Genomic DNA, 115343 nt, shown 5'->3' with positions numbered 1-115343 from the left:
TGGCGGGCATTGCGGGCACGGTGCCTCCGTGCAGCGGGTGGAGCAGTATGATTCCGTCGCGACCGGCGCCGTCGAGGACACGTTCGGTGATGAGCGCCGAGTCGGTCGTCTGGTAATCCTTCGCAGTGACCGTCCACAGGATTTGCGCCAGTCCCAAGTCCCGCATCATGTCGGAGACCCGGTCGTCGGTTCGGCCCTGAGGCGGCCGCATGAGAGTGGACTTTTTTCCCGTTATGTCAGAGATGGCGCGTTCGGTCCGCATGATCTCGTCCCGGATCTGCTGGTCGGAGACGTCGGTCAGTCGCGGGTGGCTCCAGGTGTGATTTCCGATCTCATGCCCCTCGTCCGCGATTCGCCGTACCACGTCCGGATGCCTGTTTATGCGCCTGCCTTCCAGGAAGAACGTGGACGGCGCGTTGTACTGTTTCAGGAGGTCCAGGAGTCGGTCGGTCGGCTCGCCGGGGTTGCCGTCGAATGTGAGCGCGATGCATTTCTCGGTGCTGCAGTCAACCTGCCCCGGGGCAACCTTGGCCTTCGCGGCAGCCTCTTCGCGTACGGCTCGCGGGGAAAGAGTGTCCTTGAAGGTCGACTTGACGGCGATGACTCCAGCCACCAACACGGCCACGACCAGGACTATGAGCAGGCGATTTCGCTTCTTCGTGAAGTGCGTCATCACACGCTCTCTTGTTTGACCCATAACTGGACGCTCCTGTTTCGGGGGCCGACAGATCTGTCATTCGATGCGGTGGAAATAAGAGGGAAGAAAGTCCGCGCAAAGTCGCGGTGGCTCGGCATCGTCGGGCATGGCGAAGCGACCTCGAAGGTGACCGGACCCGGAGGTGGTGGAGATGACGCAGGAGCCAGGGAACGCCCCGATGGGGCTGCCGCCGCCGCAGTCAGGCACGGCAGGACAGGGGAGGCTCGGTGAGAGCGTGCGGAAGCCTGCGGCATCACAGGGGACTGCTGTATCGGTCCGCCGGAAGGCTCAGTAGTCCCCTGCCGAACTGGCGCAGCAGCGGGCGACGTAACGGTGCTCGTCCACGCTGGCGTTCAGTCCTCGGTCCCCGCACATCGCTGGCGTCCGACGCGCACAAAGGCGCGGACTCTCGGACGACGAGACGTCCCTATGTGGCCCGTGCCGTGCTGCACGGCCTGCTTGCGCTGGCCGTCGTCGCCTCCTTCCCTCTCCTGAGGCACGCCGTGGCGGTGGGGCTGCTCGGTGTCTCCTCGGCAAGGGGGGCAGGGAGGCCGTCGATACGCTCTGTGACGGTCGGCGCCGGTATCGGCGGCCGGCAGGCTATTGGTGCAGGAAGGATCGGGTGCCGTCCGTGGGTGCAGATGCGATGCAGCCGGGGCCGTCGTCCGGGGCATCCGTGATCGTCATGGAGCCGAGGGGACGCCTGGTGTGAGCGGCGGGGAAACCGATGACGAGTGTGCCTCCGGTCGGCACAGTCGCCGGGTCCACGTAGGCGACGATTTTGCCGTTCTCCTCGGTGATGTAGGAGGAGGCCCGGCCGCGGGTATCTTCGGCGGCCTCCGACTCGGGCCGTGCCGAGGTGGTGGCCTCGGGGGTCTGGCTTGCGCCCGCGAACGGGCCCGAGAACGGACAGTCCGAGTCACCGAGCAGCACCTTCGCCCTCACACCCACGCGGGCAAGATCCCTGCTCAGGGCCTCGGCATCAGGCCTGCGCGACGGGTCCTCGATGGTCAGTTTGACTTTGCCGGTGCCCTGCTGTTCCACCGTGTAGGCGACGTTGGCGATCCGGCCGACGGTTCGGCCGTCTGGGGAAGAGCTTGCCGGGCCCGCTTCGGTGTTCGGCCTGGACGGAGCGAGGGTCAGCGTCGTGCCCGCCACTGCGGCCGCCATGCCCCCGGCCACGGCGACCAGGACCCAGCGCACTCGGCGGCTCGTCACTGGCCGTGCGTCGGCCGTTGCGCGCATGCCTGCTGGTTCGGCGCGCTGCCGGACGTGATCCTTCAGTTCGTGCATCAACCGCTCCTCGAAGCGTTCGGAGTTCATCAGGCCTCCATCAGGGACGAGAAGGGTGGAGCAGACTCCAGAACTGTCGTCTCAGGCGCACACTTGAGGGCGCGCCGGGCGCGGTGCAGCCGAACCCGGGCGGTCACCTGGGTGATCCCGAGCACCGTGGCGGCCTCGGCGACGGTCAGCCCGTCCACCGCGACCGACTCGAGTACGGCCCGCTGGCCCGCCGGCAGCGCGGCCAGGTCTGCCAGCAGTGCGCGGTAATCACGTTCGGCGTCGATTCGCTCCTCCAGCCGGGCGATGTCGTCGCCATCCAGCAAACGACGGCCGGCGAGCCGCCGTTCGGCGGCCCACGCCCGAGCGGCGCGCCGTTCCTCGGAGGCCGCGACGTTACGGGCGATGCCGTACAGCCACGCGACCGGGCTGCCCAGTTCGTCCCGGTAGCCGTGGGCCGCGGAGATGGCCGCCAGGAACACCTCGGCGACCAGGTCGGCCGCGGCATGCGGATCACGGCAGCGCCGAGTGGCGTACCGCAGCACAGCCTGCACGTGCTCGCGGTAGAACGCCTCGAACGCTTCCGGATCCTCTCCGATCCTCGCCACCTCATAACCGCCCGGCGGTTGCCTCACATCGACTCCTTGCTCTCTGCCCGTCCCCCTTCACTCCCTCTTGGCGTCCACAAGCCGAGGCGTTACACAACGAGCGTATTCCCAAGGTTGTCGGCACTGTTGTGCTTCTTCTTGGACAGCACAGTGCGTGTGTTTGACGGCGTGCAGTGGGTGGATGCCCGTAGGGTGACTGCCTGCGCGTGCCGCAGGTCGGGCTGACGCTTCTCAACTCCACTCCGGCGCCCCGGCCGACATGCTGTTGCTGTTGACACCGGGGCGCCCGCGTGAGGAGTGCTTCGCGCAGGTGGCTCGACCGGCGCGTACCTGGGAGCAGGAATGAGCCGCGTTCCCAAGGCATGACTGGTACGTCGCGGAGCAGGGACCACACAAGACGTGCGCTGGGCCCGTCACCCCCGGTACCGCCGGGATGCCGCAGATGCGGGGCCCTCTCGCAGCGGCGGCCGGCTGGACCTGGTCCGGGGGACGCGCGGAGCACGGTCAGCGGTTGGTGGAGGCGAGTTGCTGCGGCGTGTAGCGGGCGCCATGCACGGTGTCGGGGCGGACAACCGCGTCCAGTGAGGCCAGGTCCTCCGCCGTGAGCACCAGGTCGGCCGCGGCCGCGTTCTCGGCGAGGTAGCTGCGGCGCTTGGTGCCGGGGATGGGCACTGCCTGCTGCGCGGCCACCCAGGCGAGTGCCACCTGCGCCGGGGTCGCGCCATGGTGTTCGGCGACGACCCGGATGTGCTCGACGAGTTCCAGGTTGGCTGCGATGTTCTCCGGGGAGAACCGGGGAAGTCCGCGGCGGGAGTCGTCGGGTTCCAGGTCGTCCACGCTGCGAATGGCACCCGAGAGGAATCCCCGGCCGATGGGGGAGTAGGCCACCAGGCCGATGCCGAGCTCGTCCAGGGTCTGTTTGATTCCGGACTCCAGCAGGTCCCGGCTGAACAGCGACATCTCCGACTGCACGGCGGTGAGCGGGTGCACGGCGTGCGCACGGCGGACGGTGTCCGCGGACACCTCGGACAGGCCGATGTAGCGTACCTTCCCCGCCGCGACCAGTTCGGCCATGCCGCCGATCGTCTCTTCGACCGGGGTCTTCGGGTCGAGGCGGTGCATGTAGTAGAGGTCGATGCGGTCGGTGTCGAGGTGCCGCAGGGAACGTTCGACGGCGCGGCGGATGTGTTCGGGGCGGCCGTCCAGGGGGCCGGGCTGACCATCGTCCGTGAAGTCGAGACCGAACTTGGTCGCCAGCAGTATCTCGTCACGCCGGTGCCCCAGGGCCCGGCCCAGCAGCCGCTCGTTCTCGAAGGGGCCGTAGGACTCGGCCGTGTCGAACAGGGTGATGCCGAGGTCTGCGGCGTGGTTGAGGGTGGCTATGGACTCCTTCTCGTCGTCACTCGCGCCGTACGCCCCGCTCATGCCCATCGCGCCGAAGCCCTGCGCCGACACGGTCAGCCCCTGATTGCCCAGTCGAACCGTTCTCATGTGCTGTCTTTCCCATCTCACTCGGCTACGCGCCGGGGCGGGGCACGCCCCGCGACGAGCTCCCGACCCGGCGGATTGCACTGTACACACACCATGTGTTGTGAGCTTGAGCCGCTACGTAACACCGTGTTCCCAGCGTTTGGGACGGGACACGACAGGACCGGACGAGCCGCAGGCGCCGCCGCAGCTGCCATAGGTGCATAGGTGGATGGATGCATAGGCGCCATCCGCTTCGCTGTAGCTCCGCTCTCGATGAGCGGCTTTCCGTTCCAGCCGACGGCGCCTGCCTTCCTGATCGGTCAGGAGGCCGTCGGCGCGAGGTGCGGATGCCGGGCTGGTCCCGTCCGGTGCGTCGACGACGGGCCGCGCCCGGCCCGATCTGCGGCCGCCTGCTCGGTGAGCCGGTCGAGGATGGGGCGCATCAGCGCGATGCGCTCCTGGCATGCCCCATCTCCTCCGGCTCACGGTCGAACTCGACCGCGCGGCGGCGGCCACACGGCCTTCGTGAGTAGCCGCGCCTCCTCACCGCCTCCTGTAACTGTCCCTGACAAGAGATGTGAGCATGTGGCCGGCGGGCTGCCTGCGCGTTGGTCTGGTCGTGGGCAAGCGACGATCGCGACCGTGGATCGTCGCGGAGGTGTCCCTTGGGTCAGTGCTGTCGAGCAGGGAACTCACCTGGACGGCGTGCCTGACGACCACATGCCGAGCCACTGCTCGGCGCCCCAGGCCTGGAACCGCTCTACCTCGGTGAACCCCAGTTTCGCTGCGAGACGCATCGAGCCGACGTTGGCGGTCTGTGTGGTGAGCACCACCGGCTCGCCCGGCAGGACGCCGGCGAGCCAGCCGAGTGCCGCCGCGCACGCCTCGGCGGCGTATCCGTGTCCCCATGCTCGCGGCAGGAACAGGTAGCCGAGATCGGCTTTCCCCGCGGCAGCCGGGCGGCGGTGCCCCGTTGCTCTCCTGAGCAGGATCTGGCCGATCATCGCCCCGTCGAGATCGACGACGAAGCTCCCGGGCCACCGCTCGGGCACCTCAGGCGCCTCGCGCTCAAGCTCGTCACGCGGCCGGGGGCCGCCGAGGTAGGTGTGCACCTCTGGCGAGGCGAGAAGTTCGATGAACGCCGAACGGTCGCGGCCCTCTGACTCGCGGAGTACGAGCCGCTCGGTCCTGATCGGGGCAGGTGGCCAGGCGACGGGTCCAAGTCCGTTCATGGCGGGCAACTTATCGCACGCCCATCGTGCAAGAGCCTCAGACTCCGGAACCACGTGGCAGGTGGCCGGAGAACGCGGTGCGCCGCCGACCACGGGCACCTGTGGAGCACGCCGTGTCACGGTTGCTCTTCTTCCGGGCCTCCGGCAGAACGAGCACCGACGGCACCAGCCACCTCCCCAAGCGACGCGCGCACAGTGGTCTGCATTGGTCGTCTGCCGCGAGGCGGATCTTCGTGGTCAGTCCGCCGCGGGACCGGCGATGGCGTGGTGGGCCGGTTCGCCAGCCAGGACAAGGCTCGCTTTCTTGCGGGCCCCGGCCGCGTGCTGATGAGCTCGCGCGATGGTGGAGTCCACCGACACGACCCGGCTCACATCCTCGTCCGCGTCGGCCTGAGTGATCAGCGCGATGAATCCCCGCTCCCACGCGCCGTCGACGGCCCGCGTCCGCAGCCGGTTGTGGACACCACGCCAGTGGCCGTACTCCTCCGGCAGCTGCACCCACTGGGTAACGGTCCGGAACTTGAAGGCGATGGCGTCGATCACCGCACGATGGTTCCGTCAGTGGCCACCCCGCTTCGGCGTCCGGTCCGGGAGCAACGGCTCGACCGCGCCCACTGCGCATCAGCCAACGGCACACCCGGACCCCGACGACCGACTGAACCGAACAGACCCGCCTGGAAGGGCAGCGCGCCGCCGCCGGGTCACGCCGACCGCGCGTCGACCCGGGCCCGGCCCGGGGGGTGCGGCTCGTCGTCCGGTCGGCGCTCGTCGTCCGGCCGGCGCCCTTCGAGCAGAGCCTGGCCGAGCGGGGACAAGGTGTGCCACACGGTGTTCGTCACCCGTCGGCTGGTGATCAGGTTCGCGTCCCGCATCGTCGCGGCGTGTTCGCTCGCCGAGGCGGCCGAGATGCCCAGCCGTCGGGCGAGCTCCCCGCCGGTCGTGCCGTTGGACGCCCCGATCTCCTCCAGGACCGCCGCGCGGGTGCGGCCCAGCAGGCGGGTGAGCGCGGTCGGTTGTGGGATGCCGGGGTCCTCCGTGAGGAGCTGGAGGCCGCGGTTGGCGGGATAGACCAGCACCGGGTCCAGGTTCCCGTCGCGCAGCGTGATGGGGCGCCGCCAGCAGAAGTACGAGGGGATCAGCAGCAGTCCGCGGCCGTTGAGGAAGAGGTCCTGGTGCACCGGGTAGTCCACCCTGAGCACCGGCGACTCCCAGCGGGCCAGCGGATGGACGTTGCCCAGCAGCCGTTCGACGCCGCCGTCCAGCAGGTCGCGCGCACGCAAGGCCCGCTCGCCGTCGATCACCGCACGGATGCGGGGCCAGGGGCGTGCGAGCACGCGCTGGTGGTAGCGGCGCATGGCTCCGCCGAGCCGGCGCATCGTCTCCGGCTCGCCCATGGCCAGCCCGCGCATCCACGGATCGGCGTGGCGCCGGGCGGACAGCAGGGCGAGTTCGCCGAGCAGCCGGGTGCGGCCGACGCTCATGACGGCGTCCACGGCGGACTCCAGGCCGGTGCCCACGCCCGGCGTCAGGAAGTCGGGTGAGTAGCCGCGCGGTGGTGCGAGCCGGCGCAGCAGGGAGATCGACGGATCGAGCGGGTTCAGGGCCGTGGCCCGCCAGGGCCCGAACACGATGTGGTCCGGTGAGCCGCCGAGCGCGTGCAGGCTCAGCAGCATCTCCCAGGACGGGTCCGGTGCGGCGGCGAGACGGACCCGGCCCAGGTCTTCGGAAGAGAAATGAATGTTCAGCACAGGCGAAAACCCCCCGAGGCGACTGGCTGTGGAATAAGAGGGCCACGTGGGCGTGGCAGTTGCGTCGCTTCGTTCACAGCGGCCGTGTGCGGCGGACTTTCGGGTGAGACCGAAAGTGCGTGCGGTGAGTTCGGCCTCCCGGACACGCTGAAGGCGACCGAAGACGTACGGGTGTGGGGGGAACCTGGTGCGCAGATTCGCCGTGCCGTCACTGCTGTTGCTCGCAATGCTCGCTGCCTGCGGACCGGGCGACCCTGGCGCGCCCGCCGCACGCGCCGAGCCCGACGCCGCGCTCCCGCGCGAGGCCACCACAGACGAGCTCGCGACCCTGCGCCGGGCCGAGGAGATCCTGGAGCGGCGCTGCATGGCCCGCGCCGGGTTCGACCTGCCGGCGGCGCCCGAGCCGGTCCGCGCCGGCCCCGAGCCGCCACCGATGGGGCTCGTCCTGGCCGACCTGGGCTGGGCACGCGAACACGGCTACGGCGCCCGCGTCCGCACCCCGGAGGAGACCGCTCGGCTGCGCGCGAACGACCCGGTGGGCGACCACCTCCGGGCATTGACGCCCGAGCGGCGCGCCGAGGCGCTGCGCGCCTGGCAGGGCGGCGGCGTCGACACCATCGAGGTCACCCTCCCCGGCGGGATGACGACCGGGCGGAGCACCCGCGGCTGCACCAGCGAGGCGCGCGGCGAGCTGTACGGAGACTTCCGCACCTGGTTCGGCGCGGACGCCGTGGACCGCGGAGCCACGGCGCTGGCCATGAACCGGGCCCAGGCGGACCCGGACTTCACGAAGGCGCTGCGGGGCTGGTCGGACTGTGTGGCCGGGCGCGGGCTGCCGCATGAGTCGCCGCAGCGGCTGCGGGCCGCGCTGGGCGACTCGGCCCCCGAGGCCAAGGAGATCGAGTACGCCGTCGCGGAGGCGGCCTGCGCCGTCGGCTCCGACCTGGCGGAGGTCGTCACGGACGTCGAGGAGCGGCACCTGGCGCAGGTGCGCGAGCAGTACCTCGCCGACGTGATCAACGCCCGCCGGATGCGGCTCGCCGCGCTGCCGGAGGCGGACCGGATCGTCCGCGACGAAGACCCGTCGCGGCTCAACACGCACAAGGAAGGCACGAGATGAAGCAGTACGTACGGAGCGTCCTGGCCACGGCGGCCGTGATCGGGCTGGTCGCCACCGCGGGTCCCGCGATGGCCGCCTCGGACGCCGGGTCGTCCGCACCGGCGGCGGCCGGCGCCGCGCCCGGCGCGCCCACCCCGGTACGACCCGGCGCCGACCTCGGCGCCCTGGCCGCGGCCGACGGGGCGGACGGCTACCTCTACGCCTACGACCTGCCCAAATTCGGGGGTGACTGGTGCCGGTGGGACCGTGACGACGAGTGGTGGGGCGACAACTGCGGCAACTTCAACGACCGCGCCACCTCCGTGTGGAACAACGGGTTCCCCGGCCTCTTCAGCGAGGTCTCGCTGCGCCGTGACGTGGACTGGAGCACGAACCAGTCGGTGTTCTGCATCGAGGCGGGCAGCTACTACGCCGACCTGTCCCTCGGCTACGAGAGGTTCCTCGACGGCGGCTGGGCGGACAACGCGGTCAGCGGGCACCGCTGGTTCACCGACGACGCGGACTACATCCACGACCCGCACTACGCCTGCTGACCGGAACGAGGAACCGTGGCCATCACCATCAACCCGCGTGCCACCTGGGGGCAGTACGCCCCCTCGCACCTGCAGGCGCACGCCTGCGCGGATCCCGAGGTCAGTAAGAATCCCGATTGGTCCGGTCACCTGGGTGTGTTCCTGCACTACCTCGGCGCCGGCAGCACCGGCCACCTTCTGACGGAGGAGGACTGCCGTAAGGAGGTCGCCGAGGTCTACCTGGCCCACAAGACCGGTGGCGAATTCGAAGGAGACATCGCCTACAACTACCTCGTCTGCCCGCACGGCCACGTCTACGAGGGGCGTGGAGAGGAACGCGGCGAGGGGAACGCCGGCGACGCCGAACCCATCGACGACGTGGGGCGCAACGAGGGGTTCTACTCGATCGTGGGCATGATCCGCTCCGAGGACGTCGCGAGCGAGGCCATGCTGCGCGGGATCAGGGGCCTCATCGACCACCTGCGCCACACCGCCGAACGCAGGACCGGGAACAAGATCCTCCCGCACTCCTTCGGCTACGACACCGACTGCCCCGGCAACCTGCACATGTACGCGCGGCCGGGATCGACGATCGACCCGTCCGTGCCGTGGCGGGCGCCCGCCGACATCTACGTGTACCGGACGCAGAAGTGGGTCAACGAGACCTACGACACGGCACCCGGGTACGTGATCTGCTCCGAGACCGGCTACACCGGCTGGAACACCGTGCTCGCCCTCACTCAGGGGCTTCAGCACGAACTCGGCATATCTCCCACCGTGCAGAACTTCGGCCCCGGCACGTTCAACGCGGTGAAGAACCGCGAGATCGTACCGGAGTTCGAGCGGAACGCGAATCTGCTGCGCCTGTACAACGGGGCGCTGTGGTGCAAAGGCTACTGGGCCTCCCAGTACCTCGGCGGATGGGGCGAGGAGTCCGAGGCCTCCCTCCGGCAGCTCTACGCCGACATGGGCCTTGACCCTGCCGACGCCGGGCAGCGCCTGGCCATGTGGCCGCACGTGCTGAAGTCGCTGCTGCGCATGGACCAGTTCCGGCTCGTGCCCGGTGGCGATCCCCACGTCCGGGCGATCCAGCAGCGGCTGAACTCCCGCTATGTCGCGGACATCGGAATTCCCGCGATGGGACTGGTGCCCTGCGACGGGATCTACTCCCGCGATGTCCAGCAGGGGCTCATGATGGCCATCCAGTACGAGATCGGGATCGCCCCGGGTTCGATCAACGGGTACTTCGGACCGGGAACGCAGGCGGCCCTCAAGGGACGGGGGTCGGCGACCCTCACGGGCGATCTGCGGTACCTGTTCCGCGCCGCGTGCTACGTCAACTCACCGACGTACACGGCGAACGGGCAGGCGCACTACCTGCCGGCGGACATCGGCACCGACGCCCGGACCGGTACGCACGTGGGGTGGCTCCAGGCCTTCCAGAGGTTCTCCCAGCTCCCCGTCACGGGACACAACGACTACGCGACCTGGGCGCAGCTCCTCGTGTCGTCCGGTGACACCTCACGGGGCGCCACCGGCTGCGACTGCATCACGGAGATCACCCCGCAGCGCGGTCAGTTGCTCAAGGCCAACGGCTACCACATCGTCGGCCGCTATCTGGACGAGCATCTCGCCCCGGGCGACGACGGCTATCTCGGCAAGGCGCTCAAGCCCGGCGAACCGCAGGCCATTCTGAACGCCGGACTGAGGTTCTTCCCGATCTTCCAGTACAACGGCACGGAACTCGGCAACTTCACCTACGACAAGGGCTACGACCAAGGGAAGAAGGCCCACGGGAAGGCCGCCGAACACGGGATCGGCGCCGGTGCGTGCATCTACTTCGGGGTCGACTACGACGCGACGGACGAGGAGATCACCAGCCATGTCGTGCCGTACTTCAGCGGTGTCAAAGCCGGGTTCGCCGAGCTCGGGAGCCGCTACACCTTCGGCGTCTACGGCTCCCGCAACGTGTGCATCCGGGTGTCGAAGGACGCTGGCGCCCGCTGGTCGTTCGTCTCCGGGATGTCCTGGGGGTTCTCGGGGAACCTTGGTTTCCCGCTGCCGGAGAACTGGTCGTTCAACCAGATCCACGAGTACGAGTTCCAGCCGGGCTGGGGCCTTGACCACAACATCTGGCGGGACGGCGGCGATCCCGGTGTCTCCGCCGTCGGCGCAGGGTGAGGGAGGAAGCCGATGATCTCCAGACGCAGTCTTCTGGGGGCCGCCGCCGGCGCCGGCGTGCTGGCCGTGGCGTCGGGCGCCCTGGCGACCCCCGCATCGGCGGCCGCGCCGCGCACGGGGCCGTGGGTGGGTGACGTGTCCGCCAACGGCTGGCGGATCGACCCCGACGCCGTCGCCGTCCACCACGTCGAGGGGTCCGCCGCGTCGCTCGGCCTGCGGCGTGGTGAGGTCGCGGCGGTGCTGCTGCACGTCGCGCGGCGCTGGCACTACGAGATCGCCGCGCTCGGCACGGGTGAGGGCGGCGGCGTCACCGGCCACACCACGCGGCGTACTGTTGGCGCCGATTTCGAGTCCAACCACCTGTCCGGCACCGCGATCGCGCTCCACCCCGCCGCTTATCCGCTGAAGGGGAGCGAGGGTTTGTGGCCGCACCAGGAGGCGATCGTGCGGGACATCCTCGCGGACTGTGACGGGACGGTCGTGTGGGGCGGCGACCTGACCCCGGTGAAGGTCTCGCACTTCCACATCGCCGCCCGTCCCGGGGACAGGGTCCTGGCGCGGGTCGCGGCCCGGCTGGACACCAGCCGGGCCACCGTGTCCCGGATCCAGACGGCCGGCACGGTCGCCGACCCGGCGGCCCCGTCCCGCCGGGCCAAGGCCCGGCGCCTGCGTCGGGCTCAGGGCGCCTGAGAACGGGAAGACACCGAGCGGCGGGTCGTTGGGGCTTCGAAGGCCCTCAGCGTCCCGCCGTCGGGGCGGCGCCCCCCGGCTCCGTGAAGGTGCCGAGCCCGGCAGCGGCCGGCCGGTCGACTCGGTCATCAGCCGGACCGCTGCGCCACTGATGACGGCCGCCGCCGGTTGGTGTGGGCCGTAGGTGAGTCCTCGGCCGGAACGCTCCGGGCGGAGGTGTCCGGCCGGGCGCTACGCACGTACCACAGCCTGTCCCTGCCGCATTGGCGACCTGCGTGAGGTCGCCTTCCGGTCAAGGAGGTCCTGCACGTCGCACCTTCGGACGGTCGCCCCTCACCACCGCGCTTCACGCATTGTGCAGGGACTTCAACGTCTTCGTTGATCGTCGTCGGGGTGCTCGAGCGGGTGATCCATTCAGCCACTGCTACTCTTCTGCCGCCGACGGGAGTCAGACTTTTCAGGGGAGCGTGCAGGAACTGTTCACCGACTTGATGGAGCAGTTCGGCCTCGACCCGATGCTGTGTCCACCGCGTCGCCACCGGCCCCGTCCGCACGCCCGACAGAGAGCAGAACGCACCGTGTTCCAGGAAACTCCCATCTTCAGCCGCCTCGTCGCCGAGCGCGGAGACATCCCCGCCCAGGTACGCGGCGAAGCCGAACGCATACGCCGCGACCTGGCCCGCGTACTGCCCCAGGCGCCGCCCGCACCCCACCCGAGCACAGCGCACAACACCGGCGGTTGGATGGCTCCTCCCGCCCTTCCGTGAGCGCACGGGCGCCAGTGCCGCTGCAGCGAAGCCCTTCACGTCCACGCGCCATGGAACAGCGCGTACCGGAGCAGGTCGGCGAGGCGGCGGACGGTCAGCCGTCCGTTGCTGCTGCCTGGCGGCCGGCCGCGTGCAGGGCAGAGAGTCGGACGCCGTATTGGTGGGGCGACCAGTCCGTCTTCCGCCAGCCCCAGTCAGCGACCGAACCGTCAGGGGCATGGCCCGTCTCCCGACCGACATTTCCGGGCCAGGAACCGCAGACGCCGGGCCGGGATACGGTCGAGAACGCGCGGTCGCGGCTGCTGGTCGGCGCCGCCTTCTTACCCACGGAGGAGAAGGCCTTGGTGAATAGGGTCGGCCCGAACCAGGCAACCCGGCCGCGGAGCACCGCGTAGGCCGCTTGTGCGCCGATCTCGCTCAAAGGCGGTGACCGCTCAGGCCGGCGCCGTATCCAGTGCCTCGGCGGTGATGATGTCACGCAAGGTGGCGGGTCCGCTGTCGCGGCGGGAGCCGCGCTTTCCCTTCTCCAACACGTAGTTGGCGACCAGAGGCTCCCGGTAGGCGTCGTGTCGTGGTACGTCCGCGACGACCGATGCCACCGCCCGCCCCGCTGAGTGCACCGCCATCGCAGGATGCCGCAGCCAGCACCGAGGGCCAAGGCGTGATGTGCGCCCAACGGTGCGGCGTGCAGTTGACCGCGTGCGCACCGGGCGTCCCGTCCGCGCCCGTGCCGCGCTTTCGTTCCACCAGCGGTTCAGCGTCTGCAGGGCCGCTGCGAGCAGGAGACGCGCGGCCATCTCGGGTCCGCCGCATCCGCCCGGTGTTGTCTGCGCACAGCCCGCCGACGCCTACGCCGATCCCGATCAGCGGCACACGTCCGGAGTGGGTCGACCGCGACCAGGTGCGGCCGGTGATGGCTCAGGGCGGAATCGGTCCGTCAGCCCCAGTCGTCAGGAGGTGGCGTCGGCGCGTGCGGTGAAGCGGGCGATGCGGTCCCACATCTGCGGCGGGTTGGAGTAACGCGTGCGTATTGTTCGCCGCCGTACAGCTTGGCTCGCCACTCTTCACCGGCGCGCAGCCGCAGGTGCCGCCCGGGCATGAGGACGCGGAAGAGGGCCTCACGGGGCGGTGCGGGCCTGGGCGGCGATCGCACGCACTATTACACCCATGTCCGTTTCCCGGTGAGGATGGGGCAGGACTGCTGGACGCAGCGGTTTAGGGGTGGGTCATGGACAAGCTGGCGTCAGCCGTGCGTGTCTTCCGGGTACCGGGCCCGCATGGCTTCGCTGGCTGCGGGGCCAGCGGCGAATACGAACTCCTCCGTGTCGACGCGGCGTCCGGTGACGCGGTCGACGACTACGGGTTCGACCTCTTCACCCGAGTCGGCATCGACCAGGATCATGCTGCGCTTGCTGGGATCCAGCCGAGCGTTGCCCCACGCGGCAAGTGCCACGATGACGGAGCGCAGAGACCGTCCAAGGTCGGTGAGGACGTACTCGTACCGGTCCGGGTGGGTCTGGTATTGCCGTCGCTCGAGCAGGCCCTGCGTCACCAAGGTCTTCAGCCGGCTGGTCAGCATGCTCGACGAGATGCCGAGGTTCTCCTGGAACTGGTCGAAGCGCGTGTAGCCGTCGAAAGCGTCATGCAGGATCAGTAGGGTCCACCACTCGCCCACGTACTGGATGGTCTGCGAAAGTGGGCATTCGCGGTCTGCCAATCGCACGCGGGCCGGCATGGGCGATCCCCTTCGGGTCGAATCACGCGAGGTTAGTGACTTCTATCCTAGCAGTAATCAGCTGCCCGTCGGCCGTGCGGCCGGAACGCAAGCGGCCGAGGGCCTGAATGGTGACACGTCGCCCACACGCCCGTGACCGGTGTGACGCCCCCATGCGCGCAAGGACACCAGGCCGAGTCACCCTGGGGCAGTGACCACTCAGCCCGATCCGGAGCGGGTGGTAACGCGGGGTGTCGCCTACTCGTCGGTGGGGTGAGGGCCCTTCTGCGGGTGCGGGCGATGGAGATACGATCGCCAGCTTCCGTACGCCGTGATGTCCTCCGCATCCGTCACGGCGGCCGGCTCGCACAGGAATCCCGGGACGCTGGTGCCGTCCGCCAGTTGCACTCTGCCCAGCGTCATCGGTCGGGGCAGCGTGGTCAGGAGGCGGCCCAGACCCTCCGCCGGCAGGTGCCACACCTCCGTCTCGATCGCTGATCCGCTCTCGCCCACGTGCACGAGGCCGGGCTTGGGGGGACTCGTGGGCAGCGCATGCAGGCGGTACACGGGCGCCGTGGTCGTCGTACGCTCCAGGCGCGCCCCGAGTGCGAGGAGTTGCGGATTGAGGGGCTGGCCCGACAGGTGTGCGCCCACCACGGCGAGCCGTGCCTCCGGCTGGAGCAGGTCCGCGATGCGCGCCAGCCGGTCGTCCGTGAAGGCCGGGCCGATCAGCATAACGCCGAAGGGGAGGCCGTTCACCTCGCCTGCCGGGACGGCCACCGCGGACAGGTCGAAGAGGTTGGTGGAGTTGGTGAAGCGGCCCAGGCGGGCGTTGGCGCCCAAGGGGTCGGCCGCCACCTCGGCGAGCGTCGGATGGCCCGGCGTGGTGGGCAGGAGCAGGGCGTCGGCGTCCGCCAGTTCCGTCAGGGCCCGGGCCCGCAGGGCCGCCAGCCGGTCCTGGTCGGCGAAGAGTTGGTGGGCCGGGATGTCGCGGGCGCGGGTGATGATGCCGGCGACGGTGGGGTCCAGGCCCTTGGCCCCGGTGGCCATGGCCTTGTCGATGAAGCTGCCCACCGCTGTGTAGCGCTCGGCGACGAACGCGCCCTCGTAGAGCATCGCTGCGGCCTCCGTGAAGGGGGTGAGGTCGATGACCCGTACGTCGGCGCCCGCCTCCGCCATCTGCGTCACGGCCGTCTCGTACGCCTGCGCCCAGCCCTCGTCCAGCTCGCCGAGCTGTTCCCGGGCCGCTACCGCGATCCGCCACGGGCCCGGAGTGCGCTGGGGGAGCGGGGGCAGGTCGCGGGGCGGTGTCATGTAGGTCATGGCCTGTTCCGCCTCGGGCAGCGTGCGGGCGAAGACCGTCACGCAGTCCAGGGAGGCGCAGGCCGGGACCACGCCCGTCGTCGGGACGAGGCCGCGGGTGGGCTTCACGCCGACGACGCCGTTGAAGGCGGCCGGGACGCGGCCCGAGCCCGCCGTGTCCGTGCCGAGGGCGAGGTCGACGATGCCGAGGGCCACCGCGACCGCCGAGCCGGAGCTGGAGCCGCCGCTGACCCTGGCCGGGTCGAGGGCGTTGCGTACCGCGCCGTAGGGGGAGCGCGATCCGACCAGGCCCGTCGCGAACTGGTCCAGGTTGGTGGTGCCGAGGACCAGGGCGCCCGCCCGGCGGAGGCGGGCCACGACCTCGGCGTCCGCCGGCGGATCGTACGCGTACGTCGGGCAGCCCGCCGTCGTCGGCAGCCCGGCGACGTCGATGTTGCCCTTGACGGCGAGCAGGCGGCCCGCGAGCGGAAGGCGCTCGCCGGCGGCCACGCGGGCGTCCAGGCGCCGGGCCTCCGCCTCGACCTGCGCCCTCGGACGCAGGTCGATCCAGAGTTCGGGGCGGTCGGCGGCCTCGATGCGGGCGTAGGCCGCGTGGACTCGGGAGAGGGTCGTGGACATCCGTTGGCCTTTCAGTGCGCGGCGGGTGCGAGGACGACGAGTGCCGTGCCCGCCTCGACCTGGTCGCCGGGGCGGGTGAGGATTTCCGCCACCACGCCGTCCATCGGGGCGTGCAGCCGGGACTCCATCTTCATCGCCTCCAGGGCCAGTAGCGGCTGCCCGGTCGTCACCTGGTCGCCGGGTGCCACGTTCACCTGCCAGACGGACGCGGCGAACTCCGCCTCGATCAGTCGGCCGCCCGGCGGGACGGTCACCTCGGCCGGCGGGCCCGCCGGCGTGGATGCCGCCTCGGCGCGCGCGAACTCGCCCGCCGCCTCCCACGCCGCCCGCTCCGCCGCGAAGGCCGCCTGCTGGCGGGAGCGGAACGCGGCGATCGAGGCGGCGTTGTCGGCCAGGAACGTTTCGTACTCGGCGAGGGAGAAGGTGCCCTCCTCGATATGGGGTACGAAGCGGCCGGACATGATGTCGGTCCGTAGCTCCAGCAGCTCCTCGGCGTCCACCGGATACCATTTGATCCGGTCGAAGAAGCGCAGCAGCCACGGCGAGCCCGGCTCGAAGGCGCCCCGCTGCTGCCAGGGCGACCACACCTGCGTGGTGCGGCCCACGAACTGGTAGCCGCCCGGGCCCTCCATTCCGTAGACGCAGAGGTACGCGCCGCCGATGCCGACCGAGTTCTCGGCGGTCCAGGTGCGGGCCGGGTTGTACTTCGTCGTCACCAGGCGGTGCCGGGGGTCCAGCGGGGTGGCCACGGGTGCGCCCAGGTAGACGTCGCCCAGGCCGAGGACCAGGTACTCGGCGTCGAACACCGTGCGGTGGACGTCCGCCACGCCCCGCAGGCCGTTGACGCGGCGGATGAACTCGATGTTCCACGGGCACCAGGGCGCGTCGTCGCGGACCCCGGCCATGTAGCGGGCGATCGCCTCACGGGTGGCCGGGTCGTCCCAGGACAGGGGGAGGTGGACCGTGCGGGAGGGGACGACGAGCTGGTCGGTGGGCGGCAGCGTGGCCGCCAGGTCTCGTACCACGGCGAGGAGTTCGTGCTGCGCCAGCCGCAGGGGATCGAACTGTAGCTGCAGCGAGCGGATGCCCGGGGTGAGGTCCGTGACCCCGCCCGGGTCCGCCTCGGCCACCGCCTCCATCAGCGCGTGGACGCGCATCCGCTGCGCCAGGTCCAGGTGCATCGGGCCGAACTCGACCAGCAGGTTGTCGTCGCCGCTGCGGCGGTACGTCATGTCGCCGTCCCGGGCCAGGACGCCGCCGTCCAGGATCTCGGGACGTGGCGAGCCGTCCACGGCGACGGGTGTGAAGCGGACCGTGTCGCCCGGTCGCAGCTGGCCCAGCTTCCAGCGTTCGGTGCTGTGGACCGTCGCGGGGCAGACGAATCCGCCGAGGGAGGGGCCGTCGGGGCCGAGCAGCACCGGCATGTCTCCCGTGTAGTCCACGGCGCCGACGGAGTACGGCGTGTCGTGGATGTTGGACGGGTGCAGGCCCGCCTCGCCGCCGTCGGTGCGGGCCCAGCGCGGTTTGGGGCCGACCAGGCGCACGCCGGTGCGGGCCGAGTTGAAGTGGACCTTCCAGCCGGCGGCGTAGAAGTCGCGGATGTCGTCCTCGGTGAAGAACTCGGGCGCGGCGTGCGGGCCTTCGACCGCGCCGATGTGCCATTCGGCGCCGAACCCCGGGCGGTCGCCGGGTGGTACGGGGATGCCCTCGACGGTTGTCCCGCCGTGCAGGACGTCCCCGGTCTTCAGCGCCCGGCCGCCGTGACCGCCGAACCGGCCCAGCGTGAAGGTGCTCGCGCTGCCGAGGAAGGACGGCACGTCCAGGCCGCCTGCGAAGAGGACGTAGGTCCGCAATCCGTGCTCGGTGGGCGCCCCGATGTCCAGGACCGCGCCCGCCGGTACCGTCATCGGCTCCCACTGGGGCACCGGCGTGCCGTCGACGGTGACCGGGGCGGGGGCACCGGTGACGCAGACCGTCGCGGGGTGGGTGAAGCGCAGGGACGGGCCCTGGAGGGTGCATTCCAGGCCGGGTGCTCCCTCGGGGTTGCCCAGCGACAGGTTGCCGAGGCGGAAGGAGCGGTCGTCCATCGGGCCGCTCGGCGGGACGCCGACCTGCCAGTGGCCGACACGTCCCGGCCAGTCCTGGACGGTGGTGAGGGTGCCGCCGGAGACGACCTCGACGCGGGGGGTCGGGTCGGTCACGGTCGCGAGGGTCGCCGTCGAGTGCGCGGCACGCACGACATCGGGGTCCGCGAGGGCCGCCCGGACCAGGCCCAGATTCGTCTCGATGCCGTCCACCCGGGTGCGGGCCAGCGCCTCGTCCAGGCGTCGCAGCGCCTGCTCGCGGTCCGGTCCGTACGCGATGACCTTCGCGAGCAACGGGTCGTACGACGTCGTCACCTCCGTGCCCGTCTCCACCCAGCCGTCCACCCGCACACCGGGCGGGAACTCCACCCGCGTCAGCAGTCCCGCGCTCGGCCGGTGGCCGCGCGAGGGGTCCTCGGCGTAGAGGCGGGCCTCGACGGCGTGGCCGCGCGGAGGGCCGGGGTCGCGCACGACGTCGCGCTCGCTGCGCGCCAGGCGCAGCATCCAGGCGACCAGGTCGACGCCGTAGACCTCCTCGGTGACGGGGTGCTCGACCTGGAGACGGGTGTTGACCTCCAGGAAGTACGCCTCCTCGCGGGCCGCGTCGTACACGAACTCGACGGTTCCGGCGGACCGGTAGCCGACCGACGCACACAGATTCCGGGCGGAGACGGCGAGTTGTTGCCGTACATGCTCCGGCAGGCCGGGTGCGGGTGCCTCCTCCACCACCTTCTGGTGCCGCCGCTGGAGCGAGCAGTCCCGGTCGCCGAAGGTGACGACCTTTCCCTCGCCGTCCCCGAAGACCTGCACCTCGACGTGGCGGGCACGCTCGACGAGGCGTTCCAGGAACACGCCGGCCGAGGAGAAGGAGGCCGCGGCGACGCGCTGCACCCGCTCCCAGGCCTCGGTCAGTTCCCCGGCGGACCGACATGCCGACATGCCGATACCGCCGCCTCCACCGGTGGCCTTGAGCATGACGGGATAGCCGATGCGCGAGGCTTCGTCGAGGGCCTGCTCCAGCGACCCCAGCAACCCCGTCCCCGGCGCCAGCGGAACTCCCGCCGCCTCGGCCGCCGCCCGGGCGGTGTGCTTGGCGCCGAACACCTCCAGCTGCTCCGGCGTCGGACCCACGAACACCGTCCCGGCGTCCGCGCAGCGCCGGGCGAAGGCCGCGTCCTCGGACAGGAAGCCGTAGCCGGGGTGGATCGCGCCCGCGCCGGTGTCCTTCGCCGCCTTCAGCACCAGGTCGGCGTCCAGGTACGACTCCTTGGCGGGCGCCGGGCCCAGGCGGACGGCCTGGTCCGCGAGACGGACGTGGGCCGCGCTCCGGTCCGCGTCGGAGTACACCGCGACCGTGCGCAGGCCCAGTTCGCGGGCGGAGCGGATGATGCGGACGGCGATCTCGCCGCGGTTGGCGACCAGCAGTGTGCCGAAGCTCATGCGCCGGCCGCCCTGCTGATCGTCATCTGCACCGCCGTCGGCTCGAAGCCGTTGCAGGGATTGTTGATCTGGGGGCAGTTGGAGACCAGGACGAGGACGTCCCGCTCGGCCCGCAGCGCCACGGACAGGCCCGGTGCGGAGAGGCCGTCGACGATCCCCAGCGTGCCGTCCCGCTCCACCGGCACGTTCATGTACCAGTTGATGTTCGACACGAGGTCGCGCTTGCCGAGGCCGTACCGGGCGCCTTCCGCCAGGAAGTTGTCCACGCAGGCGTGCTGCGACCAGGTGTGGTGGCCGTACCGGAGCGTGTTCGACTCCTTGGAGCAGGCCCCGCCGACCGTGTCGTGCCGGCCGACGTCGTCCGCGGTCACCGTCATCAGGGGCGTGTGCTCGTTGGAGAGCAGCACGCTGCCGGTGGTGAGGAAGATGCCGCCCTGGGCGTGGATCGTGTCGGGCGCGCTGTAGCGGACCGACGTGTCGTGGGCGTCGTAGAGAAGGAAGTCGACGGCCTGGTTGCCGTGCAGGTCGGTGATGGTCAGCGTCTCGCCGGTGCGGACGACCGACGACCAGGCCGCCCGTGCCGCAACCGTCTCGGTCTTCACGTTTGTCATGCGAGGCCCCTCGCGGCAAGGAAGTCGACGGTGTTCAGGAAGGCGCGGCGGCCTTCGGGCGTGGCCTCCCACAGGGGGTCGCCCGGTGCGGTGGCGACGGCGCGCCAGGCGAGCACCTCCAGCGGGGTGCTGACGTACTCGGGGCGGGGATCGGCCGGGTGCGGCACGTTCGCGATCAGTACGGTGAGGTCCTGTTCGGCGCGCAGGGTGACGCTGCCGCCGGGGCCGGAGGAGCCGGTGAAGTCCAGGCTTCCGTCGTCCCGGACCGCCACGCCCTGGAAGAACGACAGCGACGGTGGCAGGTCGCGGGGCTCCAGCCCGTTCTTGGCGGCGGCCAGCTGCAGCAGCTCCCGGCCGGCGGGGGAGGGGCCCTGAGGGGTGCCGTCGCCGTAGCGGTCGGTGTTGCGGACGAGGGTGGAGGTGCCGCACAGGGTGTCGTGCCGTCCGGACGTGTCGGCGATCACCGACGCCAGGACGCGGCCCTGGTCGGACAGGAGCAGCCGTCCCTCGCCGAGGTAGGCGTTCCACTGGACCTTGACCGTGTCGGCGACGTTCAGCCGCTCCCACGGGCGGTCCGCGACGAACAGCAGCAGGTGGGCACAGGCGTCGCCGCGCAGGTCGGTCAGGCGCAGTTCGGTGCCGCGGGCCAGGACCCGGTGCGTGTAGTTGCCGCCCGCCACCGTCTCGGCCCACACCAGGTGGCCCGCCGCGCAGGGCGGTGCGGGCCAGTCGGTGGCCGGGACGACCGGCATGGCCTCGGCGCGGGTGCCTTCCTGGGCGCGTGCGTGGGCGCGGGCTCCGTGCGTGGTCGCTGTGGCCATCGCGGCTCCTCCGGCTCCGGATCGTTGATTTCTGTCGCTCGACAGAAATTAGGTGGGGTGCGGGTCGCGGGCGTTGCCCGGACGTTGCCGCCCCGTTACCGAGCCCTCACGGAAGATCGCCGGGCGACGTCGTGTGCGAGGATCGAGCGCATGGGGACGACGGGTGCCGGACAGGGCCGGCGGGTCGGCCGACCGCGCGCCGAGCGGCGGCCGGCCAGCGGGCTGGCGCCGCGCGAGGAACTGCTGGCCGCCGCCGCAGAGTTGTTCACCACCCGCGGGTACGCGGCCACCTCCACCCGGGCCGTCGCCGAGCGCGCCGGGATGCGGCAGGCGTCCATGTATCACTACGTCGCCGGCAAGGAGGACCTGCTCGCCGAGCTGCTGGAGTCCACCGTCAAACCGTCGCTGGCATACGCCCGTGAGCTGCTCGCCGACGACTGCGCGCCCGCCGAGCGGCGACTGTGGGAGCTGTGCCGGGCGGACGTGGAACTGCTGTGCGCCGGGCCGCACAACCTCGGCGTGCTGTACCTGCTGCCCGAGGTGCGCGCCGAGCGGTTCGCCGGGTTCCATGCCATGCGCGCCGAACTCAAGGAAACCTACCGGCGGTTGCTCGCCACCACCGGCGCCGGCGCGGCGCTCGCCAAGGGGGAGCTGGAACTCCGTACCGATCTCGTGTTCGGGCTGATCGAGGGTGTCATTCTCGTGCACCGGTCAGACCCCGAGCGGCCGGTGTCGGTGTTCGCCGAGTCCGCGGCGGACGCCGCGCTGCGCGTCGCCGGAGTCTGACCGGCCGCGGCTTCTTCGCTCTCGGACGAACCGGTCCAGCCGGCGTGCGGCGGTCAGCGTCGGGATGCCCGGATTGCGGCGGAGCGGGGGCAGTTCCGCCGGAAGCAGACGAACATCCCCGGCACATACACCTGTCCGGCGCACGGCCGCACCGTCGGTCCCGATGATCAGCCGAGCCTCGTACATCGCGTCGACGGCGTCGGCACGACCCCCGTCAGCCGTCTCACCGGGTACTCCCGCACGGTCGCCCACGCCCCGTCGAAGGGCAGCCGCACCCGGACCGGGTCCACCCCGTCGCGCTGCGGCAACGGGGAGGGCGACATCCGGGTCCTGCGTCTCACCGCCGTTCGGCGTAAGCGTCAAGCGCTCACGCGGGTGTTGCCGTCGCGGCCTTGGCCGCTGTCGTACGGGTCTCGTACGCGCGGTAGGCGGCGCCGAGGGCGACGGTGACGGCGAGGAAGAGGACGGTGAACCATTGGAAGTACCAGTGGCCGCCCGCCGGGTCGTACACCGCCGCGCGGGGCCAGGCCAGGTTGACGGTCATGGCGAGGCCGTACAGGAGGGCGAGCGCGTTGACGGGGACGCCCCAGCGGCCCAGGGAGAAGAGCGGGGCGCCGGTCTCGTCCGTGCCGGCTGCGGGGAGGTCGCCGCGCAGGCGGCGGACCAGCAGAGGGCCCGTGACCATCGCGTACGCCAGGTACAGCATGACGATGCAGGTCGTGCCGATGGCCAGGAACGCCTCCGCGGAGGCGAAGTTGAGCAGCAGGAGGGCGGCGGCGAGCGTGCCGACGACCAGTGCGGGGGCGGTGGGCATGCCGGTGCGCGGGTTGACCCTGGCGAGGCGTCGGGCGAAGGGGAGCCGGCCGTCGCGGGCCATCGAGAACAGCATGCGGCACGCCGACGTCTGGATCGCGAGGGTCGCCACCGCGATCGCCACCACCACGTCGGCCAGCAGCAGGCGGCCCACACCGTCGCCCAGGCTGCTGGTAAGGACGTAACTGAGGCCGTCGACCGCCAGGCGTCCGTCGGTGAGACTGGGGGCGGCGAGCAGCCCGCCGAGGACGATCAGGCCGCCGAGCAGCCCCGCTGCACCCAGGGCGACGAGGATCGTGCGGGGCGCCGTGCGGCGCGGGTGATGGGTCTCCTCGCTCATCTCACCCGCGCTGTCGAACCCGATCAACACGTACGCCGCCGTGAACGAGCCCACCAGCAACGCGCCCAGCAGGCCGGACTGGGCGGCGCCCTCGGTGTGGAAGGTGATGCCGGGGGAGCGTTCCGAGTGGGTGAGCAGGAGCACCACGATCAAAACCGCGCCGATGATCTCCGCGGTCACGCCGACGCGGTTGACCACGGACAGCACGCGGTTGTCGAGGACGTTCACCAGGGTGGTCAGCGCCAGCAGGAGCACGCCCAGGATCGCGGCGTTGGCCGCGCCGTCCGGGGACGTCGGTGCCGGGTCGGTGCCGATCAGCTGGAAGCCGGACCAGATCGCCGGGAGCACCATCTGCAACGCGAGGGCGGCCGCCGCGACCACCACGATCTGCCCGATCACCATGATCCAGCCGGCGAACCAGCCGAACGTCCGGTTCGACAGGCGTGAGGACCACTGGTAGATCGCGCCCGAGATCGGATAGCGGGCCGCCAGCTCGGCGAAGCAGGCGGCCACCAGCAGCTGTCCGATGAGCACCGCCGGCCAGGCCCAGAAGAAGACGGGGCCGCCGAAGGCGTATCCGAAGGCGAAGAACTGGAAGACCGTCGTCAGGACGGAGATGAAGGAGAACCCGGCCGCGAACGACGCGTACCGGCCGAGGCTGCGGTGCAGCTCCTGGCGGTAGCCGAACTCGTCGAGGGAGTGGGCGTCGGGGGAGTCCTGCTCCGGCGGGTCGGAGCGGACGTCGGAGGGGGCGGTGGTGGTCACGGCGGCACCTGCCTTGGGCCTCGGGCATGATTCCTGTCGGGTGACAGAAATTAGGGAGGGGCTGTTTCACCCGCGTCACGCCGTCATGTCCGGGGCGGGCCCAAGTCCTCACGCCCTTGCTTGCCCCCGTAGCCCTACTCACAGGGCAATGGTGTTCACCGAGCCGTGCTCGGCACCCCCCCTGGCCTCACCAGCTGGCCCTCACTGGACAACTCGCACCTCATGGGGGACGGCCTCAACGACCCCTTCCGACCTCCACGGCCACTTCTTGATGTCTGGCGGCGCGGCTCCCGGCCCCCGCCTTCACCTCGGCTCCTCCGGCCCCGGCCTCGCGGATTCCCGGGAGCGGTTCAGCAAGGGCAGTGCCGTCAGCGGGAACACGATCACGGACAACGGGCCCGCTGCCACCAGCGCCGCCGCGTTGGCCGGTCTGATCGCGTCCAGCTTCAGCCCGATGGTCGTCGCCGCCACGATGACGGGAAGGGACGTGGCCTGCAGGAGTCCGCCGGCCATGACCTCCGCCCGGGACAGGGCCGCGCGTGGTAGACCACTGCGGGCAGCCCACGAACGAGGAGCAGCGCCGCGAGAAACATCGGCACCCTGCGTACCGCACCTTGGTCCGCGAACAGCGCTCCCAGGTCGAATTCGATGCCGCTCGCAACGAAGAAAGACGGGGACGAGGAACCCGTGACCGAGGCCCGCCAGCTTCATGATGTGGCCCGCCACAGCGGTGTCGAACCGCTCGTGGATGCAGCGACCGTCAGCCGCGAGACTTCGCCGCTACCCGCCCCGACCGCGTCTCCGCGGGCCCATGGATGGCTCCGGTCGGCAATTTTGGAGGCATGCGGCGCAACGAGGACACGCTGACGTGTACTCAGCTCCCCCCTGCCTGGCCTTCCACGTGGACATGCGGGGCCGCTGCCTCCGGGTGAAGACTGCCTCCTGGGGGAGATCACAGACGAAGCCGCCACCTACGTTCTGCTCGCAGGAGAGCCGATGCCGACCTGCCACCACGGCCAAGTGGTCATGCTCGAATCCGGCTCACCCACGCGGTGCCGCCTCAATCCGCCGACGGTTGTGCCTCGGTGCTGGGGAAGCGCGGCTGATAGCTGCGGGACACCTCGTGCACCTTGCGGAGGCCGAGGAATCCGAGGACGACCGCGGTCAGGATGGCCGTGGCGGAGCCGACCAGGGTCCGCAGGGTGTCCCCGGTGCCGGCGGCCGCGCAGGCCACCGCGGCCAGCACGCCGGTGACGACGGAGTTGGTGACGCCGATGACGACGGGCGAGCCGGACAGCCAGTGCGTCACCCCGATCCGACGGCGGAAACTGTAGGTCGTCCAGATGCCCGGCGGGTCGTCGTGGTGGCTCGCGATGAAGTACGGTTCGAGCTCCGGTGCGAGTTCGACGTAAGCGTGACGCAGCCGGTTCATGCCGATGATCAGCCAGGTGTCCTCGATGTCCGCCTCGATCAGCCGGAAGTATGTCCCGAACCCGACGAGCAGGACGACCGGCAGCACCAGCAACGCGAACGTCGTGAACCCTGACCCGAACCGGGTTGCGTTGGCCACCAGCGAGAGCGCCACCACCGAGGCCGACAGCACTGTCAGATACGTCCCCGTTCGGCTGAAGATCTCCTGCCACGTCATACTTCGAGTCGCCAGCAAACTCCAGTGCTCAGTCGCCAGAAACTGTGCGTGCGGTGTTCCGACATCAACACTTTTGAGGTCTTTCATCCCCCGAGTGTGACCGCAGTCGTCGACGAGATTTCACAGGCCCGCCGGTGGTCTCAGATGTCCTCACGTAATGCCATCCGGAGGCGGCGCCTGCAGATGAGCGCGCAGCCCGTCGCATCAGGGCCTCGTGGGGCGCCCTGGTGTGCAGTGCGGATGGCGCGGATCTCGATCAGGGTCGGCTTCTCCTCGGCCGGGCGCTCGGTGCGGGCCTGCTCGGTGGCCACGTGCGCCGGTAGTAGCCGGCGTGGGACGCTCCAAGCACCCGGCAGATCCGATTGACGCGGAAGTGCCTGGCGAAACAGGCGGCAGCCCGGCGCAGGAGGGGGCAGCCGTGGACCGGGCGCGGTCACCGACGGCTGCCGGCCGTCCCCGCGAAGCCCGGGAGGAGTGCATTCGGTCCAACAACACGTCGGATATGGGACACCGAATTGCGGCGATGCCGGTATCACGGCCTGACGAAGGCTCCTTGCTGAACGAGGGCGCAAGGCAGACGCGGCCTCCGGTCCTCAGGCCGGACGGGACCTCGGCAGGACATGGCCCGCGGTCGTCGTCACCACAGCGGCGTTACGCGCGATGCACCCGCGCGAGCCGACGACGCCAAAGGCCGACGCCAAGAACAGCCCAGACGCGCGGGGCGCAGCCCGCCCGAATGCGCGCGGCCAGTGGCCGGAACACCGCTGCCCGCATACGTTTGCTCGAGGACACCCTCAGGAGTAGCGATGAGCGACGCCAGGATTCCCGGATACGACTTCGACAACACCGCCCTTCCGGCTTCTCCGGTTTCCCTCGAAGAGCTGGACAAGCTGAAGGCTTCAGTGCTGTTCACCGACGCCGACGAGGAAGCGCTGCGTCAGGCATGGGACGTGCTGGAGGACCAGGTAGAGGCAGTGCTGGACGTCTGGTACGGCTTCGTCGGATCCCATGAGCATCTGGTCGCCTACTTCTCCACACCCGAAGGTGAGCCGATCGCCGCTTACCTCGACGCAGTACGGCCCCGCTTCGGAAAGTGGATCGAAGACACCTGCACCCGGGCCTACGACGCCCAGTGGCTCGCCTATCAGCAGGAAATCGCGGTCCGTCACACCACGGACAAGAAGAACAGGACTGACCAGGTCGACTCCGTGCCCTACATCTCGATGCGCTATCTGGTGGCCTTCATCTACCCCATCACCGCCACCATGCGGTCCTTCCTTGCCGCCGGCGGACACAGCGATGAGCAGGTCGAGGCCATGCATCAGGCCTGGTTCAAAGCGGTGACACTCCAGGTCGCTCTGTGGACGCGCCCGTACGTGACGGAGCAGTGGTAGGCAGTCGCTTCAGCGCAAGCCTCCCTCCGGGCCGGCTCGTCAACCCCGAAGTCGACGGGTGCTGGGCGGGGTGGTGGGCGAGCTCGCCGGGGTCGGACAGGCGCGAGCCGACACAGCATAAGACCGGCCTGACCTGCGGAACAGTTTGCGGGGCCAGCGCATCGCCTTCGCCACCAAGGGCGAACTGGCCAAGACCATGGTGGTGCGGGCGCTCGCCTCACCGCTGCCGATCGCCTGGGCGATCGCCGATTCCGCCTGCGTCAGGTATGGCACTTTTGCCGTCTGCTGGAGAAAGCCGCCGTCGGGCTGTTGGAGTACTAACCCGGGTACTGCCCCAGGCGCCCGCGGCCCCACCTGAGCACAGCGCGGAACGCACACGGGCTGACGGCTCATCCCGCCTCCCCTAAGGCAAGGACCGATGAGCGACCGTCGGGCGCGGGCGGCCGCTCATTCGTCGGTAGCGCCAACCCTTCAGATGCGCCACGAGCGGAGTGTGTCCGCAATGTCGTAGATGCTCAGCCGGGTCTCGCGGGCCTTTCTGATCAGCTCGGACAGAGCCCCGTAGGGTGGGTCGATGCCTTCCCCGGACTGGTCCAGGTACTGGCTGGTGACGAAGGCGGCGAAGAGGCTGTTGCGGTGGGGGAGCGGCTCGAGCCGCACGATGGTGTGCATGAGCGCGGCCGCGCGCCATGCGGCGTCGGGGTTGGACGCGGCGAGGGTCGGCATGCGTGTCTTGTGGCGGGCGACAGCCGCGACAAGGGCCGAATAGTCGGTGACGGACACGTCGTCGTGGCCGAGGGCGATGTCCTGGACGTCCAGGAGCCAGGAGACATCGACGTGCAGGAGCTTGCTCATCAGGCGGCAGTGCTTCCCCGGCCGCGCTCGGAGGGGGGAATCTCGTCCGGAAACGCCTCGTCGAACTCCTCACGCAGCCTGTCCGCCCATGAGGCGGCGCCGGCCACGAACCGCTTGCGCTGCATCTCGCGCACTCCCAGGTCGTGCAGGTACTGCTTGAGGCTCTTGCCCTCGGCGGCGGCGGCGGCGCGTACGCCTTCCATCTCTTCATCGGTGAAGGGCACATTCAGTGACGGCATTCCGGCATGGTACCTACTTGGTGCCTGCCGAGGAAGCTGAAGAAGACAGGCGAGCCGGGCTGCTCCCGGGCCCGGCCCACCGGCAGGACGACGGACTCGATGCGCGCGAGCTGCCCAGCTCCTGCACCGCCCATGAGGTGACCGACTCCGACAACACCGCGGGCCTGTTCACGCCGCTGGTGCGGAGCAGCAGCACGTCACATCCGCTGAACCGGATCGGTGACGACGGCAGACTCCGGGGCGGGCTGTTGGGGGCGAACGGGTGGAGGTACCACTGCCCGCCGGGGGCGCGCTGCCAGGTGGGGCCGCCGAACACCGACCGCCAGTCGGTGGGTTGCAGAGCGCCGCCTTCCCGGGCGTCGCGGAAGACGTACCGGGCACGGGCCGGACTGCTGCGCGAGGTCCACGCAACCGAGTTCCAGTGCCCCGCGCACACCGCTGGTCGGGCGGGATGTGACCCGCATTCGAACGACCGTCAGGCCGGGGCCCTGGTCACGCAAGGGCTCGGCGAGGTCATTGGGCATGCCATGGGCGACGTCGAAGCGGAAGCCGTCGACACCCCGGTGGAGCCAGAAGCGTCGGGCCGGGGGATCCGCATCCGTGCCGCCGACGGACCGTCACCTGATCGCAGACGTGGACACGTCCGGGTCCCTGCTCCGGGCCTCCGCGGACAGTGCGACGAAGGGGGCGGGAAGGGGCACGGCGGGTGCCAGGGGCCTGGGGCCCCAGCACCCGCCGTGTCGCGGCCGGGTCGGTCCGCGGTGTGCTTACCGTGCGGTTCAGGCGCCGCGGTGCTGGTAGGCGCGGTCGACCGTCTGCTGGACGCTGTTGCCGGCCGCGTCGGTCGCGGTCACGCGCAGCGTCACGTACGCGTCGCCGCGGACGCGGGAGGGCCGCTCGACGGTCGCGGTGAAGCCGCTGCCCTCGCGGGCCGTGGTGGCCCGGGTCCAGCTCCTGCCGTCGTCGTACGAGGCCTCGACCTTCAGCGTCACCCCGGTCGGGGCGGCCAGGCCGTCCTGCATCCGGACGCCCAGGCCGAGGGTGTGCGCGCGCTGCGGGCCCACCGCGTTGCGGACGTCGACCGGTACGTCGTAGTCGAGCTGGAGCATCGGCAGCACCACCTTGTCGGTGGTGGTGTCCGAGCGGAACGTCCACGAGGTGTGCGTGCGGGTGCCGAAGTGCCAGTTGTCGGACGTGCGGCTGGTGGCCAGGTCCAGACGGTATTCGGCGTCACCCGCCGGTACCTCGAAGTTGGCCCACGCGCCCTGTCCGGACTCCGCGATCTGCTTCCCGTTGCGGTAGAGCACCGCCTCGGACCGGTCGCTGACGCTGCCGAACAGAGTGTGCGACCAGTGGACGGTCTTGGAGGAGTCGTTGAAGTCCGAGACGTACACCGACAGGTTGTCGCCGTCGCGCACCGACGGCAGGTGCCCACCGCGCGGGATGGACGGGCGGACCACCGCTCGGTACCAGTCCTCCGTGGTGCGCTGACCTGCCCGGTAGGTGTGCAGGTCGTCGCGCATGCCACCCTGCAGCGGCGAGGCGAACTGGTCGACGGGACCGTAGGCGACGGCGTGCTGCCACTGGGTGTCCCCGGTGCTCACGTACTCGACGCGCTCCTGCCCCACCGGGACGAAGCGGTCGTAACCGTAGAACGCGACGTTCTGGTAGGGACGCCACGCGAAGCGCTGCTCGCTCGCCCAGGTCGCGGCACCGGTACGGGTGTAGGCGCTGCGCACCTGCGCCGTGTCCTGCTCCGAGACGGTGAAGACGTCCTGTTCGGGAATCGAGCTCTTGGTGATCGCCAGGTCGTACATGTAGGGGCTGCGCACGGTGCCGGAGAACTCCACCTCCGTGGTGCCCCTCCTCACGCGCTCAAGCAGGGCCGCACCGTCCGTCGCGGAGGCACGCAGGACGGGCAGGGCCAGCCGCTCACCCACCGGCGACCACTGGGCGCGGTGGTTGACACCTGCGGGCCACACGACCATCAGCGCCTCGGCGCCCGCGTCCACCGCGGCGCGTTGGAGTGCGGCCGCGTCATAGCCGCCGGAGGCGTCGTCCCGTACGACGGCCAGTTTGCCGCGGACCCCGCGGAAGTGGGGCGCCTGCGCCGTGCCGGCGTCCACGGCGGTGAGCCGAACGCCCTTGTCGCTGAAGGGCGGCGACGTCGGCTCATAGGTGGGGGTGAACTCCAGCGCACGGCCCGGCACCTTGGCCCGGAGCTCCGGGGCCTTCATCTGGGTGCGCAGGCCGAACTCGAAGGCACCGTCGGTGACCGGGGCGGTGGCGGTGGTGTAGTAGCGATCCGTGGGCCAGACCATGGTGCCCACGTTGCGGACGTTCCCGTCGATCTGACGGTAGTAGACGGCGTCGAGGATGCCGTACCGCTCGGCGGGACGAGGCGTGCTGACCTTCACCTCGCGGGCCTTCGCGGCGTCGAGCGTCACCGTCACGTCCTTGGTGACCTTGACCTCGGGCACGACGACGTCGCCGATCCTGGCGATGCCGTCATCGCCGGGCTCGTTGAAGCTGGTGCTGATCTGGTACGTGCCCTCTTCCACCTCGGCGACGCCCGCGTGGGGATCCGAGTAGTCCACCTCGCCGTCGGCGCCCCAGATCTGCGGGGTCGCGCCGGGCACGACCTCGCCGGCGCGGTTGCGCAGGACGACGGTCAGCCGGTGCTTGGGGGCGTGCACCGCGAGGGAGAGGGTCGTGTGGGCGAGCACGGTGCCGTCGGCGGACTTCGCGGTGACGTAGCCGAAGTACCGGCCGCGGACCGCCTGCGAGGGGTCGGTGTGCAGCGGCACCAGGGCCGTCGCCCCGGGCGCCACCTGCACGGTGCCGGAGTCGACGCCGACCACGCCGTCCGCGAGCGAGCGACCGGATTCGGTCGCCAGCTTCACCGAAAGGGACAGCGTCAGCGGCTTGTCGCCGGTGTTGGTGTACCGGACGGTTGCCGCCTGCCGAGGCCCGTTCGCCTCGCCCATGTCCACCGGGGGCAGGGCCAGGGAGCCGGTGGCGGTGAGCGGGCCCGTCGCCGCGGCCAGGTCGACGCGGCCGCCGCCCTGCTCCGTCACCTTGGTGCCGGCCACCGTACGGGAGGTGCTGATCAACGCGTCCTTGAGCTGCTGCGCGCTCCAGTCGGGGTGCTGCTGGGCCAGCAGCGCGGCCGCGCCGGCGACGTGCGGGGTGGCCATCGAGGTGCCGTCGAGCGCGATGTAGTCCGCGTTGACGGGGGTGCCCAGCGAGGTGCCGGCCGCGCGGGCCGCGACGATCCCGACGCCGGGGGCGGTGACGTCGGGCTTGACCGTGTCGTCACCGTAGCGGGGGCCGCGGCTGGAGAAGGGGGCGACGGTGTCGCTGCGGTCGACGGCGCCCACGGTCAGGGCGGCGTCGGCGGCGCCGGGCGTGCCGACGGTGTACCGGCCGGGGCCGGAGTTGCCGGCGGCGACGACGAAGAGGGTATCGGTGGACTCGGTCAGGGCGTTGAGGGCGACGCTCATCGGGTCGGTGCCATCGGTGCGGATGTCCGCACCGAGGCTCATGTTGACGACCTTGGCGCCCTCGTCGGCGGCCCACTCCATGCCGTCGATGATCCCCGACTCGGAGCCGTAGCCGTTGTCGTCGAGCACCTTGCCGATCAGCAGGTCGGCCTTGGGCGCGACACCGCGTCGAGTTCCGCCGGAGGCCGCGCCGGTGCCGGCGACGGTGGAGGCGACATGGGTGCCGTGGCCGAAGTGGTCGCCGGTGTTGCCGCTGCCGGAGAAGTCCTTCGCCCCGGCGATACGGTCCGCGAGGTCCCGGTGGTTGGCATCAATGCCGGTGTCCAGCACGGCCACCTTGACGCCCTGGCCCTCGTAACCGGCCTCCCACGCGGCCGGTGCGTTGATCTGCGCGGTGCTGCGGTCCAGCACCGCCTGCACCTTGCCGTCCAGCGCGATCCGGGGGGTGACCTCGGAGCGCGCGGCGTCCGACTCCCCGCCCGGGTTGAGTGCCTTCCAGAAGGCAGCCAGGTCCTGGCCGGCCACCCGCACCGAACGGGCGTCGATGCTCTCCAGGTCGCGCGCGGGCGCCTTGTCGGAGTTGAGCGCAACGAGGCGGTCGGCGGTCGCCGCCGCAGCCTTCGCCGCCCGGGCGGTCACCCGGGCACCCGCTCGCGACGGCTCCGGCCGCGACGAGACGATCAGCGGCAGCGTGGAGGAGCGGGCTTCGTCGAAGCCGTCCGCGATGAGGCCGGTCACGTCGAACAGGCGACGGTCCAGGGCGCCGGCCGTCACCAGCGCCTCAGCGTCGAACGGCATGACCGTCAGGGCCTTGTCGTCGCCTTCGATCCGCTTGAAAGGCATGTGTTCGCGCCCGGGTCCGGGCTCGACCGACACGGCGCGCCGCCCCCCGGGCAGCGTCGTCACCGTCACCCGGTCGCCGGTGATCAGCCGCACCGTCGCCGAGGCGTCCTTCGCCGAGCCGACGGCACGGGCGGCGGCACCGGCAGAGGTCGGCTGCGCCGTGGCCACGGCGGGCACACCCCCGGCAACCAGTACCAGCCCCGCCGCTATCGCCGCCCTGAGGCGGCTTTTTGAAGACATCAGTCATAACCCTTCGTCCACCTGCAATTCACAACCCGGCCGATCATGTGTGGAACAGTTCGAAGGCGTCTACGACTTGAGGTGGCGCAAACGCGACATGGCCTAACTCCGACACGTGCCGCGCCTGTGGGGGGGGCACCGGGGTGTCACTCGGGTCACAACGTTGCCGACGCGCCGTTCACGTGGCACACCGGGGACCTGGCCCGGCTGCCAACAGGCCTGCGGCATGCGGCCGTTCAATGCGGCCGTTCAACGGGGCCGCCACCGGTGTGCTGACGCGACAAGGCGCCGGGGCGCAACTGCCGGCGTGCTGATCGGCAGCGGGAGTACGACCACCGCGATCACGTCCTCCACTCGTCTTCGTCGCACGAGACGTGCCAGCACCGCTTCGGTGCTGCTGGGCAGTGATGGGCCCGGGGAGTTCTGGACGCTGGTGGTGAGTTTCCTGCGCTGGGGGGAGGGACCGGCAGGCCGGACAGGGCTGGTGGCGCACTGATGGGTACCGCCACGACCGGGCTGCGGCCCCGACCGCTCCCCTCGTGCGCCGCGGCGACCCTCGTCCACGATGGCACCGCCGACGGCCACAACGGGACCGGCGGTGCGCGGAGCGTCAGCGCCGCAGGCGGCGCGCCCCTCACCGAGCTGAAGCTGTCGTTCGTCCCGAGCTCGCCGGTAGGCTGCGGCGGTGCGCACGGTTGAGCTCCTGTTGGACGAGGCGGCGGAGCTGGCGGTCCGGGAGGCCTGGCGGCGGCTCGCGGACGCGGGACTGCCCAGTCAGGCGCGCCACCGCTCACCGACCAACAGCCCGCACCTCACCCTGGCCGCCTGCCCGGAGCTGACCCCTCCGATCCGCTGGGAGCTCGCCGAGGTCGCCGCTGCGCTGCCGTTGCCCGTACGTTTCACCGGCCTGGTCCGCTTCGAGCGGCCCACCTCGGTGCTGGCGTGGGCGCTGGACCTCGACTCCGCGCTGGCGGGTCTGCACCGCCGGGTGTGGGAGGCGGTGGCCTCGGACAGCCCGCCCGGCACCCTCAGCCCGTTCCACGAACCCGGGCACTGGAGCCCGCACGTCACCCTCGGCCGCACGCGCCGGGCCGGTGCCTTCGTCGGCCGGCGGGTCCCCGAACTGTTGCCGGCACCGCCGCTGTCGGTCCGGCTCGTCACCTTGCGCAGTTACGACACCGAGACCGGTGCCCTGGAGGTGCTGGAGCCTCGCACCGATGGAGGGGCATGGCTCGGCATGTAGCCGGGTGAGGAGCTCGCCCAGTGCCGAGGACGCAAGATGCGGCTCGGCTCATGGAGTGTTTTGCCGCCGGGCGCAGCCGCCTCTGAGGGGTCCGCTCACCGCCTGCACGAAGGCCTGAGCGGGCTGACCGATGCCCTTTTCTCTCCCCGGGTGTCAAGCCCTCAGCCTGAAAGGCACACTTCCATGCCCATGCGCGCGTTCGTCCCGGACGACCTGGCGCCACTCGTCGCACTGACCATCGAGACGTACCGACCCTTCCACGAGGAGGGCGCCGGGCGGCGGCACCGGGTCGGTGAAGGTGGTGCCCTTGATCCACCGGCCCACCTCAGTACGCGTGCTGCCGGGGGTACCGCGCGGCTCGGATCTCCTCGCGTGACTCGGATGGTCAGTTCCCACGGGTACGGTCAGGGCTGGTCCGCCACGGCTGCGGTGAAGCGCGCCACGAGTGCCGCGACGGCGGCACGCAGTTCCTCACCACCGTCGACACGGAAGGCGAACGGCACCCTCGCCAGCCATTCCTGCGCGTACATGACCGGGTTGCTGGTGCTGCCGACCAGCGCACATCCGTCCCCCAAGGGTTTGAGCCGCCCCATGGGCGGCCGGATCCACGGTGCCACCTCGGCCAGCGGTGCGTCGAACACCACGCGGACGGAGAACTCCCATCCGAGGCCCAGGTTCTCCTCCAGCACCGCCACCGGATCGAGGGCCTGGGGTGGCTCGAACTTGTGCCCGGTCGAGCGGACGGCGCGTATCCGGTCGACCCGGTAGGTGCGGATGGCGTCCGCGCGGTGGGAGTGGCACAGCAAGTACCAGCGTCCGTGGCGGACGACGAGGGACCAGGGATCCACCTCCGCCTGCCACTGGTTGCCCGCCTCGCTGTGGTACGTGACCGACACGCGGCGTCGGGCGGCGATGGCTTCGACGAGTTCGCTGGTGACGGCCGGATCGGGGCGGGCCACGTACGGATCGGGCGCGGCCGCCGCGTGCTGCCGCAGCATGGCCGCCTGCTGGCCGACACTCTCCGGCAGCGCCTTGACGACCTTGCCCAGAGCGGTGCCGACCAGGTCGTCGACGTCGGCCGCGGCAGGCTGGGCGCCGAGCACCGCCATCACCAGGCTGAGCGCCTCGGACTGCGTGAAGTACACGGGTGGCAACCGCGTCCCACGCCCCAATCGGTATCCGCCGTACGGACCTCGTGCCGATTCCACGGGGATGCCGGCCTCTCTGAGGATCCCGACGTACCGGCGCGCGGCTCGCTCCGTGACGCCCAGCCGCGCGGAGAGTTCGTCGGCCGTCGTACCGGGGCGGGCCTGGAGGATCTCCAGGACGCGCAGCGCTCGCGCGGTGGGGCTGAGATCGTTCGGCACGGGAACAGGCTAATGCGCTCGACCGAGCTCCACGGTGGCTTCCCTGCACGGGCAGCCACCGGAGCGCACCACCGGGCGTTCGCGTGGTCGCCGGGCAATCCGGCAGTGCATCGTCCGGATCTCCTCCTACGGTGACCTCCGTGAAGCAGAAGAAGGGGAACTGACCATGGACATCCTGCTCGTCGGTGGCTTGTGGCTGACCGGGTCCGTGTGGGGCCGCGTCGTGCCCGCGCTGGAATCGCTCGGTCATCGTCCTGTGCCGCTCACTCTCCCGGGCCAGGGAGACGGTTCCGCGTCCGCCACGCTCGACGACCAATTGGCGGCAGTGCTCGCCGCGGTGGACGCGGCCCCGGGCAAGCCCATGGTCGTGGGGCATTCCGCCGCCTGCACCCTGGCCTGGATGGCCGCCGACCGGCGGTCGGAGCGGCTTGCCAAGGTCGCTCTCATCGGCGGTTTCCCGACCGCCGACGGTCAGCCGTACGCCGATTTCTTCGAGGTGAAGGACGGCGTCATGGCCTTCCCCGGCTGGGGCCCGTTCGAGGGCCCGGACGCGGCCGACCTCGACGACGTGGCCAGGCGGGAGTTTGCGGCTGCCGCGATCCCGGTGCCCGAAGGCGTGGCCAGGGGAGTGGTGCGGCTGGCAGACGAACGGAGATTCGACGTTCCGGTGGTGGTGGTATGTCCTGAGTTCACGCCGGCGCAAGCGCGGGAGTGGATCGACGCCGGGGACGTCCCGGAGCTCGCCCGGGCCAAGGACGTCGACTTCGCCGACGTCGACTCGGGCCACTGGCCCATGGTCACCCAGCCCGCCGAGCTGGCCCGGATCCTGGCAGCGGCCGCCGACGCACGATGAGTGGCCCTGATGGGGGACACCGCGTGTGTTCGGGTGCGCTGTGTACGACAAAATGGAGCTTCCGGTCTGGAGGGGGCGTTGGGATGGCTTACACCCTGCAAGCAGTGATCGCGGACGGGGAGGCACTGCGCGCCGTGGCGCGAGACCTGCCTGCTGCTCGGCTGGCTTCGATCGGACAGGACCTGTCGCTGATGCCGATGACAGACGTCCTGTTCGATTCCGTCGCAGACGGCAGTGGCGTAGGCGCGTTGGGGTTCCGGCGGTTCCCTGGAGGGTTCGAGAGGGACCTCGCTGCCTGGTCGGCCGGTGGGCCGGTGGCCTACGTGGAAGCTGAGTACTTCGGCGGTGCGGGCGAACAGCGGGCCGCCGTCTGGGACGGCGGCACTGTCGTACTGGGGCCTCTTCACGTGGAGGAGGGCCAGCCGTTTCCTCCTGCCGGCAGTCCGATCTCCCAGGCGCTGCGACGGTTGGGGGCAGTGGCAGCCGCCGGCCAGGACGAGTTCTCAGCCGTGGGGTTGGGCCGGCATCGACACGGCGCGGCGTGGATTGCCTGACACGCGACGTCCGGACATCCGCGTGATCCGACCGCTGTAGGCGCGCTGTCGCGAGGTGTGGTTCGTGTGCGAGTACGCCCTTGTCGGCAGCACCCGGTCAGCCGGATGGGGACTCCGGGGCCCGCCCCGCTGCTCTACTGCGGCGCTGCCTTGCGCAAGCGCGGTGACGACCTCTCGCGGCCAACGAGTTCGTGCATGGCTGGCGAGTGAGAAGGCGAGCGGTGAATCGTCGATCAGGGTCGTGTGGTGGGGAAAACCCGGCTCGTGCAGCGATCACCGGCGATCGGAGGGGCACGGGCCCGTCGGCCGTTGTGATCGCTGAACTCGTCGCCGAAGTAGACTCGTTGTGCCATGAACGGCACCAGGCCAGGCTCGCGACCCGGCCACGGAAGCGCGCCGTGGGCGTGGGCGCGAAGCACCGGCTGGTCCTCGTCGAACGGCTCCTGGCCACCCTCGTGCAGCGCCGCCATGGAACCACTCATGACGTGCCGGCCCGCTGGTTCGGCGTGGCCCGCTCCACCAATACCCGGGCCATCGGAGAGCTGCGACCACTGCTCGCTGAGCGCGGATGCACGGTGAGCCAAGGTGTTCGGCTGCGGATCCTGGCAGAGGTCGTCGACCGTCGCGGTACCGTGATCACTGTGCCTCAGCATGCCGACGCGTTCTGACGGCACTGGAGGACTTCCGGCTGCCGCTCGTGCCCGGATTGTGCCGCCATCATCAGGCGGCGGATGGACGCCTTGGATCGGTCGGGACGATCGCGTGCTCGTCGAGGAGCTGCTCAAGGGCCTCGTGACCGTGTTCACGGCGGTAGGCCATCTCGGCTGCGGTGACTGGCAGAACCCACAGAATGCGGGCATGGCCGTCCGGTAGCGGGCAGTGCTCCAGGTCGGGGCCGTGGAGGTAGGGGAGGCTGATCAGCAGGTGGTCGCAGTGGGACCCGGGCAGCCACGGCTCCCCGATGGGCAGGCTGTGCTCGAGATCGAGGTGGTGATCGGCGTGGTAGCAGGCGGTCATGGCCAGGAGATCAGCGAAGCGTTCGTCGCGGACGGGCGCGGTGAGGACGAACTCGAAGCCGTGGCCGTCCGTCTCAACCGTGGACCAACAGCCGGCGGTGACGTAGGCCCAGCTGTCGGCACGTGGTCCGGGACTGACGGTGAGGATCCGCAGGTCGGGAACTGCTTCTCTGCGCCCAGCTCCCAGGTCGTAGTCGCTCACCGTGATCGCATGGCCGGTGAAGAAGCCGCGGATGTGGGCCTCGACGCCTGTTGTCGCCCGCTGGCTGCGCCCTCTCTCGAACATGTTGGAGAGGATGTCACGGCCCGGCCCGGGCTCTGTGAGCTCCATCCGGCTCCAGGCGGACGGCACTCTTCGCGATCAACGGCTTGCACTGATCCAGCCCACGGGGCCGAGGCGGCAGCTTCTTGTGCGGTTCGGGCAAAGCCAAAGCCAACGCCTTGCGAACCCGTCCGCCGGTCACGCTGTGCGTGCGCTCCAGCTCCCGCATCGACATGCCGCCACGGTGGTCACGCCGGATCGCCGCGTACAGTCGACCTTCCGCATCCGCGGCATGACCAGCACCTTCCACCAGGAGCATCCCGATGCTGCCCTGGCAAGAACCCCAGTGCCTCCCCGACGCCTCCCAGACTCGTCCACATCGCTCACCCGTGGAACAGGGCGCCTCCTCAATTCATCGACAAGTGCTTGCACTTCTGCTCGGTAATGCCACCACGCGGTATCCCCGCGCTGCCCATGCGGGGGGTGTGGGTGGGGGTTGCGGTGGCGGTTGGTGTGTGGTGGCGGAATGCTGGGGTGGGAGTGGGTAGGGGATGACCGCGAGGTGGATCATGGCCGCGCTGGTATCGGTCAATGTGGGACTGCCGAAGGACGTGCCATGGCGCGGCCAGACCGTTCACACGGGCGTGTGGAAGGAGCCGGTGGCCGGGGCGCGGATGGTGCGGCGGCTGAACATCGACGGTGATGGTCAGGGTGATCTTGCCGGTCATGGCGGGGAGATGCGCGCGGTGCTGGTGTACCAGCTCGACTCCTACGACTACTGGGCACGGGAGCTTGGCCGCACCGACCTGGGGCCGGGGCATTTCGGTGAGAACTTCACCGTGGACGGGCTTGCTGACGACGAGGTGTGCATTGGTGACCGGTACCGGATCGGCGGTGCTGTGTTCGAGGTCAGCCAGCCGCGCGTCACCTGTTATCGCGTCGGTCTTCGCCTTGGTGAGCCGCGGATGGCGGCGCTGCTCGTCGCGCACCAGCGTCCCGGGTTCTACTTCCGGGTGATCGAAGAGGGCGAGGTCGAGGCCGGGCAGGAGATCGTCAAGGTGGCCTCCGGCCCGGAGGGGATGTCTGTTCGGGAGATCAACGGGCTGCTGTACCTGCCGGGGCACAGCCGGGAGCAGGTCGAGCGGGCGTTGAGGATTCCCGCCCTCAGCCCGGGTTGGCAGGCGTCCATGCGTGCCCTGCTCGACCAGGCGGGCGACGACACTGGACCAGGCGGTGGGAACGCGGGCCTGACCGGTGGTGCCGCGCCACCGCCGGCATGGCGGGGGTTCCGGCCGCTCACCGTGACGGGGATGCAGGCGGAGAGCCGCAGTGTGCTGTCCCTGACCCTGGCCGCTCCGGACGGGCAGCCACTGCCGGCCGCGCTTCCGGGCCAGTTCATCACGGTGAAGGTTCCGGCGGACCCAGCAGGCCTACCGCTGGTGCGCAGCTACTCCCTGTCCGGTGCACCGGGTACAGGCAGTTACCGGATCAGTGTCAAGCAAGAAGCCCATGGTGCCGCAAGCGGCTATCTCCATGCCCACGCCGCCATCGGCAGCGAACTCGAGGTGGCGGCCCCCCGAGGCACTTTCCGGCTGCACGAAGCGGCGGGCCCGGTGGTATTGATCTCCGCCGGGGTAGGGGCCACCCCGCTGCTCGCCATGCTGCATGCCCTGGCCCGGTCCGCGGCCCAGCGGGAGGTGTGGTGGCTGCACGCCGCTCGTGACGGTGCCGAGCACGCGTTCGCCGCGGAGGTCCGTGAGCTGCTGGCGGCGCTCCCCAGCACCAGGTGCCGGATCTTCTACAGCCGGCCCCGGCAGGACGACCGGCAGGGCATCGACTACACCGAAACCGGCCGGCTCACGCCCGCACGCATCGCGGGCCTGGGTCTGCCGTCGGACGCCGACGTGTACCTGTGCGGACCGCAGGGTTTCATGGACGCGACAGCCGCTGCGCTCCGGCAGGCGGGTCTGGATCCTTCACGGGTGAGAACCGAACTGTTCGGAGCACAGGCAGCCATCACGCCGGGCATCGCTGTGCCGGTGACGGCCAAAGCCCCGCATCAACCCGTCGGCGAGCCCGGCACAGGCCCGGACGTGACCTTCGCCCGGAGCGGCCTCACAGTGCCCTGGCAAGCCCACCGCGCGAGCCTGCTGGAGTTCGCCGAGGCCTGCGACGTGCCGGCGCGGTGGTCCTGCCGCACGGGCGTTTGCCACACCTGCGAGCTGCCCCTGCTTTCGGGGACGGTCGCCTACAGCCCGGACCCGGTGGACCCCCCGGCCGAGGGCAACGCCCTGATCTGCTGCTCCACCCCGGCACCGGGCACGGACGAGGTCGTCCTGGACCTGTGAGCGCACCTTTCGCGCCCGCAACCGGCCCCGCAGGCGAACCGCCGCGACACGTTGGCCGAGGTTACCTACGACCACGCACCCACCCAGCGCGTCACGCTCGGTCCAGTAGTGCGCGGGCATCCGGCGGGAGTTCCTCCGTCCTCTCCCCGTGGGGCGGACTCTCGCCACAGTTCCTCAGCCACCTAAGCGCGGATGAACTGGTGGGCGGAGCGACAGGGGTCGGCGCACGCCGCACGCTGAGCTGCCCGGCGGACGGCGTCCCGAGACCGTGGTACGCGCCGCGGCTCTACGCCCGGCCGGCGAAGTCGACCGCTCACCGGCGGGTTCCCGATCTGGTCCAGAACCGGTACACGGTCTTGAGGTTCGCCGCAGGGCGGGGGTGCTGCCAAGACGCACAAAAAGGTGGGGACGACCCCGTCAGCCGGTGGTGTCGTCCTCCTCCACCGGAGGCATCAGCGCGCGCAACCAGCGTTCGGTCTGGGCGACATGGGCCTCGGCCGCGCCCGCCGCGGCGCCCGGGTCGCGGTCGGCGATCGCGGTGGCCAGCACGCGGTGGTCCGCGTCGCTCCTGCGCCGCAGCTCCGGGCCCTCGGGCAGGGTGAAGACCTGGTACTTGCGGGAGCGGGCCCGGAAGACGGCGAGCAGCGAGGCGAGGGTGGGGTTGCCGCCCGCCCGGGCGATCTCGGCGTGGAAGCGGTGGTCGAGTTCCGAGGCCTCGGTGGGGTCCTCGGTGGCCTCCATGGCCTCGATGAGGGAGAACAGGGTCCGGATCGTCTCCGGGGTCGCGCGGGCGGCGGCCTTGGCCGCGACGTGGGCCTCCAGTACCCGCCGGATCTCGTAGAGCTCCAGCAGGCCGGGCAGCGGCAGGAGCTGGAGGGTCAGCGAGAGGCTGCCGATGAGGTCCTCGGGCCTGAGCTGGGAGACGTAGGTGCCGGAGCCGTGCCGTGGTTCGATCACGCCCAGCGCCGCCAGCATGCGCACGGCCTCCCGCAACGAGCCGCGCGAGACGCCCAGTTCCTCGCAGAGGTCCGCCTCCGGCGGGATGCGTTCCCCGGCGCCCAGACGCCCCGTCGCGATCATGTGCCGTAGGCCGTGAAACGCCCTGTCGACTGCGGACATCCGATGCCTCCCCATCACGGACCGGCGGCGCCGCCTGCCCTCGGTGCACTGTAGCGAGCCGAGAGATCAGATGTCTTTCGCGTATCAGCTGGAAGTCATCCAACATCTCTCGCTGCAGGGGTCTTGTCATGGCTGGAAATGGCATGCCACCATCCCGAGTCATCATACGTCTTGACGCGAAGATCTGACGTCACCCGCTCCCCGGGGACGTCGCCCAGCATTGCCCGGACTTGGATGGGAGTCATGTGAGCGACACCGAGGTCACTACCGCACCCCGCCCCCTGCTGCTGGCCGACGGCGAGCCGGCGGCGCGGGCGTGGTCGCTGAACCCCGCCCTGCGGCACCTGAACCACGGCTCGTTCGGAGCCGTCCCACGGGTGGCCCAGGAGCGACAGCTCGAGCTGCGCGCGGAGATGGAGAGCGCACCGGTGGTGTGGTTCCCCGAGCTGCCGCGGCGGCTCGCGGCGGCCCGCGTCGACCTCGCATCCTTCCTCGGCGTGGACCCGGACGACCTCGCCCTGGTACCCAACGCCAGCGCCGGCGTGAGCGTGGTCTACGCAGGGCTGCCCGCCCGCGACGGCGGGGAGATCGTCGTCACCGACCACGGTTACGGCGCCGTGACCATGGGCGCCGAACGTCTGGCTCGCCGCTGGGGCGGCCGGGTCCGCACCGCCAGAGTGCCGCTGGACGCCGGTGCGGAACAGGCGTACGAGGCCGTGGCCGCCGAACTGAGCGACGCCACCGGCCTCGTCGTCGTCGACCAGATCACCTCGGCCACCGCCCGCAGGATGCCGGTGGAGCTGATCGGCGCGGAGACGCGGCGCCGCGGTATCCCGCTGCTCGTGGACGGCGCCCACGCGCCCGGTCTGGTCGCCTCCCCGCTCGACGGGCTGACGTGCGACTTCTGGACGGGCAACCTGCACAAGTGGGGCTGCGCGCCGCGCGGTACCGCCGCCCTGGTGGCCCGCGGGCCGCTGCGGGACGGCCTGTACCCGCTGATCGACTCCTGGGGCGCCACTGACCCCTACCCCGACCGCTTCGACCAGCAGGGCACCGTGGACGCCACCGCCCAACTGGCCGCGGCGACCGCGCTCGACTTCATCGGCAGCACCTGGGGCTGGTCCACCGCCCGCCGCTACATGGACGACCTGGCCGATTACGCCGAGCGCGTCGTGGGCGCCGCGCTCGCCGACCTGACCGGCGCGGACGCCCGGGTGGACGTCGGCATGCCCGTCCCCGGGATGCGGCTGGTGCGGCTGCCGGACGGCCTGGCCGACACCCGGGTCGCGGCCGACGCGCTGCGCGACCGGGCCGCCGGGGAGCTGGGGGTGGAGGCGGCCTTCACCAGCTTCGGCGGCGTCGGCTATCTGCGGCTGTCCGCCCACGTCTACAACACCGCCGAGGACTACGAGTACTTCGCCGAGCGCTGCGTTCCCGTCCTCGGCGAGTGGGCCCACGCGGCCCGCGAGAGCCGCGCCTCCTAGCGGCCCCACAGCCCGCCCCCGCGAACCCTGCACGAGCAAGGAAGAGGTCAGCACGATGAGAAGAAGGACGGCAGCTCTCGCACTGGGCACGGCCGCCGCGATGGTCCTGACCGGCTGTTCCACCATGAGCCCCGGTGAGAGCGGGACGGTCACCCTGAGCATGGTCGAGAGCCTGACCAACCCGGCCCGCACCGACCTGATCGAGGAGCTGATAGCCGACTTCGAGCGGCAGAACCCGAAGATCAGGGTCAACCTCGTCTCCCCGCCCACCGAGCAGGCGGACCAGAAGATCCAGCAGATGCTCCAGTCCGGCAGCGGCGTGGACGTCCTGGAGGTAAGGGACATCACGGTCGGCCCGTGGTCGAACAACGGCTGGCTGTACGACATGAAGAAGGACCTCGCCGATTGGAAGGGCCGACAGGCACTGACCGACAACGCCGTCGAGGCCTCCGAGGACGGCGAGGGCAGGACGTACTTCGTCCCCTACGGCTTCTACGGGCTGAGCCTCTTCCACCGCACCGACCTCATCGAGAAGGCCGGCTTCGACAAACCGCCGGCCACCTGGGAGGAACTGCTGGAGCAGGCGTCCGCCATCCACGACCCGGCCGAGCGCCGGTACGGCTACGCCTTCCGGGGCGGGGCCAACGCGCACAGCAACGCCACCGCCGCCATCGAGGCGTACGTCGCCGACCGGATCGACCCGGCCAACGGCTACCTGCTGAAGGACGGCAGCACGATCTTCTCCGCGTCCGAGGCGCTCGACGCGATGGAGACCTACCTGAAGCTGTTCCAGCGGGCGTCGCCCAAGTCGTCCGTGGCCTGGGGCTACCCGGAGATGGTCGAGGGCTTCTCCAACGGCTCCACCGCGTTCCTGCTCCAGGACCCCGAGGTGATCGCCACGGTCTCCGCGTCGAAGGCGATCGAGCCGGGCCAGTGGACCACGGCACCGCTTCCGGCGGGACCGAGCGGCAAGACCGTGCAGCCCCTGGCCACCGCCGGGTGGGGCGTAGCGAAGGACAGCAAGCACAAGGCCGAGGCCGTGAAGCTGGTCGAGTTCCTCTCCGAGGGGAAGGCGTCGGCGGCCTTCACCAAGAAGAACAGCCTGGTGCCCATCCTCAAGTCGGCCACCGAGGACGACTTCTACCGGACGGGCCCGTGGGCCAGCTACGTCACGATGACGGAGAACCCGGACACATACCAGGTGGTCACCCAGCCGCGCGGCGTCGCCTGGTGGGCCGAGTGGCAACAGCGGGCCGACAAGGACGTGCAGAGGATGGTCCTCGGCAAGCTCTCGCCGAAGGACCTGCTCGCGGGCTGGGACGCCTACTGGACCGAGAAGTGGAAGAAGTAGCCATGCCCGCCGCTTCCACCGGATCCCCGGCCACCGCCCCCTTGAAGTCGTCGGCGCCCCCCTCCGGCTCGGGCGGCGCCCCGCGTCGCCCAGGTGCGGCGGGGGGCCGCCGCAGGCGGGAGTTCACCACCCGGCGCGGTCTGATCGTCGCCGCGTTCATGGCACCGGCCGCGGTCTTCGTGGCGATCTTCACGTACTACCCGATGATCGCCGGAAGTCAGATGGCCTTCCGGAACTGGAACCTGTCGGACCTGACCGACACCTCGTGGGTGGGACTGAAGAACTTCCGTGACGTCTTCACCGACCCCGCCTGGGGCACGGTGGCCGGCAACACCCTGCTCTGGGTGGCCGGTTCGATCGTGCCTCAGCTGGTGATCGGGTTCGCGATCGCGTTGTGGCTGCGCCGCCGGTTCCGCTTCCGCGGCCTCTACCAGGCGCTGATCTTCTTCCCCTGGGCGATCTCCGGATTCCTCATCGGCATCCTGTTCCGCTGGCTGTTCAACAGCGAGTTCGGCGTCGTCAACGACGTGCTGCAGCGGACCGGGCTGATCGACGAGCCGATCGCCTGGCTGGCCGACCCGCGAACGGCGATGGTCTCCGTGCTGATCGCCAACGTCTGGTACGGCGTCACCTTCTTCGCGATCATGATCCTGGCCGCGCTGCAGTCGGTCCCCGACGAGCTGTACGAAGCGGCCGCGCTGGACGGCGCAGGCAAGGCGCGCACGCTGTTCCAGGTCACCATCCCGTACATCCGCACCACGCTGGCGCTCACCGTGCTGCTGCGGGTCATCTGGATCTTCAACTTCCCCGACCTGATTTTCGGCATGACCGGGGGCGGGCCGAACGACGAGACGCACATCGTGACGACCTGGATGATCAAGATTACGCAGCAGGGCGACTACGGCAAGGCGTCCGCGCTGGGCCTGCTGGTGGTCGCGGTCCTGCTGGTGTTCGCGGTGTTCTTCCTGCTGGCCACGCGTGAGAGGCAGGCCACCGGCGGCCGGGGCGCGGGCCGGCGGGGCGCCGGAGAACGAGGGGTGTGGGCATGATCGGCAAGGAAACGACGGCCGGGCGGGCCACCAAGTTCACGTTCCTGGGCCTGTGGCTCCTCTTCTCCGTCTTCCCCCTCTACTGGATCGCCGTCACGTCGCTGAAGGCGCCCGGCGACATCTTCTCCTTCCCGATCGCCTACTGGCCCGAGCGGTTCTCGCTGGAGAACTACCGGGGGCTGTTCGGGAAGGCCGACTTCGGGACGTACCTCGTCAACAGCCTGGTCGTCGCGACCGTCGCGGGCGCGGTGGCCACGGCGATCTCCACGCTGTCGGCGTACGTGCTGGCGCGCTTCGAGTTCCGCACCAAGTCCGCGCTGCTGATGGCGGCCCTCGTCACCCAGATGATCCCGTCCTTCATCGCGCTGGGACCGTTGTACCTGCTCATGACCGATCTGCGCCTGGTCGACAACCGCCTCGGGCTCGTCCTGGTCTACATCGCGGTGTGCGTGCCGTTCTGCACGGTGATGCTGCGCGGCTTCTTCGAGAACGTCCCGGACGCCCTCGAAGAGGCCGCGATGATCGACGGACTGTCCCGGTTCGGGGCGCTGGTGCGGGTGCTCCTGCCGGTGATGCGCCCCGGGATTGTGGCCGCGTTCATCTTCAACTTCGTCAACTGCTGGAACGAGCTGTTCCTGTCGGTGACGCTGATGAACAGCGACGGCACCAAGACGGTGCCGACGGCCCTGAACGGCTTCATCTCCAGTTTCAACATCGACTGGGGGTCGATGTCGGCGGCGGCCGTGCTCACCATCGCGCCCACGATGATCCTGTTCGCCTTCGCCAGCCGCCACATCGTCCAGGGCCTCACCTCGGGTGCGGTGAAGGGCTGACGGCAGCGGGCCCGCAGTCCGCGAGGTCCCGTCGGTGACGCCGGCCGGAGGTCACGCGCCCCGGCCGGCCTCCCCGGCCATCCGCTCGGGCGGCCCCGGCAAAACTCCTACCAGGTCGGGTCTGCCGGCGGCATGCTGTCATCGCCCCTTCCCCCGGAACTGACGCAGCCGTTGAAACACCCGCCTCGGCCGCGCCCGCTGCGGCAATCAGGCCGCGGTTTCTCCAGGTATCGCGCACCCCGGCTCAGGACCTTTGATGCGCCGACCGGCGGAGAGGTCGGCCGAGCTTCATGACGTAACCCGCGTGGTGCAACTCGTCGCCCTGGAACTCTCCGTAGGCCCGGAAGCCGAGGTCGTCCAGATAGTCGATGCGGTCGCCGTCAATCCAGTACCGGCCCTGATAGGCGTGCGGGCGCCCGCCCCGGGTCGGTCGTAGCGGCCATCGGCGGTGAGCTCCTGGTGCAGGAAGTCGGTCTTGTCGATCCAGATGCCGGCCCGCGGGCTGCCGGTCGGGTCCTCGGCTGCCGGGATGCCCGACTCCGGAGCGGTGGCCCGGCCGGGCACGTCGGTACCGGCCCACAGGACCGGCCGGCCGGCCGCGACGAGTGAGCGCACCTGCTCCGGCCGGTACATGAGCGTGGCCAGGGCGCTCGGCACGTCGGCGGCGAGCTCGTCGGGCACCACCAGGAAGTCGGTGATGTTGCCCGGGGTCAGGGTGGCGACATACTCCGAGCGGCGGCCACGGCCGCCGGCCAGTGCGACGGTGTCGACGACGGCGGGGGCAAGGGTCATGCCGGTGCAGTCGACGACGATGGCGTTGTCGTCCTCCGCCACGGTGATGATGCCCGGGCCCACACCCACGAGCAGGGAACCGACGAACAGGAGATCGGCGCCGGTCATGGTCCCGATCAGCGGGTCCATCGTCAGGATGCGGGCGTTGGTGAACAGGACGGGTCGCCCCTCGTCGTTGGAGAGGATCTCGTCGAGAGGGCCTTGGGGTTCCAGTCCATGGTGTTGGTGTCGGTGATGCTCATCGCATGCGCCTCAACAGTGTCGGATCATCGGTACGCCCGATACGCGAAGTGAGCGCCGGTGCAGGTTCGAGGCGGGTGTTCGGCCGCTACGACGGTTGTCTGATCACCAGGTTCGTCGCGCGGTCGAATCGGAACCAGGCCGCCGTGTCCCCAGGTGCGCGGCACCCACAGTCGGTAACGCCGCAAGCTCAGCCGGGCGATCCGCTATGTCATGGACACCGGATGCAAGGGGCGGGCTCCATCTGCGGATTTCCCGCCCTTGCGCATTGTCTGGGGGTTGATGGCTCGCTGGGCCGCGGCCGGGATCATCGGGCAGATTCCTGACCAACTCGCCGGGCGGATCCGCCGCGACATGGGCCAAGGCTTCCGGGCGAGTTGATGGTCATCCCGCCGACCTGCACGACGCCGCAGCCGGCAAGGAAGTCCTCTTCCGCCTGCGCCTGATGCACCCCGAAATCCCGATCGTGTGGGCCGAGTCCGCCTACGCCGGGAAGCTCGTCTACTGGGCGAGATCAAGCCGGTCAGCCGTCGGGCGCCGCCGTCTGAGCCCGACGGGTAGCACGGTCGATCTGTCGAGCAGTTCGCTGACGTGCAGGGGTGCCAGTGCCGTCAGGTGCAGATCCGCATCGGTGGCATCCCGGCTCGACCCACGGCCGACAAGAGGCGGTCTCGGCGACGACGACAAAGAGCTCTTCGTCGTACGAACGCGCCGCGTTCCGGGACCGTCTCGCGTGACATTCCCCTACTCCGTCACATGTCCATTCGCCTGGGCCTCCTCGGAGTGTGCGAGGGCGTACCCGACTCTGCTTGTGGGCGCTTCAATCCCGCGCCCGAGGTGGTATGGCTGGACAGGTCCAGCCGATTCCAGCCGAGCTGCTTTCGATCGCCGTCGCATGTCAGTCGGAGGCGAGTGTGTGCCCCGCCGGGGCTGATCCTCGACGCTCACGACTTCGGCGTCGTCAGCCGCGGCGAAGTAGCCGATCGTCGTGAGGAGAATCGGGCGGGGTATACCTCCATGGGATGGCCGGGACGGTCTGCGCCGAGCCCGGACGTTGCTGGGGCGGTGCCGACCAGGGAGACAGCCTTGCGAAGGCGAGTCACAGGTCGCGCAGCATGAGAGGTTTTCTGCTCTCCGAAGAGCACACAGGGTGGGCCCCGCCGAGCCCGCACGTTCCCCTCTTCACCGCTCGCGATCGCGTCAGCGGTCCGCGCTTTTCTTTTGGCGGGGTGTGACGCTGAGAGCAGGCAAGCGGACAAGTACGCGGCCCCACGGGTGTCCGGCATTCACATGGCCGTTAAGGGCCAAGCAGCAACTTCCCTGCAGTCGGCTCGGATTCGACGCTCCACCCTGCGCCTGTATCAGGACCCTTGGGGCGGCGATGCCGACCGCCCACGCAAGAGTCGGGCCAGTCGTCGTGGGCCGACGGCCCACGGTGACGTCCCGTGCCCAGGGCCGGCCCAGCGATGTCATCGACGAGGGCCACGTACGGCTGGGGGGTGCTCGAAGAGTACGACGAGAGCCCCGGCAGCTTGCTCAGATGCATCATCTTCATCTCGTGTGGTCGGCTTCACTGTGTGCTCGATACCCGTCCGTCGCGCACCTGTCCTTGACAGGGCGCGCAGACCGAATCGAGGTCGAGGAGTTAGTTTAACACTCAACTAGCTGACCGATCTCGGGGCCCATACCTCGAGCGGTACGGCGACCTCCGGGGCCGAGCCGCGCCGGCTCGACTGTCACCGTCGCCGCCCACCCCGTCTGGAAGCCGACAGAATCGCGAACGACCTCGAAACACGGACTGCCTGGAAGAGTTGAAGTCGCAGTCCTCCACGCAGGCGCTCGGCCGACCATGTAATCGCCCCACACGTATTGAACGTCAGTGCCGAATTCTGGCTCTTTTGTGCCAACCGTTTCGGCCCACGACCGATCGCTGCTCGTTTCCGTGTCGTCGTTGCGACATGGCTCAGTTGTGCCAAGCCGGATCAGTGACAGGTTCGGTCGCCGCGGCGGATTATTCCGAAGGTTTTATGAACCGCAGTTGTACGAGAGGTTTGCTCGTAGCGTGGGGCGCTTACGCGAACGGGATCCTACGAGGCGTGGACCCCGCACGATCGCGTCCGAAAACGTCACACCGTCGACACACTCACGTTCCCGACAATGCGTCATGGCAGCCACTTGCAGACGCCTTACCCGAACGCGGGATGACAGAGAGGCCGGAAACAGTAAATGAGACGCATTCGTCTTTGGGCGGTGATATCGGCGTCGGCACTGGCGGTAGCCGGTGCCATCGTGCCCGCCGCGGCGCAGGCTCCATCGGGGTCTTCGACAGATGCGCCGGTGCCGCAGGACCGCACGACCACCGTGCGGCTGATCACCGGCGACCGGGTCACTGTCACTGACGCGCCGAACGGGAAGAAGACAGCATCGGTGCAGCGTGCACCGGGCCGGGAGAAGGTCTTCTTCCAGATCGTCGAGAGGGACGGCGCTTTGACGGTGCTGCCGTCCGATGCGGCGATGCTGGTCCGCACGGGGCAGCTGGACAGGGGGCTCTTCGACATAGAGGGCCTCGTCGTCCAGGGATACGACGAGGCACACACCGACGCCCTGCCTCTGATCGTGTCCGCGCCCGAGGGCTCGGCGCGTGCGGCGGTCAAGAAGGTGGACACACTCGCCGCGTTCCACGACAACTCCACCCAGCCGCGCCGGCTGCCGAGCATCGACGCCCAGGCGCTGCGCGTCGGCGAACAGGACCTCGCTGCGTTCTGGAAGCACCTCGTGCCCGCGGCGGATGCGTCCTTCGCAAGTGCGGCGGCCGTAACCCCGAAGGTCTGGCTGGATCGCAAGGTGCGTCCCACGCTGGACCGCAGCACCGCGCAGATCAACGCGCCGGCCGCATGGGCCGCCGGTCACCACGGCGAAGGCGTCAAGGTCGCGGTGCTCGACACCGGTGCCGACCAGACGCACCCCGACCTGGCGGGCCGAGTGAGCCAGGCAAAGGACTTCAGCGGCAGCGGTTCGACCCAGGACCACTTCGGCCACGGTACTCATGTCGCCGCCACCGCAGCCGGCAGCGGCGCTGCTTCCGGAGGTCTGCGCAAGGGTGTTGCCCCCGGCGCCGATCTCCTGATCGGCAAGGTCCTCGGGGACAACGGCTTCGGCAGCGAATCCCAGGTCATCGGAGGCATGGAGTGGGCCGTGGCGCAGGGCGCCAGGGTCGTCAACATGAGCCTAGGCTCGTCGGGCCAGACCGACGGGACCGATCCTATGAGCCTGGCGGTGAACGACATATCCCGCAGCAGCGGAGCGCTGTTCGTAGTCGCCGCGGGCAACGACGGCGAGCTGGGCGATATGACGGTGGGATCTCCTGGTTCGGCCGACGCCGCACTCACCGTCGGCGCCGTCGACAGCGACGACAAGCTGGCCTCGTTCTCCAGCCGCGGTCCGCGGTTCGGCGACAAAGCCGTCAAGCCGGACATCACGGCCCCGGGTGTCGGAATCGTCGCCGCGCGCGCCGCCGGCACGACCATGGGCGTACCGGTCGACGACTACTACACCGCGGCGCGCGGTACGTCCATGGCCACCCCTCACGTGGCCGGCGCTGCGGCACTGCTGGCCGGGCTGCACCCCGACTGGACGGGTCAGCAGCTCAAGGACGCCCTGATCAGCACGTCCCGTACGGTGTCCGGCCAGACGCCGACCGAGCAAGGCGGCGGCCGGACAGACGTCAAGTCGGCGTTCAGCTCACCCGTCACCGCCACCGGCACGATCACTCTGGGGTCGTTCGCAAGTGACGGGGCCCCGGCAGGTCGAGCCGGTGTCGTCAGGTACACGAACCACGGTGACACCGAGGTGTCGCTGAGCCTGCGTGCCGCGCTGACGACCAAGGAGGGCAGGCAACTGCCCGCCCAGGGCCTGGCGCTGGGTGCGGACACGGTCCGGGTCGCCCCGGGGGCGACCGTCGAAGTGCCGGTGGACGTCGACCCGGCGAAGGCGGGCCGGGGATCCTACTACGGCTACGTCACTGCCACGTCCGCCGAGGGTGTGTCGGTGCACACCACAATAAGCTTGATGGTGCGCGGTCCGATGCACAAGGTCACCACCGAGTCCTACGGTCGCGACGGAGAACCAACGGCGTGGGCGCTCTTGGACGTCTTCGGCGGGGACACCGAGGTCCAGTTCACGGACTGGGGGGTCGCCGAGGTCGAGGAAGGCACGTACCAGGTCGCCATCACCGTGGTGGAAGGCGGGGGCCCCACCGGCGTCCGGATAGTCCAGGTCATCGAGCCCGAGGTGAGGGTCATCAAGGACACGACCGTCATCCTGGACGCGCGTAAGACCAAGGTGGTGCGCGTGAGCACCCCCAAGCCCGCCGAGCGCCACAACAACTTGACGTACCAGATGTACCGGAAGATCGACGGGGTCGAACAGACCGTGGGTATCTACTACGGCGAGGGAGGTGAGGCCGTGGACCTGTACGTGAACCCCACGTCCGAGGTCACCGAAGGCGCCTTCGAGTTCAACTCCCGCTGGGAGATGACCGCTCCCGACCTCAGGACCGAGATCCGCGGCGCGGACCTCGACCTCGACCCGTACTACCTCCCACTGTCGACGCCCTTCGATTCTCGAGGTGAACAACTGGTCGCCGTGGACGCGGGGACCGGGGACAAGCCGGATCTGCGACCGGGCACCGTGCGGGGCAAGATCGCCGTGGTCCGCGACGTCGACCCCGACACCACGGACTGGTACGAGTTCGCGGGTACCGCCGCGAAGGCCGGGGCGAAGGGTGTCGTGATCGTGATGCCCGAGGGATACCTCGCGTGGACCCGTTGGAAGCCGATGGACACCCGCTCCGCCATCCCGGTGATGAGACTGGCCGCGGCCGACGGCGCGAAACTGCTGGAGTACATGAGGAAGCGCACGGCCGTCGTCAAGGTGTCGGGAACCGTCGAGAGCCCGTACCTGTACGACATCACGGCGCGATGGCAGCAGATCCCGCAGGACGTCACGTACACCGTCTCGGACCGCAACACCGCGCAGGTGAAGGCGTCCTACACCAACAACGGGCCACTTCACTGGACGGCCGAACAACGCTTCAGCTGGCGTCCCTACACCGAGATGGCCTGGGAGACGTCGCGCTGGGTACCGACGGGCAGGACCCGCACCGAGTACGTCAGTTCTGGGGACACCCGGTGGATGCACTACGTCGACTTCATGACCGGGCGCGAAGTGTCCTACGGCCACGCGCTGCTGTCGGGTCTGCGTGACGAACCGCGCACCTTCAAGGCGGGCGAGAAGGCAGCCGAGGACTGGTACAGGGCCGTTGTACGGCCGTCCATCCCACGCGGCTGGAGCCGTCCCGCCGTCCGGGACGGCGACACCCTCAGCCTGTCGATCCCGGAGTACACCGACGCGGCCGCCGGCCACTGGGGCCGCAAGCAGGTTCCCCTCCCCGGCACAGACATCGGCGCAAGGAAGGGATCCCCTGGGACGATGGACGATCCGTCATACCTCCACGGCGACACCGTGGCGGCGGCTCTCTACCGCAACGGCAAGAAGGTGAGCGATACCGCAGACGCCTGGACGAACTTCTCCGTCCCCGCCGGCGCGGCCGACTACCGGCTGGACCTGACGACCGAGCGCGAGAGCGAGTACTGGCAGACCGGCATCAGAACCTCCACATCCTGGGCCTTCCGCTCCGACACCACGGCCAAGGAAACGCTGCTGCCGCTCCTCCAAGTCGACTACGACGTCCGCGCCGACCTGTGGAACAGCGTCCGTGGCGGGAAGCGGCACGACATCGACCTGACTGTCCGGCACCAGGACGGGCTCCCCGCCCCCACCGGGGTCAAGCTGAAGGTCGAGGCCTCCTTCGATGACGGCCAGAGCTGGAAGGGGCAGGTCCACATCAAGGACCGGGGCCACAACCGGTACGCAGCGACCATCGAGTGGCCGGGCAACCATGGGCAGGGCGGGTATGTGACCCTGCGGGTCACTGCCACCGACCAGGCGGGCAACTCGGTACGGCAGACCGTGGAACGGGCCTATCTGCTCGGCACGTGAGCACCGGTCTTCCCTGATCCAGGCGTAGGCAGCCTCCTCCGGTTTCCGCAAGGGGGCCGGAGGAGCGGACGACCACAGGCAGCGGAACCTCTCCGGCGGCCACGGTCCTTGGGACCCGATCCGGGACCGGCGCCGCTGCCCGGTGGTCGGTTCCGTGGCCGTGACGTGGGCGCCGGGCAACGCCCACGTCGGCCTTGCCCGTGAGGCTTCCCGTCGGAGCGACGAGGCCCGGTGCCTTCGCCACCGATCAGCCCCGCTCGCCGCCTCCCGCTACTGCGGCCCGTATCCCACGCCAGGTCCTCTCCACTACCAACGAGCCTTGCAAGCGGCAACATGAGAGTCGTCCCACGTGGCACGTTTTTCGGGCTTCTTGTAGCAGGTCAGGGCGGCGGCCATGACCAGGCCTCGGCTCTGCCAGTCGTTGCGGACCACGTACGGGATCTTGAGACCGCTAACAGCCCATGGAAGGTTCAGGCCGCATGATCGATGAATTCGCGAAGGACAACCTGCATGGGAGACTGCGGCGGGACCGCAAGGCGCTGCTCTGGAAACTCGACGGCTTGTCCGAGTACGACGCCCGCCGGCCTTTGACAGCGACCGGGACCAACCTCCTCGGCCTGGTCAAGCACGTGGCCACCGTCGAGGCCAGGTACTTCGGCGAGGTCTTCGACCGCCCTTCCCCGGAACCGCCGGCCCGGTGGCAGGACTACGACGGCAGCGATCTGTGGGCGACCGAGGACGAGACCCGCGATGAGATCATCGGGTTCTACCGGCGCACGTGGGAACACTCGGACGCGACGATCAACGAGCTTCCCCTCGACGCCCCCGGCCACGTGCCGTGGTGGCCGGAGCCTTGTCCCAACACGAACCTGTTCGCCATCATGGTCCATGTCCTCGGCGAGACCATCCGGCATGCCGGGCACGCCGATATCCTGCGCGAGGGCCTCGACGGCCGGACCGGGGTGCGCGCCGAGAACGAGCAGCAGAGCGACGAGGAAGCCCGTGCAGCCTACTGCGCGAAGATCGAGCAGGCCGCCAGGTCGGCCGCACCAATCAAGGCTTAGTGGTTGTCTCACGTGACGTGATCCCTGCCGGAACGTCCAACTGCGGTTGGACGTTCCGGCGTTCTCCCGCACCTGCCGCGGTCTGTCAGAGGCTCGTCAGGGCTTTCACGAGGTCGGCGGCAACCTGACGGTCGATGGGTTCGGGAACGGCCTGTGCGCCGTGGACCAGGGACAGTCGATCATCTGTGGAGATCGCGGCCAGGCTACGAGCCTGGAGGGTCAGACCGAGATCCATCGCCTGGATGGGATTTCCCTTCGCGGCCGTCAGGTTGATCATCTTGGTGTCGGCGAGGATGGTGATCTCCCGCCCATCGCGCAGCCGGTGGATCGCGCGTTCCTGGCCGCTGGGGCCGGAGCGGTGCAAGGACGTGGTCTGCTCACGAAGGGCTTGGGCGTCCACTTCCCAGGGCATGTGGCCGACGCCGGCGACGAGGGTGCCGTCCCGCAGGGCCTCGATCTCCGCCGGCCCGATGACGTTCGGGTGACCGGTGGCGAGGAAGAGGAGTTGGGTCTGGGGGAGGAGGTCGAGCAGGTCGCCCACGCGATGGCCCGCCATCACGGCTTCCAGCGCTCGGTAGGGGTCGGTGTCGGCGACACTGACACGCGCACCGAGGCCAGCCAGGGTGTCGGCGACGCCGCGGCCGCAGGGGCCGTACCCCACGACGGTGGCGTGTGCGCCCGGGAGCATGAGGTTGGTGGCGTTCATGAAGCCCTGGACGACGCTTTGACCGACGCCGAATTCGTTCTCGACCAGCAACTTGAGCCGACTGTCGTTGATGACGATGATCGGAAAGGGCGGTGGGGTGTCCCAGGAACGGATGCGCAAGCCTCCGGTTGTGGTCTCCTCCGTGGCCCCCCTGAGTGAGGGCAGCCCACCGCGGGCGATGACCGCCTCGATCAGGTCGGCGCCGTTGTCGAGGATGAGGTCCGGCTGGGAATCGATGACCTGGTGGATGTTCTCGCGGTGCTGGTCGAGGGTGTCGGAGCGGTGACCCACGACGGTGACGCCGGCATCGCGCAGCGCGTCGGCTGTGTCCTCCTGTGTGGTACCGGGAGATCCGGTGAGCACCACCTCGGCGCCCGCCTGGGCCAGGTAGGAGACCAGGACGGCGGTCTTGGGCTCGATGTGGAGGCAGATCCCTATGCGGCGGCCGGCGAACACAGACGCCTGCTTCTGCATGGTGGCCATGAGGAGCGGCATGTGGCGCGCCGCCCACAGGGTTCCGTCGTGGGCGATGGAGGGAAGGGTGGGGGAGGGCTGTGGCATGGAGACCTCGGCTGGTGGGAGTGGGAGCGCAGTCGGCAGGGCACACCTGTGCCCTGGGGTCCGGAACGAGGACACACGTGTGCCCTGGCCGCGGTCGACTGGTCAGCCGTAGAACTCGCTGCGGTAGGAATGATCACCGAAGATGTGACGGCTTCCTTCGCGGGTCTTCATGCGGGAAGCCTCCTCACCGATGACTGGGACAGCGGATCACGCCGCTGCAGTGAAGTTATACGCATAACCTCTGGCGTGCAAGCGCGCAAGCGTGGGGGGGAGTGGCTCTCGGAGTCACGGCTTCGGAGCTTGAGGTGCACGAGGGCCCGTCTGGTTTGCCCGTACGGCCCAGCCCCGGGGCCAGTGGTGCGTAGCGGCGGGTTGCGGCCCGGTGGCAAGACGCCGTCGGTGAGTTCTCGTCAGTTCTGCGGGTGGGGCGGGTGGATGGTGAGTCCGGTGTGAGTCAGGAAGGACCAGGGGAGTTGATCGTTCCGGCTGATGCGGTGGATGCCCCGTTCGGTGACGTCGGCAACGTCTGCAAGGTGGTCGCCGGCGAGGTTGGCGAGTTCGCGCGCTTTGATCGTTGACCACAGCAGTTCCACTGGGGTGGCTCGGGTGTGTAGGCGGGTAGTCGCTCGATGGTGAGTCAGTCCTGTTCTGCCACCCAGGCGCGCATTGCCCGGCTCCAGTGGGCGGACAGCCCGTCCCGGACCAGCACCACCGGCTCTTCGGCGTAGAAGCCCTCGACCGACCTGCTCGAGGACCTGAATGAATGCGATGGTGTCGTAGCTTCCGGCCCTGAGGTGGAAGCACAGCCGCAGCCCGCGACAAACACACCCCCGCCACACGCTCGACCACCGGACCGACCCGCTCCGGCGTCCACGGATCGGCCTCGAACCCGTGCGCTGGGCGCCTGCTCCAGCGCGGCCCGCACCTGCTCGACCTGGGCGTCGTCCAGCTTGGCGGACGACCGGTGGCCGGACGCCGCCGCAAGGCATGAGCGCCACCCGTCTCCCACACCCGTCTCCACCGCCGCACACTCTCATCACTGCCCCGAGCATCCGTGCGATCCCGGCGTTCGAGCATCCTTGCTCGAACAACTCAGCCGCCCGCACGCGCCGGGCCTCGACCAACTGCGGTCGCGTCAAGGGAGGGACGACAGGCCCGGAGGCAACACGTGAAGGCTGGAAAGACACGACAACAGGCTCCCGCTGACGGAGGCGCCGTCCACACAGAACTACGTAACGAAAACCTCAGTAGTCGGATTCCACCGTGCCTGCGCCCTTGACGTCCGCGGCCGGAGCGGTCGCGAGGGCACCTGGCAGCGCGCGGCGTGAGCTGATCCCGAGTTTCGTGTACACCTTCCGTAGATGCCACTCCACGGTGTGTGGGCTGATGAACAGCTCCGCACCGATCTTCGCGTTCGTCATGCCGTCGGCGGCGAGAGTCGCGATCTGTGACTCTTGTGGGGTCAGGGTGCTTGCCGGGTTGCTTTCTCGCACCCGGACGTGTTCGCCGGTGGCGAGAAGCTCGCGACGAGCTCGTTCCGCGAACGCGTTCGCCCGCATTCCGTCGAACATGTTGTGGGCTGTGCGAAGGTGATCGCGGGCGAGCGCACGGCGGCGGGCCCGACGTAGCCACTCTCCGTAGAGGAGATGGGTACGCGCTGCTTCCACGACAACGCGGCCTCGTGTGAACTCCTCGATCGCGGTCTGGTAGAGGTGGTCGGCCTCGTCATCGTCGTCGGTGAGGAGGGCTTGGCTGCGGGCGCTGGCGCCACATGCCCATCCGGACTTGGCGGCTCGGGTGAGTTTGATCAGTTGGGCAAGCGAGGCGCGAGCTTCGTCGATCTTGCCGCAGCGGGCTGCGGCTTCGATGTGTTCGACTCGCGACAGTCCGGTGAAGTTGAATCCGTCGTGTTCGATGCCGGAGCGAGCGGCTTGCAGTGCCTGGTCGTAGCGTGCCAGGCCGTTGAAAAGCACGCCCTGGATGTAGCCCGTGACGCCCAGGAGGGATACCTCGCCCCGTTGTGCGGCGCTTGCCTTGGCGTCTTCGATGATGCCGACGGCAGCGTCTTCGTCGCCTCGCCACGCGGCCAGGACAAGCGTTGCGTACTGGTGCGGGGCGTGCCCGGTCGCAGCGGCGATGGCGTCTGCTTCGTCGATCATCCGGGTTGCTTCGGCGAAGTTGCCGGTGTGGATGTGGACCCCACTGAGGTAGATCAGCGCCGGCGGCAGTGCGCCGAGCGCCCCGATGTCGCGAGCCAGGCGCACTGCACGAGTTGCCAGCGTGTCCCAGGCATGCAGGTCCCAGGCGTGGTGAATGAACGCTTCCAGCGCGACCGGGGCCAGGAGAAGCCAACGCATCGTCGCCTCCCGGGTGCCGAGTTCCTCGTGTGCCAGAGGTTCCAGCGCACGGCGCAAAGCCGGGACGCCGGTCTCGTAGCCGTCCGCCAGGAGCGTGGAGACACCGTCCAGGAGCAGGTCGGCGGCTTTGGAGCCGGAGGGGGGCGCCCCGGATGCGCGGGCCGCGATCGCTGCGGCGCGGGCACCTGTCGGACCGTGGACCCTGCTTGCGAAGATGGTCGCGCTGATCGCCTCGAGGTAGGTCTCCCTTGCCAGTGGCGACTCGGCGGCCGCAAACTGTGCGGCGGCGTCGAGGAGCAGAGGTGCTGCCTCGTCGCTGCGGCTGCGGGCGAAGAGGATCCTGGCACGCAGGCGTGTCAAGCGGGCGTGGTCCATGGGGCTGAGGGGGCACAATTCGGCCCGCGTCGCCAACTCTGTGGCGCTGTCCGGTGAGGCGGCCGAGAGGTGCGCCTCGGCGGCCGCGAGGGCCCGGCGCCCTCGTGCCCAGGAATCCGGCGTCACATCGGCTGCGCGCTCCAGCAGAACCGCCTCGGCGGCCATGCCACCGCGCTGCCGCGCACGGTCGGCGGCCTGCTCCAGGCCTGCGGCCGCTTCCTCGTCCGGCCCCTCGGCGGCCTGCGCGGCATGCCAGGCGCGGCGGTCGGGATCCAATACCGGGTCCGTGGCCGCGGCAAGCGCCCGATGCACAGCTCGGCGCTCTTCCGGGTCGGCCTGCTGGTAGACCGCCGAACGAACCAGCGGGTGCCGAAATCGAACAGACTCACCGAACTCGATCAGACCGGCCGCCTTGGCCGGTGCGCCATTGCGGGGGATTTTCATGTGGGTGGCTGCGCGCACCAGCAGATGCCCGTCCCCGACCGGTTCCGCTGCGGCGATCAGCAGCAGTGTTCGAGTTTGCTCCGGCAGCGAAGCGAGCCGACTGGCGAAGTCCTGCTCGACGCGGCTCGACACCGTCCCTCGGAGATCAGGGGAACTGGAGGCCATACCGTATGCCAGCTCGGCCGCGCTCCGACCGCGGGAGAACTCGAGCAGCGCAAGTGGGTTGCCGTCCATCTCGGCCACGAACCGGTCCCGGACCCGCTTCTCCAGCCGCCCGCCGACGGCGGCCTCGAGGAGTTCTCCGCCCGCGGCGGTATCGAGACCGCCGATCCGCAGCTCCGGCAGGCCGGCGAGCGCGGCCCGCCCCTCAGGGTCGCGTACCGCGAAGACCATGGCGACGGCCTCGGCGAACAGTCGCCGAGCCACGAACTCCAATGTCTGCAAAGAAACCTGGTCAAGCCACTGGGCGTCGTCCACCACGACGAGTACCGGTCGGCTCTCCGAGGCCCGGGTGAGCAGAGTCAGCACGGCGAGGCCGACCAGAAAGCGGTCGGGCGGATCTCCCGCCGCCATCCCGAACGCCACCCGGATGGCATCGCGCTGGGGTTCCGGCAACGCTTCCACCTCGGTCAGGAACGGCGCACACAGCTGGTGCAGGCTCGCGTAGGGCAGCTCCATGTCGGCCTCGACGCCTTGCGCCCGGGTTACCGTCACCCGGGAAGCCTGGCCGGCCACATACTTCAGAAGCACCGACTTCCCGATACCTGCTTCGCCACGGAGCACCAAGATCCGAGACCCACCCTCACGCAAGGTAGCCAGCAGGTCATCGAGTGCCGCGCACTCGGAATGCCGGCCCACCAGGGCGGGAAGCGGGCTTGTGGCCATGCGACTCGGCTCCTAGTTGAGGCCTGGGACGGCTCCCAGGACAATTGTCGGAACTATTTGCGAAAACGATACCTGGGACGGCTCGAAGCACGCGGGCGGCATAACGTCGAGTAACTGTGACAGTCTCCACACCGTGTGATCGCGTGATGGTCACAGACGTCGCCGCCATCCGGTCGACAGGTATGGTCCGCCGTCACAGGAGGCCCGCATGTCATCGCTCGGCCACCACCTCGCCGCGTCGGTCCTTGTGGTGGGAACCGGGGAGCAGGTCTTCGGGCAGCTGCCGAGGTCGCCGAAGCCGGCGTGTCGGTCATGGCAGTGAGAGCGCGGCCGACGGCGCTCACGGTGTATGGCGGCTGGTGGGATCAACGCGGCGTCGGGCATCGTCGCCCCGGCGGCCACGTGGGAGCAGTATGCGGCTGACTCGGTGCGAGTGAGCGGCTTGCCGGCCGACCCGCGCACCGTGCTGGTCGTGGCCCGGTCGCGGGACGCCGCGCAGGGACTCCACGACTTGGAGCGCTACGGCATGCGTTTTGATCACCAAGGCGCCCGTCGGGCCGCCCAGCGTCGACTCGGCGCCCTCATGCTCGGTGTGGGCCGGCTCCGATGCCTGCCGCAGTGGGGAGCGGCGCGCCGGCATCGCGGCGCTCGACCTGGCCACCCATCCCGCCGGCGCAGCGACCGTGTGGGCCGCCACCGTCACCGGACTTGAGCGCAGCACGGATGGCGGGCGCACCTTCCGTCCCGTCTCCTCGGCGCCAGGCCTGGTCGCGGTTGAGGGGCCGGAACCCGGATCGCTCGTGGCGCTCGCCGCGGACGGCCGCGTACTCACCGGCCGCGCCGGAGGGCCCTGGACGCAGCGGGGCCGCCTGCCCGAAGGAGGCAAGTCCACGGTGCTGACCGCGGTGACCGCGCAGCACCTGCCGGCCGCCGACACCACACACGCGGTCTACAAGTCCGCCGACGGTGGCCGTACCTGGATGCTCCTCCACCGCCCCGGAAACGGTCAGGAACACCACTAGCCTCATACCGCTGGGAGGTATATGGCTACCGGCCGGCTGCGCAGCAACCGACAGGGCCGAAGCAGCGGCAGTCTCGACCAGGGGCCGCCGGCACATGAAGCTGGCAGGCTTTGTCTCCGTGGTGGTGCTTGTCCTTGCCGACCACCTAGGTCTGGGAGGTGTTGTGGCGGCGAACCGGCGCTGGACGGGAGGTGCCGTGGCCACCGTCCTTGCCGTCTTCCTGGTGAAGGCAGCCGTCCTGGGTGGGTTCGCTGTCCACCGCAGCCGGGCTGGGAGACGCCGTTGGGCGGGGCCCCTTCACGCGCCGTCGTCTGCCCCCGGTTGGGACGCGTAGCAGTTCCCTTACTGTCCAGGCTGACGCGCAGGGGCACGCTGTGGCGGTGAAGCGCCGGCGGTCCGCCAGCTCCGGGAATCAGGATCTGGCGGACTGTTGGCTGCGGACGTCGCTCTATCGCCGTTTCGCAGGCCATGGTTTGCACCCCTGTCTTCTCGCCGGACTCGCTGTGCTGCTGCTGGTGGGCTGCGGCGTCCACGGACTTCTCCGTGCGCATCGCCAGGAGCGTGATGAGGGCCCCCGACGGCGGCTATGGCAGCGGCCGCGGTGAACGCTGCGCTGAGGCCGTCGGTCAGGGCGGGCAGGTCACCGAGCCGGCCGGCGCCTTGGGACGTGGCCAGGGCGGTGAGAGCGGGCAGGCCGAGCGCCGAGCCGACCCGATACGTCGTGTTGACGATGCCGGGGGCCAAGCCCGCCTGCTCGGCCGGTGCGCCGGACATGGCCGCCATCACGGCCGGGATGTACGCCAGCGACATGCCCAGCGCGGCCACCAGCGAGGCGGGCAGCACGTCGACGACGAATGACCCGCTTGGCTCGACAGCCGACAGCCGACAGCCACAACAGGCCCGGAGCCAGGACGTGCAGTCCACCGCCGATCAGGGGCTTGGCGCCGAGGCGTCCCAGCAACCGCGCGGTGATCACCGTCATGAAGACCATGAGCAGCCCTGTCATCGGCAGCAGCGCCGCACCCGAGGCGAATGCACGGCCTTGGCGGTAGGAGTGCCTGCAGCAGCAGGGGTGCTGACCCGCTCACTCTCAGCGGGTCCTGCGACTCTTCCTGCGGCGTACGACCAGGCTGCCGAGGACGTGGAGCAGGGTGATGACGAGTACCGCTCCGATGATCCAGTGCGTCCCCGAACCGGACGCCATCAGGAGACTGCCGAGACCCAGGTGGACGGCCACGACGAGCGCGACGACGGCCAGGAGACCGAGCGCCGCCCGACGTGGTGTATGGGGCCCGGCCTTCTTTGCCGAGACGGGAGTATCGGTGGTGGGATCCCCCAACTGGTGACCGGACGGTTCGGTCTGTCGCCAGGTGACGTGCAGTGCATCGTGCTGGCCGATCTCCTGCATGCGCGCGGCGACCAGGTGTTGGATGCGCTGCAGGCTGTCCGGGTCGGCGGCCTCGACACGGAGGGTCAGCGAGTTGGTGTCGGCTCGCAGGGTGCAGCGGCCCCCGACGAGGTCGATCGTCCCGTGCGTGTTGCCCCGTTCGACGTGCTGGGTCCGGGTCGGTGCATGGCCACCGTGGTGCATGTGGGGCCGGTGGCGTGTGTCACCGCCCAGCGCGCTGGGGTACTCACACAGCTGTGCCAGATACCAGCTTGGCCACTCGGTTCGAATGTCGGCTTCGGCAATCAGCACACAACTTCCTTTCAGAGGCGCGCCGTAAGGGCTGCACGTGTTGCAGATGCGAGTTGGGGCAGCCGGCCATGCCTGACAAGACGGGCGGCGACCGGGTCACAGCGCCTTGAAGGCCTTTGCGCTGCGCCGGACCGCATCACCCAGTTGCACAGCACGGGGGAGCAGATGACCAGAGGGGGGCCGGCCCGTGGCTGGCCCCCCGACCTGATCGTTACGGGCGAGGTGCCCGGCGGTCCTTACGTGCCTCGAGCTCCTCCGCGCTCACCGGTATGACCACCGGCTGCCCGGGCACGCCGAGGATCGTGGCCATGTACACGGTTTCGCCGTCCGCAAGGTTGTTGGCGCCCTGGTAGTGGATGACGTCACCCCCCGGCTCCCAGAATGCTTCCCCGGCCTTGAGGACGCGCTCCGGCTCGCCCTCCAGCTCGAAAATCATCTCGCCCTTGACCACGTAACCGAACCCAGGGCCGGTGTGACGGTGCGGCGGGTTCCCCGGACTGCCGGGCGGCAGAGTGATCACGACGGTGGTGGCCTCGGGGTTGTCGGGGACCGGGGCATTCGGGACCTTGCCGAGGATCTGCACGGTCGCCGGTGGCGGAGTCGTGTTGGCGTTTTCGGTGCTCATGTTGAAGACCTCGCTTACTAAGGAGCTTGCCTCTGATCTATGTAGACAGCACGGAGCAGTGATCTGTGACAGCCGCAGCGACGCATCCCGGCGCGGCGTCCGGCTCTGGATGCGCGATGAAGCCACTGCGTCACGCCTCCCATGAGGAGATCGGTGCCCTGTTGGGTTCGGCTACGACTTCTCCGAGGGCGCGCAGTCTCTTCGTAGGAGCGCGGGAGTCGGCCACGGCAGACGGTTGCCGCACGTCATCAGAAGACGCTGCATGCGGCGCTGGGTGATCAGGCAGACCGCGAGGCCAGAAACGGGTGGCGGTGTGCAGGTCGGAGCCGGTGTTTTCGTCGTCCCACAGCAGGATGCACGTGAGCTGGGCGGAAGCAGGGGGTCTGCCCGACGGTCGACCGCGCGCGTCAGGCAGTCAGCACCACGCCACCGCCTGGAAGAAGTCTTCGAGTTCACTCTCTCAGCGGGGCGGTGTGCCGCTGGTCCAGACGCCGGTCACGTTCCAGGTGGCTAGGGGCCGCCGGCAGGTCATTGCTGAAGCGCGGTTCCTGGGGCAGGCACTCCCACTGGGGTGTTCGTCTGAGGCATGATCAGCGTCTCTCAGTGCGTTGTGGCAAAGGGAGTCCCTGTTCGATGAACAGGGACTTGGACGGAGGTTCTGGAGCAGGCTCAGGCGGAGGTGGATGCCGCGCGGGAGCGAGTCGGGCGGGCCCGGGTGGGACGTGAGGAGCTCGTGTCGGTGCTGGCCGAGGAGAGCCCGGTGAATACGCCGGTTTACGTGCCGTCTGGTGGTGAGACGGCTGCCGCTGTGGGATCGGGCGGCCCTGGCGCGGGGCATGGTGAGCGGCCGCTGGTGTGGCGGTCGGGCATGGGTGAGGAGGTGCTCAGCGGCTTGTATCGGGAGGTGTTCGCTACGGTGGTGGCAGCTTCGGCGCCGGTGAACGGGGTGGAGTTGACGCGGGCGGTGGGCCGGGATGCGGAGATCAAGAACGAGGTGGGGAAGATCCGGCACCGTGCCTACGTGCTGGAGAGGCGGGGCTGGCTGGTGCGGGCGAGGGACGGATGGTTCATGCCCGCGCCTTCAGCCGTCGGCCGGGACGCTTCTCCGGCCGGCGCGGAGCGTGGCCGGCCAGGCGCCGGGACAGCCTGATCACGGCGGCCCACCACACCGTCTGAGGGTGGTGGGCGAGGCGGCGTTCGTGGTCGCGGTTGAGGCGGCGTGAGCGCGGCAGCCAGCTCAGCGTGCGCTCCACGACCCACCTGCGGGCCAGTACGACAAATCCGCGCCGCCCGTCCAAGCGCGGGCACGACCTCGACGCGCACCCCGTGACGGGCGAACGCCTCGGCCAGTGCGGGGCCCTGGTAGGCACTGTCGACCCACACCAGCTTCAGCAGCCGGCCCGGCTCTTCCATGAACGTCTCCAGCAGCGCGGGGGCGGCCTTGGAGTCGTGCACGTCGGCCGTGGTCACGGTCACCTCCAGGAGCAGGCCCTCGGTATCGGTCAGGATGTGGCGCTTGCGCCCGTCGCGTGACTTGCCGCCGTCGTATCCGCGGCTGTCCTCGCCGACGGTCTCGCAGGCGTCCACCGACTGACTGTCGATGACTCCCGCGCTGGGCTCAGTGCTGCGGCCTGAGCGTTCCCTCGCCGTGCGGCGCAGGCGTTCGTGCAGTTCACGCACATAGTCGCAGGCCCGCCAGCGGCGGAAGAAGTCGTAGACCGCCCGCCAGTACGGGAAGTCGACCGGCAGGGCCATCCACTTCACGCCGTTGTCGACCAGGTAGGAGCAATGCTCAGTACCTGTGGATCACTCCTGACGGAAGGAGGCGTACCTTCCCGATGGATCGATCGATAGGTCATCGAGCAAGGCCGACGTTGCCGCGTCGGTCGGGAAGGCACGCCCGTGCTTACGGTAGTCAACGAGGACGGCACCACGCCAAGCGGCAGCTCGCTGCTGGATGAGAGCGTTCGGGAAGGCGCACGGCGGATGCTGGCCGCTGCGCTGGAAGCCGAAGTCAACTCCTACATAGTGTCGGCGTTCGCGTGAAAGTGCACAGCCCGGTACACGCGAATGTGCACCACGTGCCGTACCGCCCAGCGTTGCGGCTGGCTGACGGTCAGGTCGCCTGCCGCTTCCGGGACGCGTAGGACCGGGTCTTGTTACGGTTCCCGCACACCTTCATCGAGCACCAGCGGCGGCTGCGATTCTTCGATACGTCCCAGAAGGCCCAGCCGCAGGTGTGCTCCGCGCAGCGCTTGAGCCGCGCGGCATCCCCGGTCGTGACCAGCTCACTCCACGCGATCGCCAGCGCGGCCAGCGGCCTGCGCTGCGCGGACAGCCCCGCCGCAGGGGTCAAAAATCCACGCGAGGTGACCAGTACGGGATGTCCGGCCAGCACCCGGTCCGCCGCGGCAAGCAGTTCCGGGTCGGGGGTGTCGCCGACATGGCTGCCCAACTCCTCGCGGATGCCTGCCCGAAGGGCCACATAGCTGTCGTGGACGTCGGGGGGGATCTCTGCGGGCGCGTTGAGCAGGCCGCGGCCCGTCAGCCAGTTGGCCAGCCCGGCCGGGGTGGCGATCTCGTCGCTGGCCTCTTCCACGTCGACCGTGTTGGCGAACGCCTCCACCAGGACGGCTGCGGCCGGCGGCTCCAGCATTGCGGGTCACCTCCTGCAGGTTTCCGTCATTCTACCGGTCAAGCGTTTTACCGGTTGCGCGAATGCCGGGACGTGCACCACAGTGACCTAACCGGCTAAGACGTTAGACAGTTAGGGGATGAACATGGTCACGGCGGTGTCCCAGCGGGCTAAGACCGGCAAAAGCCTCGGCGCCCTGACGCGGGAGGGCTGTCCTCCAGCCGACCGCGGGCGGCGCAACACCGCGGTCCTGGTCGGCTTCACCGCCGCGACCAACCTCGCCGACGGCGTGATGAAGATGGCTCTGCCCCTGCTGGCCGCCCAGCTCACCGGCTCTCCCGCCCACGTCACCGCCGTCTCGCTGACCCTCACGCTGCCCTGGCTGCTCGTCGCCTTGCACATCGGCGTGCTCGTCGACCGTTTCGACCGGCGACGGCTGCTCTGGGGCGCAAACGGAATGCGGCTGGCGGCGATGGGCTGGCTCACCGTCTCCGCCGTGACCGGTGGCGTCACGCTCGGGCAGCTCCTCACCGCCGGGGCGGTCCTCGGTGTCGCCGATGTACTGGCCTCCACCTCCGCCTCCGCTCTGGTCCCAGCCGCGGTGCCGGCGGCCGGGCGAGAGCGCGCCAACGCCTGGATGGTGGGAGCCGAGACCGTGGGGCAGGAGTTCGCCGGGCCTTTCGTCGGAGGGCTGCTGCTGGCCGCCGGGACAGGCATCGCGCTGGGGCTGATAGGCGCCTCCTACGCGCTCGCCGCCCTCGCCCTGCTCCTGCTGGTGGGCCGCTTCCGGGCCGACGGGCCCGCTCCGGACGCGGCTGCAGTCTCGGTCAACAGCCGGATCGCCGAGGGGCTGCGCTTCCTCTGGCACGACGAGGTACTGCGCACGCTGGCACTGGTCGTCACCGTGCTCGCCGCCGTCTGGGGCGCCTGGCTGGCGCTCCTCCCTCTCTACGCCACGCAGGCCATGGAACTCGGACCGCAGCAGTACGGCCTTGTGCTCAGCGCCCTGGGGACCGGCGGACTGGCCGGCGCAGCAGCGGTGACCTGGGTGAACCGGCTGCTCGGTGCCCGCTGGGCAATGTTCGCCGACCTGATCGGCACCACCGCGATGGTCGCGCTGCCCGCCCTGACCACCAGCATCTGGGCAGTGGCGGTGGGTGCCTTCCTCGGCGGCATGGGCGGCACGCTGTGGACGGTCAACGCCCGCACCATCACCCAGCGCAAGGTCCCCGACGAGATGCTCGGCCGCTACGGCGCGGCGGCCCGGCTCTTCAACTTCGGCGCCATGCCGCTGGGCGCGGCCCTGGGGGGCCTGCTGGCCGAACTGGGCGGCATCCGGCCGGCCTTCGCCGTGTTCGCGGTGGCCACCGCGGCCACGCCGGTGCTGTTCCTCAAGAACATCACCCGGTCGGCCGTGGAAGCCCGTTAGTACTCCAGCCGGACTTCTGTATTTCTCCTGGTCAACGGTCTGGCGGTGGGGAGTGTAGCGGGGGTGTGGCATCCGCGGGGCGGTCATGGACGGGCTGTCCCACCATCGTGTGCCCGCGCCGCATGTAATGACAGCGTGACGAGCAGTCCGTTGTCGTGATCCACGACGTACCGACGAACGCCTGGGACCTGGAACTCGAAGAACTCTTCCTGCAGACCGGAGCCCGCTTCTCCCGCGTGGAGGCCCGGCGGCGGATGCGGGACTACGTCCGCGGACTGCTCGGTCCGGTCGGCCGAAAGAGCAGCTGGCAGCTCGCTGAGTACGCCGGCCATGCCACCCCACACGGCCTGCAGCACCTGCTCTCCCACAGCCGGTGGGACGCCGACGGCTTGCGAGACGACCTGCAGGCCTACGTGGCCGGACAACTCGGCCACGCAGAAGGCGTGTTGATTATCGACGACACCGGCTTCATCAAGAAGGGCACCACCTCCGCCGGGGTGCAACGCCAATACTCCGGCACCGCCGCCGAACAGAGAACTGCCAGATCGGTGTCTTTGCCGCCTACGCCACCACCCGCGGACACTCCCTGGTCGACCGCGAGCTCTACCTGCCCAAGTCCTGGACAGACGACCCAGAACGCTGCCAAGCCGCCCGCATCCCCGACGAGCGCACCTTCGCCACCAAAGGCGACCTCGCCCGCGACATCATCCGTCGCGCCCTCGCCTCCCCACTCCCCATCGCCTGGGTCACCGCGGATTCCGCCTACGGACAGGACTCGCACTTCCGGCGCTTCCTGGAAGACTGCGGTCTCTCCTACGTCGTCGCCGTGCCAAAGTCCCAGCCAGTCCACGGCCCGCGCATCGACCATCTCCTGGCCCAGGCCCCGCCCGAGGCATGGCAGCGTCTGTCGGCGGGGCCGGGAGCCAAGGGCGAACGGTTCTACGACTGGGCCGCCGCCCGCCTGCCCGCAGTGGGGGAGTTCGACGGCGACGAGCCGACCCGGCAGCGGTGGATGCTGGCCCGCCGCAGCATCAGCAAGCCCGACGAGATCGCCTACTACCTCGCCTGCGCTCCGCTGGAGGCCACCGTCGCCGACCTGGTCCGCGTCGCCGGCTGCCGCTGGAAGATCGAGGAGTGCTTCCAGAGCGCGAAGAACGAGTGCGGCCTGGACCAGTACGAGGTCCGTCGCTACGTGGGCTGGTACCGGCACATCACGCTCGCCATGCTCGCCCACGCGTTCCTCGCGGTGATGGCCGTGCAGGAGCGCGAAAAAGGGGTGACAAGGCCGACACACCCGACCTCGTGGACCTCACACCAGCCGAAATCCGTCGTCTGCTGGCAACTGAACCCCGCCGCCGTCCTGCACGCCGCGACCATGCGGTGAACTGGTCCCAATGGCGACGCCGCCACCAAGCGCGGGCCCGGCGCTGTCATTACATGCGGCGCGGGCACACGATGGTGGGACAGCCCGTCCATGACCGCCCCGCGGATGCCACACCCCCGCTACACTCCCCACCGCCAGACCGTTGAGCAGGAGAAATACAGAAGTCCGGCTGGAGTATTAGTACTCCAGCTGTAGATCGTGATCAGGCTCGCTTGAGGCTGGTGTGCGGTGCTGTTCTACGCTGCCCTGCATGATTGCCAAGCTGCAGTGTGTGGTGTTGGACTGTGCCGATGCCGATGAGCTGTCCCGGTTCTACCAGTCGCTTCTCGGCGGCGTGGTGAATCAGCCGGATCCGCGGTGGTCGCTCGGCGACGGCTGGGCGACGCTCCACACCGACGGTGGGTTGGTGCTGGCCTTTCAGCGGGTGGAAGACCATAAGCCACCGCGGTGGCCGGACCGCGCTCGGCCCCAGCAGTTCCACCTCGACCTGGGAGTCAAGGACCTGGATCGAGCTCAGGAAGACGTCCTCAGACTGGGCGCCACACTGCTCGACGAGGGTGACGGAAAGCGGAGCTGGCGCATCTTCGCGGATCCGGCAGGACACCCGTTCTGTCTCGTCCGGGACTGACGGCAGACACCGCAGGGGTGCGGCCACCGTTGATCATCGTGAGTTGTGTGGACTGACGAAGAGACGGTGGCCGCGGGCCACAGCATAGATCCCGCGCGTTGGCGGGAGGCGTTCGAGGTGGCCATGAGCCGGATCGCGACCCGGTTCGCCCGGTACGAACCCCGCTTGCGAGCCGGGCGGCTGCTGCTGGGCCTGCTGTCGGACCTGCCGCGCAAGAACTGCTGGACGATCGCCGAGTGGGCTGGGGAGGCCGGCCCGCACGGCATGCAGCACCTGCTGTCCGGGCCTCGTGGGACGCCGATGCCGTCCGTGACGACGTGCGCGAATACGTTGTCGAGCACCTCCACGACGAGGCCGCTGTGCTGGTCGTCGACGAGACAGGCGACGTGAAGAAAGGCACCCGCACGGTCGGGGTCCAGCGCCAGTACACCGGCACCGCCGGGCGGATCGAGAACTCCCAGGTCGCCGTCTACCTCGTCTACGCCGGTGAGCGCGGACACGCGGCAGTGGACCGGGAGCTGTACATCCCGCGCTCCTGGACGAGTGACCCGGACCGCTGCCAGGCCGCAGGGCTCGGCGAGGACACCGTCTTCGCGACCAAGCCGGAACTGGCCCGGGTGATGATCGAACGCTTCCTGGACGCCGGGCACCGCGTGGGCTGGGTGACCGGTGACGAGGTCTACGGCGGAAACCCGAAACTGCGGGCGGCCTTGGAGCAACGGGGCATCGGCTATGTGCTCGCGGTGGCCTGCTCGGCCGAAGTGCCCACTGCCGCAGGCACGTTCCGAGCCGATGCTCTGGCGAAGAAGGTGCCGAAGCGGGCCTGGCAGAAGCTCTCGGCCGGACGCGGCGCAAAGGGACAGCGATACTACGACTGGGCCGTCATCGACCTCGCCGAAGCGGCACCGGGCCACCACCAGCTGCCGATCCGCCGCAACCGCAGCACCGGTGAACTCGCCTACTACCGCTGTCACCCACCACGCCGGCATCCCTGGCCACCCTGGTCAGGCGCAGGTCATGCCGCCCATGGCGAGTTCGACCTCGGCTGCGTCGGGGACCGTGGTAGCCATCACTGCTCCTCGGCCTGTGGGGTGCGGACGAAGGAAGAAGAAGGTGCCGGACCCGTTCACTGGCCCGGCAGGCAGGCGGGGCCTTAAGCTCGCGCGGCCGGTCAGTTCATAGCCGGCGTCGTCGACGACCTGCGCCAGCAGCGTGTCGTCGGGCTGCCCGGAGGTGGTGACGGCGACCTGGCCCGCCTCTAGGTCGACGTTCACCGCCACCACACCGTCCAGCGCGCCCATCCCCTTGGCAAGCGTGGCCTTGCAGTGGCCGCACGTCGTTCCGGAGACGTTGTAGCCGGTGGTGCTGCCCTCGGTGGCCTCCGCCGCTGCGGTGGAGCAGCTGCCGTCAGGGGTGCAGCAGGACATGGGTTCCTCCACGAAAGGTACATGTACCCCAGGGGCACTGGTGACGGCAGCGGATATACCCCCCTGGGTATGTGTGGCAAATGGCCCAGCGATCTCTTGCTGATACCCCAGGGGGGTACAAGCTCGGTGTGTCAGCCCTCGAACGTGACGCCAACATCGAGAAAGGATCCGTTATGAACACCGGCGTAAAGATCACGGCCTACACCGCCGCCGTCGCGCTGATCTTCGCGGCTGCCTACGGCCTTGGCGCGGTCCTCGACCCCGTCACCTCGGGTCCGGAGCCTGCCACGCATGCCGACCACCCCCGGTCGGGCTCCGAAAATCACGGCGGCAGCCACGCGGACACCTCACCTGCGGGTCTGCTGGCTTCCCAGGGCGGATACACCCTCGACCTGAAGACCCCCAGCATCACCGCGGGGAAGACAGAGGAACTCAGCTTCGCCATCCGCGACCGGGAGGGGCGGCCGGTCACCTCCTACCGCCGTGAGCACGGCAAGGAACTGCACCTCATCCTCGCCTCCCGCGACCTGGTCACCTATCGGCACCTGCACCCCACCCGGGCCGCCGACGGCACCTGGCACACCCCCGTCACCCTGCCGGCCGCCGGCTCATACCGCATCTTCGCCGACTTCACCCCGGCCACCGAAAGCGCCACCAACCTCACCCTGGGCACCGACCTCGCAGCCGCGGGCACCGACAAAGCCACCGCCCTGCCCGAGCCCGCCGCCGCCACCACCGTCGACGGCTACACCGTCACCCTCAACGGTGAATTGCGGCCCGGCAAGGCGACCGAACTCACCCTCACTGTCGACCGGGCCGGGCAGCCGGTCACGGACCTGGAACCCTACCTGGGGGCCTACGGTCACCTCGTCGCCCTGCGCTCCGGCGATCTGGCCTACCTCCACGTCCACCCCAACGGCGAGCCCGGCGACGGAACCACCAAGAGCGGCCCCGGCATCTCCTTCACCGCCGCCGCACCGAGCGCGGGCACCTACCGCCTCTTCCTCGACTTCCAGCACAACGGCACCGTCCGCACCGCAGCCTTCACCGTGCAGACCGACAAGGCCGCCGGCCCTGCGGAACCGGCAGGCGGCGAAGGACGGCCCGCTCACCAGCACTGAGTCCGACGGCGACCAGGCGCCCGGCATACGGCGGGGGGATGATCAGGGGTTCGGTTGCCAGCGTGGCCCCGACGCCGGATCTTCTCCAAGCCGGGGCCTGCCGCCACTGCGACCGGACGGGCGCGGCCGTGCTCGGCGCAAGAAGGGACGAAGGCGGATGGTCAGTTACGGCAAGCACAAAGACGACGTGCTCGAGCGGCTGCGGCGGATCGAGGGACAGGTCCGAGGACTGCAGCGCATGGTCGAAGAAGACACGTACTGCATCGACGTCCTCACCCAGGTGTCCGCCACCACCCGCGCTCTGCAGTCCTTCGCCCTGCAGATGCTCGACGAGCACATGTATACCTGCGTACGGACCGCCGTGGCCGAAGGCGGCGAAGACGGAGACCTCAAGCTGAAGGAAGCCCGCGACGCCATCGCACGCCTCGTGCGCTCCTAGCCGCTCCCGGTAGCCCAAGCCCTCTTGATCAGTTGCCCGTGCCGGCGGCGGTCGATGGCAGAGCCGGCAGCGTGTGTCCACCGGACGACGACGCCGTGGGCGCCGCCTGGTCGGTGGTGGGCTGTCGTCATGGCTTGGGTCCGTACTCGAGGCGAAACGGCTGGCCGCCGCCGATGTACCCCGGAGGGTCAAGACGGCAACGGGAATGGCGAGTGAGGACACCGCGGCGGAGGTCTATACGCGCAGTGCGCGACGCAAGGTGTCGCTGAGCTCGGTGTACTTCTCCTCGGCCTGTGCGGGGTCGGTGCGGGCGGCGTGGGTGACGCAGCCGCGCACGTGGTCGTCGAGGAGGCCGAGGGCGACTTCCTGCAGGGCTCGGATGGCGGCGGTGATCTGGGTGAGGACGTCGATGCAGTAGCGGTCGTCGGTGACCATGCGGGAGATGCCGCGGACCTGGCCTTCGATCTTGTGCAGGCGGGCCAGGTGGTCGGCCTTGTGGTCGGCGTACCCGGGCGGCTGGGTGTGCAGGGCGTAGGCGCGGCGTGCGCTGGCCGAGGTCATCGGGGTTCGCCTCTCTGGTGCCTGTCGCCGGCGGCGGTGTAGCGGTGTGGGTCGGTGTCGAAGGTGGCGGCGCAGTGGGCGGAGCAGAAGGAGTAGGTGCCGTGCTCGGTGTTCCGGTGCTCCGCGGCGGTCGCCTGGTCCATCTGCATGCCGCACACCGGGTCCGTGACCGTGCTGTCGTCCTCGCCTCGAGATGCCCGGTGGTGCTCATGGCCCGCCGGGGGTGCTGTGCCGGCGGCCGGGTAGCGGCCGGCGGCTGACTCGACCCGGGGCTCAACGGGAGCGGGCCGGGCCTCGGGCAGCGGCTGGGGGCGCCAGCGGCGCAGCCGGGAGGCGTTGGTGACGACCGACAGGGAGCTGAGCGCCATGGCCGCGGCGGCGATGACGGGGCTGAGCCGGATGCCCCACAGCGGGAAGAGGGCTCCGGCGGCGAGGGGGACGCCGACGGCGTTGTAGACGAGCGCGAAGAACAGGTTCTGTCGGATGTTGCGCATCGTGGCCCGCGAGAGGCGGATCGCGGTGACGACTCCGCTCAGCGAGCCGGAGATCAGGGTGATGTCGGCTGCTTCGATGGCCACGTCGGTGCCGGTGCCGATGGCCAGTCCCACATCGGCGGCGGCCAGGGCGGGGGCGTCGTTGATGCCGTCGCCGACCATGCCGACGGTGCGGCCCTCGCCCTGCAGGCGGCGGATCTCGTCGGCCTTGTGCTCGGGCAGCACCTCGGCCAGCACCCGGCCAATGCCGACCTGGGCGGCGATGGCTGCGGCGGTGCGGGCGTTGTCCCCGGTGAGCATGACGACGTCGACGCTTAGGCTCTGCAGGGCGGCGATGGCGGCGGCGGAGTCGTCCTTGACGGTGTCGGCGACGGCGAGGACGCCTGCGGGACGTCCGCCGACGGCCGCGAGCACGGGGGTCTTGCCTTCAGCCGAGTACGCGGCCGCCACGGAGACGAGTGCGGTGGTGTCGATGCCGACGTCGCCGAGAAGCCGGGCGGTGCCGACCAGGACGGCTCGCCCGTCGACGGTGGCCTGGACGCCCTTGCCGGTGACCGAGTCGAACCCGGTCGCTGCGGGTGGGTGAAGTCCGCGGTCGCGGACGCCGGTGACGATGGCCTGTGCGAGCGGGTGCTCGCTGTCTGCTTCGGCCGCAGCCACCAGGCGCAGCAGCTCACCCTCGTCGAAGCCGTCGGCGGCGCGGACGTCGGTCAGGACGGGCTTGCCCGCGGTGACGGTGCCGGTCTTGTCCAGCACCACGGTGTCCAGCTTGTGCGCGATCTCCAGGGCTTCGGCGGAGCGGATCAGGATGCCGGCCTGGGCGCCCTTGCCGGTGCCGACCATCACCGACAGCGGAGTGGCCAGACCCAGCGCGCACGGGCAGGCGATGATCAGCACTGCGACCGCCGAGACCAGCGCGAGGGTCAGCGCCGGGGACGGCCCCAGGGTGAACCAGAGGGCGAAGGTGCCGATCGCGATGGCGATGACTGCGGGCACGAAGTACGCCGACACGGCGTCGGCGAGCCGCTGGATGGGGGCCTTGGACGCCTGGGCCTGCTGCACGAGGCGGATGATCTGGGCGAGCATCGTGTCGGAGCCGACCTTGGCCGCGCGCACGCGCAGGGAGCCGGTGCCGTTGACGGTGGCGCCGATGACCGTGTCTCCGGTGTGCTTGGTGACGGGCATCGGCTCGCCGGTGACCATGGACTCGTTCACCGCGGAGGAGCCGGAGAGGACCTCGGCGTCGACGGGGATCTTCTCGCCCGGCCGGATGACGAGCTCGTCGCCGACCACCACGTCCTCGACGGGGATCTCGCTTTCGGTTCCGTCCCGGACGACGCGGGCGGTGCGGGCCTGCAGGCCCAGCAGGGCGCGGATGGCCTCGCCGGTGCCGGCCTTCGCGCGGGCCTCCAGCAAGCGGCCGAGCAGGATCAGGGTAAGGATGACGCCGACGGCTTCGAAGTAGACCTCGCGTACGTCTTCCGGCAGCAGGCCGGGGGCGAGGGTGACCAGCAGGCTGTAGCCGTAGGCGGCGCTGGTGCCGAGGGTGATCAGCGAGTTCATGTCGGCGGCGCGGTGGCGCAGGGTCAGCCAGCCCGTCACGTGGATCGGCCGGCCGGTGTAGAACATCACCGGCGTGATCAGGGCCAGCTGCAGCCAGTGGTTCAGCATCCAGCCCGGCACCCAGTCGGCGCCGAACAGTTCGTGCGCCATCACCGCGAACAGCACCGGCGCGGTGAGCACCGCTCCCAGCAGCACCCGGCGGGTCAGGTCCTTGATCTCCGACCGTCGCTCGGCGGCGTCCGCGGCCTCCGACTCCGCAGCCGTGCGCTCCTCACCCGCCGACGACCCACCGACCCCAGGAGGTGGGGTCGTTGAGCCGTGGCCGTCCGGGGCGGGCGGTCCGAAGCCTTCCGCGGCTTCTACGAGCAGGGTGCCGTGGATCATGTTCATGCCGCAGGCGAAGCCGAAGGAACCCGGCCGGTCAGGGTTCAGCCGCACGGTGGTGCGGCTGTGGGAGGGCAGGCCCGCGCCGACCTGCAGGTCGGGGAAGACCACACGGGAGGTGCACTCGCCGGCCTCCTGCCGGTCGAACACCAGCTCCACCGGCACGCCCTGGCGGACCGTGACCAGATTGGGGCTGTAGCCGCCCCGCACCGTCACCTCCACCCGCTGCACCCCACCTTCCAGGCGGGCCGCGCCGACGCGGCGCGGGCCGAAGAAATACCAGCCCAGCGCGGCGATCAGCACAGCCGAGGCCAGTAGGACGACGACTTCGAGGGCACCCATGGGCTGCTCGCCTCCCTTGTCGATTCCCTTCCTCCAGCCTGCGCCCGGCTACCCCTACCCGGTAGGGGCGCAATGGCCCACTGGCCCGGGACCATACGGCCCCAGACCGACGCGCCTCAGCGGCGGGACGATGCAGGAGAAGGCAAGAAGTCGCTGGGTGCGCTTCCGCATCCGGCTACGGAGCAAGGCCGAAGCAGGTGAGTGGCGATGATGTTCTGGTACGACCACAACGTCAGCGGCTGGGGCTGGTTCGCGATGTCGGCCGGCATGATCCTGTTCTGGGTGCTGATCATCACCATCGCGGTGCTGCTCTTCCGCGCCCTGAACCGGCCCCAGGAGCACCCGCACACCCACACGCCGGCCATGCCCTCGGCCGAGGACATCCTCCGTCAGCGGCTGGCCCGCGGGGAGATCGACGAGGACGACTACCGGCGGCGCCTGAGCGCACTGCACGCCGGGCCACTCACCGAACCCTGAAACCGCACGCCGCACCCGCCTGCGGCCCTGCCCTCCCCTGCAGGAGGCCGGTCATGAACAAGCGCAACTACGGGCTGTACGCGCTCGCCGCCGCGATCGTCATCGCCACCGTCCTGATCGTCGGCGCGCCGCTGCAGAACCTGGTCTGGCTCGCCCTCGTCGTTGCCTGCCCGCTGATGATGTTCTTCATGATGCGCGGCATGCACGGCGGCAACGATCAGCACCGCGACGACCGGGACGAGGACCCGCTGTACAAGCACGACCACCACACCGGGCCCAGCCGGCCCTGACCGTCCCCGGCTCGGGCGGGAGGTGAGTGTCTTGGCCGCCGTGATCGCCACACTGATCGGGCTGCTGATCCTGGGCGCCCTCGTGTACGACATCACCCGGCTGTTCGGCAGCGAGGAGCCCCGCCGTCCACCGCTGGCCCGCCTGCGGGGCCGGCGCGCCGCCCTGGAGGCCGCGGAGCTGCGCGTGGTGGGCCTGCGCCTTCACCACCGCCTCGACCGAGCCGCCTACCAGCAGCGCATGAGCGGCCTCGCCCAGGGACGGCGCACACCCGTCCGCCCCGCCTCCACTGTGGGAGGTCGCCATGGGTGACGCCGCATACGGCCTGTGGCCGCTAGTCGTCCTGAACACCCTGCTGTTCATCGTGTTCGCCGCCAGCTTCTTCCACCCCACAACGCAGCGCGACTGGCGTGCGATGGGCGGCTACAGCGCGTTCCTCGTCGCGCTGTTCACCGAGATGTACGGCATCCCGCTGACCCTCTACCTGCTGGGCAGCTGGCTCGGCTCCCGCTTCCCGCTGCTGAAGGGCACCCACGCCGGCGGACACCTGTGGAACGACCTGACCGGCTGGTCGGGCGATCCGCACCTGAGCCCCTTCCACCTGGCCAGCTACCTCGCCATCGGCACCGGCTTCTGGCTGATCGCCGCCGCCTGGAGGCGCCTGCACGAAGCCGTCCGGCACGACCACCTGGCCACCACCGGCCCCTACGCATGGGTGCGGCACCCGCAGTACGACGGCTTCCTCCTCATCATGATCGGCTTTCTGCTGCAGTGGCCGACCATCCTCACGCTGATCATGTTCCCCATCCTGGTGTACGTGTACTGGCGCCTGGCCCGCAGCGAAGAACACGAAGTCGCCACCCACTTCGGCGAACAGTGGGCTGCCTACGCTGAGCGCACCCCCGCGTTCTGGCCGAAGCTGCGCCACCGGCCAACCGGCTCCCACCCATCGCCGGGTGATGCTCGCCAGCGGCATCGGCCCGCCACCGGGAGGTGAGCGGCGATGTCGGCACTGACCTGGGTCCTGATCGCCGCCGGCCTCGCGACCGTCGCAGCGTGCGGCGTCCGGGTGCACCGCGTGGGCGGGCCGTCGCGGGAGGTGGCGATCGCTCTGCCGGTGGCTGCGGTGCTCGCTCTGCCCGGGCTCCTGAGCGACGACGCGCCCGCGGCTGCCTGGGGTCTATGGGGCGCTAGCACCATCGCTGCCGCCCTGACCTGGGCCGTCGCCGACACCCTGCACGACTTCCCCGCCCCGGCAGCAGGCAAGGCCGGGAGGACGCCATGACCACCAATGCAGCCCGGCCAGCGCGTCAGTAGGCCCGTCCGCGGCCGCAGGCACACCCGCTCCGGACGCCTCCCCAGGTGTCGTGCTGGCGGCCACTGGGGGGGCGAAAGCGTACCGGCGCGGCCTGTGGCCGGCCCGGCACCGCACCCAGGTGCTGCGCGGCGTGGATCTCGAGCTGGCCGCGGGCGAGGTCGTCGGCCTGGTCGGGGAGAACGGCTCGGGCAAGAGCACCCTGATGAAAATCCTCGTCGGGGACCTGCGGCCGACACCGGCACCATCACCCGCAGCGGACGCATCGGCTACTGCCCACAAGAGCCCGTCGTGTACGAACGCCTCAGCTGCGACGAGCACTTCGAGCTGTTCGGCCGCGCCTACGGCCTCACCGAACAGACCGAGCGTGCCTCCCGCGCCCGTATCTACAGCCAGCTCGGCTTCGAACGCTACGCCACCGCCCGTGCCGACCGCCTGTCCGGCGGCACCCTGTCCAAGCTCAACCTCGGCCTGGCACTGCTGGCCGACCCCGAGGTGTCACCGGCATCCCCCAGGGAGCCTACCGGCTGCTGCCCGGCGGAGACGCTCTGGCCCCGATCGCCACCGACTCCCCAGGTGCCGGCGAGCTCCGCGAGCCACTCGGGATCAATCCGCACGGTTCCGTCCGGTCCCGTGCCCAGGCCGGCGATAGTGCGACGCATAGTCGGACCCCTGGTTGACGTCGGCGGCGCTCGCCGGCGCCGCCCACAGCGCTGCGGATGCCACGCTGATCGCCAGGCCGCTGAGCACGGCCGTGAGGGCATTTCGCATGTCAGTTCCTCTCTTCTTGTCCGGATCGTGCTGTCTTCTTCTCCTCGCTCTCACGCGGAACCGCCCTGCTCACCTGCTGCCGGAGGCGAGGGTGCCGTCGGATCCGCGGAGAGCGCTTCGGCGACGTTCCGCGCCCGGATCTCCATCAGGCGCTTCAGCCGACCGAGTTCGGTGGCGTGACGACCAATCAGCTCGCGCTGACGCTCCGCCGTCACGTTGACGAGGGTGGGCAGGTACCGGGTCTCCTCCTGGCACCGGACGTCCGCCACGGCCACGGCGCGCTCCTCTTCGGTGGGGACCCCGTTGTCCCTCCACCGGGGCTCGTGTGCCGCGGTCTCCGGCGAGGCGTAACGGTGGCCGGCGCGCTCCATGCAGGAGGTCCACGCACGCCCGACCGCAGCCAGTCGGGGGTCCTGGGCGCTCGCCGCCATCGCTTGTTTCTCCAACCGGGCCGGAAGGCTCCGATCCGCCTGAGGCACACCCCTCATGAGTTGGCGGGCCGCCTTGGCCCGGCACCCGCCCGTCGGGACGCGCCGACCGCCGTACTCCGGTGCCAGGCCGTAGAGCACCTTCTTCACCTCGGGAGGGGTGTCGTGGTGGTGCTGGGCCAGGGCCGCGCGCACGCGGGGGTTGCGTGTGCTCCACGGTGGCGGCTGGTATCCGTGCCGCGCGGCCTGATCCCGGTCCACCACCCCGAACCGGGCGACCCGCTCCGACGCAATCGACCGTGAGCCGAATTCCAGAGCCGACTCTTCCGGCCCTTCCCAGTCCAGCCCGAAGTGGGCCAGACAGGCGCGCTCCAGCGTCGCCTGAGCACGGTCCGACCGGGCTTGCTCGTCGGGCGACGGCCGGTACCCGTCCAGGGGAAGCGCAATCCCCGTCCGGGGCGGCGGTACCGGTGGCAAAGATCGCGGAGAGTCCCCCGAGGCCTGCTGAGTACCGCATCCCCCGACCAAGCACACCAGGAACACGGCTGCTCCCGCCGCCCCACCGATTCGTCGCATCACATTCCCCTGTCGTCAGTCGGCATCCGTCGTGCCGACCACCGCACGCGCGTCGGCCGTTCCGGCTGTCCCGCCGGAGAACCACACTGCGCTACTGGCCGGGAACAAACCTTGGAAGTACCTTGAATCGCCTGTTGAGCGCGGTTGTGCCCTGGCTACGCTGGCGCCGGGGAGGGGTGGTCGGCAGTGGTGGAGTTCGGCTTGCTCGGCACGATCGAGGCGCTCGTGGATGGCCGTCCGGCGGATGTGGGGCACACTCGTCAGCGGTGTGTGCTGGCCGTTTTGCTCATGAATGCCAACCGGGCGGTTTCGGTCGACGAACTCGTCGACCGTGTCTGGGGGGACCGGACGCCACAGCGGGTCAAGGGGACGTTGTACGGCTATTTGTCCCGGTTACGTCAAGCGCTGGCTCCGGAGGTGCGGATCGTGCGTCGGCCCGGAGGCTACCTCCTGGAGGTGGATCCGCTGTCCGTGGACGTCCACCGCTTCCGCGACCTGATCGCATCGGCCCGGACGGTCGACGGCGAGCAGGCGGCGGTGCTGATGCTGCAGGCCCTGGAACTGTGGCGGGGAGAACCGTTCGCCACCGTGGACGCTCCATGGTTCTGCGACCTGCGCCAGGCGCTGGAACGTGAACGGTTCTCCGCCGAACTGGACCGCACAGACATCCAATTACAGTGCGGGCTGCACGATGAACTGTTGCCCGCGCTCACCGGCCTGGTCGGGCAGCACCCACTGGACGAGCGTCTGGCCGGTCAGTTCGTCCTCGCTCTCTACCGCAGTGGCCGCTCCGCCGACGCGCTGGCCGGCTACCAGAACATTCGACAGCGGTTGGCGGAGGAACTGGGCATCGATCCCGGGCCTCTGTTGCAGCAGCTTCACCAGCGGATCCTCACCGGCGATCCGGCACTGGCCCTGCCGGCTCCCACCCGGGGCTCGCGCTCGGGCTCGGGAACCTTTGTCCCGACGCCACGTCAGTTGCCGCCCTGCCCGAGCTGGTTCGTTGGACGCAATCAGCAACTCGCCGAGCTCGACAAGATTCTGGACTTATCCGATGATTCTCGTGGGTCTTCCGTGATCACGGTGATCGGCGGCAGCGCCGGCATTGGGAAGACCCGCCTGGTCCTGCACTGGGCCCACCAGAATGTCGACCGCTTCCCAGACGGCCAGCTGTACGTGGACCTGCGCGGCTTCGACCCCGCACAGGAGCCCGTCGCGCCCGCCGTGGCCGTCCGCGGGTTCCTCGACGCTCTGGGTGTGGAGTCCGGATCCGTTCCCCTGGATGCTCAGGCGCAAATCGGGCTGTACCGGAGCCTGGTGCAAGGGCGGCGGATGCTGATCGTGCTGGACAACGCCGCCAATGCCGAGCAGGCGGCAGCACTGCTCCCGGGCAACGCCCACTGCACGGTGCTGGTGACCAGCCGCCGTCGGCTGGCCGGGCTGGCCAGCGCCCACGGGGCCCGGCTGCTGACCCTCGACGTGCTGGCCGACTCCGAGGGACGGAACCTGCTGGCCCACCATCTGGGGCGGGACCGAGTGGCGACCGAGCCAGAGGCGGTCTCCGCCTTGCTGGAGCACTGCGCGGGGCTGCCCCTGGCGATCAGCGTGGTCGGCGCACGCGCAGCGACCCACTCGGACTTTCCGCTGACCGTCCTGGCCGAGGAGCTCAAGGACGAGTCGGCGCGGCTGGACGCGTTGGACGCGGGAGATCTGACGGCCAGCGTGCGAGCCGCGTTCACGGTGTCGTACCACGCCCTGACCGCCGGGGCCGCAGAAGTCTTCCGACTCTTGGGACTGGCTCCGGGCCCGGAGATCGGCCACGACGCCGTCGGCAGTTTGGTCGCCCGGCCCGTGTCCGGCGCGCGGACGGCGTTACGGGAACTGGAGAACGCACACCTCGCCCAGCAGACGGTGCCCGGACGCTATCGTCTGCACGACCTCACCCGCCTCTTCGCGGCGGAACAGGCGCGGGACGAGCAGGCGGACGTCAGCGACGAAGCCATGCTGCGTCTGGTGGACTTCTCTGTCCACACGGCTCACAGGGCAGCAGAGCTGCTGGACCCGCACAGAGACTCCATCCGCCTCGCGGCCGCCCGACCCGGGGTCGTGCACCGAGAGTTGGACGACCACGACGCGGCCCTGGCCTGGTTCACCAGCGAGCACCCCGTGCTGATCAGCACGATCGACCTTGCCGTCACGCTGGGCCGCGACCTTCAGATCTGCCAATTGGCCTGGGCCCTGGAGACGTTCTTCGACTACCGCGGCCACTGGCACGACTGGACCACAAGCCAACTCATCGCACTCGACGCGGCCGAACGGCTCGGCGACCGGCCCTGGAAGGCCGCGACACACCGAAGCCTCGGCAGCGTCCACACACAGACAGGCCGGCTCGACGACGGACACGCGCACTTCCGTCGCTCCCTCGATCTCTACGGCCTCTTGGGCGATCGGGTCGGTCAGGCGCACTGCCACCGGGGCCTGGGCTGGGTGTGCCATCAGCGAGGGCGCCAGCGGGACGCGCTCGACCACGCCGAACAGGCGCTGACCCTCTACCGACAGACCGGCCATCGGATCGGTCAGGCCAGAGCGCTGAACAACGTCGGCTGGCTGCACATCACGCTCGGCGACTACCGGGCGGCGCTCCAATACTGCGTTCAGGCGGTGGACCTCAACCGGGAGATCGGCGACCGGCACGGCGAGGCGGGGGCGTGGGACAGTCTCGGCTACGCCCACCATCACCTCACCGAGTACGGCAACGCCATCGACTGCTACCGGCGGGCCCTCGAACTGGATCGGAGATCCGGAGACCGCTACGGCGAGACGGAGATACTGTGCCACCTCGCCGATACACATCTCGCCGCGGCCGATCTCGAGGCAGCGCGGCGTACCTGGCGCCGCGCCCTGGAGATCGCCGAAGAGATCGGCCACCCCTCCACCGCCGACCTGCGTGCCAAGCTCGGTGGCCTCCCCAACCCCGCGGGCGCCGAGGACTGACGGCACCCGGCCTCGTCCGCGTCAGCCGTGCCAGGGCTGAGTGGGATGTCCTGTTCGGCAACGTTCATGATCCGGCAGAGCATGTCGTTGCAACGTTACGTCACCTTTCTTTCTGCAGGTCATAGCGCTGTGAGGCATGGTCGTGATCCGGTCTGCCGTTCCGCTGGGCGCCGATGGACGGGCAGCCGACCGGCAGCTGAGGGCTTACAGGCTGCCGTCGCTCGCAATAATGGTCTGGGCTGCCTTGGAACGACGGCGTGACCGGGGTGACCGGGCCAGGTGGCGACTTCAGGCCTTCCTCGAAGGGAATCGCTGTGCAGGACTGTCGGCTACTGCTCGCCCAGACCGGTGGCGTGCTGATCCACCTCGACGTCCGAGCGCCGTACGCCGGTGAATCGTGTGGGCCGGAAGGCTGCAAGGAGGTCCTGCTCCTGATCGGTTGAGATCTCGGCCGCCGCCAGACGTCCCAGAACCGGTGCCAGGGTGACCCCGCTGTGCGAGACGAGGCAGTAGACGCGGGCCTGCGCAGAGGCATAGCCGGCAACGGTGTGGCCGTCTGCGGGCAGTGACCGCAGGCCGATGCGCAGGTCGATCTCCGGTGCCCGGCCTGGGTCGGGCAGCACTGCGGAGAACCGTCGGGCGAGGGTGCTCGCGATGTCCCCGTCCGCGGCCGGAGGGGCTGCCGGATCGACGTCGGCGTTCAGGTCGAGGGCCTGCAGGACGGTATGTCCGCCGGCCGCGGGGCGGAGGTTGAGGCCGGGGCTGTGGATCACACAGCGCAGGTCGAGTTCCGGGGACCTGGCGTACCCGAGCAGACCGACGGTCTGAGCGCCGCGACCGGCATCCGTCACCATGGGCACGTCGATCCCGGCCCGTGCGGCGAGCCGTTCTGTCCAGCGGCCTGCCGCCAGCACGACTCGATCGCCCGTGCAGACCTCTCCTCCGGCCAGGGTGACGGCTATCGCGTCAGGCCCGTCGTCGATGGCCACGACCTCGCCGATCGCGAACGTGGCTCCGTGCTGCTCGGCATCCGCCAGCAGGTTGCTTACGAAACGGTCCGGCAGAACGTATCCCTCGCTGGGGAAGTACGCGATGGACGTGATGGCCGCCGGGATACGGACGCTGCCTGCGACCCGCATTGCTTCACCAGGTGTGACCCAATGCGCGGGATAGCCGAGGGCCTGCAGTCGTTCCACGTTGCCGACGAGTCGCTGCAGGTTCGCGGCGTCCGCCCACTGCAGTGCCCCGCTGGGGAAGTACGAGGGCGCGCCGGGCAGCTGTTCGGCGAGCCTGGCGTGCTCCTCCATCCCCGCGAGGTTCAGACGGTGGTAGTCCGGGTTCGGCTTACGGCTGGAGTTGGTCCAGGCGAAGGTGGTCGCGGTCGTACCCGTGCCGGCTCCCCGCTGATCGAGCAGGAGAACGTCCTCGCCGGCGAGGGCAAGCTGCCTCGCGACGCTCACGCCGAGCACACCGGCACCGACGACAATAATTTTCATGGTGTGTGCATTCCTTTCTGGCAGCGGCATGCTGCTCACACGGCGGGGACGGGAAGCGCCAGGAACAACTCGGCGGTCGGACGGACGAGGGTGGTGACCACCTCGACGGTGCTTCCTTCGTCGGCACGCGACTTCCTGCACCTCATCAGCGCGGGCGTTGCGATCTCGCTGTCCAGCAGCGCGGCGTCGTGCTCGTCGAGGACCACTGGGTCGAGGTAGAGCCGGATCGCGTCGATCGGTGCGCCTCTGTGCTGCAGGTACGGCAGGGTGACGAGGTCTTCGAGGTGCTCGTTCAGCAGGTCGGGGACGGCTGAGAAGAGAACGACGTGCCGCTCGACCCACTGCGGCTCCTCGCGCGCGGTGTGCGGCGGGCCAGTTCCAGCACGGCCGTATCGGCCGAGGTGCCCGGGGCCAGGATGGCGTCGGCTGCCTGGACGATCCGCGCAAGACGACTTCGTGTCTGCCTGGTGCGCCCTGTGCGGCGGCTGCGGGGGTGACGAAGTGGGTGAGCGCGTCGGCATGGCCACCGATCCCTCCCGATGGACACTTCGTTCCAGTAAGTGGACGCCCTTTGGTGCGGAGCCGGGGCTGCCGGTGTAGGGGCCATGATTCCCGAGCCCTTGGTGCGACGCCTGGTCATCGACCTGCGCCGACGCCCGGGCTCGTGTTGTTGTTGATCCAGGCCTTCTGGCGCGCCCCGCCGTCCGGTGATGCCACCCTGCGGGAGCCGTTGACGCGCCCTCGCGCAGGGGTGCCCTTCTCCGCTTCGTCCAGCCTGACCAGCGCTCGGGGCCGACCGCCCTGTCGGTCGACGACAGCTGCTCGAGTCCCGGCGCTCCATGGGGGACGCCCCATGTCCACAACTTCCCCGTTGTCCAAGCCTGATAATCCGGCCTCACCCGCCGACGTCCCGCCGGAACGCCGCCTCCCGTCGGGGAGGACGTGGGCTCGCGTGCGCCTGTCGCGCTGCCGTTCGGCTCACTTCTGCCGTTTTTCGTCCTGTGGCAGTTGCTCGCAGCGAGCGGAACGTGGAGTGAGAATCTGGTTCCGCCGCCGGTCAAGGTGTGGGACGCGTTCGTCACCGTGTCCACCACCCACGACGGCGTACAGGGCTACAACGGCGCCACACTCGTCGAGCACTTGGGCATCAGCCTGCGCTGCATCGCGATCGCAGCCGGCATCGGCATCGCACTCGGCGTGCTGTTCTGGGCTGCTCACGGCCACCGTCGACGTCTGGCATCGCATAACCCGCTGGCTTCAGCAGCATGTCCCGGTCTCCTACGCCGCGCTCCGTGCCGGCGCCGGCCCCGCCGACATCGCCGCTGGGCGGTGCCGGCGTGCGGCGTGCCGCCAGCGCCCCGAGGCATCGCGGGCGATGTCGACGCCGACTTCCACGACCAGCTCGGGCCGCACCAGGGTCACGTCCAACGTCTCCCGGCTGCCCCACCCGGCGGAGAATGTCCATTCGGTCCATGGGTGTGGGCCCTTGGACGGGGCCAGCCGCGCGGCGACGCTGCGGGCAGCCGCCTGGGGGAGCACTGTGGTGCGGCCGGTGTACTGCGGGCGTTGGGCGGTGTCGTAGCGGCCCAGCAGCAGCGTTCTGGGTGGCCTGAGTGCCAACACAGTGCCGAACAGACCCGGGACATCCGCCTGCGCCGATGACAAGGAGGCTCCTGAAGCGGTGACGACCGTCACCAGCGGATACCTGGAGGCGGCATGACGCAGGTACGCCTCCGCTGCGGCGAGCAGTTCGGGGGTGGTCTCCTGATCGCCGGAGTGAGCCAGGAGCACGGTGATCAACGCTTGACGCAGTTCGCGGGCGCTTGCCGCGTCGGCCTCCGTGACATGGCCGACTCCGAGGCCATGGCCTGTTCCACCAACCACGCGTGCAGCTCCTCGGCGGTGCCGAAGCGCTCGGGCAGTTGGTGAGGGCCGCCGGAGCGGGTGTTGACGAACCGCAGGACGACATCAGCGGCCGGCGGCTGTGTCGTCGGGCTGGACTCGGTCGCGCGTGAAGCTATCGTCGGCCTCCTTGGTCGAGAACAGCTTAAGCCACCCATCGTTATGTGTAAACTGACTACGCTGCTCACCTTCCCCCGCCGGGCCTACCCGCCGGCTACCCGCCGTCGCACCCCTTCAGGGCGCCGCGCGGACGATTGAGGGTCCTGTCCGGTCACCTGTTTGACAGGTGACGAAACGCCGTGCAAGGGTCCTGGCAGCCCCATCGCCGACGAAGCAGGACCGCTCCGGCCGCAGGCGAACGGCCGGAAGTGCGGCCATCATCCTCAGCATCGTGTCTGGAGTTGCCTTGCTCACGCTGATACTCATCGGACTGGCCGGCGGCTTCGTCACCGCGATCTCCCCGTGCATCCTGCCCGTCCTGCCCCTGGTCTTTCTGTCCGGCAGCACGTCGTCCGCCCACGGGAAGGCAGGTCCGACCCACAAGAACCGGCCCTATGCGGTCATGGCCGGTCTCATCGTCAGCTTCACGTCGATCACACTGTTCGGCACACTCCTGCTGGGCGCACTACCGCTGCCGAAGGACATCATCCGCTGGATCGGCCTGCTGGTGTTGCTCGTGCTCGGTGCGGCCATGATGTTCCCGGCGATGCAGGACCTGATCGAACGCCCCTTCGCCCGACTGGGACAGCGGCAGGTCCGAAGCAGCAGCGGCTTCCTGCTCGGACTCGCTCTCGGCACGGTGTACGTGCCCTGCGCGGGACCCGTCCTCGCTGCCATCACCGTCGCAGGTGCGACGCGACAGATCGGCGCCGAAACGATCGCCCTCGCCGTCGCCTTCGCGGTCGGCACGGCGATACCGCTGCTCGGCTTCGCTCTCGCCGGGCGACGCGTCGCGGAACGCGTACGGGCGTTCCGCGAGCGGCAGCGGCGCGTCCGGTTCGTAGCCGGTCTGACCTTCGTCGCTCTGGCCTTCGCCCTGACCTTCAACCTCACCGAGGTCCTCCAGCGGTCCGTCCCCGACTACACCGCCCGCATCAACCAAGCGCTCGACGGGGGAGGCCTCGCGGACGTTCTCGGGGTGGGCGGCAACCAGGACCTTCGTCGCTGTGCGGCACTGCCTTCCTCCAGCCTTGCCGATTGCGGTCCCGCGCCGGAGATCTCAGGGATCCACCAGTGGTTGAACACCCCCGAGGGTGCGCCCCTCACCCCGGACTCACTCGCAGGCAAGGTCGTCCTGGTCGATTTCTGGGCCTACTCGTGCATCAACTGTCACCGCGCCATCGAGCATGTGAACGCCTGGCATGAGAAGTACGCCTCCCACGGCCTGGTGATCATCGGCGTGCACAGCCCGGAGTACGCGTTCGAGCATGAACTGCGGAATGTGAGATCGGGTGCCGAACGCCTGGGCATCAAGTACCCGATCGCGCTCGACAACGAGTTCACCACGTGGAACAACTTCAGCAACAACGCGTGGCCCACCGAGTACCTCATCGACGCCCAGGGGCGGGTACGGCACGTCGCCGTCGGCGAAGGCGGTTACGCCGACCGTGAATCGCTCATCCGTGAACTTTTGAGCACTGCCCGCCCCGGTACGCAGCTGCCACCGGCCACGGATGTACCCGACGACACCCCGACGACCCGCCTGACTTCCGAGATCGGCCTGGGTGCAGGACGCACGTACGCCCTCGCGAACGGAACTCTCACCAGGGGTGTCCGCGAATATGAGTACCCGGAGACACTTGGGCCGGACCAGTTCGCCCTGCGGGGATCCTGGAACGTCGGCACCGAATCGCTGACCAGCGGGCCTCAGGCCGGCATCAAGCTCGCGTTCTTCGCCCGCGACGTCCACCTCAATGTGGGCGGCACCGGCACCGTCACCTCGACGATCAACGGGAAGACCACGAGCCACAGGGTCTCCGGAGCGCCCAACATCTACCGTCTGGTCAGTGGGAGCACTCCCCGCGAGGGCGTGGTCACCGTGACCCTCTCGCCGGGGCTGAAGGCCTACTCCTTCACCTTCGGCTGAGGGGTCTGGGCAGAGCGGTGCGGTCACCTTCTTGACAGGGAGACCACCGTGGGGCAGACCCTGCCCCGTGCGTGCTGACGAAGCTGCCGCCGCGGCGGTCCGACCGGAGGGTGCCGGGCCGGGGCGAGGCTGTGCTCTCGTCCCGGCCGTCAGGGCCCCTCGATCCGCCGCTCGCGTGAGCGGCGGACGACCGGCAGCGCACCGTCGTGGCAGCGTGGGCGTGAGTGACCGCGGGCCACTGGGTGCTCGGTTGCCGGTCCTGCCGCACCCGTACGTCAGGTCGGTCATCGGGGCCCACCTCATACATCGCCGCACCGCCCAGGAAACGCAGCGTATTGAGGTCGCGTCGCGCCACTGCCACCACGGGGTGGCGGAGCGTCAAGGTGGCGGGGTACTCCAAGTCCCGAGTGGTGGGCACGATGGGGTCGCCGGCCTTCACGACCGGCGTGAGACTGTCGAAACTCTCCACTTCCCTGACTTTGTCCAGGGCGCGGTACCGGACAAGTCGGCCCGAGACGGGAGAGGCGAGTGCGGCCAGGCGAACGCGCTGCGGCGCCGGTACTTCGTTCCGGCCCGGTCCAGGAAGCGCTCCGGGCTGACGTACGCGTCGGCCGACCACTCCAACTGCCCTTCGCCGTTGACGTCCGCGACGTAGTAGGGGAGTCCCGACGGCCTGGCGTTCGTCTCGACCGGCCGAGGCCCGTCCGGCGTGAGCTTGATCTGGACAAGCGAAGCCCTTCGCACCGGGGACCGTCGGTGGTGCCCCCGACCGGCCCGGATCCTGCCGCCCTCGCGGTTTGCAGGTCGCCACGTCCGCACTCGGCTCGCGAAACCCGAAGCATCCTGAGCTGCCCGCTCGGCCACCGAAGACGCCGAGCCCGGGTGCCTCCGCCCTCATGCCCCGCGGCCAACGACCTCACGACGTGGGCCGTCCAGCGGCTGGTGCCGCGGACGGCCCACGCGGGGCGGCGTTTCCACACATTCTGCTGCTGGGTGGCCACCTGCCCAGGGAGACGCGGCGTCCTACCGTGCGGTCGGCCAGTGCGGCCAGTCGGGCGCGTAACCGCACCAGTGCGCAGGGCATCCGACCCGGTAGGCTCGGGTGACCGTCTCCATGAGGGACGCCCCCGACCGGTCCTCGGCGCTCACTTTCAAGGAGACCCAGCCGGTCTTCAGCGCCGGCACGGTCACCTGCCGATCGCTGCCGCTTCCGCGGACCGCGGCCGACCGCCAGGTGACGCCGTCATCGGTGGAGTAGCTGACCGCGACCCGGGCGATGCCCGCACCGCCGTGTGCACCTGTCTGGCGCGCGAGGCCGAGACCGAAGGTGAACGGACGGCCCACGGAGACCGAGTTGTCGCCGTCGAGCCCGGCCATGTCGTAGCGGGTGTCGATGAGCGCCAGCGGGCGCTCGCTCGAGGTGTGCTCCGAGCGGAACCGCCAGACGTCCGTGACGTGCGTGCCCAGTGACCAGTCGGAATGGTCCCGATGAGCCGTGGACGCCAATTCGTACCACTGCCCGCGCGCCGGAACGTCGAAGACGCCTTGCCCAGGCTCGTCGTTGCGGGCGATCACCCGGCCCGAACCGTCGCGCAGCACCGTCTCGCCGGTCTCCAGGTCGCGCGCCGGATCAGATCGGTGGCCCGCCGCGTCCGAGAACATGGGCAGCGCGACACGCAGCTTGTCCCCGTCCCGCGTGGCCGGGAGCCGGCCGTCCGCTCCCGCCACCGCCAGTGAGGGGTTGAACGGGCCGGTCATCCAATGGTCGTGGGCGGTACGTCCCCGGCGGTGAAGGGTGGGTTCGGAATACTGCGCGCCCAGCGCCCCCACATGGTCGATCATGTATTCGTACGTGGCTGTCGTCCACCGCACATCAGGTGTGTAGTAGGCCGTCATCCGGTCCGGGGCCCGGAATCCCGTCGACTGCCTCGCCAGGTGCAGACCGCGGTGGGTCACCCAGCCGTACAGGGTCTTGGGGTCGTTGGGGAAGCCGGTGGTGCGGAAGCTGTGCTCCACGCGGGCGAGATCGGCCCGGCGCTGCTGCCAGTGTGCCCCGGCCGGGATGCCGTCGTCGTGGGTGTGGAAGGTGAAGTAGGTTCGCTCGGCGTTTCGTTCACCCTTGATGCGCAGCGCCACTTCGCCCTTGGCCAGTCGTGCGCGAAGCAGCGCCACCCCCTCTGCGCCGATGCCCAGAGTCGGGTCGGCGGGGTCGATCGACGCCGACCCCGCCAGCAGTATCGCGGCCGGCTGCCGCGCCTTTATCGCGGCGTACCGCCGGTCCGCCTCCTCCCACGGGAGGCTCCAGTCCTGTTCGTAGAGCACGATGCGGTCCTTGAGCTCTAGCCCTTCGAGGTTCTCCGCCGTGCCTGCGTCGACGACCTTCGCTTCGAGGTCCCACTCCAGCCGTTGCCAGGAGACGAGCTGCACCGGGATGTCGAGCGGGCCACCGCCGGACGAGGTCGTGGCAAGCACCTGCGGCTTCTCCCAGGACGCCGCGGAGAAATACGTCAGCCCGGGTATGCGGCCGCTGCCGATCGCGTACATCTGGTAAGGGCCGTTGTACAGCGGTGCGACCAGCCCGGCAGGAGCGCCGTCACCGGTCGTGGAGATCAGACCCGCTGCCGAGCCGTACTCGTTGAGCCGCATCTCCGGGTCGTCGATGCCCATGGTGACCGGCTTCGCGGCGGAGATGTCCGTCCTCAGCGTGCGGTCACCCGTGAGGGAGACCCGCTGGGCGACGACCACAGACCTGTCGGGCACGCTTACCGAGCCGAGGCGTACGTACTCCCACACCCCGCCGAAGACCCGGTAGTCGCCGACCGGCAGCCGCAGCTCCTTGGAGCCCGTGCTGAGGTCGACCAGCTCCGCCGCGCCGGTCTGCTCGTTCTGCACCACGAGGTTGGTGTACGTCGCCTCGACTCCGGGCCGCTGAGCGCCGGGTTCGAGCCGGAGCGTCGCACTCGGCCCCTGCACATGGACACCGACAGGCGTCCGCACCCTGCTGCCGTCACTTCCGTGCGCAGTGATCCAGGCGCTGTGGGCCCCGGCCCTCGCACCAGCCGTGTCGACGTGAACGACGGCCTCGGCCGAGCCGCCCGCCGGTACCGTCAGTTTCCGGGTGGCCAGGGAGATCGGCGCGCTGCCGGTGACGGAGAGGGCAAGGCGTACGTCCTTGCCACTGTCGTTGCGGTACGTCACCGACCGGGTCACGTCCGCCGGGTACGGCCACACCAGTTCGGCCGAGACGGCGGCGGGGACGGAGGTGACCCGGGAGGCCAGCGCCCCGGGGATGTCTACGCTGCCGGCGCCCTGCTCGTACACCCCTGCGCCAGGGACCGGGTCCGCGGTGGCGACCAGCGCCGCCTTGAGTCGCCGGGCGTCCCAATCAGGGTGCCGTCCCTTCAATATGGCGGCCGCTCCGGAGACGTGCGGGGTTGCCATCGACGTGCCGCTGATCGTCGCGTAGGACTCACTGTCCGCCGCGGGATCGAGCGTACCCGCGGCGCGGGCGGCGGTGATCGCGCTGCCTGGCGCCGTGATCTCGGGCTTGACGCCGCCGTCCGTCACCGCGGGGCCACGAGAGGAGAACGACGACATCGTGCCGTCCTTGGTGACCGATCCGACGGTCAAGGCGCTGGGCGCCGCCGCGGGCGAGCCTATGGTGCGCGGCGCGCCGTCGTTGCCCGCCGCGACGACGAACAACGGGCCGCCGTCGGCCGAGAGGGTTTCGACCGCCTGCGAGAGCGGGTCACTTCCGTCGCTCGCACCCCCGATACCGAGGCTCATGGACACGATGTCGGCGTCCTGGGCGACGGCCCATTCCATGCCCTCGAGGATCCAGCTGATGTCGCCCGTGCCGCCCGAGTCGAGAACCTTGCCGACGAGCAGCTCGGCCCCAGGAGCCACGCCCTTGTACCGCCCGCCGGATGCCGCACCGCTGCCGGCGACGGTCGAGGCCACGTGCGTGCCGTGCCCGTTCAGGTCAGTGATGCCCTCGTCCCAGGTGAAGTTCCGCTGGGCACCGACCTTGTTCTTCAGGTCGGGGTGATGCGGGTCGTAGCCGGTGTCGAGCACTGCGACCTTCACGCCCTTGCCGTCGAGGCCCTTGGCCCAGGCTGAGGGTGCGCCGGTCATGGCGACGGAGCGGTCCAAGCTGGCCTCTGCCTTGGCGTCCAGCCACAGCTTCGTGGAGCGAGCGGTGCGCGACGCGCCGTCCGCGGCGGCCACGAAGCCGCGCCAGGCCGTCGCCGTCTCGGACTTGCGTACCGTGCGCGCCGTCAGTCCGAGCGAGGAGAACGCCTCCCGTTGCGTCGAACCGCGCAGGGCAGGGCCCGCCTGCGCCGTCGCGATCAGCGGGATGTCGGCGCGGGCCGTGTCATCGAACCCTTGCGCGACGAGTGCGGTGATGTCGAAGAACTGCCGGTCGAGCCGGCCGGTGCCCAGTGCCTGCGCCGCATCGACCGGGATCACATACTCATGGCCGCCGGCCCTGACGCGGGTGAACGCGATGTGCTCGCGTCCTCTGGCCGGAGTAACCCCTGCGACCTGCAGCGCGTCCGCGCTCCCCGTGAACGCAACGCGGTCGCCGCTGATCAGCGTGATCACGCGCTGCCCCGGTGCGACCGCCCGTGGCCCCACCGAACGACCGCCACCGGGATCGGTACCGCGTACCGGCGCGGGCTCGGCCGCGGCCGGTACCAAGGTGACCAGCATGGTCACGGCAGCGGCCGCTGCGACGGCCGCTGTCCTGGATCTGCGTCTCATTGCCTGATCCAACCCTCTCAGTGCACACGTATGACGGCCGGCTTCGTCACGACCGTTGCCGAAGCCCTCGTCTACCGGGCGGGGTCGGTGCAGCGCCATAGCTCGGCATGGCGCGTTTCGCCATGTCACATGTCCGCCAACCGCTCTCCCGGCGGAGTCCGGCCGGTCGCCGCCGCGCCCGTCAGGACGAGTTTCTTGGCGCGGCGTCCGCGCAGGGTGACGATGGGATGGCGGCGACGGCAGCGGCGGCACGCTGTAAGGACATGCGCGCACGCTTGCGTCGGCCACCGCCGCCGCTCTCCACTTCACGGAGAGGACTCCCAGTGACCAGCGACCAGCGTGTCGTCACCAACCCGGCCACGCTGCACGACCCCACCCCGTTGGGCCACAGCCATGCCGTGTCCGCTCCCGGCGAACTCGTCTTCATCGCCGGCCAATACGCTTCCGACAGCTCCGGAGCCCCGGTGCCCGGCGACTTCGCCGCACAGGTCGACCTGTCCCTCACCAACCTGCGGCTCGCTCTCGAGGGGGGCGGGCTCGGTTTCGAGCACGTGGTTCGGCTGGGCTCGTACGTCGGCGACCACGATCTCGGCAAACTCGAAATCCTCGGCCGGGCGATGCACGCGGCGTTCGGCGAGCGGCTTCCCGCACAGACGCTCTGCGGGGTGGCGCCCAGGACGGCATCTGCATGCATCCGTGCGCGTTCGACTGCGTCAGCCTGCGCGGACGGCCACCGATCGGCATCACCCACAGACGACTGCGTCAGCCTGCGCGGACGGCCACCGATCGGCATCACCCACAGAGCATTGAAGCGGTGAACGCGACGGATTGTCCGTCGGGGGAGAGGCTGGGGAGGTGCGCACCGCGAACCGGTCGTGCGGCTGCCGAGTCGAAGTCGTACCGCTTCTTGGTGTAGACCGGGCGAGGGACGTTCAGGGTCGCTGTGAAGGGAACGTTCTCCACTGCGGACGGTGCGGCCGTCGGGCCCGGGCGTCGCACTCGCACCTGCCCGTCGGCCACAGCGATTGCGCAGGTGCTCGCGGTAGGGTTCGACGAGGCCGGCGCGGTATGTGGGGACGCGGAGCATCCGCTCGGGCCGGTCGGCCCGCGCGTAGCGCTTGACGGTGTTCAGGGCCAGCTGCAGTCGGCGGGCGCACTCGAGCAGGCCCACGCCCTTCTCGAGCAGGTTGTGGACCTGGTGCCGGCGTTCCAGGGTCGTCTGCGCGCGGGCCCGTCGTAGATGGGTGCGTCCAGTAGGGCGGCCCAGCAGGTGCTGTGTGCCTTGACCTCGCCCAGGGCGGCTTCGCACAGGTTGTGCCGCAGGTGCCACCGGTCGGCGACCTGGACTGCGTCGGGCAGGGCGCGGCGGATGGCTTCGGCGTAGGTCGCGGAGCCGTCTCGGCACACGATCTCGATGCCCGGATGCTCGCGCAGCCGTGCATCCAGCGTGTCGGCGGGACACCGCCGTCCGCCGAGGAGGACCCGCGCGGTGCCGCGGGTGGTCGTCACCGACTGGCTGTCCTCCTGTGGCGCGGCCCACCGTGAGGTCATGCTCGCGGTGGAGCACGACTGTCACCAGGGTCCGAGCAACCGGGCGGAGAACTCTCACCGGCCCGCGCGGTGGTGGGAATGCGTGAGGAAGGGTTTGGTGCTCCGTCGGTGTGGTCCAGCGGTTCCTGTCGGTGTTCGGTGGTGTCTTGCCCCGCTTCCGGCTGCTGTGCCGGGGTGACCGTCCGCTTCGCGGTCCGGGGCCGGATCGCCGGCGTTGTGGGCGGGCCCGTGGCCTGGGCACGGGCCCGGACCGTGTGCCCATACGCTCCGGCGCGCTGTCAGGATCACCATATTCAGCGATGTGGCAGCGTCCTTGAGGTCTCGAAGGGTGAGGAACGGCCGCTGCCGTGAGTTTTGTTCGTCAATCCGCTCGGACGGCTGAGCCGTCAAGTCGTCCGGAGTCAGCAGGCGTCGTATTTCCAGGCGTTCTGCTCCCGGATCCAGGGCTGGCCCTGCTGGTCGAACTCCGGGAGGCCCTCGATCTTGTAGGAGACGCGAGCCCGGTCGCCCGACAGTTCGTCCACCGTCACCTCGGTGGCGTCGCGGGACCCGTACTTCTCGGCGGCATCGGCCAGTGCGGCTTCGTACCCGGCCCTGCCCTCTTCTCCCGCATGCTCCGCCTCGTGCGCGGCCACGGTCCGGCAGCGCTGCGACATGATTCCCAGGGCCGCCGGGGCGTCTGCGTCGAAGTAGGCGGTGGTGTACGCCTGTACGGCCTTCGTCAGCGCGGCGTCCTCCGGTCCCGCCTGCCGCTCCTTCGTCGTCGTCCCGCTCGCCGGGTTGCCGGAAACCTCGTCGGAGGGGTTGCCGGAGGAACACCCGGCGAGCAGCAACAAAGCGGTGGCCATGGCCGCCGACACGGTGACGCGGACGACGCGGATGCGCATGTGTCCCCCGGAGCAGTGGGTTTGCAGTGCGTCGGCACTGGGTGAGCAGTGATCCAGGAGGGCATCGTGCCACAGCAGGACCGCCGCTCCCAGACCACGATTGCGGCGAAACCGCCTTACCTGGCGGCGAGTTCACGCCAGTCCGGCGCCGGACGACTGTGGGGCCGTGCGAGCGACCGGGACACTCCCGGCCTTCCGGCCGGCTGCTCCACCCGGTCGGTACGGTCCACCGGCGTCGGATCACGCGAGGAGCTCGACACGAGCGGCCCGCGTTCGCCGCACCACGCGAACGGTGGCGGTGACGCCGGCCGGGCTTCGGTGCCTTCGCCGACGGCCACGCCGCCCACGGCAACTTCCGCGCCTGGGCCCAGCTGACCGCCCACACCCGCACCGCACTGGCCCGCCCTGGCCGCCCCCGCGTCGGCCAAGAGCTGCTGCGCTGGGCTTTCAGCCGCCTCACCTGACCACCACACCGCTCACCGTGCTACCGCCATCCGTCACTGTGGTCATCGACCCGGCGACGACGTCATCCACACGCACACCGCACTGGCCGCCCACCATCCGCCGTCAGGCCGGATCACCCTGCACCCCGGACCGGGCACCACCAGCGAAACCGGCCTCGCCCACGACCTTCTCGCCGCCCTGAGTAAACCGCCCCTGCTCCGGGGCCGCTTCCCCGGCGGCCGTCAGCCCGCCTGGGAAGCCGCCGCCTGGACGACGGCCCTGCCCATCACCCGGCTGACCGTCCTGCGCGCCCACCGCCTCACCACCCGCCGCGCGATGCGCCTCCTGCAGCTACAGGCCCTCACCGGTATCCACCTGACCTTGGTCTGCCACCGTCCCTACCTTCCCGCCGCTCTGAAGCAGGCCCTGCGGACGGCCGACTACTCCCTCACTGCCGACTTCGAGGCCGCCCGCCGCCACAACTACGGCACGCCTATCGCCGAACCCACGCCCGCAGACGAGCCCGACGGGCCGACCAGCCGGTGGCTCACCCTGCCCGCACTGGACCGTCTCATCTCCTACGACAGTCCCCGCCCCTGCACCGCCCCGTGCACGCCGCCTACGATCGCCTGGCGGCACCGCCCACCGCCCCCGCCTCTCACCGAGCACACCGCCCAGCGAGTCGCCCACCGCCTTCACGCGGCAACCGCACGTCCTCGCCTGGCCGCGGCCCTTGCCACCGCGCTGAGCACCGGCGCCTCCCTCCAGCAACTCCCCACCGCACGCTCCCGCGACTACGACGACACCGCAGCCGCCGTGGCCCTGCACGACCGCGCCCGCTACACCGACGGCTGCGCCGCCTACCCCGTACCCGACTGGGCGCGCGTCTTCTTGCGGGCCTCGGCCTGCTTCACCAGGCTCGTCTCCGGCGAGGATCAGGAGCTGCTCGCCGCGCCAGGAGACCGCGGGCACCTGCTACGCGTAGCGGAGACGGCCAGACTGCGCCCGCCATAGCCACCCGCGGCCCGCCGCCAAGGCCCCGTCGGCCGCATGGAATGAGATTGTCTCATCCTGAAGTCGCTGGTCACGGGTCTGGTGTGACCGGTGGCCGCGGTACTCGTCCCTGGTCGGCGGCGTGATCGCCACCAGGTGATCGCCTGCCACGGCGTGTTCGCCGGAACCAACCCGCCGCTGTTCGCGCGTGCTGCAAGCGCCCGAGCGGTCCTACGCGGCAAGCGGCCTGTTGCGGGAGCTGGATTCTGTTCGGCAGCGATGAGTTTCGCGGTGGTACCAGGTCTGTATGTCAGACCGCTTCATCGCATTCGAATCGGGAGGTATCGTGCGGCTTCTTCTCACATCCGCCGGCATCAAGAACGCGAGCATCCACGACGCGCTGGTCGACCTGCTGGGCAAACCGGTTGCCGAGGCCAACGCCCTGTGCATTCCTACCGCGGTGTATGCCATGCCCGGCGGTGTCGGTTCGGCATGGCGGTTCATCAGTGGACGATCCGTCATCTCCCTGTGTGAAGTGGGCTGGAAGTCGCTGGGGGTGCTGGAGCTCACCGCGCTGCCCAGCCTCGGCAAGGAGCTGTGGCTCCCCTGGGTCCGAGAGGCCGACGTCCTGCTGGCAGGTGGTGGCGATGCCCTGTATCTGTGTCACTGGATGCGGCAGTCCGGGCTGGCCGACCTGCTGCCGTCCCTACGCGAGACGGTCTATGTGGGAGCGAGCGCCGGGAGCATGGTGATGGCCCCCAGCGTCGGGAAGGACTTCAGCGAGTCCTACGTCTGGAAGCCGCCCACCGGTGGCGACGGTGCGCTGGGCATGGTCGATTTTTCGATCTTCCCACATCTGGACCACGAGAATCTCGCGGACAACTCCATGGCCAACGCGCAGAAGTGGGCCGCCGGGATCCCGCGACCGGGGTACGCGATCGACGACGAGACCGCCATCAAGGTGACCGACAGCAGCGTCGAAGTCGTCTCTGAGGGGCACTGGAAGCTGTTCGCCCCTTGAGCTGGGGATGGTGTGCTCGCGCTGGTTGCGGGCGTGATCAGTAGCAGGCGATCGTCCGTCGGGGGCGGATTCCGGGGTTCTCGGGCGACGGGGCTGGGCATTCCGTAGGTTCCGCGGCGGGAGGGAGGTGGATGACGGACGTGCTGACGTGGACGATCGAGCGGCGGATCGAGCTGGCGGATCGGGCCGAGCTGCTCCGCAAGGAACTGGCCGGGATTGAGTCGGAGGTGGCCCGGCTGGAGGCCGCTGAAGTGGTGTTCGGCCAGTGGGCCGAGGCCACGGACGGCGGGCGTCGACAGTCGAGGATCTTGGAGCCGGAGCCGGAGCCGGAGCCGGAGCCGGAGCCGGAGCCGGAGCCGGAGCCGGAGCCGGAGCGGGTGGTGGTCGGGCCGGGAGCCGGCGGGATGCGGCTGGTGCCGGACCGTGCCGAGGGCATGGGCGTGGAGGTCCTCACGCCCGAGTACCGGCGGATCGTGGAGATCGTGGCCGGCGCGGGCGGGCCGGTGATGGCCAAGGATGTCGCGATCGCCCTGGGCCGCGAGACGACGCCGGGCAAGGTCGAGCCGGTCCGTGGTCAGTTGCGTAAGTTGTCCGACCGGGGCCGGCTGGCGAGGACCGGGGCGGGCCGCTACCTGCCGCGCTGATCGATCGGGGCGGCGGCAGACCGGCCGGTTGTGGGCGTAACGCGACGGCCCGCAGCGGGAGTTGGAGTGTGTGTGAAGGCATCCCGCCCCTCCGAGGGCTCGCGTGACGCTGTCTATCAGGTTCGGCTTCCGGTGTCGAAGTCGACCATCACTCTCGTCGCCGACCTGATACGTGCCCGGCGCAGACAGCGGGGCACCCGCTGGCGGAAGGCGGACCCGGGTAACCAGGCGGTCATCGTGCTCGCCGTGCTCCGCCATGACCAGCGCCTGTCCGACATGGCCGGCGGCAACAACGTCTCCGCTTCCACCGTGCGTCGCTGGCTGCAGGAGGTCGTCGAACTGCTCGCCGCCCGGGCTCCGCGCCTGGACCGGGCGCTGAAAAAGATCGCCAGGATCGGCGGTTGTCGTGGTGCTGCTGGACGGCACTCTCGTCCGCACCCGCACCCGCCGCCGCACCGGGACGGACAACCGGAAGAATTGCAGCGGCAAACACAAGGCTCATAGCCTGCTATTTCTCGCCCTGACCGATGACAAGGCCAACCTGATCTGGATCTCGGCGGCGAAGCCCGGCCGCTCCAGCGAGACCACCACCGCCCGCCACAACAAGATCACCGGACACCTGCGGAAGGCCGGGCTCGCAGCCCTGGCCGACCTCGGCTTCGTCGGCCTCGATGACCACTCCGACGACGACCCGGTGATCATCACCGGCCGCAAGGCCACCCGCGGCCACCGCCTCACCAAGGCGGAGAAGGACGCGAACCGGCTGCTCAGCCGCGAACGCGCTGCGGTCGAGCACGGCTTCGCGAAAATACGTGTCGATTCGCTACACCGACCGGCTCGCCGCGGTCGGTGCCGCCGCGTCCGTCGGCTCGGTCGCGGATTCCACGTCGGCTCGGTCGCGGATTCCTATGACAACGCGATGGCCGAGGCGCTGAACGGCACGTTCAAGGCCGAGCTGATCGAGATGCAAGGCCCCTATACCGGCTTCGACCAGGTCGAGCGGGCGATTTTCCAGTGGGCCGCGTGGTACAACGAGGAACGGCTCCACTCCGCCCTCGACTACGTACCGCCCGCCGAGTGCGAACGCAACTGGTGGCGACAACAGGAACCGTTCCCGCAGTCCGCCTGAAACAAGATCACCGGACTCTACGAAACTCGGGACAGCTCAGGCTCTGCCACGTGGCGAGGGCGTGGTCTGGTTTCGTTTCGTGGTGGCGCTGGCGGGTCTCGTGGGGCGTGAGGTAGCCCCACTCGGGGTGCCTGCGCAGGCGCCTGCGGTTGTAGTCGGTCTCGATGACCCTGTTGCCCAATTCGCGTGAAGCCAGCGTGATCACGGGGCATGCGGCGTCCGGGGCCATGGGCGTGTTGTGCGACGGTTTCAAGGGCACGAGCTGGGTGTCCGGCCGCGGGGAACTGGGGGGTGCGGCGGTGTCGATGCGCTCGGACTCAGGAGCGGAGGTTCCCGCCCTGACGCGGGATGTGGCTCGCGCGGCGTTCCCCAAGGGCTGCCTGGCCATGAGGATCCGGGCCCGGCTGCTGGCGCATGGCATGGAAGCGAGGGTCCTGGACCTGCTGCTGGAGCGCCTCGCCGAGCTGGGGCTGGTCAGCTCCGGAGGGAGGCAGCGCACGGACTCGACACACGTGCTGGCCGCGGTCCGCAACCTCAACCGCCTGGATCCCGTACTGGGTGGATCGGGTGCACTGATCGCGCACGGGGCAGGGCGCGCAGGTGGCGGTCGCGAAGCGGATGCGGATCGCGTCCCGATCCACGGCGGTTGCTCGCCCCTTCTCATGTGCAGGCTAACGACCCATCAGGCATTGGCATTTCAAGGCAAGTTGCAGCACTCTGTTAGGTGTTCTGAGCGGGCGGCCATGGCCTTCCGCCCGTCGAGGGTCTGGGCAGGCCAGGCCGGTCTCGTTGAATCGGTGGGTCGTGTTCGGCACCGTGTCTTCGTCGGCGTGGAGCAACTGGTCAGTTACCGGTGCATGGTTTCCGTCGGCGGTCGCGAGCGGCGTTATTGCCTGCCGGTTGTGGACCGAGCTGGTACTGTCCCGGCGTATGATCTGCTGGGGTTTTCGCGCTTGTTGGTCGGTCGGTCTGCGTATCCGTACAGGTTCGGCCACCACGCCTGCAGCGGTCGGAGCGGACGTCTCCGCCCGTTGATCTGCTTCGGTCGCCGAGCGGCTGATCTTCCCGTCAGGGCACGAGGTCGGCGACCGCCGCGCATGGCGTCGGCTGCAACCGGCTTGCATGTCGGGCGGCCTCCACTTTGCTCACCGTGCACGCCTCATCGTCTCGGCCTGCCTTTTTGGCGCTGCTCCCGCCGGTCGGCCGGCGGGCGGAGCTGCTGTTGGGGTCGTGTTGTCGGGGGTGGCTGCAGGGGCTGTGCAGGCGTGGGGCGGGGCAGGGTCAGCGGGCGGGCCGGTGGTGGGGGTGGGTTGGGCTGAGGGTCGGAAGTGCCACAGGGCGAGCAGGCCTGCCAGGCCCAGCAGGGCAGCTTGGATGTCGAGGGTCAGTGGGAGGCCGAGGGGGCCGGCGAGTATGCCGGCGAGGATCATGCCGAGGGCCTGGAATCCGTCGAAGACGCTTTGGAAGCTGGCCAGGACCCGTCCGCGGGTGGCGTCGGAGGTGTGGATCTGGACGATGGCCATGCGGCCGGCGAAGACGCCGATGCCGGGCGCTCCCAGGACTGCGAACAGGACCACGTAGAAGCCGATGCTGGTGGTCAGGTAGGTGCTGTTCCAGGTGAGCGCGGTCATCGCGGAGAAGACCAGCAGGGCCCAGCCGAGGAGCCGGCTGGGGTCGGTGCGCCGGGCCAGGGTGCCGACCAGGGCGCCGCCCACCATGCCGCCCACTGCTTGGATGCCGCGCAGCAGGCCGGTCTCGCTCTCGCCGCCGCCCAGCCGTTCGGTCACGAAGACCACGAAGAGGACAGCGAACAGTCCCTGGGCCAGACCGATCAGGCCCACCGGCAGCACCATCAGCCGCAGCCCGCGCCGGTTTCTGATTTCGCGCAGGCCGTCCGCCCAGGCCCGCCAGACCCGCTCCTTGGCGGCGGCTGGTTGCTGTACGGGGAAGGGACGGGAGAGCAGCAGGACGGCCAGCAGGAAGGAGGCTGCGTCGATGAGCAGGATGCCGGGCAGGCCCAGTCCGGCGAGCACGAAGCCGCCGAGCGAGGCCCCCAGCAGCCGAGCCAGGTTGCCGTTGAGGCTGGTCAGCCCGTTGGCGGCGGAGATGTCGGCAGGCTCGACCAGTGAGGGCAGCAGCGCGTACTTGGCGGGCTGGAAGACCGTGGCGAGGGCGGCTTGGACGCAGGTGACCAGGTTGACCAGGTAGAGCTGGCCGGGACCGTCGACGGCGAGCAGCGGCAGCAGTGCGACGATCTGGAGCGTGCTGACGCCGACCATCAGGCGGCGTCGGTCCCAGCGGTCGGCGAGGACTCCGGCCACGGGGGACAGCGCCAGGCCGGGCAGCAGCTCCAGGATGAAGTTGGCTGCGGTGGCCGTGACCGAACCGGTGAGCTGGTACACGTACACCGGCATGGCGATCATGAACATCCAGTCGCCGATTTCCGAGACGAATCCGGCGGTCCACAGCCGCCGGAAACCCGGATTCGCCAGGGGGCCATTTGTTGGGAACCTCACCGGGAACCTCACCTTTTCCCTTTTTTCGCAGCCGCTCGCATGGCTCGCATTGCCGGAGCGTCCGATGGTGCCGGAGCCCGGGCCGGCTGCCAACTGCTCTGCTCAACCGGCCGTTTTGGACAGTTGAGCAGAGCAGTTGAACGCAGTTGAGCCGACAGGAATTCCACTTCTACCTTTCTTGCATGCTCCCTACGGATATCGATCTGCTGCGAATTATGGGACGGCCCACCCTGTCCGGCGATGGACGTCTGGCCGCCGTCAGTGTGACGGCACCCGACCTGGCCGCCGATGCCAACGCGACGGAGCTGTGGGTGGCCGCGACCGACGGGTCCGCACCGGCCCGCCGGCTCACCAAGGGCCCGTTCGACGGCGCCCCGGCGTTTTCTCCCGACGGGCGTTGGCTGGCCTTCCTGCGGCCGCTGCCCGGCGGCGGGCCCGCCCAGGTGCACCTGCTGCCCATGGACGGCGGTGACCCCTTCCCGGTGACGGATCTCCCGCTCGGTGCCGGCCGGCCGGTGTGGAGCCCGGACTCATCCCGGCTGGCATATACGGCACGAGTGCCCGAACCGGGCCGTTATCTGCCCGGCGTGCCTCCCGGGAGGGAGCGGCCGCGCCGGATCACCGACCTGCGCTACATGGCCGACGGCCAGGGCTTCACCTTCGACCGGCCGCGCCATGTCTTCGTCACCGACCCGTTTGCTTCGCTGCCGTTCACCCGCATCCCGGGCGCCGTCCAGGTCACCAGCGGCTCCTTCGACCACGACGAGGTGTCCTGGAGCCCGGACGGCACCCTGCTCACCTTCGTCTCCGGCCGGCACGACACGCACGCCGACGATCTGCGGCGGGATGTATGGGTCTGCGCCCCGGACGGCCGGGGTCTGCGTCCGCTCACCCATGGCGGCCTGGAGATGAGCTGTCCGCTGTTCTCTCCCGACGGAACGGTGGTGGTTTTTGCCGCGGAGACCCTCACTGAGGACAACCGGGCCGTGGGCGCCAGCAGTTACGGGCTGTGGTCGGTGCCCGCGGACGGCTCCGCAGAGCCGGTACGGCTGACCGACCCGGAGCCGTATCACCTGAGCTTTTCGTCGCTGATGATTCAGCCGGCCCGGGACGGCGTGTACTTCGCCAACGACTGGCACGGTGAGGTGCACCTGATCCTGGTGCCCTACGACGGCGGCGAGGCGAAACCGGTTATCACCGGCCGCCGCCAGGTCAATGGTTTCGCGGTGGCGGAAAGCGCCGACGGCGTGACCGTGGCCGCCGTGATGTCCAGTGCCGACAGCGCCGGCGACCTCATGGTGCTGCACGAGGGGGTAGAACGGGAGCTCACCTCCTTCGGAGCTGACCTGCGGGCCCGCGCGAACCTACGGCCGGTGCAGGAGTTCGCCGCGTACGCCCCGGACGGCTACGAGCTCCAGGGCTGGCTGGTCCGCCCGGCTGGGCCCGGCCCGCACCCGGTGTTGCTCCAGATCAAGGGGGGCCCGTACACGCAATGGGGCTATACGCTCAACGGCCCCGCCTCCTTCGAGGAGGCGCAGGTCTACGCGGCGGCCGGCTACGCGGTGGTGCTCGGCAACCCGCGCGGCACCTCCGGCTACGGGCAGGCGCACGGCCGGTGGGCCGCCGACGACCTGGCCTTCAAGACCGCTCCCGACCTGCTGGCTCTGCTGGATGCCGCGTTGCAGGAACCGGACCTGGACTCCCGGCGGGTGGGGGTGCAGGGCGGCTCCTTCGGTGGCTACATGTCCGCCTGGCTGGCGGCCCACCACGGCGAGCGGTTCCGGGCGGCGATGGGCGAGCGTGGCTGCTACGCCATCGACAGCCACTTCGGTTCGGCGGATGACGGGGTCAACAACTCGATCGCACTGTACGGGGCGGATCCGAAGCGGTGGTCGGAGATCAGCCCGATCACCTACGTCGACCAGATCGAGATCCCGATGATGTTCATCCAGTCCGAGGAGGACCGGCACACACCGATGGAACAGGCGCAGCGGATGTTCGTGGCGCTGAAGATGCGAGGTGTCCCGGTCGAAATGCTGCTGTTCCCCGGCGAGGGGCACGACATGTCCCGCACCGGTCTGCCCAGCCACCGCGTCGCCCGCTACGAGGCGATTCTCGGCTGGTGGTCCCGCTACATGACCGAGGAGGACGACCGTGCCGCACTCTGAACCCCGTCCGCGTCCGCACGCGGAACCGGATCCCGCCGTCGAATACATCCTTTCCACCTACCTGACGCCGCCCGGCGAACGGGCTGTCATCTCCCCGCGCCACGACCACAACATGTCCCTGTGGCGGCGCAGCCCCGGCTCCGTGGAACTGGTACGGCACTGGGAGCTGGAGCGGATCAGCGGGCAGAAGCACCACTCGTGGCCCCTCTACACCCCTGAGCGGGCCGAGGCTTTCCTCAGCCATCTGCTGGCCGGTGAGGGGCTGACCCTCGCCGACGTCTCGGTGAGCTGGGGCACTCCGGGCCTGCCCGGGTACGCGCCGCTGCCGGTGCCCGAGGGCGCCGAGGCACTGCCGGTGCACAGCCTGGCGCACCTGTTCAGCGGACTGCTGCTGGACACCCGCTTGTTCAAGGAGGCGAACATCATCGCGATGGCGGTGGACGCCGCCCCCGACCTGGTTCTGGAGCGGGAACTGCCGCCCGCCTACTATGCCGGCTGCGTATCAGTGCGCGGCACGCTGCAGTTCACCTCGGTCGAGTCGCCCGCCCCGCTGTATCACGCGGCTGATCGGCTGCTGGGCAAGGAGCCGGGCACTTTGATGGCACTGGCCTCGGCCTGCGACACGGCGATCGTCTTCGACGCCGCGGCCGAGATCGCGCAGGTCAGCCTTCCGGGCGGCCATGTGCAGCCCTGGGCGGCGGCTTTCGGCCTGGTGAAGCGGGTGTTGGCCGAGGCGGGGCGGCAGCTCGGCGGGTCGGCCCCGGACGCCCGGTTCACCGCCGAGGAGAACCTGCACAGCGCCGTGATGAAGGTGGTGCAGGAGTGCTGCGAGCTGATCACCGTCCGCACCATCGAGAAGCTGTGCGCGCTGGGCGGGGTACGGCCCGAGGACTGCTACCTGTCCATCAGCGGCGGTTTCGCACTCAACGTGCAGGCCAACACGCACATGCTCGACCGATTCGGCTTCCGCGGCCTGCTGACCCCGCCCTGCGCCAATGACTCCGGGGTGGCGCTCGGCCTCGGCCTGCTCGGCCTGTACGGCACGGGCGCCTTCGACGAGGCGGATCTGCGTATCGCCACCGCCTACCAGGGCAACGAACTGCGCACAGCCGACGTGGACGCGGCGCTCACGGCGTTCGCCCCGTACGTCGAGGAGGTGTCCGCCTTCACGCCGGAGCAGTTCGCCGAAGACCTCGCCGACGACGTGCTGGTCTGGGCCGACGGGGCGGCCGAGATGGGGCCGCGGGCCCTGGGCCACCGCAGCCTGCTCGGCGATCCGCGTTCGGAGAAGACCAAGGACCGGCTCAACGAGTACAAGCAGCGTCAGTGGTGGCGGCCGGTCGCCCCGATCGTGCTGGCCGAGTACGCGCACGAGTGGTTCGAGCAGGACCGGCCCTCCCCTTACATGCTGGAGGCCGCCCGGGTCCGCACGGAGGTCAGGGAGCAGGTGCCGGCCGTGCTGCACCTGGATGGGACAGCCCGCCACCAGACCCTCACCGCCGAGGACAATCCGCTGCTGCACCGGGCGATCGAGGGCTTTTGGGCAGCCACCGGAGTGCCCATCGTGTGCAACACCTCCCTCAACGACAAGGCAGAGCCCATCGTGGACACCGCCGCCGAGGCGTTGAACTTCGCGGTCCGCAAGGGCATCCGGATCGCCTACTTGACCGGGCGGCGTGTGGTGCTGCGCACGGCGGACCGCCCCGACGCTTCGCTGCCCACCGGACCGCACCCCAGGGCCACGGCCTTCTTCGCCGGGCAGGAGGCCGACCGCGACGCGATCTGGCGTTCCTGGCTTCAGCGGGGCCACACCGAGGCCGGCATGCTGCTGCTGACCGGCACCCCGCAGCTCCTGGCCGACCCGCAGACCTGGACACCCAACCGGGTCCGGCTGCTGGCCGAGCGTCTGGCGGCCAAGGATCCCGCCTTCGAGCAGAACCTGGACCAGTTCCGCCGCGACCACGGCCCCGGGACGGTCTTCGGCGACGCGCCCGCCCTCCGTCACTGACCCCTGCTCCCGGACGAACCGGGCCACCTGGAATGGAATTTCGGCATGACGAGCCACACATTCGCCGACCTGGTCGGCGACGAAAAAGAATTCTTCGCCGAGTACTTCAACAAGAAGCCGCTGCTGCGCAAGGGTGCACTGAAGGACCCCCAAGGGATCCTTTCGCTGCGCCGGCTGGACGAGCTCGTCCAGCTGGAGGTCATCCGCCCGCCCTATCTGCGGGCCAACCTCAAGGGCGCCGGAGTCCCCGACCAGGGATTCACCCAGACCGTCACCGTCCAGGGCACCGACCTCACCGACGCCATCGTGCCGGAGAAGGTGTATGAGTTGTTCCGGGCCGGCGCCACCATCGTGTGGAGTTCCCTCAACCACCTGGACTCCTCGCTGCGTTCCTTCACCCGGGTCATCAGCGACCGGTTCGGCGCCAAGACCGACTGCGTGGCCTTCTTGACCCCGGCGGGCAAACAGGGCTTCTCCCCGCACCACGACCCGGTGGACCTGTTCATCGTGCAGACGGAGGGCACCAAGCGGTGGCGGCTGTGGAACCCGGCCGAGGTTCGCAAGGGCGAGGCCGCCTCGTACACCGCCGAGCAGCTCGGCGAGCCGGTGATCGACGTGCTCCTGGAGCCGGGCGACGTGCTCTACCTGCCCTACGACACGCCGCACGCGGCGGCGGCCGAGGAACTGGCCTCGGTGCACCTGTCCATCATGGTCCGCCCGCGGATGTGGAAGGACCTGCTCAAGCAGACCTTCGAGGAACTGGTCCGCGAACCGCAGTTCAACGAGTTCCCCTTCATCGGCGCGGACCGGGAGGCCGGCACCGAGGCCCTGTTCGCACAGAAGCTGCGGGCGGTGGCCGAGCGACTGACCGCGGTGGCGCCGGGCTCGGAGCTTGACCGGCTGGCGGAGCTGGGCCGGCGGATGCCGGGCAACTCGGCCGGGCACACCTTCCTCAGCACCGCACGGCTGGATGCCCTGGAGGCGGACGCCCCGATGCGGCGCACCGATGCGGTGGTGGAGTTCGGCACGCCCGCCGACGGACGGGTTCAGCTCACCGTCAACGGCCACCGGATCGCCGTACCGGCACCGGTGGCCGACATCCTGGCAGGCATGGCAGCGGGCCAGGAGACGGCCGCCGCCGACGTCTTCCCGGGGGTGGCCGCCGAGCGTGCGACCCGGATGGCGCAGGGCCTGGCGCGGATCGGTCTGCTCGAGGCCGCTGCGTGAGCCGCCCGACAGGGTGAGGCCATGACCGTCGAACGGATCCCCCCGCCCACCATCGCCGACGAGCGCAGGATGCTCCGCTGCCACCTGGACTTCCACCGCCAGACGCTGGAGCTGAAATGCGCCGGCCTGAGCGACGTCCAACTGCGCATCCGGTCCGTGGCACCGTCCACCCTGTCCCTGCTGGGCCTGGTCCGGCACATGGCCGAGGTGGAACGAGCCTGGTTCCGCCGGGTCGTCGGCGCAGAGCACGACCTGCCGCTGGTGTGGTCCGAAAACGTCGACTTCCAGGCGGCGTACGAGACCAAGGACGCAAAGGTGTCCGAGGCCTTCGCTGCCTGGCGGGCCGAGGTCGAGCACGCCCGGCGTGTCGAAAGGGCCGCCGACTCCCTCGAGCTGGTGGTGCGCGAACACCGGCGCGGCGTCGACGTCTCGCTCCGCTGGGTGATGCTGCACATGATCCACGAATACGCCCGGCACAACGGGCACGCCGACTTCCTGCGCGAGTGCATCGACGGCACCACCGGCGTCTGAATTCGTCCGGGCAGAAAACCCGGAACCGGCCGCGTCCCACCACTTCACCAGTGGGGGAACGCGGCCCTTTTTCGTTCCACGCTCGGATTCCGGCCTGTTCAACCGTTCGCACAATTCCGGTTGAACACCACAGCAACTCATTGACCTAACTCCCGGCCACACGGCACTATTTCATCAACGCCGAGAACAACTCGGCAAAAGAAAAAGGGAGTTGATTGTCATGGAGAACACCTTCGACGACATCGAGTTCATCGAGACCTCCGCTGAGCTGCTGGCCACCGCGTACCACGTCAACATCCAGTAATTGCCGGTATCGGCAGAGGGGCGGCTTCGGCTGCCCCTCTGGCCGCATCTACATCCCTCGGGAGGACGAGACCCGTGAAGGACTGGACCCTCGAAGAGCTGGTGGGCGACACCACAAGCTTCTTCTCCCAGCACTTCGGCGAGCGGCCGCTGCTGCGCCGCGGAGCGCTCGACGCCTCCCGCGCACGGGAACTGCTGTCGGTACGCCGGCTCGATGATCTCGTCGCCATGGAAGCCGTCCGGCCCGCCTACCTGCGGGTGGCCAGAAACGGCCAGGGCGTGTCCAGCAAGGCCTACACCCGTGTCGTGAGCGAACCAGGAACCGCGCTCACCGAGACGGTGGTGCCCGAACAGGTCTACGAGCTGTTCCGCTCCGGCGGCACGGTGACCTGGAACTACCTGCACCACTTCCTGCCGTCCGCTCGCCACCTGGTGGAGGCCTTCACCCGCGCCTTCGCCGCCCCCGTGGACACGGTGGCCTTCCTGACCCCGGCCGGCCGTGACGGGTACGCTGCGCACCACGACCCGGTGGACGTGTTCGTTGTCCAGACCGAGGGCACCAAGGACTGGCGGATCTGGCAGCCGCCGGCCGGGCGTCGCAGCGACAGCATCACCTACAGCGCCGAACAGCTCGGCGAGCCCACGCTCCAGACCACCTTGCACCCCGGCGACGTGCTGTACCTGCCGTACGGCACCCCGCACGCCGCCGCCGCGGGTGAGCAGGTCTCCCTGCACGTGTCGGTCACCGTCGCGCTCCGCGGCTGGCGCGACCTGCTGCGCGAGACGGTGGACACGCTGGTGGCCGACGAGGCCTTCGACGGATTCCCTCATCTGGGCGGCGACAACCCGGAACAGGCCGCAGCCGCGCTCACCGAGATGATCGCTCTGCTGCGCGATCGACTGGCAGCGCTCGCCCCCGCCGCGGAGACGGTACGGCTGGCCGATGCCGGCCGAAACCATGGTGGCGCCGGACGGACCCGCGAGTTCCAACGACTGGCCGAGCTCGCCCAACTCACCCCCGAGGCCCCGCTGCGGCGCAGCTCTGTCCCCGTCGAGATCGGCCCGAGCGATGGCGGCCGGACCCGTCTGTCGGTCAACGGCCACACGCTGGCCGTACCGGACGGGATAGCCCGTACCCTGCGCCGACTGGAGACGGGCGGCTCAGTTGCAGCAGGCGAACTGCTCAAGGACGCCGCCGTAACACGCTCGGTCCGCGCGGCCGAGTCCCTGACCCGCCTCGGCGTCCTGGAACCGGCCGCCGCCCCCGCGAAGAGCACGGCCCGATGACCACCTCCGCCGTGCACACAGCCATCGACGCCGGACTCGACACCGAACTCGACCAGTCCGTGCGGCCGCAGGACGACTTCTACCGGTACACGGCAGGACGCTGGACGGACGGGTTCGTACTGCCCGGGCACCGGGCCGAGGCGACCATGCTGTCGCTGCTGGCCGAACAGGTGCAGGACGAGGTCGCCGCCATGATCTCCAGCCCCGGCCAGGACGCCGACGGCTGCCGCATCGCCGACCTGTACACGAGCTTCATGGACGAGCGGCGGATCGAAGAGCTGGGCGCATCGGCCCTGACCGGGGACCTGGAGCAGATCCGTCGCGCCCCCGACCGGCAGGCGCTCGCCCGGGTGCTGGGCCGGCTGCAGGCACAGGGCATCACCGGCGCCGTCGATCTGCGCGTCGCCGCCGACACGCGGGGATACCTGCTGGAACTTTCTCCATCCGGCCTCGGCCTGCCTTCCGCCTTGCTGTACCGCGAGGCGCGCAGCGAGCGCCTGCGCGAGCGGTACTTCGTCCATGTGGCGACGATGCTCTCCCTCGCCGGGCTGCCCGATGCCGAAACGGCCGCGTCCCGCGTCCTGCGGGCCGAGACGGCGCTGTCCGGCGGGCACGCACCGCCGGACAGCACCTCTCGCGCCGCGGCGCGGACATGCCCGGCCACCGCCGCCGAACTGGCCGGGCGAAACCACGGATTTGCCTGGTCCGCCTGGCTGGAGGAACTCGGCCAGGTGCCGGGCGCGGCCCGGGTGCGGCTGCGCCCGAACGGCTTCCTGCCTGCCCTGGAGCACTGGTGGGCCACCACCTCGCTCGACTCCCTGCGGCTCTGGCTCGCCTGGCGGTACGTCCACGAGATGGCCCCGTTCGGTTCGCGCAGGGTCTTCACCGAGCACTTCAACTTCTACTGGCGGGACCTGACCGGTGCCCGCTGGCCCTGGCCACGCCGGCTGCGGGCCACCGCGTTCGTCCAGACCGCGGCGGGCGACCTGGTGGGCGAGCGGTACCTGCGCGCCCACCTGGACCCACACACCCGCGCCCGTGCCGCGGACCTGGTGACCCGCATGGCCGGTACCTACCGCGACAGTCTGAAGCAGGCCGGGTGGATGCGGCCCGACACCCGCCGGGCGGCTGTGGCCCTGCTGGACTCCATGCGGTTCGAGATCGGCGGTCCGAGCGGTGCGACCGACCCCGTGCCGCTGGTCACCGACCCGGGCGACCTCATCGGCAACGTCAAGCGAGGCCGGGCGCGGCAACTGGCCCGTCAGCTCAGCCGGCTGGTGGGCCCGCTGGACCACTCGGAGTGGCGGGTGCTGCCGCAGGCGGTCACGGCGTACTACCGACACGGGCTGAACCAGGTGGTGGTCCCGGCCGGGCTGCTGCGACCGCCGGTGTTCACCGCGGGCGGTGATCCAGCCCGTGACCACGCGGTGCTCGGCTCGATCGTCTGCCACGAGATGTCGCACGCCCTCGTGCGCGCCTGGAGGACGGGCGCGGACCACGCCGAGTTCGACCGCAGGACCGCACCGCTGGTGGTCCAGTACGACCGCTACGCACCCGAGGGATCACACGGGCGGCGGGTGAGCGGGGCGCGCACGCTGGACGAGAACATCGCCGACATCACCGGGCTGGCCGTCGCGCAGGCCGCGTTCGCCGACCACCTCACGGCCTGCGGCACCACCGGTGCCGAGCGACAGCACCAGATGCGCCGGTTCTTCCTCCTGTGGGCGACGATGTGGCGGGGCAAGCGCACCCCGGAGCGGACACGCGAACGCCTGGAGAACGACCCCCACGCTCCGCCCCAGTTCCGCTGCAACGGCGTCCTCGGTCACATCCCCGCCTTCTACGAGGCCTTCGGGGTGCGCGAGGGCGACGGCATGCACATCCGGCAGGCAGACCGGTTCTCGCTGATAGCCGTGGAGGGGAACTGACATGAGTGTTGTGGGCCCACCATCGTGCCGCCCCGGGCCCGGCAGCTGCGCCGGTCGGCCCGATCGCCCGGTCCACGGCGAAGTCGCAGCAGGTGCCACCGCACCACCGCGACCACGGCCAGGCACCCACCGTGACCGACAGGCCGCCACCGGCCCCACAAGGACTGCAGAAGGGATTCTCCCGTGATGAGCGACCAGGTCCTGGAGCGCGACGGGCAGCTCACGCTGGACATCGACCCGGACCGGTTGCTGCAGCGCATCGCCGAGCTGGCACGGATCGGCGCGGACGGGACAACGGGCGGGATCACCCGAGAGGGATTCGGTGTCGCCGACCGCCAGGCGCGGGCGTACCTGATGCAGCAGTCCCGGGCAGCGGGGCTCGTCGCGTCGGTGGACGCAGCCGGGAACATCGTGATCCGCTCTGGTGCCGCCGGTGAGGGCGGCGACCAAGTGCTGATGATGGGCTCGCACCTGGATACCGTCGTCAACGGCGGCCGACTGGACGGCGCGTACGGGGTGCTGGCCGCCCTGGAGGTGCTGCAGACGTTCACCGAGTCCGGACTGAAACCGGTGCACGAGCCGGTCGCGGTGGCCTTCGCCAATGAGGAGGGGGCACTGTTCCCACAGCCATTCTGGGGTTCGATGGCGATCGCCGGCAGGCTGGCCTCGCTGCCGCAGGATCCGTGCGACCACCACGGACGGCCGTTGCGTGAGGCACTGCGGCTGGCGGGCGGCGACCTGAACGCGCTGGGCAGCGCCGGCTGGCCGGCCGGCTCGATCGCCGCGTACCTCGAACTCCACGTGGAGCAGGGGCCGGTGCTGGAGCGCAGCGGCAACCGGATCGGCGTGGTGGAGGCGATCACCGGCCGTACCGTGCTGACCGTGGAGGTGCGCGGCACTGCCGGGCACTCGGGAACCAGCCCGATGAAAGGCCGGCAGGACGCGATGACGGCAGCGGCGCGGATAGTCCTGGCGGCCGAGCACCTGGCACGGGAGCGCCGGCTGTGCCGCGTGATGACGGTCGGCAGAGTTGACCCGTACCCCAACACCCCGAACACCATCGCGGGCACTGTGCGCCTGACGGTGGACCTGCGGGACACGGCCGTGTGGAAAATGGCAGACGCCGAGGAGGCGCTGCGCCGCATGCTGCGGGCGATCGAGGTCTCCACCGGCGCCGAGATCGAGGTGGTCGCCGAGACCCGGTCGGACCCGGTGTCCACCAGCCCGACGTTGTGCGCGGCGATCGAGGCAAGCGCGGACGGGCTGGGCCTGCCGCACGAGAGGCTGCCCAGTGGAGCGGGCCATGACGCTCAGGTCGTCGCAGACATCGCACCGATCGGAATGATCTTCGTTCCGAGTCTGGGCGGGATCAGCCATGTGCCCCAGGAGGACACCGCGCCGGACGACCTGGTCGCCGGAGCACGGGTCCTGCTGCGCACTGCACTGCAGGTGGCCTGCACGGATCGCAAACCGCTGACCGGACACGGCCAGCCAGTCGACTGAGAAATCGAGGAGCCATGCAGACGCTGGTCACCACCAATGAGCGGATCGCGGTCTTCTGCGGTGCCCGCCCAGGGGCCCGCCAGGACCATGTGGCGTACGCCTACGAGTTCGGGCGGGCGCTCGCGCGTCGCGACCGGGACCTGGTGTACGGAGCCGGCGGAGTGGGCGTGATGGGTGCGGTTGCCGACGGTGTGCTGGCGGGCGGTGGCGCAGTCACCGGCGTGCTGCCGCGCAGCCTGCACGAGCGTGAGCGGGCCGACCAGGCACGCGGCACGATTTTCGTGGTGCGGTCCATGCACGAGCGCAAGGCACTGATGTACAAGCTCTCCTCCGGCTTCGCGGTACTGCCTGGCGGGATCGGCACGCTGGACGAACTGATGGAAGTGGCCACATGGAACCAGCTCTCCTTGATGGAGAAGCCGGTCGTGGTGGTCAACCACCAGGGCTTTTACGACCCGATGCTCACGATGCTGGATCACCTGGTGACCGAGGGCTTTCTGACCGCGCGAGAGCGGAACCTGGTTTGCAGCGCGGAGACCACCGAACAGGCCCTGGACCTGCTGGGCGCGCCCGAACAGGCCGTACTGGCCTCGACGTGAAACCGGCGCCGGGGCCACGGCCGGCCGCCGCCCCGCTACAGCGGAGTGGACGGCAGATAGCCGCGCTGAACGGCGTGCACCCCGGCCTGGAATCGGCTGTCGGCGTCAAGGACGTCCATCAGACCGGAGGCGATCCTGCGTGCGGTACGCGGCGAAACACCGAGCCGGTTGGCGATCGCCTCGTCGGTGAGGCCCTGGGCGAGCAGCCGCAGGGCTTCGGCCTGCTGCCGGTTCAAGGCGCCCGGAGTCGGACGAGCCTGACGGACCACCGGTTCCGCGGACTGCCACACGCTTTCGAACAAGGCGTGCAAGGTGGTCACCGCGCCCTGGGAAGTGAGCTGCATGGCCCCGGCCGCGGTGTTCTCCGTATGGGCGGCGATGATGGCAGCCTTGCGGTCATAGATGATCATCCGGTTGGGCAGCGACGGCACGGTACGGACCTGGCAACCGTGTTCGGTGAGCCAGTGCACGTACTTCATGGTGTCGGTACAGCTCCGGATGGAGTCGAGGTAGACGGTGCGCATCTGCACGCCACGCTCCAGCAGTTGCTGGTTGAGCGGTCGGGAAGCACTCATGTTGGCCTGGGTCTGCGGGCCCCCGGGAGCGAAGGTGAGCAGTTCGCGGACGACCTGTTCGCGCAGAACGGCGAGGTGGTCGCGGATGGAGTCGATGCCCTCCAGGTAGCGCACACCCGCCTCGGCGCTGCCGGCGTCGGCACGCCGGTCGTCGTACTCCAGGATGAGTTGCGCGGCGGCGGCCCGACTGGCCTCCAGCCGCTGCTTTTGAGAGGCAAGTTCGGCCTGCTGGCGGGCGAGCAGTATCTCCATGCCGACGTGCGGACTGACCGCGTGGAGCTGTCCGGGATCCTCCGTGGAGGGACGTACCAGTGCCATCTCGCTGAGCCGGTCGAGTGCGTCGCGAATCTCTTTCTCGGTCAGCTTCAGCCGGTCGCACAAATCGTCGACATCCTGCGGTCTGTCCAGAATCCCGCGGTACACGGATTCAGCCACCGCATCGAGGCCGAGTAAGTTAAGCATCCAAGCCTCTCCGGATCATGAAACCTATGCATGATTCATCCGACGATACGACCGGACCCGGGTCGGGATCAATACGGCTTCCGAAAACGTGTCCGAAACCAGGTACCGCAGATCCTATATGCGGATGTAAAAAGGTCTTTCCATGTATCTCGTCCACGTCCATCTCCGCGCACCACTCTCCGGAGGCCGGCTGCCGCAGAGCACAGCGGCGGACATCACCCGTCATGTGTCAGGGCGCGAGGGCCTGATCCATGTCAGTGTGCACCCCGACCCGGAGAACCGCCCGGTCGTCGGGCTCTACCTGCGGGCCGCCTCCCTGGCAGAGGCCGAGACCGCCGCCGAACGGCTGTGGCAGCTGGTCCAGGCGACACTCCGGCCGCTGTCGGCGTGGGAGCTGGTGCGAGCAGAAGTCCCGCTGCTGCCCAACGACCCATGGAGCACGAATCCACCGCCCCTGTAGAGCACTTGGCAGATTGTTGACCAACGGAACACCCAGTCTTGAGCGCACCTGGACTGAGTATGCCACGGCCGGTTTGCCTACCCGAGAACCCCTTTTCCGCAGGTCGGGGCGTTGCGCAGACTCTTGGGCATCACCGAACCCAACGGGCGGAAAGGCAGAGACAACATGTCTTTGGAGTTCTCTCGCAGCATGATCCGTGGAGCGGCCATGGCCGGGGTCCTCATCTTCACCACTGTGCTCGGACAGACCGCCGCGTACGCCGACACGGACACCGGGACCACTCCCGCGCCGCCCGCCGCCGAACAGACCACTGACGACCTCGGCTGGCAGTGACACCCGTGGAGCGGGAAACCGCCGACCACCTGATCCGACTCCGTGACCGCGGAATCCGCGAACTCCCCGTGGAACGGGTCGCCACACACGACATCACCGTCGACTTCTCCCCACGCGTGGACGGCGAGGACGCGGAATACGTACGCACCCTCCTGGAGGCCGAGGGCGAACTGCCACCGATCCTCGTCCATCGCCCCACCATGACCGTAGTGGACGGCATCCATCGGCTGCGCGCCGCCACCGCCCAGGGACAAACCCACATCCCCGTACGGTTCTTCGACGGACCCCTGACCGAGGCACGGCTACTGGCGGTCGCCACCAACGTGACCCACGGCCGCCCCCTGACCACGGCAGACCGAGCCGCCGCAGCCACATACATCTTCACCGCCCACCCGCGCTGGTCGAACCGCGCCGTAGCAGCGCTCACCGGGCTCTCCGCCGGAAAAGTGGCCCAGCTCCGCAAAGGCACCGCCGCCGACGGGGCCGAACACCGGATCGGGCGCGACGGGCGGGCCCGGCCGGTGGACTCCTCGCACAGCCGAGAACGCGCCGGAGAACTTCTGCGTGCCAACCCCCGCGCCTCGCTGCGCCAGATCGCCGCCGAGGCCGGACTGGCAC

91 protein-coding genes and 9 pseudogenes (2 of these 100 cut by a window edge) are annotated in these 115343 nt (G+C 69.8%); 54 read left to right on the top strand and 46 right to left on the bottom strand.

Annotated elements, in window-relative coordinates; translation table 11 throughout:
• The 7 genes from IPT68_RS00665 to IPT68_RS00635 form a co-directional block, all read right to left on the bottom strand.
• A protein-coding gene (locus IPT68_RS00665) for a polysaccharide deacetylase family protein (protein ID WP_189697667.1) crosses the window boundary here: on the bottom strand, positions 1–673 show its 5' portion. It extends 95 nt beyond the left edge of the window; 673 of the gene's 768 nt are visible here — the first part of the coding sequence; it begins with the start codon at positions 671–673; the stop codon falls past the left edge of the window.
• 624 nt (positions 674–1297) lie between these two features.
• A complete protein-coding gene (locus IPT68_RS00660) occupies positions 1298–2020 on the bottom strand; it encodes a hypothetical protein (RefSeq protein ID WP_189697668.1) in 723 nt (240 codons plus the stop codon).
• On the bottom strand, positions 2020–2613 hold the full coding sequence (locus tag IPT68_RS00655) for an RNA polymerase sigma factor (protein ID WP_189697669.1): 594 nt from the start codon (positions 2611–2613) through the stop codon (positions 2020–2022). The genes IPT68_RS00660 and IPT68_RS00655 overlap by 1 nt, the downstream gene beginning before the upstream one ends.
• Before the next feature lie 477 nt (positions 2614–3090).
• Positions 3091–4077: an aldo/keto reductase gene (locus IPT68_RS00650; protein WP_189697670.1), complete on the bottom strand. Its 987-nt coding sequence runs from the start codon at positions 4075–4077 to the stop codon at positions 3091–3093.
• A 671-nt stretch (positions 4078–4748) separates the two neighbouring features.
• The gene (locus IPT68_RS00645) at positions 4749–5288 is read right to left on the bottom strand and encodes a GNAT family N-acetyltransferase (RefSeq protein ID WP_189697671.1); all 540 of its coding nucleotides are present in this window, start codon (positions 5286–5288) and stop codon (positions 4749–4751) included.
• 237 nt (positions 5289–5525) lie between these two features.
• Entirely contained in the window at positions 5526–5831 is a 306-nt protein-coding gene (locus IPT68_RS00640) for a transposase (protein ID WP_189697672.1), read from the bottom strand.
• 158 nt (positions 5832–5989) lie between these two features.
• Positions 5990–7036 (bottom strand): MarR family transcriptional regulator, encoded by a 1047-nt coding sequence (locus IPT68_RS00635; RefSeq protein ID WP_189697673.1) that lies wholly within the window; start codon positions 7034–7036, stop codon positions 5990–5992.
• A 187-nt stretch (positions 7037–7223) separates the two neighbouring features.
• Here IPT68_RS00635 and IPT68_RS00630 point away from each other — a divergent pair, with 187 nt between their 5' ends.
• The 5 genes from IPT68_RS00630 (at position 7224) to IPT68_RS00610 (ending at position 12306) form a co-directional block, all read left to right on the top strand.
• A complete protein-coding gene (locus tag IPT68_RS00630) occupies positions 7224–8156 on the top strand; it encodes a hypothetical protein (protein ID WP_189697674.1) in 933 nt (310 codons plus the stop codon).
• On the top strand, positions 8153–8689 hold the full coding sequence (locus IPT68_RS00625; RefSeq protein ID WP_189697675.1) for a hypothetical protein: 537 nt from the start codon (positions 8153–8155) through the stop codon (positions 8687–8689). The genes IPT68_RS00630 and IPT68_RS00625 overlap by 4 nt, the downstream gene beginning before the upstream one ends.
• A 15-nt stretch (positions 8690–8704) precedes the next feature.
• Positions 8705–10849 carry a glycoside hydrolase domain-containing protein gene (locus IPT68_RS00620; protein WP_189697676.1) on the top strand — a complete coding sequence of 715 codons (2145 nt, stop codon included), beginning with the start codon at positions 8705–8707 and terminating at the stop codon, positions 10847–10849.
• 12 nt (positions 10850–10861) lie between these two features.
• A complete protein-coding gene (locus IPT68_RS00615; protein WP_189697677.1) occupies positions 10862–11539 on the top strand; it encodes a hypothetical protein in 678 nt (225 codons plus the stop codon).
• Between the two features lie 578 nt (positions 11540–12117).
• Entirely contained in the window at positions 12118–12306 is a 189-nt protein-coding gene (locus tag IPT68_RS00610; protein WP_189697742.1) for a hypothetical protein, read from the top strand.
• Between the two features lie 434 nt (positions 12307–12740).
• Here IPT68_RS00610 and IPT68_RS00605 read toward each other — a convergent pair whose 3' ends face one another.
• From IPT68_RS00605 to IPT68_RS00580, 6 genes are all read right to left on the bottom strand, one after another.
• The gene (locus tag IPT68_RS00605) at positions 12741–12932 is read right to left on the bottom strand and encodes a hypothetical protein (RefSeq protein ID WP_189697678.1); all 192 of its coding nucleotides are present in this window, start codon (positions 12930–12932) and stop codon (positions 12741–12743) included.
• Between the two features lie 617 nt (positions 12933–13549).
• Positions 13550–14041 (bottom strand): winged helix-turn-helix transcriptional regulator, encoded by a 492-nt coding sequence (locus IPT68_RS00600; RefSeq protein WP_189697679.1) that lies wholly within the window; start codon positions 14039–14041, stop codon positions 13550–13552.
• Positions 14042–14278: 237 nt separating this feature from the next.
• Entirely contained in the window at positions 14279–15961 is a 1683-nt protein-coding gene (gene atzF / locus IPT68_RS00595) for an allophanate hydrolase (protein ID WP_189697680.1), read from the bottom strand.
• Positions 15962–15972: 11 nt separating this feature from the next.
• A complete protein-coding gene (locus IPT68_RS00590; protein WP_189697681.1) occupies positions 15973–19485 on the bottom strand; it encodes a 5-oxoprolinase/urea amidolyase family protein in 3513 nt (1170 codons plus the stop codon).
• Complete coding sequence (locus IPT68_RS00585; RefSeq protein WP_228040119.1) at positions 19482–20096, bottom strand: urea amidolyase associated protein UAAP2; 615 nt, start codon at positions 20094–20096, stop codon at positions 19482–19484. The genes IPT68_RS00590 and IPT68_RS00585 overlap by 4 nt, the downstream gene beginning before the upstream one ends.
• A complete protein-coding gene (locus IPT68_RS00580; protein WP_189697682.1) occupies positions 20093–20917 on the bottom strand; it encodes an urea amidolyase associated protein UAAP1 in 825 nt (274 codons plus the stop codon). The genes IPT68_RS00585 and IPT68_RS00580 overlap by 4 nt, the downstream gene beginning before the upstream one ends.
• Positions 20918–21067: 150 nt before the next feature.
• Between IPT68_RS00580 and IPT68_RS00575 the strand changes: the two genes are divergently transcribed.
• Positions 21068–21703 (top strand): TetR/AcrR family transcriptional regulator, encoded by a 636-nt coding sequence (locus IPT68_RS00575; RefSeq protein WP_189697683.1) that lies wholly within the window; start codon positions 21068–21070, stop codon positions 21701–21703.
• A 167-nt stretch (positions 21704–21870) separates the two neighbouring features.
• Here IPT68_RS00575 and IPT68_RS00570 read toward each other — a convergent pair whose 3' ends face one another.
• From IPT68_RS00570 to IPT68_RS00550, 5 genes are all read right to left on the bottom strand, one after another.
• The gene (locus IPT68_RS00570) at positions 21871–22044 is read right to left on the bottom strand and encodes a hypothetical protein (protein ID WP_194074041.1); all 174 of its coding nucleotides are present in this window, start codon (positions 22042–22044) and stop codon (positions 21871–21873) included.
• Positions 22045–22070: 26 nt separating this feature from the next.
• Complete coding sequence (locus IPT68_RS00565; RefSeq protein ID WP_189697684.1) at positions 22071–23621, bottom strand: amino acid permease; 1551 nt, start codon at positions 23619–23621, stop codon at positions 22071–22073.
• A 303-nt stretch (positions 23622–23924) separates the two neighbouring features.
• Entirely contained in the window at positions 23925–24134 is a 210-nt protein-coding gene (locus IPT68_RS00560; protein ID WP_189697685.1) for a hypothetical protein, read from the bottom strand.
• 547 nt (positions 24135–24681) lie between these two features.
• Positions 24682–25356: a hypothetical protein gene (locus IPT68_RS00555; RefSeq protein WP_194074040.1), complete on the bottom strand. Its 675-nt coding sequence runs from the start codon at positions 25354–25356 to the stop codon at positions 24682–24684.
• A 53-nt stretch (positions 25357–25409) separates the two neighbouring features.
• Positions 25410–25580 (bottom strand): hypothetical protein, encoded by a 171-nt coding sequence (locus IPT68_RS00550; RefSeq protein WP_189697687.1) that lies wholly within the window; start codon positions 25578–25580, stop codon positions 25410–25412.
• Positions 25581–26075: 495 nt separating this feature from the next.
• On the opposite strand from IPT68_RS00550, the gene IPT68_RS00545 reads away from it, so the two are divergent.
• The gene (locus IPT68_RS00545) at positions 26076–26663 is read left to right on the top strand and encodes a protoglobin domain-containing protein (RefSeq protein ID WP_189697688.1); all 588 of its coding nucleotides are present in this window, start codon (positions 26076–26078) and stop codon (positions 26661–26663) included.
• A 166-nt stretch (positions 26664–26829) separates the two neighbouring features.
• Positions 26830–26969: pseudogene (locus IPT68_RS35175) on the top strand (IS701 family transposase); the annotation flags it as partial.
• A 165-nt stretch (positions 26970–27134) separates the two neighbouring features.
• On the opposite strand, the gene IPT68_RS00540 reads toward IPT68_RS35175, so the two are convergent.
• The 3 genes from IPT68_RS00540 to IPT68_RS00530 form a co-directional block, all read right to left on the bottom strand.
• The gene (locus IPT68_RS00540) at positions 27135–27518 is read right to left on the bottom strand and encodes a toxin Doc (RefSeq protein WP_189697689.1); all 384 of its coding nucleotides are present in this window, start codon (positions 27516–27518) and stop codon (positions 27135–27137) included.
• Positions 27518–27757 (bottom strand): hypothetical protein, encoded by a 240-nt coding sequence (locus tag IPT68_RS00535; RefSeq protein WP_189697690.1) that lies wholly within the window; start codon positions 27755–27757, stop codon positions 27518–27520. Before IPT68_RS00535 ends, IPT68_RS00540 begins: the two co-directional genes overlap by 1 nt.
• Positions 27758–28536: 779 nt before the next feature.
• A complete protein-coding gene (locus IPT68_RS00530; protein WP_189697691.1) occupies positions 28537–32343 on the bottom strand; it encodes a S8 family serine peptidase in 3807 nt (1268 codons plus the stop codon).
• A gap of 685 nt (positions 32344–33028) precedes the next feature.
• Between IPT68_RS00530 and IPT68_RS00525 the strand changes: the two genes are divergently transcribed.
• Positions 33029–33586, top strand: coding sequence for a 2'-5' RNA ligase family protein (locus IPT68_RS00525; protein ID WP_189697692.1), 558 nt, complete (start codon positions 33029–33031; stop codon positions 33584–33586).
• Between the two features lie 404 nt (positions 33587–33990).
• Here the strand turns inward: IPT68_RS00525 and IPT68_RS00520 are convergent, their stop codons facing one another.
• Positions 33991–34953, bottom strand: a complete 963-nt coding sequence (locus IPT68_RS00520) for a helix-turn-helix transcriptional regulator (protein ID WP_189697693.1) — start codon at positions 34951–34953, stop codon at positions 33991–33993.
• 166 nt (positions 34954–35119) lie between these two features.
• On the opposite strand from IPT68_RS00520, the gene IPT68_RS00515 reads away from it, so the two are divergent.
• The 3 genes from IPT68_RS00515 (at position 35120) to IPT68_RS33680 (ending at position 37028) form a co-directional block, all read left to right on the top strand.
• Complete coding sequence (locus IPT68_RS00515; protein WP_189697694.1) at positions 35120–35806, top strand: alpha/beta fold hydrolase; 687 nt, start codon at positions 35120–35122, stop codon at positions 35804–35806.
• Positions 35807–35889: 83 nt separating this feature from the next.
• A complete protein-coding gene (locus tag IPT68_RS00510) occupies positions 35890–36360 on the top strand; it encodes a hypothetical protein (RefSeq protein WP_189697695.1) in 471 nt (156 codons plus the stop codon).
• 311 nt (positions 36361–36671) lie between these two features.
• Positions 36672–37028, top strand: coding sequence for a helix-turn-helix domain-containing protein (locus tag IPT68_RS33680; RefSeq protein ID WP_228040117.1), 357 nt, complete (start codon positions 36672–36674; stop codon positions 37026–37028).
• Between the two features lie 52 nt (positions 37029–37080).
• On the opposite strand, the gene IPT68_RS00500 is transcribed toward IPT68_RS33680, so the two are convergent.
• A complete protein-coding gene (locus tag IPT68_RS00500; RefSeq protein WP_189697696.1) occupies positions 37081–37662 on the bottom strand; it encodes a suppressor of fused domain protein in 582 nt (193 codons plus the stop codon).
• Between the two features lie 545 nt (positions 37663–38207).
• Between IPT68_RS00500 and IPT68_RS00495 the strand changes: the two genes are divergently transcribed.
• Positions 38208–39986 (top strand): MOSC and FAD-binding oxidoreductase domain-containing protein, encoded by a 1779-nt coding sequence (locus tag IPT68_RS00495; RefSeq protein ID WP_189697697.1) that lies wholly within the window; start codon positions 38208–38210, stop codon positions 39984–39986.
• A gap of 417 nt (positions 39987–40403) precedes the next feature.
• Here IPT68_RS00495 and IPT68_RS00490 read toward each other — a convergent pair whose 3' ends face one another.
• Positions 40404–41105, bottom strand: coding sequence for a FadR/GntR family transcriptional regulator (locus IPT68_RS00490; RefSeq protein WP_189697698.1), 702 nt, complete (start codon positions 41103–41105; stop codon positions 40404–40406).
• 245 nt (positions 41106–41350) lie between these two features.
• Between IPT68_RS00490 and IPT68_RS00485 the strand changes: the two genes are divergently transcribed.
• From IPT68_RS00485 to IPT68_RS00470, 4 genes are read left to right on the top strand one after another with little or no spacing between them, the layout of a single operon-like run.
• Complete coding sequence (locus tag IPT68_RS00485; RefSeq protein WP_189697699.1) at positions 41351–42589, top strand: aminotransferase class V-fold PLP-dependent enzyme; 1239 nt, start codon at positions 41351–41353, stop codon at positions 42587–42589.
• Positions 42590–42644: 55 nt separating this feature from the next.
• Positions 42645–43940: an ABC transporter substrate-binding protein gene (locus IPT68_RS00480; RefSeq protein WP_189697700.1), complete on the top strand. Its 1296-nt coding sequence runs from the start codon at positions 42645–42647 to the stop codon at positions 43938–43940.
• Positions 43941–43942: 2 nt separating this feature from the next.
• Complete coding sequence (locus tag IPT68_RS00475; RefSeq protein WP_189697701.1) at positions 43943–44989, top strand: carbohydrate ABC transporter permease; 1047 nt, start codon at positions 43943–43945, stop codon at positions 44987–44989.
• A complete protein-coding gene (locus IPT68_RS00470) occupies positions 44986–45822 on the top strand; it encodes a carbohydrate ABC transporter permease (protein WP_189697702.1) in 837 nt (278 codons plus the stop codon). Before IPT68_RS00475 ends, IPT68_RS00470 begins: the two co-directional genes overlap by 4 nt.
• 244 nt (positions 45823–46066) lie before the next feature.
• Here the strand turns inward: IPT68_RS00470 and IPT68_RS33675 are convergent.
• A pseudogene (locus IPT68_RS33675) lies at positions 46067–46455 on the bottom strand (Atu4866 domain-containing protein).
• Positions 46456–47034: 579 nt separating this feature from the next.
• Here IPT68_RS33675 and IPT68_RS00460 point away from each other — a divergent pair.
• The 3 genes and pseudogenes from IPT68_RS00460 to IPT68_RS00450 all read left to right on the top strand — a co-directional run.
• Positions 47035–47368, top strand: a pseudogene (locus tag IPT68_RS00460) (IS5-like element IS4811 family transposase); the annotation flags it as partial.
• Between the two features lie 1712 nt (positions 47369–49080).
• Positions 49081–52914 (top strand): S8 family serine peptidase, encoded by a 3834-nt coding sequence (locus tag IPT68_RS00455; protein WP_189697703.1) that lies wholly within the window; start codon positions 49081–49083, stop codon positions 52912–52914.
• 479 nt (positions 52915–53393) lie between these two features.
• The gene (locus tag IPT68_RS00450; RefSeq protein WP_189697704.1) at positions 53394–53978 is read left to right on the top strand and encodes a DinB family protein; all 585 of its coding nucleotides are present in this window, start codon (positions 53394–53396) and stop codon (positions 53976–53978) included.
• 85 nt (positions 53979–54063) lie between these two features.
• Here IPT68_RS00450 and IPT68_RS00445 read toward each other — a convergent pair whose 3' ends face one another.
• From IPT68_RS00445 to IPT68_RS00435, 3 genes are all read right to left on the bottom strand, one after another.
• Positions 54064–55245 carry an adenosylhomocysteinase gene (locus IPT68_RS00445; protein WP_189697705.1) on the bottom strand — a complete coding sequence of 394 codons (1182 nt, stop codon included), beginning with the start codon at positions 55243–55245 and terminating at the stop codon, positions 54064–54066.
• Between the two features lie 410 nt (positions 55246–55655).
• Positions 55656–55838 carry a hypothetical protein gene (locus IPT68_RS00440; protein WP_189697706.1) on the bottom strand — a complete coding sequence of 61 codons (183 nt, stop codon included), beginning with the start codon at positions 55836–55838 and terminating at the stop codon, positions 55656–55658.
• Positions 55839–56489: 651 nt separating this feature from the next.
• On the bottom strand, positions 56490–59306 hold the full coding sequence (locus IPT68_RS00435) for a helix-turn-helix transcriptional regulator (protein WP_189697707.1): 2817 nt from the start codon (positions 59304–59306) through the stop codon (positions 56490–56492).
• A gap of 533 nt (positions 59307–59839) precedes the next feature.
• On the opposite strand from IPT68_RS00435, the gene IPT68_RS00430 reads away from it, so the two are divergent.
• A complete protein-coding gene (locus IPT68_RS00430) occupies positions 59840–60328 on the top strand; it encodes a beta propeller repeat protein (protein ID WP_189697708.1) in 489 nt (162 codons plus the stop codon).
• Between the two features lie 521 nt (positions 60329–60849).
• Here IPT68_RS00430 and IPT68_RS33670 read toward each other — a convergent pair.
• From IPT68_RS33670 to IPT68_RS34905, 4 genes and pseudogenes are all read right to left on the bottom strand, one after another.
• A pseudogene (locus IPT68_RS33670) lies at positions 60850–61364 on the bottom strand (MFS transporter); the annotation flags it as partial.
• 54 nt (positions 61365–61418) lie between these two features.
• Positions 61419–62027 carry a DUF2218 domain-containing protein gene (locus tag IPT68_RS00425; RefSeq protein WP_189697709.1) on the bottom strand — a complete coding sequence of 203 codons (609 nt, stop codon included), beginning with the start codon at positions 62025–62027 and terminating at the stop codon, positions 61419–61421.
• Between the two features lie 211 nt (positions 62028–62238).
• On the bottom strand, positions 62239–62652 hold the full coding sequence (locus tag IPT68_RS00420; protein WP_189697710.1) for a cupin domain-containing protein: 414 nt from the start codon (positions 62650–62652) through the stop codon (positions 62239–62241).
• 1017 nt (positions 62653–63669) lie between these two features.
• The gene (locus tag IPT68_RS34905; protein WP_373300538.1) at positions 63670–64407 is read right to left on the bottom strand and encodes a transposase; all 738 of its coding nucleotides are present in this window, start codon (positions 64405–64407) and stop codon (positions 63670–63672) included.
• A 147-nt stretch (positions 64408–64554) separates the two neighbouring features.
• Here IPT68_RS34905 and IPT68_RS00410 point away from each other — a divergent pair, with 147 nt between their 5' ends.
• Positions 64555–64698 (top strand): hypothetical protein, encoded by a 144-nt coding sequence (locus tag IPT68_RS00410; RefSeq protein WP_229818365.1) that lies wholly within the window; start codon positions 64555–64557, stop codon positions 64696–64698.
• A gap of 70 nt (positions 64699–64768) precedes the next feature.
• Here the strand turns inward: IPT68_RS00410 and IPT68_RS00405 are convergent, their stop codons facing one another.
• Positions 64769–65308 (bottom strand): CGNR zinc finger domain-containing protein, encoded by a 540-nt coding sequence (locus IPT68_RS00405; protein ID WP_189702453.1) that lies wholly within the window; start codon positions 65306–65308, stop codon positions 64769–64771.
• 124 nt (positions 65309–65432) lie between these two features.
• Between IPT68_RS00405 and IPT68_RS00400 the strand changes: the two genes are divergently transcribed.
• The 4 genes and pseudogenes from IPT68_RS00400 to IPT68_RS00385 all read left to right on the top strand — a co-directional run.
• On the top strand, positions 65433–66716 hold the full coding sequence (locus IPT68_RS00400) for an MFS transporter (RefSeq protein WP_373300784.1): 1284 nt from the start codon (positions 65433–65435) through the stop codon (positions 66714–66716).
• 155 nt (positions 66717–66871) lie between these two features.
• A pseudogene (locus tag IPT68_RS00395) lies at positions 66872–68100 on the top strand (IS701 family transposase).
• Positions 68101–68350: 250 nt separating this feature from the next.
• A complete protein-coding gene (locus IPT68_RS00390) occupies positions 68351–68728 on the top strand; it encodes a VOC family protein (RefSeq protein ID WP_189702128.1) in 378 nt (125 codons plus the stop codon).
• A gap of 123 nt (positions 68729–68851) precedes the next feature.
• Positions 68852–69785, top strand: a pseudogene (locus IPT68_RS00385) (IS701 family transposase); the annotation flags it as partial.
• Here IPT68_RS00385 and IPT68_RS34735 read toward each other — a convergent pair.
• The gene (locus IPT68_RS34735; protein WP_407699468.1) at positions 69733–70029 is read right to left on the bottom strand and encodes a heavy-metal-associated domain-containing protein; all 297 of its coding nucleotides are present in this window, start codon (positions 70027–70029) and stop codon (positions 69733–69735) included. The pseudogene IPT68_RS00385 and the gene IPT68_RS34735 overlap by 53 nt on opposite strands.
• A gap of 299 nt (positions 70030–70328) precedes the next feature.
• Here IPT68_RS34735 and IPT68_RS00375 point away from each other — a divergent pair, with 299 nt between their 5' ends.
• Both IPT68_RS00375 and IPT68_RS00370 read left to right on the top strand, forming a co-directional pair.
• Positions 70329–71276 (top strand): hypothetical protein, encoded by a 948-nt coding sequence (locus tag IPT68_RS00375; RefSeq protein ID WP_189702129.1) that lies wholly within the window; start codon positions 70329–70331, stop codon positions 71274–71276.
• Positions 71277–71433: 157 nt separating this feature from the next.
• Positions 71434–71715 carry a metal-sensitive transcriptional regulator gene (locus IPT68_RS00370; RefSeq protein ID WP_189702130.1) on the top strand — a complete coding sequence of 94 codons (282 nt, stop codon included), beginning with the start codon at positions 71434–71436 and terminating at the stop codon, positions 71713–71715.
• A 234-nt stretch (positions 71716–71949) separates the two neighbouring features.
• Here IPT68_RS00370 and IPT68_RS00365 read toward each other — a convergent pair whose 3' ends face one another.
• Both IPT68_RS00365 and IPT68_RS00360 read right to left on the bottom strand, forming a co-directional pair.
• Complete coding sequence (locus tag IPT68_RS00365; protein WP_189702131.1) at positions 71950–72276, bottom strand: metal-sensitive transcriptional regulator; 327 nt, start codon at positions 72274–72276, stop codon at positions 71950–71952.
• Positions 72273–75059: a heavy metal translocating P-type ATPase gene (locus IPT68_RS00360; protein ID WP_189702132.1), complete on the bottom strand. Its 2787-nt coding sequence runs from the start codon at positions 75057–75059 to the stop codon at positions 72273–72275. Before IPT68_RS00360 ends, IPT68_RS00365 begins: the two co-directional genes overlap by 4 nt.
• Positions 75060–75266: 207 nt before the next feature.
• Between IPT68_RS00360 and IPT68_RS00355 the strand changes: the two genes are divergently transcribed.
• The 6 genes from IPT68_RS00355 to IPT68_RS34730 all read left to right on the top strand — a co-directional run bounded on the left by IPT68_RS00355 (position 75267) and on the right by IPT68_RS34730 (position 77791).
• Entirely contained in the window at positions 75267–75536 is a 270-nt protein-coding gene (locus tag IPT68_RS00355; protein WP_189702133.1) for an SHOCT domain-containing protein, read from the top strand.
• 53 nt (positions 75537–75589) lie between these two features.
• Positions 75590–75826 carry a DUF2933 domain-containing protein gene (locus IPT68_RS33655; protein ID WP_228040113.1) on the top strand — a complete coding sequence of 79 codons (237 nt, stop codon included), beginning with the start codon at positions 75590–75592 and terminating at the stop codon, positions 75824–75826.
• A 40-nt stretch (positions 75827–75866) separates the two neighbouring features.
• Positions 75867–76136 carry a hypothetical protein gene (locus tag IPT68_RS00345; RefSeq protein WP_228040691.1) on the top strand — a complete coding sequence of 90 codons (270 nt, stop codon included), beginning with the start codon at positions 75867–75869 and terminating at the stop codon, positions 76134–76136.
• The gene (locus IPT68_RS00340) at positions 76129–76821 is read left to right on the top strand and encodes a methyltransferase family protein (protein WP_189702135.1); all 693 of its coding nucleotides are present in this window, start codon (positions 76129–76131) and stop codon (positions 76819–76821) included. The genes IPT68_RS00345 and IPT68_RS00340 overlap by 8 nt, the downstream gene beginning before the upstream one ends.
• A gap of 6 nt (positions 76822–76827) precedes the next feature.
• Positions 76828–77109, top strand: coding sequence for a hypothetical protein (locus tag IPT68_RS00335; RefSeq protein ID WP_189702136.1), 282 nt, complete (start codon positions 76828–76830; stop codon positions 77107–77109).
• 82 nt (positions 77110–77191) lie between these two features.
• Positions 77192–77791, top strand: a complete 600-nt coding sequence (locus IPT68_RS34730; RefSeq protein WP_322734590.1) for an ATP-binding cassette domain-containing protein — start codon at positions 77192–77194, stop codon at positions 77789–77791.
• 169 nt (positions 77792–77960) lie between these two features.
• Here the strand turns inward: IPT68_RS34730 and IPT68_RS00325 are convergent, their stop codons facing one another.
• The gene (locus tag IPT68_RS00325) at positions 77961–78533 is read right to left on the bottom strand and encodes a hypothetical protein (RefSeq protein WP_228040111.1); all 573 of its coding nucleotides are present in this window, start codon (positions 78531–78533) and stop codon (positions 77961–77963) included.
• 567 nt (positions 78534–79100) lie between these two features.
• On the opposite strand from IPT68_RS00325, the gene IPT68_RS00320 reads away from it, so the two are divergent.
• Positions 79101–81908: an AfsR/SARP family transcriptional regulator gene (locus IPT68_RS00320; protein WP_228040109.1), complete on the top strand. Its 2808-nt coding sequence runs from the start codon at positions 79101–79103 to the stop codon at positions 81906–81908.
• Positions 81909–82237: 329 nt separating this feature from the next.
• Here the strand turns inward: IPT68_RS00320 and IPT68_RS00315 are convergent, their stop codons facing one another.
• The gene (locus tag IPT68_RS00315) at positions 82238–83434 is read right to left on the bottom strand and encodes an NAD(P)/FAD-dependent oxidoreductase (protein WP_228040689.1); all 1197 of its coding nucleotides are present in this window, start codon (positions 83432–83434) and stop codon (positions 82238–82240) included.
• Between the two features lie 5 nt (positions 83435–83439).
• The gene (locus IPT68_RS00310) at positions 83440–83925 is read right to left on the bottom strand and encodes a UTRA domain-containing protein (protein ID WP_189702137.1); all 486 of its coding nucleotides are present in this window, start codon (positions 83923–83925) and stop codon (positions 83440–83442) included.
• A gap of 421 nt (positions 83926–84346) precedes the next feature.
• Between IPT68_RS00310 and IPT68_RS34725 the strand changes: the two are divergent.
• Positions 84347–84646: pseudogene (locus tag IPT68_RS34725) on the top strand (ABC transporter permease); the annotation flags it as partial.
• A gap of 36 nt (positions 84647–84682) precedes the next feature.
• On the opposite strand, the gene IPT68_RS33645 reads toward IPT68_RS34725, so the two are convergent.
• Positions 84683–85288 (bottom strand): hypothetical protein, encoded by a 606-nt coding sequence (locus IPT68_RS33645; protein WP_228040107.1) that lies wholly within the window; start codon positions 85286–85288, stop codon positions 84683–84685.
• Entirely contained in the window at positions 85201–85464 is a 264-nt protein-coding gene (locus tag IPT68_RS34900; protein ID WP_373300764.1) for an ABATE domain-containing protein, read from the bottom strand. Before IPT68_RS34900 ends, IPT68_RS33645 begins: the two co-directional genes overlap by 88 nt.
• Before the next feature lie 233 nt (positions 85465–85697).
• On the opposite strand from IPT68_RS34900, the gene IPT68_RS00300 reads away from it, so the two are divergent.
• Positions 85698–87392, top strand: a complete 1695-nt coding sequence (locus tag IPT68_RS00300) for a cytochrome c biogenesis protein DipZ (protein WP_228040105.1) — start codon at positions 85698–85700, stop codon at positions 87390–87392.
• A 1023-nt stretch (positions 87393–88415) separates the two neighbouring features.
• On the opposite strand, the gene IPT68_RS00295 is transcribed toward IPT68_RS00300, so the two are convergent.
• Positions 88416–91997 carry a S8 family peptidase gene (locus IPT68_RS00295; RefSeq protein WP_189702138.1) on the bottom strand — a complete coding sequence of 1194 codons (3582 nt, stop codon included), beginning with the start codon at positions 91995–91997 and terminating at the stop codon, positions 88416–88418.
• Between the two features lie 482 nt (positions 91998–92479).
• Between IPT68_RS00295 and IPT68_RS00290 the strand changes: the two are divergent.
• Positions 92480–92827, top strand: a pseudogene (locus tag IPT68_RS00290) (RidA family protein); the annotation flags it as partial.
• Between the two features lie 317 nt (positions 92828–93144).
• On the opposite strand, the pseudogene IPT68_RS34895 reads toward IPT68_RS00290, so the two are convergent.
• Both IPT68_RS34895 and IPT68_RS00280 read right to left on the bottom strand, forming a co-directional pair.
• Positions 93145–93611: pseudogene (locus IPT68_RS34895) on the bottom strand (transposase); the annotation flags it as partial.
• Positions 93612–94108: 497 nt separating this feature from the next.
• Entirely contained in the window at positions 94109–94594 is a 486-nt protein-coding gene (locus IPT68_RS00280; protein WP_189702140.1) for a hypothetical protein, read from the bottom strand.
• Positions 94595–95374: 780 nt separating this feature from the next.
• Between IPT68_RS00280 and IPT68_RS00275 the strand changes: the two genes are divergently transcribed.
• The 5 genes from IPT68_RS00275 to IPT68_RS00255 all read left to right on the top strand — a co-directional run bounded on the left by IPT68_RS00275 (position 95375) and on the right by IPT68_RS00255 (position 98825).
• On the top strand, positions 95375–96052 hold the full coding sequence (locus IPT68_RS00275; protein WP_228040103.1) for a hypothetical protein: 678 nt from the start codon (positions 95375–95377) through the stop codon (positions 96050–96052).
• Positions 96053–96338: 286 nt separating this feature from the next.
• Positions 96339–97052 carry a Type 1 glutamine amidotransferase-like domain-containing protein gene (locus IPT68_RS00270; RefSeq protein WP_308438845.1) on the top strand — a complete coding sequence of 238 codons (714 nt, stop codon included), beginning with the start codon at positions 96339–96341 and terminating at the stop codon, positions 97050–97052.
• A gap of 131 nt (positions 97053–97183) precedes the next feature.
• Positions 97184–97696, top strand: a complete 513-nt coding sequence (locus tag IPT68_RS00265) for a hypothetical protein (RefSeq protein ID WP_189702141.1) — start codon at positions 97184–97186, stop codon at positions 97694–97696.
• Positions 97697–97768: 72 nt separating this feature from the next.
• Positions 97769–98200: a helix-turn-helix domain-containing protein gene (locus IPT68_RS00260; RefSeq protein WP_194074039.1), complete on the top strand. Its 432-nt coding sequence runs from the start codon at positions 97769–97771 to the stop codon at positions 98198–98200.
• Positions 98103–98825 carry a transposase family protein gene (locus IPT68_RS00255; RefSeq protein WP_189702143.1) on the top strand — a complete coding sequence of 241 codons (723 nt, stop codon included), beginning with the start codon at positions 98103–98105 and terminating at the stop codon, positions 98823–98825. The genes IPT68_RS00260 and IPT68_RS00255 overlap by 98 nt, the downstream gene beginning before the upstream one ends.
• 1145 nt (positions 98826–99970) lie before the next feature.
• Here the strand turns inward: IPT68_RS00255 and IPT68_RS00250 are convergent.
• Positions 99971–101341, bottom strand: coding sequence for an MFS transporter (locus IPT68_RS00250; RefSeq protein ID WP_189702144.1), 1371 nt, complete (start codon positions 101339–101341; stop codon positions 99971–99973).
• Between the two features lie 182 nt (positions 101342–101523).
• Between IPT68_RS00250 and IPT68_RS00245 the strand changes: the two genes are divergently transcribed.
• The 8 genes from IPT68_RS00245 (at position 101524) to IPT68_RS00210 (ending at position 112895) form a co-directional block, all read left to right on the top strand.
• On the top strand, positions 101524–103509 hold the full coding sequence (locus IPT68_RS00245; protein WP_189702145.1) for a S9 family peptidase: 1986 nt from the start codon (positions 101524–101526) through the stop codon (positions 103507–103509).
• Complete coding sequence (locus IPT68_RS00240) at positions 103496–105517, top strand: carbamoyltransferase C-terminal domain-containing protein (protein WP_189702146.1); 2022 nt, start codon at positions 103496–103498, stop codon at positions 105515–105517. The genes IPT68_RS00245 and IPT68_RS00240 overlap by 14 nt, the downstream gene beginning before the upstream one ends.
• Positions 105518–105562: 45 nt before the next feature.
• The gene (locus IPT68_RS00235) at positions 105563–106744 is read left to right on the top strand and encodes a cupin domain-containing protein (RefSeq protein ID WP_189702147.1); all 1182 of its coding nucleotides are present in this window, start codon (positions 105563–105565) and stop codon (positions 106742–106744) included.
• 21 nt (positions 106745–106765) lie between these two features.
• A complete protein-coding gene (locus IPT68_RS00230) occupies positions 106766–107275 on the top strand; it encodes a DinB family protein (RefSeq protein ID WP_189702148.1) in 510 nt (169 codons plus the stop codon).
• 378 nt (positions 107276–107653) lie between these two features.
• A complete protein-coding gene (locus IPT68_RS00225; protein ID WP_189702149.1) occupies positions 107654–108865 on the top strand; it encodes a cupin domain-containing protein in 1212 nt (403 codons plus the stop codon).
• Positions 108862–110793 carry a M13-type metalloendopeptidase gene (locus tag IPT68_RS00220; RefSeq protein ID WP_189702150.1) on the top strand — a complete coding sequence of 644 codons (1932 nt, stop codon included), beginning with the start codon at positions 108862–108864 and terminating at the stop codon, positions 110791–110793. Before IPT68_RS00225 ends, IPT68_RS00220 begins: the two co-directional genes overlap by 4 nt.
• A 186-nt stretch (positions 110794–110979) precedes the next feature.
• On the top strand, positions 110980–112296 hold the full coding sequence (locus IPT68_RS00215) for a Zn-dependent hydrolase (RefSeq protein ID WP_189702151.1): 1317 nt from the start codon (positions 110980–110982) through the stop codon (positions 112294–112296).
• Positions 112297–112310: 14 nt separating this feature from the next.
• Complete coding sequence (locus IPT68_RS00210) at positions 112311–112895, top strand: LOG family protein (protein WP_189702152.1); 585 nt, start codon at positions 112311–112313, stop codon at positions 112893–112895.
• Between the two features lie 35 nt (positions 112896–112930).
• Here the strand turns inward: IPT68_RS00210 and IPT68_RS00205 are convergent, their stop codons facing one another.
• Entirely contained in the window at positions 112931–113932 is a 1002-nt protein-coding gene (locus tag IPT68_RS00205; protein WP_189702153.1) for a helix-turn-helix transcriptional regulator, read from the bottom strand.
• A 142-nt stretch (positions 113933–114074) separates the two neighbouring features.
• Between IPT68_RS00205 and IPT68_RS00200 the strand changes: the two genes are divergently transcribed.
• The 3 genes from IPT68_RS00200 to IPT68_RS00190 all read left to right on the top strand — a co-directional run.
• Positions 114075–114392 (top strand): hypothetical protein, encoded by a 318-nt coding sequence (locus IPT68_RS00200; protein ID WP_189702154.1) that lies wholly within the window; start codon positions 114075–114077, stop codon positions 114390–114392.
• 189 nt (positions 114393–114581) lie between these two features.
• The gene (locus IPT68_RS00195) at positions 114582–114725 is read left to right on the top strand and encodes a hypothetical protein (protein ID WP_189702155.1); all 144 of its coding nucleotides are present in this window, start codon (positions 114582–114584) and stop codon (positions 114723–114725) included.
• Between the two features lie 5 nt (positions 114726–114730).
• Positions 114731–115343, top strand: partial view of a ParB/RepB/Spo0J family partition protein gene (locus IPT68_RS00190; protein WP_189702156.1) — the 5' portion only. It continues 422 nt past the right edge of the window; the window shows 613 of its 1035 coding nt (coding positions 1–613); it begins with the start codon at positions 114731–114733; the stop codon falls past the right edge of the window.

The organism is Streptomyces chromofuscus, from assembly GCF_015160875.1.
GTDB lineage: Bacteria > Actinomycetota > Actinomycetes > Streptomycetales > Streptomycetaceae > Streptomyces > Streptomyces chromofuscus.
The sequence above is the reverse complement of the archived record's forward strand: the minus strand, read 5'-3'. Positions and strand labels throughout refer to the sequence as shown.

Coding starts and splice junctions, on each gene's coding strand:
- IPT68_RS00435 (WP_189697707.1), bottom strand. CDS start 59,306: ATGGCCACAAGCCCGCTTCCCGCCCTGGTGGGCCGGCATTCCGAGTGC.
- IPT68_RS00200 (WP_189702154.1), top strand. CDS start 114,075: ATGTATCTCGTCCACGTCCATCTCCGCGCACCACTCTCCGGAGGCCGG.
- IPT68_RS00235 (WP_189702147.1), top strand. CDS start 105,563: ATGACGAGCCACACATTCGCCGACCTGGTCGGCGACGAAAAAGAATTC.
- IPT68_RS34900 (WP_373300764.1), bottom strand. CDS start 85,464: ATGGGTGGCTTAAGCTGTTCTCGACCAAGGAGGCCGACGATAGCTTCA.
- IPT68_RS00605 (WP_189697678.1), bottom strand. CDS start 12,932: ATGGCGGTGCACTCAGCGGGGCGGGCGGTGGCATCGGTCGTCGCGGAC.
- IPT68_RS00645 (WP_189697671.1), bottom strand. CDS start 5,288: ATGAACGGACTTGGACCCGTCGCCTGGCCACCTGCCCCGATCAGGACC.
- IPT68_RS00480 (WP_189697700.1), top strand. CDS start 42,645: ATGAGAAGAAGGACGGCAGCTCTCGCACTGGGCACGGCCGCCGCGATG.
- IPT68_RS00405 (WP_189702453.1), bottom strand. CDS start 65,308: ATGCTGGAGCCGCCGGCCGCAGCCGTCCTGGTGGAGGCGTTCGCCAAC.
- IPT68_RS00500 (WP_189697696.1), bottom strand. CDS start 37,662: ATGTTCGAGAGAGGGCGCAGCCAGCGGGCGACAACAGGCGTCGAGGCC.
- IPT68_RS00315 (WP_228040689.1), bottom strand. CDS start 83,434: ATGCCGCTGCCAGAAAGGAATGCACACACCATGAAAATTATTGTCGTC.
- IPT68_RS00390 (WP_189702128.1), top strand. CDS start 68,351: ATGATTGCCAAGCTGCAGTGTGTGGTGTTGGACTGTGCCGATGCCGAT.
- IPT68_RS00475 (WP_189697701.1), top strand. CDS start 43,943: ATGCCCGCCGCTTCCACCGGATCCCCGGCCACCGCCCCCTTGAAGTCG.
- IPT68_RS00370 (WP_189702130.1), top strand. CDS start 71,434: ATGGTCAGTTACGGCAAGCACAAAGACGACGTGCTCGAGCGGCTGCGG.
- IPT68_RS00660 (WP_189697668.1), bottom strand. CDS start 2,020: ATGAACTCCGAACGCTTCGAGGAGCGGTTGATGCACGAACTGAAGGAT.
- IPT68_RS00340 (WP_189702135.1), top strand. CDS start 76,129: ATGGGTGACGCCGCATACGGCCTGTGGCCGCTAGTCGTCCTGAACACC.
- IPT68_RS00575 (WP_189697683.1), top strand. CDS start 21,068: ATGGGGACGACGGGTGCCGGACAGGGCCGGCGGGTCGGCCGACCGCGC.
- IPT68_RS00365 (WP_189702131.1), bottom strand. CDS start 72,276: ATGACCTCGGCCAGCGCACGCCGCGCCTACGCCCTGCACACCCAGCCG.
- IPT68_RS00530 (WP_189697691.1), bottom strand. CDS start 32,343: ATGTCTTCAAAAAGCCGCCTCAGGGCGGCGATAGCGGCGGGGCTGGTA.
- IPT68_RS00495 (WP_189697697.1), top strand. CDS start 38,208: ATGGCCGCGCTGGTATCGGTCAATGTGGGACTGCCGAAGGACGTGCCA.
- IPT68_RS00510 (WP_189697695.1), top strand. CDS start 35,890: ATGGCTTACACCCTGCAAGCAGTGATCGCGGACGGGGAGGCACTGCGC.
- IPT68_RS00515 (WP_189697694.1), top strand. CDS start 35,120: ATGGACATCCTGCTCGTCGGTGGCTTGTGGCTGACCGGGTCCGTGTGG.
- IPT68_RS00555 (WP_194074040.1), bottom strand. CDS start 25,356: ATGAAAGACCTCAAAAGTGTTGATGTCGGAACACCGCACGCACAGTTT.
- IPT68_RS00280 (WP_189702140.1), bottom strand. CDS start 94,594: ATGCGCATCCGCGTCGTCCGCGTCACCGTGTCGGCGGCCATGGCCACC.
- IPT68_RS00310 (WP_189702137.1), bottom strand. CDS start 83,925: ATGCCGACGCGCTCACCCACTTCGTCACCCCCGCAGCCGCCGCACAGG.
- IPT68_RS00590 (WP_189697681.1), bottom strand. CDS start 19,485: ATGAGCTTCGGCACACTGCTGGTCGCCAACCGCGGCGAGATCGCCGTC.
- IPT68_RS00270 (WP_308438845.1), top strand. CDS start 96,339: ATGTCAGACCGCTTCATCGCATTCGAATCGGGAGGTATCGTGCGGCTT.
- IPT68_RS00245 (WP_189702145.1), top strand. CDS start 101,524: ATGCTCCCTACGGATATCGATCTGCTGCGAATTATGGGACGGCCCACC.
- IPT68_RS00585 (WP_228040119.1), bottom strand. CDS start 20,096: ATGACAAACGTGAAGACCGAGACGGTTGCGGCACGGGCGGCCTGGTCG.
- IPT68_RS00230 (WP_189702148.1), top strand. CDS start 106,766: ATGACCGTCGAACGGATCCCCCCGCCCACCATCGCCGACGAGCGCAGG.
- IPT68_RS00600 (WP_189697679.1), bottom strand. CDS start 14,041: ATGCCGGCCCGCGTGCGATTGGCAGACCGCGAATGCCCACTTTCGCAG.
- IPT68_RS00535 (WP_189697690.1), bottom strand. CDS start 27,757: ATGCCGTCACTGAATGTGCCCTTCACCGATGAAGAGATGGAAGGCGTA.
- IPT68_RS00195 (WP_189702155.1), top strand. CDS start 114,582: ATGATCCGTGGAGCGGCCATGGCCGGGGTCCTCATCTTCACCACTGTG.
- IPT68_RS00625 (WP_189697675.1), top strand. CDS start 8,153: ATGAAGCAGTACGTACGGAGCGTCCTGGCCACGGCGGCCGTGATCGGG.
- IPT68_RS00275 (WP_228040103.1), top strand. CDS start 95,375: ATGCGCCTCCTGCAGCTACAGGCCCTCACCGGTATCCACCTGACCTTG.
- IPT68_RS00450 (WP_189697704.1), top strand. CDS start 53,394: ATGATCGATGAATTCGCGAAGGACAACCTGCATGGGAGACTGCGGCGG.
- IPT68_RS33655 (WP_228040113.1), top strand. CDS start 75,590: ATGAACAAGCGCAACTACGGGCTGTACGCGCTCGCCGCCGCGATCGTC.
- IPT68_RS00400 (WP_373300784.1), top strand. CDS start 65,433: ATGGTCACGGCGGTGTCCCAGCGGGCTAAGACCGGCAAAAGCCTCGGC.
- IPT68_RS00205 (WP_189702153.1), bottom strand. CDS start 113,932: ATGCTTAACTTACTCGGCCTCGATGCGGTGGCTGAATCCGTGTACCGC.
- IPT68_RS00220 (WP_189702150.1), top strand. CDS start 108,862: ATGACCACCTCCGCCGTGCACACAGCCATCGACGCCGGACTCGACACC.
- IPT68_RS00375 (WP_189702129.1), top strand. CDS start 70,329: ATGAACACCGGCGTAAAGATCACGGCCTACACCGCCGCCGTCGCGCTG.
- IPT68_RS00355 (WP_189702133.1), top strand. CDS start 75,267: ATGATGTTCTGGTACGACCACAACGTCAGCGGCTGGGGCTGGTTCGCG.
- IPT68_RS00470 (WP_189697702.1), top strand. CDS start 44,986: ATGATCGGCAAGGAAACGACGGCCGGGCGGGCCACCAAGTTCACGTTC.
- IPT68_RS00650 (WP_189697670.1), bottom strand. CDS start 4,077: ATGAGAACGGTTCGACTGGGCAATCAGGGGCTGACCGTGTCGGCGCAG.
- IPT68_RS00420 (WP_189697710.1), bottom strand. CDS start 62,652: ATGAGCACCGAAAACGCCAACACGACTCCGCCACCGGCGACCGTGCAG.
- IPT68_RS00445 (WP_189697705.1), bottom strand. CDS start 55,245: ATGCCACAGCCCTCCCCCACCCTTCCCTCCATCGCCCACGACGGAACC.
- IPT68_RS00615 (WP_189697677.1), top strand. CDS start 10,862: ATGATCTCCAGACGCAGTCTTCTGGGGGCCGCCGCCGGCGCCGGCGTG.
- IPT68_RS00215 (WP_189702151.1), top strand. CDS start 110,980: ATGAGCGACCAGGTCCTGGAGCGCGACGGGCAGCTCACGCTGGACATC.
- IPT68_RS34735 (WP_407699468.1), bottom strand. CDS start 70,029: ATGGGCGCGCTGGACGGTGTGGTGGCGGTGAACGTCGACCTAGAGGCG.
- IPT68_RS34905 (WP_373300538.1), bottom strand. CDS start 64,407: ATGGCCCTGCCGGTCGACTTCCCGTACTGGCGGGCGGTCTACGACTTC.
- IPT68_RS00335 (WP_189702136.1), top strand. CDS start 76,828: ATGTCGGCACTGACCTGGGTCCTGATCGCCGCCGGCCTCGCGACCGTC.
- IPT68_RS00265 (WP_189702141.1), top strand. CDS start 97,184: ATGACGGACGTGCTGACGTGGACGATCGAGCGGCGGATCGAGCTGGCG.
- IPT68_RS00490 (WP_189697698.1), bottom strand. CDS start 41,105: ATGTCCGCAGTCGACAGGGCGTTTCACGGCCTACGGCACATGATCGCG.
- atzF (WP_189697680.1), bottom strand. CDS start 15,961: ATGTCCACGACCCTCTCCCGAGTCCACGCGGCCTACGCCCGCATCGAG.
- IPT68_RS00580 (WP_189697682.1), bottom strand. CDS start 20,917: ATGGCCACAGCGACCACGCACGGAGCCCGCGCCCACGCACGCGCCCAG.
- IPT68_RS00360 (WP_189702132.1), bottom strand. CDS start 75,059: ATGGGTGCCCTCGAAGTCGTCGTCCTACTGGCCTCGGCTGTGCTGATC.
- IPT68_RS00545 (WP_189697688.1), top strand. CDS start 26,076: ATGAGCGACGCCAGGATTCCCGGATACGACTTCGACAACACCGCCCTT.
- IPT68_RS00455 (WP_189697703.1), top strand. CDS start 49,081: ATGAGACGCATTCGTCTTTGGGCGGTGATATCGGCGTCGGCACTGGCG.
- IPT68_RS00210 (WP_189702152.1), top strand. CDS start 112,311: ATGCAGACGCTGGTCACCACCAATGAGCGGATCGCGGTCTTCTGCGGT.
- IPT68_RS00560 (WP_189697685.1), bottom strand. CDS start 24,134: ATGGCCGGCGGACTCCTGCAGGCCACGTCCCTTCCCGTCATCGTGGCG.
- IPT68_RS00540 (WP_189697689.1), bottom strand. CDS start 27,518: ATGAGCAAGCTCCTGCACGTCGATGTCTCCTGGCTCCTGGACGTCCAG.